The sequence below is a fragment of the Mesorhizobium sp. B283B1A genome, assembly GCF_020165735.1.
GTDB classification, from domain to species: domain Bacteria; phylum Pseudomonadota; class Alphaproteobacteria; order Rhizobiales; family Rhizobiaceae; genus Mesorhizobium; species Mesorhizobium opportunistum.
Window position 1 is genome coordinate 110365 of sequence record NZ_JAIUIQ010000002.1, and the last position, 111730, is coordinate 222094.

Here is a 111730-nt window from a genome sequence, read left to right on the forward strand (position 1 = left end):
CGCGTGAACCGGAACTTCGTCGCGTCGTAGCCGATGTTGGACTCCCTGCCGGAGAACTTCACCACATGCCCGACGCCGGCCGTTCTGCAGGCATCGATGAAACGACACTGCGTCTCGGTCATGTCGTCGCCCGCGGTCGAAATCATCAGCACGCGATCGACGCCGTCGAGCGCAGCGCCAAGCGTTTCCGCCCGGCGCATGTCGCCCTCGACCAGGTCGACGCCGGCCAGATCGCCCAGTCCTGAAGCCGATGCCCGGTTCCGATCGCGGACCAGCGCCCGCACCACATGCTTCTGCCGCGCGAACTCGCGCACGATCGCTTTTCCGTTCAGGCCCGTGGCACCCGTCACCAGGATCATCAGCTTTTCTCCGTCTTGATTGCCGCTGCTGCCATCCCGGCAACCGCAGCTTGAAGACGAAGAGACCAGGGCAAAGGATTCTGCCCAAACGTCTTTTTATCGATGCGAGGCTCAGCCGCCCGGGGCATAGCGGTTGACCACCATGCCGCAGGCATAGGCCTTCGAGCCGAGCAGCCGAAGGTTCCGGAAGCCGCCCTGGTCGAAGATGCGGCGGCCGGCGCCCAGCGCCGCCGGATTGACGAACAGCTGGAGCTCGTCGACCAGTCCCGCAGCGATCAGCGCGGAGGCGAAGCCGGCGCCCCCGAAGACGGCGATGTCGGCGCCCTCGCCCGCCTTCAGCGCCTTGACTTCGCGCGGCAGGTCGCCGCTCACCACCGTCGTGCGCTCCCACCGCGAGGTTTTCAGCCTGTCGGTGGGCACCACCTTGCGCCCCTCGACGATACGCTGGGCGAAGGCGTAGAACGGATCGGCCGGATGTTTCTTCGCCGCATTGCCCCAATGGGTGAGATAGCCCTCCTCGGCCATCTTGCGGCTGAGCAGGATGGTGTCGATACCGGCAAAGACGGTGTTGAAATCGCGCTTCAGCTCCTCGTCCCAGCCATTGTCGTCGCCCCACTCCCAGAGTTGCCAGCGATGATCCGCATTGGCGCCGACAAAACCATCGACCGAGATTTGCATCTGAAGGATCAGCTTTTTCATCATCGTCTCCGGTTGTGCCGATCGCGGCCGCCGCGTGCTCGGCCAGCCTTCGGCATTGATTGGTTTACATTTGGAACTATTGACGTTCGAGAAAAATGATGTCAATAGTAAAGTGATTTAAAAATGGAACCATAGAGATGTCGACGCGTGAAAGATCCGGGTGCCCGATCAACCTGTCGCTGGAACTGCTCGGCGACCGCTGGACGCTGCTCATCATCCGCGATCTGATCTTCGCCAGGAAAAAGCACTTTCGCGAGTTCCTGCAATCCGACGAAGGCATCTCCTCACGCACGCTGGCCGAGCGGTTGCAGACGCTGCAGGAGGAAGGCATCCTCACCCGCAGCGACGACCCGAGCCATGGGCTGAAGGCGATCTACCGGCTGACCGAGGCCGGCATCGATCTTTTGCCGGTGCTGGCCACGCTCGGCGCCTGGGGCAGCAAGCACCGCAAGGCCGACGATCATCTCGCCCGCATCGCCAACGAGTTGGCGGATGGCGGCGAGCCGGCGGTGGAACGGATGAAGGCGGCGCTGCGGGTGGAGCATATCGTTTAGGCGGATACGCAGTCTTCCCATGGCAAATGAATTGCCAGCCTCGGCTGCGCCCAGGGATGTTGATTAAGCTACGCCACGGCTTGACAGTCGTACATGATTTGTTCTCTATGTGTTCGCATCTATCAGCAACTGCGGATGAGCGGTCGGGATGGAAACGACAGCCACCATCCTGCATGCCGATCTCGATGCCTTCTATGCCTCGGTCGAGCAGTTGCTCGACCCGTCGCTACGCGGCAAGCCGATCGCGGTCGGCGGCGGTGTCGTGCTCGCCGCCTCCTATGAGGCGCGTGCCTTCGGCGTGCGCGGCGGCATGCCGGGGCGCAAGGCGCGCGAGCTCTGCCCGCAGCTGATCTTCGTCGGCGGCAATTTCAGCCACTACCAGCGGCTTGGCGACGCGGCGATCAAGGTGCTCGACGATTTTACGCCGCTGGTCGAGCGCATCTCCATCGACGAGGCCTTCGCCGATGTCGCCGGCTGCACGCACCTGTTCGGCTCACCGCAAGAGATCGCCGCAACCATCCGCCGCCGTGTGCGGGCCGAACTCGGTCTGCCGATCTCGATCGGCGTCGCGCGCACCAAGCATCTGGCCAAGATCGCCTCGCAGGTCGCCAAGCCCGACGGGCTGGTGGTGGTCGATCCCGGCACCGAGCTTTCCTTCCTGCGCGATCTGCCGGTCGGCCTGATGTGGGGTGTCGGCCCGGCGACAAGGGCGCGGCTGGCCGAAATCGGCATCGAGACCATAGGCCAGCTGGCCAGGACGCACAGCGGCGCGCTGACGCGGCTGCTCGGTCCCGCCGCCGGCGAAAAGCTCTCGGCTTTGTCGTGGAACCGCGACCCGAGGAAGCTGGAGACGAAGCGCCGGGCGCACTCGGCCGGCGCCCAGTCGGCACTTGGCCGCAAGCCAGCGGTGGCGCAGGTCATCGTGCCCACCTTGCTGCATCTGGCCGACCGCGTCGCCAGCCGGCTGCGCGCCAAGGCGCGGCCCGGCCGCACGGTGACCGTGCGTGTGCGCTTTGCCGATCTCAGCGCCGTCACCCGCTCGATCACGCTCGACCAGCCGATCTCGGCGACCACGATGCTGGCCGAAATCGCAGGCGATCTGGTGCGCGGCGTGCTCGCCGACAATCCGCATGAAAGAACGATCTCGCTGCTGGCGATCTCGGTCTCGCATCTCTGGGAAAGTGCCGAGCTGCAGCTCGAACTGCCGCTCGGCCTTGCCGACGAAAAGCACCGGCCGGGCACGGCAAAAGGTCTGGCGCGCTTCGGCGCCGACCGCGCCATCGACAATATCCGCGAGCGCTTCGGCAAACAGGCCGTCGGCTACGGCACGGTGGCGCTCGAAGCGGCGCGCTCGGTGCCCGACGAATTCAGGGAGCTGGCGGAAAAGGAACTGTGAGAACTACCTGCCGCTGCGCCAATAGCGATGCACCTTGACGCCGCTGGCGCTTTCCCCGTGCCAATTCTCGCAAGCGATGCCGTCCTTGTCGGCATCATGCGTCGGCCAATATCCGGGCTGCCCACTGCGCGCGGGGGCAAGACCGACGGCGCGAGCCGCTGCACAGTTCGGGAACGCGGCAAAGTGCCTGAGGGCGGAGAGCGGTGAGTCGATCTGGATGCCGACAAAGCCATAGGCGATGTAGCCGGACGACAGGATGAACGGCGCGAAAAGAGCAACCCATTTCAGCCTGCCAAGGCGATGAGATGCAGGCCAATACAAGAACGGCAGAAGCATTCCCGTCACGCCCTCCGGTCCCAGCACATCAATGCAGGCTATCTCGGGGCAGGCTATCTCGGGCCGGCCGCCATGACAATGATGCCGGACCTGCCGGGATCCAGATACGCCCGGACCCTCAGAGCTGCGCCGTGCCGAAAACCCGATCCCAGAATATCGACGTCACGCCGAAATTGGCGGTATCGTCGATGTGATGATGCACTGCGTGGCGGCGCTTGAGCGTGTAGAGATAACTGGGATGTCTGGGATGCCAATGATGGATCATGTGGTGGACGCTGATGTACCAGAGATAGCCCAGCATCAGGCCGCAACTGACCGCGCTCGCGGTCGTGAAACCGAAGGCCATCCACACCGGCAGGAAGGCGACCAGCGCATGCACACCCAGACTGAGCCAGGTCGGCGTACCCACCGAACTGCGCTCCTCGACATGATGACGGTCGTGCAGGTCCCTGATGTAGGGAATGTGATGAAGGACAAAGCGGTGCAGGACGTATTCGATCAGCGTCCACAGGCCGAGACAAAAGATGACCGTACCGATCCACTCCGGCGCACTCTCCTCGCCGGCCTCGATCAACCCGGCTATTCCCAATATGGCGATCACCAGCGGATAGACCACGAAGTCGCTGTAGTAGCCGATCAGACCCAGTTGCATTCGGACGCCTTACCTGACCTTCGACGCCGCCCCAAAGTGATACCTCACATTGCCGGACCCGCACATGAGGTGCAATGCGGGCGTGTTTGACATAGCGTCGCAATTTGCCGATGCAAGGGTTGGTATCCATGATCGGCCGGCAATTGGCCACCTCGTATCAGCGCCACGAATGGACACGCAAAATGGCAAAACGCAGTGCCGGCCTGCTGATCTATCGTAGAAGCGATGGCGACATCAGCGTGCTGCTGGTTCATCCCGGCGGCCCGTTCTGGGCGAAGAAGGACGAAGGGGCCTGGTCGATCCCGAAAGGCCTTGTCGACGAGAATGAGGACGAGCTTGTGGCGGCACAACGCGAGACCGAGGAAGAGATCGGCATCAAGGTCGATGGCGCTTTCGAGCGCCTCGGTGACTACAAGCAGCCGGGCGGCAAGATCGTCAGCGCCTGGTCGGTGGAGGCCAGGGCGGAGATCGACGTGGCCGCCATCAAGAGCAACAGCTTCACCATGGAATGGCCGCCGCGGTCGGGATCGATGAAGGAATTCCCGGAGGTCGACAGAGCGGGCTGGTTCAGCCTGCCTGAGGCCGAGGTCAAGATGCTTGTCGGGCAGCGTCCGATGCTATCGGATCTGGCCGAGCGGCTGGGAATCTGGTGATCTCCCTCCTTGTGGGGGAGATGGCCGGCAGGCTAGAGGGGGGGGCGCTGTCCCGCCAACCTCTCGGCCAAATCAGCCGTGTCCGTTGGGATTGGCGTAAAAGCGGACCATGCCGAAAGGCTGGCGTTCCTTCGCGCCCCCTCTGCCCCGCCCGGGCATCTCCCCATCAAGGGGGAAGATCGACTGTCATTCCTCGAACCGCGCCGCCGTCCACGCTCCACCCGCCGCATTGGACTCCACCGCCGCAGCGACGAACTTCACCCCGCGGGCGCCATCGACCACGTCAGGCACCTGCGCCGCGCGTGCCGCATCGACCACCCCGCCCGACCGATGCGCGCGGAGGATGTCGGCGGCATCGCGGTAGAAATTGGCGAAGGCCTCGATATAGCCTTCCGGGTGCGCCGCCGGCATGCGCGAAACGCGCCGGCTTTCCTCGGTCGAGCCATGGCCGCCGCGCACCAGCGTCCGGGTTTCCTCGCCATATCTGGAGAAGCGCAATTCCTCCGGCCGGCTTCCAGACCATTCGAGCCCGGCTCTGTCGCCATAGATGCGCACGGTGAGGTCATTGTAGTGGCCTGGTGACGTCTGGCTGGCCAGGATCGTGCCGCGCGCCCCGCCGGTCCAGCGCACCAGCACATGCGCATTGTCGTCGAGCCGGCGCCCGGGCACGGCGGTGAACAGATCGGCCGACACCGTCTCGGCCTCGCAACCCGAGATATAGCTCGCCAGATTGAAGGCATGCACGCCGATGTCCGCCAGCACCGCCGACTGCCCTGCCCGCGCCGGATCGGTGCGCCATTCCGCCTGCTTCTGGCCCTCGGCGTCAATCGGCTTCGTCAGCCAGTCCTGGATATAGGCGCCGTGCACCGACACGATTCGGCCAAGCTCGCCCGCCGCCACCATCTCGCGCGCCTGGCGCACCATGGCGTAGCCGGTATTGTTGAGCGTGACGACGAAGCGGCGCTTCTTCGCCTTCGCCAAGGCCACCAGCGCCTCGGCGTCATCAAGCGTCGTCGATAGCGGCTTGTCGCAGATCACGTCGATGCCGGCTTCGAGGAAGGCGGTGGCAATCGGCGCGTGCAGATGGTTGGGCGTGACGATGACGACGGCCTCTATGCCATCCGGCCGCGCCGCCTCGGCCTTGGCCATGGCATGGTAGTCGGCATAGCTGCGCTCCGGCGCGATGCCGATCTCGGCGGCCGAGGCGGCGGCGTTCTCCGGATCGGAAGACAGCGCGCCGGCGACCAGCGCGATCTGGTCGTCGAGGCGCATGGCGAGCCGGTGCACCGCGCCGATGAAGGCATTGCGGCCGCCGCCGACCATGCCGACCCTCAGGCGCTTGCCCGCCGACCCGTCTGATGTTGCGTAGACCATGTCTATCTCCTCCGAGCAGACTGATTCAAGGGCTGAGGCCCGATATCGAGCCAGCACCCACCGTCGAGTTCTATGGCGCCCCCCTCTGTCCTGCCGGACATCTCCCCCTCCAGGGGGAGATTGGCAGCGTCGACTGCGGCGCCTTTCTTGCAACGCTGGCGATTGGCGAAAGCAGAGATGACGTCCAATCTCCCCACTTGAGGGGGAGATGTCCGGCAGGACAGAGGGGGGTCTCGTAGAGCGCCACCTTTGACCGTCGGCATCACTCGTCAAAACCACAACTCACCGTCGAACGCCATTTCCAATTTCCATATTGTAAAACGATCGTATCGCGCTAGCCTGAAAACATGGGCGGGGCGCGCAAATCATCGGGACGGTCCATTGCCGACGAGGCGGCGACGCGCAAGCGCGGGCGCTCGCTGGCAGCACTGGGCTACATCCAGCCGCGGACCTATGAGGAACTGCGCGCGGTGCTGTCGTCGGGCACGGTGCATTTTCCCAAACGGCTGCGCCAGGTGGCAATCTTCCTGTGGCAGCACCCGAGCGACGTCGCGCTCGGCACCATCGCGCAGGTGGCCGCCCAGGCAGGCGTGCAGCCCTCGACGCTGGTGCGTTTTGCCCAGATCTTCGGTTATTCCGGCTTTTCCGATTTCCAGGGCCTGTTCAAGGACCACGTCAAGGGATCATGGCCGGAAGGGCGTGGCCAGGAAAAGACGGAGGCCAATGCCAATCTGCATTTCCTGCATGGCATGGTAGGCGCCTCGCAGGCCTCGCTTGGCCGCGTCGAGGCCGGCTTCGACGTCGAGAGCTTCGAAAAGATGGTAGCGCTGCTGGCTGGTGCCGACCTCATCTACGTCATCGGCTCCAAGCGCGCCTTCCCTGTCACCACCTATCTGTCGCTGACCTTGTCGCAACAGGGTGTGCGCAATGTGCTGGTCGACAATGTCGGCTCCTCGGCACTCGACCAGGTCGGCTGCATCGGCGCGCGCGACGCGGTGCTGGCCGTCTCCTTCAGCCCCTACAATTCGATCACCCCGGACCTCGTCGCGGTGGCGCATGAGCGCAAGGCCCGCATCGTCACCATCACCGACAGCACCTTCAGCCCGTTGATCCGGCTGTCGGACAGCTGGCTGGAAGTGGTGGAATCCGACTTCGCCGGCTTTCGCTCGCTGGCGGCCTCATTGGCGGTCGGCATGGCACTGGTCCAAGGGGTCGCCGCGCGCCGCGGCACATGAGGCTCCGCTGGCACAATTGACTATCGGGAATTGCCGTTCCATATTTCAGAAAATAGAAACTTTGTTCCGGGAGGAGGAATGGAGCTTCATCTTCAAGGCAAGGTCGTGCTGGTCACCGGCGCGACGCAAGGCATCGGCCGTGCGATCGCTCAGGCGCTGGCGCGCGCCGGCGCCGGCGGGCTGCTGATCACCGGGCGCGATGGCAAACGCGGCGACGCCGTGGCGGCGGAACTGTCGGCCACCGGCACGCCGACCATCTTCGTCGCCGCAGACCTCGGAGACCCGGCAACCCCCGCCCTTCTGGCGCAAGCCTGCATCGAGCGCTTCGGCCGCATCGATGGCCTGGTCAACGCCGCCGGCCTGACGGACCGTGCCTCTTTCCTCGATGCCAGCCTCGACGACTGGGCCTCGCTGTTCGCCGTCAACGCGCGGGCACCATTCTTTCTGATGCAGGCTGCCATCGCCGACATGAAGAAACGCGGCCAAGGTGGCTCGATCGTCAATATTCTCTCGATCAACGCCCATTGCGGCTCGCCCGAGCTCGCGGTCTATTCCGCCACCAAGGGCGCGCTGGCGACGCTGACCAAGAACGCCGCCAACGCCCACCGTTTCGACCGCATCCGCGTCAACGGCATCAATGTCGGCTGGACCGACACGCCGGCCGAATGCGTCATGCAATCCGAAATTTTGGGCAACGGCCCCGGCTGGCTCGACGCCGCCAACGCCGCACAGCCTTTCGGCAGGCTGTTGACGCCGAACGACATCGCCAACCTCGCCGTTTTCCTGCTGTCCGACGCGGCCGGACCGATGACCGGCGCCGTGATCGACCAGGAACAGTCCGTGATCGGGGCCAACCGGTGAACGCTTCACCCGAGACATTGGGTCCGGCGCTGCTCGACCGCTTGCCTGTGTCGGTCCAGACACCGGCCTATGACCGCGCGGCCCTCGCTCCGGGGATGGCGCATCTCGGTGTCGGTGCGTTCCACCGCTGCCACCAGGCCGAATATACCGATGACCTGCTGTCGCTGCAGTTCGACCGCTGGGGCGTGGTCGGTATCAACATCCGCCCGCCCAGCCTCGCCGACACGCTCGGCCAGCAGAGCGGCCTCTACACAAGGCTGATCCGCGAGAATAGCCATGTCGAGGCGCGCGTCATCGGCAGCATCGTCAAGGTGGTCGACAGCCAGGAAAGTGCCGAACCGGCGCTCGACGTGCTCGCCTCGCCCGACATCGATCTGGTGACCATGACGGTGACCGAAAAGGGCTACTGCCACATTCCGTCGAGCGGCGAACTCGATCTCGGCCATCCCGACATCGTTCATGACCTTGCCAACCCCGAGACACCGAGGAGCGTGCCCGGCATCATCGCACGGACGCTTGAGTTACGCCGGGCGACCCACGGCCGGTCGCTGACGCTGCTGTCTTGCGACAACATCCCGACCAACGGCGTCATCCTGGAAAAGGTCGTGCGGACTTTCGCCGAGCGGCGCGGCAAAGGGCTGGCCGACTGGATAACGGCCAACGCCGCCTTCCCCTGCGCCATGGTCGACCGCATCGCGCCGGCGGTGACGCAGCCTGACCTCGACAGCGTCGAGCAATGGTTCGGCTACCGCGACGGCGCGGTCGCGGTCGGCGAGCCATTTCGGCAATGGGTGATCGAACAAAAATTCGCCGGCCGCGTGCCGCGCTGGGACCTGGTCGGCGCCACCTTCGTCGACGATGTCACGCCCTTCGAGCATCTCAAGATGCGGGTGCTGAACGGCGCCCAGACGACGCTCGCCACTCTCGGCGTGCTGGCCGGGCTGGAACACACATTCGATGCCGTCGCCGACCCGCTGCTCGCCGGTTTTGTGCGGCGCATGCTGGTGCAAGAAACGCTGCCGACGTTGACGCCGGTGCCCGGCGTCCTGCCCCTCGCCTATGTCGAGCAAAGTCTCGGCCGACTGCAGAACACCGCGATCCGCCACCGCAACCACCAGATCGCCACCGATGGCTCGCAGAAAATCGTCCAGCGCCTGCTCAACCCGATCCGTGACCGCTTGCGCCAGGGCGCCGGCATCGGCCTGCTGTCGGTGCCGGTCGCCGGCTGGATGGCTTATCTGATCCAGGCCTCAACCCGGTTCGGCAAACGCTGGCCGGTGTCGGACCCCTATGCCGGCAAGGTCGCTGGGATCGCCGACACGGCCGGCCGAGATGCACCAGCGCTGGCTTCAGGCATTCTGGCCATCGACACGATTTTTGCCCCCGGCCTTGCCGCGAACGAGACGTTTCGCGCGGCCGTCACGTCAGCGCTTGATGATCTGCTTTCGGACGATCCGATGGCCGCTGTCAGGCACAGTCTTGAACAAGATGAGGTCGCGAGGTTGAAGCGATCCAAACAATCGGCATTATAGGGTTGGGAGGCACTATGAAACTTGGACTGCTCACCGCACCGTTCGCGGAGACGCCGCTCGGCGAGGTCGCCGGCTGGGCAAATCAGGCCGGCTTCGAGGCGCTGGAAATCGCCTGCTGGCCGAAAACGTCCGGCGCGACCCGCCGCTATGCCGGCACCAGCCATATCGACGCGTCTTCCACCTCGCCCGCGCAGGCCAAGGAGATCGTCGCCTCGCTGGCCGAAAGGAACCTCACGGTCTCCGGCCTCGGCTACTATCCCAACCCGCTGCATCCGGATGCCGCGCATCGCGAGGCGGTCATAGGCCATCTCAAGAAGGTGATCGTGCTGGCCGCCAATATGGGCGTTCCCGTGGTCAACACCTTCTGCGGCGGCGATGCCTCGAAGACCGTCGACGTCAACTGGCAGGATGCGCTGAAAGTCTGGCCCGAAATCGTCGCGTTTGCACGCGGCCATGGCGTCAAGCTTGCCTTCGAGAACTGCCCGATGATCTTCAGCTATGACGAATGGCCGGGCGGGCACAACATCGCCTATTCGCCACAGGTCTGGCGCCGCATCCTGGAAGCCTGGGGCGGCGAGGTCGGCATGAATTTCGACCCCTCGCATCTGGTCTGGCAGATGATCGACCAGGCCCGCTTCATCAGGGAATTCGGCCCCTACATGCTGCATGTCCACGCCAAGGACCTGATGATTGATCGTGAGGGTTTGTACGAGCGCGGAATTCTCTCCGCCGGCATAGGCTGGCAGGTGCCGCGCATGCCGGGGCTGGGCGATGTCGACTGGAGCGGCTTCTTCTCCGGCCTCTACCGCGCCGGCTATGACGGATCCGTCATCATCGAACATGAGGACAGGCGATTTGAAGGCAGCGACGACCAGGTGAAGCGGGGCTTTCTGCTCGCCCGCGACGTGCTGCGTCCTTTCGTCAAGTGAATTGGAGTGCTCCGCATGACTCACTTTGTCAGCGGCGTGCTTCAACGGATTGAACTGGAACTGAAAAACAATGTGGAGGAAGTCTGAAATGAAAAAAATCCTGACCATGGTCCCGCTCCTTGCGGGTGCCGCCTTGCTGGCCTCGGTGGGCGTCTCTGCCGCCGCCGGCAAATACACGATCGGCATCTCCAACACCGTGCAGGGCAATGGCTGGCGCGAGGAGATGGTCTGCGCCATGAAGGCGCAGGCACTCGCGTCCGGCGAGGTCGCCAAGCTCAACATCGCCCACCGCAACACCGATGCCGCCGGCCAGTTGGAAGACATCCGCAACCTGATCAGCGCCAAGGTCGACGCCATTGTCGTCAACCCCGCCGATCCGGCCGGCATCAAGGCGGGCCTCGAGGAAGCCACCAAGGCCGGCATCGTCGTCGTCGCCGTCGACCAGGCGGTCACCGAACCGTCGGCCTACATCATCTCCAACAACCAGGAACAATACGCCTATCTCGGCGCCAAGTGGCTGTTCGGCCAGATGGGCGGCAAGGGCGAGGTGTTCTACATGCGCGGCGCCGCCGGCGCTTCGGCCGATTCCGATCGCGACAAGGGCTTCAAGAAGGCGCTGGCCGAATTCCCCGACGTGAAGGTCGCACAGGAGGTCTTCACCGGCTGGCAGCAGGACCAGGCCAAGCAGCAGATGCTGTCGTTCCTGGCCACCGGCACGCCGTTCAACGGCGTGTGGACGTCCGGCATCGACAACGTCATTGTTGACGCGCTGGTTGAATCGCAGGCGCCGCTGGTGCCGGTGGTCGGCGCCGACAATGCGGGCTTCGTCGGCCAGCTGAGCTCGGTCAAGGGCCTCGTCGGCGCTGCCGTCACCAACCCCGGCTCGATCGGCGGTGCTGGTGTCACGCTGGCGCTGCAGATCCTGGACGGCAAGAAGCCGGCGCAGCAGACCGTGCTGGTCGACCCGCAGCTGTGGGACAACGCGACCGACGAAGGCAAGGCCAAGCTGAAGGCCGCCGCCGACCCGTCGCTCAGCCCCGAATGGCCGGTCTCGATCTCGATCCCGGACTGGACGACGTACACGAAGGAGCAGATCGTGGCCTGCAAGGGCCCGGGAGAGTAAGCACCCGCGCTTCTGCCTTCTCCCCTTGCGGGAGAAGGTGGATCGGCGCGCAGCGCCGAGACGGATGAGGGGTGTTCCAGCGGAGTGAGACGTTGGTATTCCCTGGAGCACCCCTCATCCGACCTCGCTTCGCGAGGCCACCTTCTCCCGCAAGGGGAGAAGGGAAGGTCACCGTTGCGGCCAGTCGGTTCCACAAATACCTGAACAGCTTGACCCGAGACCCAACAATTTGACCACCAGCCCTCTCCTCGACGCCACCGGCGTCGCCAAGAATTACGGCGCGGTTGCCGCCCTTCGCAACGCGTCCCTCTCCGTGCTGCCGGGCGAGGTGCATGCGTTGATGGGCGCCAATGGCGCCGGCAAGTCGACGCTGGTGAAGATCCTGACCGGCGCCATCCAAGCCAATGCCGGGCGCATCCTGATCCGTGGCGAGGCGCGCGACATACGCTCGCCGGCCGCCGGACGCCGCGCCGGCCTGTTGCCGGTCTACCAGGAACCGTCGCTGATCCCCGATCTCGACGTGCTTTCCAACCTGCGGCTGACCGGCACGCCGGTCGAGCCGTTCCGCGCCTGGGTGCGCGAACTCGGCATTCCCGACCTCGACCTGCGCGACACCGCGCGCGACATCCCGCTGGCCGTGCTGCGCGTGCTCGACCTGGCGCGGGCACTTGCCGTCGAGCCCGACGTGCTGCTGCTCGACGAGATGACGGCCGCACTCCCCGCCAACCTCGCCGAGAAGGTGCTGGAAGTGGTGCGCCGCCAAGGCGACTCGGGCCGCGCCGTGATCTTCATTTCGCATCGCTTCGTCGAAATCTCCGCACTGTGCGACCGCGCCACCGTGCTGCGTGACGGCGAGACCGTCGGCGTCGTCGACATCGTGCCCGGTGTCGAGGAAAAGATCGTCGAGCTGATGCTCGGCACACGCATCGTCAAGACCCATGTCGCCGCCCGCAGCGCTGCTGAAAAGGCGGCGCCCATCGCCTCCCGGCCGCGCATAACCGTGCGCAACCTGCGCGTCGGCACCAAGCTCAGCGATGTCTCCTTCGATCTTAGAGATGGCGAAGTCGCCGGCGTCGTCGCGCTCGAAGGCCAGGGCCAGGACGAACTGTTCTCAGCCTTGGCCGGCTCGATCCGCCCATCCGGCGGCACCATCGAGGTCGACGGCCAGCCGGCAAAGTTCTCGCACCCGATCGACGCCATCCGTGCCGGCATCGCCTATGTGCCGGGCGACCGCGCCGAGGCGCTCGCCATGCAGCGCTCGGTGCGCGAGAACATCGCCCTGCCCTTCAGCGCTGCGTTCCGCCACTGGGGGCCGATCAAAATGCGCCGGGAGCGCGCGAAGGTGGCCAGCGCCATCGAGCGGCTGCAGATCGACACCCGCGCGCAGGGCGAGGTGCAACGCCTGTCCGGCGGCAACCAGCAGAAGGTGACCATCGCCCGCTGGATCGCGGCAGATGCCCGCACCATCCTGTGTTTCGACCCGACCCGCGGCATCGATGTCGGCACCAAGCAGGAGATCTACAAATTGCTGCGCGAACTTGCCGGCAACGGCAAGTCGGTGCTGTTCTACACCTCGGAACTCGAAGAGGTGCAACGCGTCTGCGACCGCGTCATCGTCATCTTCGGCGGCCGCCTGGTCGACATCTTCCCGGTCGAGGAAGCCGACGAACCGGCATTGATGCGCACCGCCTACGGCCTGCCGCGCGGCGTCAAAGCCGATGTCGGCATTTTGGCTGACCCCACCGCGAACACTTCCGATGCGCCGGAGGCGGCGCCTTGAGCCATTTCCTGCGTCGCCAAGGCTGGGTCACCGGCCTGTTCGCTCTCCTCATCGTGCTGTTCATCGTCACCAAGCTGATCCAGCCGGGCTATGGCAGCGGCGACTTCGGCTCGCTGGCGCGCGCCGTTCTGCCCTATGCCTTCGCTGTCGCCGCGCAGACGGTGGTCGTGATCGCCGGCGGCATCGACCTGTCGGTCGCGGCGATGATGGCGCTGACCAGTGTTACCGCCGCCTCGATGATGGCGGGCGCGAGCGAGGAATACGCGCTGTTCGTGGTGCCTTTCGTGCTTGCCATGGGCCTCGTGCTCGGCGCCGTCAACGGCATGCTGATCGTCGTCACCCGCGTGCCCGACATCGTCGTCACGCTGGCCATGCTGTTCGTGCTGCAGGGTGCCGCCCTTCTGGTGCTCGGCGCGCCGGGCGGAAGTGCCGCCGAATGGCTGAAGGCGCTGATCTCGGGCACCGTGCCGACACCGGGCCTGCCCGACGCCATCGACGCCTGGCTGCCCAAGGCGCTGCTGGTGCTGATCGTCTGTCTCTGCATCGTCTGGATACCGCTCAGGCGCTCGCGCCTCGGCCTCTCCATCTACGCCATCGGCTCGAGCGAACTGGCGGCGTTCCGCTCAGGCGTGCCGGTCGCCCGTACCCGCATCGTCGCCTATGCGCTGTCAGGCCTGTTCGCAGCCATGGGCGGGCTGGCGCTGACCATGAGCACCGGCATCGGCGCTCCCATTCCCGGCCCCTATCTCTTGGCCAGCGTCGCCGCCGTGGTGCTGGGTGGCGTGGCGCTCGGCGGCGGCAAAGGCGGCCTGCTCGGCCCCATCGTCGCCGTCTTCGTGCTGCGCCTGGTGCGCACGGATCTCACCCTGCTCGCCATCGACCCCAACGTCACCGCCATCATCGAAGGCGCCATCATGGTCGCCGTGGTTATGTTCGGCGCGTTTATTACCATGCGGGGGCGGCAATGATGAGGGTGCATCGGCATGCGCTTCCACCTTCCCCCCTTGTGGAGGAAGGTGGATTGCCGCGCAGCGGCAAGACGGATGAGGGGTCCAGGGAACGCCAACGTCTCACTCCGCTGGAGCACCCCTCATCCGTCTCGGCGCTATCGCGCCGATCCACCTTCTCCCACAAGGGGAGAAGGGAAAGATGCGTCGCGCCAACTCTATCGCGAGCCACCCCATGAGCACCACCGCGATCACCCCCGTCCCCTTCGGCCGCCGCCTAAAGCGCTTCATGGCCGACCGGCCGCTGATCCCGCTGATCATCTTGCTCGTCATCCTGGTGGTGATCCTGCAGATCCTGCGCCCCGGCATCGTCAACGAGCGCTGGATCGCCAACACCATCAAATTCGCCATTCCGCTGGCGATCCTCGCCGGCTGCCAGACCATGACCATGCTGACCGGCGGCATCGACCTGTCGGTCGGCACGGTGGCGACGATGAGCGCCTTCATCATGGCGACGCAAGTCGTCAACCAGGACCCGGCGGTGGCTTTCCTGCTGGCGATGATGCCGGCGGTGCTGATCGGGTTGGTCAACGGCATCGGCGTCGGCGTCTTCCGCGTCCACCCGCTGATCATGACGCTCGGCACCAGCCTGATCGGCACCGGTTGCCTGCAGGTCTACCAGCGTACGGTGATCGCGTCCGGCGCCAAAATCCCTGACTTCCTCGCCTGGCTCGGCACCGGCGTCACCTCGGGCTTTCCCAACGCCCTGCTGTTGTTCGTGCCGCTCGCCGCGCTGATCGTCTTCACGCTCGCCCGCACCGGCTTCGGCCGCCTGCTCTACGCAGTCGGCGACAATGAGCGCGCAACGCGGCTGTCGGGCGTGCAGTACTGGCAGGTGATCACCGCGCTCTACATCACCTCCAGCGTGCTCGCCGGCATCACCGGTCTGCTCTACATCGGCCTCATCAAGGCCCCGTCGCTCTCGCTCGCCGAACCCCTGGTGCTGCCCTCGGTCGCCGCCGCCGTCATCGGCGGCACCTCCATCTTCGGCGGCCGCGGCGGCTATACCGGCACCATCATCGGCGCCTTGATCCTCACCGTGCTAACGACGCTGCTGACCATCCTGCAGATGCCGGAGGGGGCGAGACGGATCTTGTTCGGGCTGATCGTGCTGTTCGTGACGGCGGCTTATTTGCGGATAGTGGAGGAGCGGTAGTTCCCGACCGCCTGGCCTTCGCTGGAACCGCCTCAGTCTTTCTTCCAGGCCGTCAGCAACGGCCCCTCGCTTCCATAGACAGGGTCCTTTCGCGGACGGCCTACCCTGGGGATCGTCACGATCGCCTTGGCGTGGTCGGCGGTGGTCGTGCATATGTCGTAGGTGCCGGATGCGGGATAGGCGCCAACCACGAGGAAGTCGCCGGACGCCGAGATCCGCTGGTGTCCGGTGCCGGCCGGGAGAACCGCGACATCGCCCGCCTTCAGCGCCAGCGTTCGTCCCTTATCGCCGCCAAACTGAACTTTGGCCGTGCCGCGCGCGACGCCGAGCACTTCGTGGATGCGCGAATGGTAATGAACGTAGCTGTAGATGCCGTCGCGCCAGTTGTCGCCCCAGCCATTGGCGCCGAAAAGCTCCTCCATGACCGCTGCGGGATCGAATTCTTGCGGCAGCCGCACGGCGCCGCGATAGACGACAAGCGGCCAGGATGGATGGTTGGGCACCAGACCATCGTCCCTGAACCTGAATTCATTCGGTTTTCGCGGCCTTACGAGATCGGCGGCCTGTCGCCTGTCTGGTCTTGCAACGCCGGTAACCTGTTCGGCTGCTTTCTTCATGCTTTGCAGGATGCTCATGACATGGCCTCGCATCAGGGAACCGACGCCGGCTAGAGCATTTCACCGTTTCACGGAAACGGCGAACCGCTCTATCTCTTTGTTTTTACGCAATTCCGGACGGAAAACCGTGTCACACTTTTCCTGGAATTGCTCTAAACCTGTGTGCCCGTCGCTTGGTTCCATCAAGGCTGTGCCCGCCGCCTGGCGCGAAAGCCGAGCGGCGGGCCCTATGGTCAACCCGCGAGTTCGCCCGCACGCGGCGCATCGCCCAGCGCTACGGCCGGCGCAACCATGTCCTGCACCAATATGTCATTGCGTCGTGCAAAGCTGACCAGCGTTGCCCGCACGGTTTCGGGGTCGATCTCGCCGGCAATGCCGGCCTTGCAGGCGTTGAGCGCAATGGCGTGCGCGCCGTTGCGGCCGGCGGCCGGCCAATCCTGCAACAGGGCGTAGGCTTCCATCACATTCTCGATCCCAACCGGAAAGCCCATTCCGACCAGAACGGTGACCGGTTCTTCAAACTGCCCGCGATTCATGGCTTTTGCCTCCTCTCGATTATGCGGCACCTGCGGCGGACCTGACACAGGAGAGCGCGGCCCGCCGCCGCCGACAGGGTGCATGGATGTCTTGTATGGAAGATTGAGCCGCCGGTTGGGCACCGCCGATCGCGCCCGGCTCGACCTGGGCAGTTCGATCCTGGCCGGCCCGATGTTGGCCGGCCCGATGTTGGCTGAGTCCAGCGCCGGCATGCCCCTGCCTGGCGCCGGCAACATCCTGTGTGCCTTCACCAGCGCCTCGAGCCAGGCGGCGACGGCAAATGGAGATCGGCTGCGGCCGTCAAGCCAGGCCGCAATCTCTCCTTGCGGACGGCCGAGTTCGGCGGCGAGGTCAGCCGCCTCCCATCTCAGTATTCTCAGGCATTCACGCAACCGGCCCGCGATCACGTCTCCACCTCCAAACAACAACGCCCTTCATCTTCTGTGCGGCGAACATCGCTCGCCGGTTCAACCGCCGGCAGCCGCCGCCGACACCTGCTGCGCCGCCAGGAACATCAGCGCCGAGGCGGCGGTGCGCCGGCTCCAGCCGGCGGCTTCGGCCATGTCGAGCAGCCCTGCCAGTCGCGGCTGCAGCACGCTGCGGCATTCTTTTTCGTAGGCCAGGAACTCCTTTGCCTCATGTGTCGGCGCCGGCAGGGGTCCAAGGCCAGCCATCGCATCCATGTTTACCTCCGCTCGATTTCATCCTGATGCCCGCTCCCCAGCCGGGGAGCGGGCGGTCATGCATGGGCTCAGAAATCCATGCCGGCACCGGCGGGCATCGCCGGGCTGGCGGCTTCCTTCTTCGGTTTCTCGGCCACCATCGCCTCGGTGGTCACCAGCAGGCCGGCGACGGAGGCTGCGTCCTGCAGCGCCGTGCGCACCACCTTGGCCGGGTCGATCACGCCCTGGCCATAGAGATCGCCGAACTCGTTGGTCTGCGCATTCCAGCCCCAGCCGAACTCGCTCTTCTCGCGCAGCTTGCCGACGATGATCGAGCCTTCGGCGCCGGCATTCTCGGCGATCTGGCGCACCGGCGTTTCGATCGCGCGGCGCACGATCTCGACACCGGTCTTCTGGTCGGGATTGTCGGTCTGGACGGCATCAAGCGCCCTGGCGGCTCGAAGCAACGCGACGCCGCCACCGGGCAGCACGCCTTCCTCGACTGCCGCGCGCGTGGCATGGAGCGCATCGTCGACGCGGTCCTTGCGCTCCTTGACCTCGACCTCGGTCGAGCCGCCGACGCGGATCACCGCGACGCCGCCGGCAAGCTTGGCCAGCCGCTCCTGCAGCTTCTCGCGGTCGTAGTCCGAGGTGGTCTCCTCGATCTGCGCCTTGATCTGCGCGACGCGGCCCTGAATCTCTTCCTTGCGGCCGACACCGTCGACGATGGTGGTGTTCTCCTTCTCGACCACCACCTTCTTGGCGCGGCCCAGCATCTCCAGCGTCACATTCTCCAGTTTGATGCCGAGATCTTCCGAGATCGCCGTGCCGCCGGTGAGGATGGCGATGTCCTCCAGCATGGCCTTGCGGCGGTCGCCGAAGCCGGGCGCCTTGACGGCAGCAACCTTGAGGCCGCCGCGCAGCTTGTTGACCACCAGCGTGGCCAGCGCCTCGCCCTCGACATCCTCGGCGATGATCAGCAGCGGCTTGCCCGACTGCACCACCGCCTCCAGCGCCGGAAGCAGCGCCTGCAGGTTTGAGAGCTTCTTCTCGTGGATCAACACATAGGGCTCGTCGAGTTCGACGCGCATCTTGTCCTGATTGGTAATGAAATAAGGGCTGAGATAGCCGCGGTCGAACTGCATGCCCTCAACGACTTCGAGCTCGGTCTCGGCGGTCTTGGCCTCCTCGACGGTGATCACCCCTTCATTGCCGACCTTCTCCATCGCCTCGGCGAGGAAGCGGCCGATCTCGGCATCGCCGTTGGCCGAGATGGTGCCGACCTGCGCGATCTCGTCATTCCTGGTCACGTCGCGGGCATTGGCCTTCAGCTCTGCCACCACCGCCTCCACGGCCTTGTCGATGCCGCGCTTCAGGTCCATCGGATTCATGCCCGAGGCAACCGCCTTGGCGCCTTCCTTGACGATGGCCTGGGCAAGAACGGTCGCCGTCGTGGTGCCGTCGCCGGCGATGTCGTTGGTCTTGGACGCCACTTCGCGCACCATCTGCGCGCCCATGTTCTCGAACTTGTCCTCAAGCTCGATCTCCTTGGCAACGGTGACGCCGTCCTTGGTGATGCGCGGGGCGCCGAACGATTTGTCGATCACCACGTTGCGGCCCTTGGGGCCGAGCGTCACCTTCACCGCATTGGCAAGAATATCGACGCCGCGCAGCATCTTCTCGCGCGCTTCGGTATGGAATTTAACCTCTTTGGCAGCCATTGGATCACTCCTTCATCTAGGCAGCATTCGTTGACTGGTTGAATTTCCAAGAAGCCGTCAGGCGGCCTTCTTGATCTGCGCGGCCTCTTCGATCACGCCCATCACGTCACTTTCCTTCATGACGAGCAGATCCTGGCCGTCGAGCCGGATTTCGGTGCCGGACCACTTGCCGAACAGGATGCGGTCGCCGACCTTGACGTCGAGCTCGACCAGCTTGCCGCCGTCGTCGCGCGCGCCGGGACCGACAGCGAGTACCTCGCCTTCCTGCGGCTTCTCCTTGGCGGTGTCGGGAATGATGATGCCGCCCGCGGTCTTTTCCTCGGCGTCGATGCGGCGGACCAGGATACGGTCATGCAATGGACGGAACGCCATTTCGTTCTCCTTCTGGACAAACATGTTTTTCGCGGTTCCTCCGCAACCGGACCGGCAAAATCGGCCGGCGCGGAACGCAGCGACCCTTGCTCAGGCATCGCGCGCGCATATCGAGCTAGTTTTGCCGTTTTTCGGTTTCAAGAGCCCCGCCAAAAAATTTTGGCACTCATGCGCCGCGAGTGCCAAGAGCCTGTTATCGCGACCTTATCCAGGTCGGATGCCGGCTTGAATCTTCGATCTTTGTTCAACAGATTATAGGCGGCCGGCGCATCCCGGGCGCCGGAACCGCGATCCGCTCAAGGAGTTGTTTGCAGACGGAGCACATCGATGGACCAACAGATTTGTTCGCCGCTCAAATCCACCCCTGCCGCCGAAAGCTCCAACCGCGCGCTTGACCGCCTGCTCCAGGCTACCAGCGACGGCGGCGTCTCGGCACTACGCCAGCCGAGCGGCGATTCCATCACCCTTTTGACAGGCTGGATGCCTAATACCCGACAGGAAGGAGAAACGAATGATCGCAAGCGTCAGCAAGGAATTCCGTCTCCAGATGGAAGGCTACGGCCTGACCACGGCGGAGATTCACTATCACCTGCCCGATCATCCGAGCCTGCTCCAGCTCTATGTCTGGCAGGATTATGACCTTGCGCCCGAGTTCCCCGAACTTCACGGGTTCCTATCCTATTGGGAGCGCGAACTCGAAGGCCCGCTGCACTCGGTTCGCGTCGCCCACCACCGGCTGATCCAGCCTTCGGAATGGCGGGCCATCGACGGCATCATCGCTATCCAGTAGCGCGAGCGACCCGCTCCAAACTCGCCAAATCCATGGGGCTGGGTCGGAAGTCGAAGTAGACATTTGGAGGCGACGCGCGGCACCAGCTCACCAGAAGCCGATCAACGACCTCAATATCGCCGTTGGGCCGATCGCTTCCCGGCAGGTCCTGCGAAACCCGGCTCGGCCCGTTGCAGCAAGCACGTCGCCATCGATGTCGGCTAGGATAAGGCGTGCATTGCGCCATCCGATCCTGGCGAGCGCCGATGCCAGATCCGCGCGCGCCGGATCGAACGGGCCCTGGTTGGCGGCCGGATCCGCGGGCCGGTCGATGTCATTGCTCGCACCGATCGCGTGCCGAGGGATGGTCACGGTGGTGCCGGCGTCGAAAGGCGGAGAAAGATCGAGGAACCGGGAAATCGCACCGAGGCAAAGCGCAGGTTCGCAAACGAGCTGCTCATAGGCCACGAAATGCACGGGTGCGCCGGTGCGGCGCAGGGCTTCCATGGCAAAGTAAAACTGGTTCCAATAATCGGCAGGTGTGCGGAACCTGTAGGCCATCTTTGGGTGCGCAAAATCCTGCTTGAGTTCGAATGGCCTGTTCAGGAATGGACCGAGATGTTTGGCCGGCCGGAAAATGCTGTCGTTTCGGCTGAAGCGGAACCATGACAGGAGCTGGGTGATGGGATCCTTGCTCATCACGATGATGGGCAAGTCTCCATATCCAAGGTCGCGTCCGTTCATCAGGGCCGGAAAGATCCCATGCTTCCAAAAGCCCTGGTCGAAGACGACAGACACCCCGAGATGAGTTTCCACCAGGTGCTTCGCGAGATTCGTGCCGGACCTCGGCGTCCCCATGATACGCACCCGGGCGACCTTGCCCTCAGCCTGCCTATGCGATCCGTCGGGTGTTGAACGCGTCATGGCCCCCTCACAGCGCCAGGCTCCCTTGCTCCGCCTCCTCGGCGTTGGGGTCGCCGGGCGCCGTTGCCCAGGCGAGTTCGACCAGAGTCACGGTGCGCTTTCCCGTGCCGTCGAGCTGGCAAACGATGAGCCCCTGCTCCTCGATATAGGTCAGGAGGCGCCGGGCACGGCGCAGCGAGTGCGAGCCATAGGCGCGCGCGATCGCGGCATCGCTCGGGCACGGCCAGCCCTCCTTCGCCGCGCGAGCGATCATCATGAACACGCCCTGCATGTCGTCGGGCAGCAGCGAGGCGCGGACGGAAACGTCCCTCCATGCGTCATCCTGCGTCGTCTCGGAGCCGAGGCCGGCGCGAGCTCGCGTCAGCATGCGGCGGAACGCGGGCAGGTCCGGCACGACCGAGGCGAGGCCCTCGATGCGGCAGCGAACCACGAACTCCTGATAGAGCACGCCGATGACGCGGAACCCCGCATCGGGCTCGGCCAGCACGGCGCGCAGCACGCGGTCGACACGCTCGCGCCGCTCCGCCAGATCCTCCGCGCTGATCAGCGGCTCAGCTGGTTCGGGGCGGATTTCCAGGGCCGCCGACTTCGCCGCCATCAGTTGGTCGAGCAGGTCCGGCGACGCCGTCCGGCGCGGCGCGCGCGCCGTTTCGGGCGGCGGGGCGGCCAGGATGACGGCGCGGGCATCCTCGAGCGCGGATTCCGGCAGCGGCATCAACCGTGGCGTGCCGTTGCGGGGGCTGGTATCGGTCGGGCCGATGCGCAGGCCGAGCGGCCGGCGCGACAGTGCCGGACCCAACGCCATGAACTGCCCGCGTTCCAGGTCGCGGAAAGCCTCGGCCTGCCGCCGCTCCATGCCCAGAAGGTCGGCGGCGCGCGCCATGTCGATGTCGAGGAAGGTGCGGCCCATGAGGAAATTGGAGGCTTCCGCCGCGACGTTCTTGGCGAGCTTGGCCAGCCGCTGCGTGGCGATGATGCCGGCCAGCCCGCGCTTGCGGCCACGGCACATCAGGTTGGTCATGGCGCCGAGCGACAGTTTGCGCGCTTCGTCCGAAACCTCGCCGGCCACGGCCGGCGCGAACAGCTGCGCCTCGTCCACCACCACCAGCATCGGATACCAGTGGTCGCGGGCAACCTCGAACAGCCCGCCGAGGAAGGCGGCGGCGCGCCGCATCTGGTTCTCGGCATCGAGCCCTTCGAGATTGACCACGGTCGAGACGCGGTGGATGCGCGCCCGCTCCCCGGCGGCTTGCAAGCCGCGCTCGGTATGCTCCTCGGCATCGATCACCAGATGCCCGTAGCGGTCGCCCAGCGACACGAAGTCGCCTTCCGGGTCGACGATGGTCTGCTGCACCCAGGGCGCGCTCTGCTCCAGCAGCCGGCGCAGCAGATGCGACTTGCCGGAGCCCGAATTGCCCTGCACCAGAAGCCGGGTCGCCAGCAGCTCCTCGAGATCGAGCGTCGCCGGGGCGCCTGCCGTCGTGTTTCCCATCTCGATCGCAACGGTCATGCCAGACTCATCAGCTCCTTCGCAGACGGGCTTATCAACCGGAGCATGGCCCGTCGAGCACCGATGGCCGGCAGGCCGACGTTGCGCACAGCCGCGAGAGATGCCGTTTGCCGGATGGAGCCTGTGGATAGTAACCGGTTGTTCACCATGGGCCGGCGTTCGAATTGAAGATGCCGGACATCCGCGTAGCCTGACTTTGCATCGCGCCCCAACGTGGTGCGTCCCAACCCCGCCCGGCGACCGGCGTTTCAAGTTTCCTTTGTGTATACGCCGGTCGTCAGCTCCACCCATCGCCCTGCCGCGGCACCGGCGGCAAGGGCGGTGCATCTAGCCCATTGAACGGGTCACGCCAGGCCTCGATCGCTTCGAGCCGGCGATACCAGCCGGCAAGCATGGGATAATCACCGACCGGCAGGCCGCCGACATCGTTGAACGGCAGGAAAGTCGCCATGCGGAAGTCGGCGTAGGAGACCCGATCCCCGACCAGCCATTGCCGCCCTGCCAGCGCCGCCTGCAGGATCGCCGCCATCGTGTGAAACAGCTTCAGCCCCTCCTCGACCAGTTGGCGATCGATTGGGCCTAAATGATAGCGCTGCTTGGTGCCGCGCTCGAAATGCACCATGTCGCAGGCCCTGGCGAAGTTCTCCTTGCCCCAGCTTAGCCAGCGGATCATCTCGGGCTCGTCATTGCCGGTGCGCCAGAAATCCGATCCGACGTCGCGCGACAGCCGGCAAGCGATGGCGTCCGCTTCCCACAGGCTGCCGCCCGGCCACGCCAGTATCGGCAGGGAAAGATTGGGATTGAGCGGCCGAAATCGCTCCGCTTGCCCCGGCGCGAAGGGTGAGGCGAATTCGAAGGTCACATCAGCCTTGAGGTAACGCGCAACCGCGACCGCCAGGCGCGGATTGGGATTGCGGCTGAAGTAGAGTTTCATTTCGCCTCCGGCCGGCATCGGCTCGATCTCGTCACTCATATGCTCTCCTTGTCCTGGCGAGTATCGCCAGACCCAGGACGGCTGTGGCCGGTATAATCCTACAAAGTTTGGGTTGACCGCCTCCGATGGCGAGGCGACACTTCATCTCGTACCAAGGCAGGAGGAAATGCGATGGACGAGCCCGAACGGTGGCGCCACATGTCGACGGCGCCCAAGGACGGCAGCCGGATCCTGGTCACGGTCCGCCCGTCCGAACAGGGGCCGGCTGAAGTCGACCTCGCCTACTGGGCACGCGGCGACCAGTTCGCCGGCGAAGGCTGGCGCGCATCGGATTCCTCGCCGGGCCGCGTCGTCGAATACGCCGAGCCGGAGCTGAAATGCTGGATGCCCCTGCCCTCCGCCAGTCTCAGCCGTGGCGGCTCGATGCCGGCCCCCTGGGAAGGCGAAGACGCACAGCAATTGGACGGGTCCGGGATTTAGCACAAAGGGCGAAGCTGCTTCGCCGCCGGCTCCTTCAGGTCAAACTTTTAAAACAAAAACGCCGCCGTGGCGGGGTTCGGTCCGTTGCGGCCGTCAGCCGAATCCATGCCCCGGATCGTCTCCAGGTCCTGCGCGTCCAGCTCGAAATCGAAGACATCGAAATTCGCCGCGACGCGGTCCTGGTGGATAGACTTCGGGATCACGATCAGCCCTTCCTGGAGGTGCCAGCGGATCATCGTCTGCGCGGCGGATTTGCCGTGCTTGTTTGCGATGCTCGCGATGGTCGGGTCGCTGAGCAGGCGGCCGCTGCCCAGTGGGCTCCAGCTTTCGGTGTGGATGTTATGCCCGGCATGAAAGTCCCTGAGCGCGCGCTGCTGGAAGCGCGGATGCAATTCGATCTGGTTGACGACGGGCGTCACGCCCGTCTCGCCGATGATGCGCTCCAGATGGTCCTGGTTGAAATTCGAAACGCCGATCGACTTGATGCGGCCGGCCTTTTTGAGTTCGATGAGGGTCTTCCACGCCTCGACATATTTGTCCTGGCTGGGCACCGGCCAGTGGATCAGGAACAGGTCGAGCTGCTCGATGCCGAGCTTCTTCATCGTGTCGCCGAAGGCCGTGAGAGCCGCGTCGCGCTGGTGGGCGCCGTTGCGCAGCTTCGAGGTGATGAACAGCTCGCTTCTCGCCACATCGGAAGCGCGGATCGCCTCGCCGACCCCCTCCTCGTTCTGGTAGCCTTCGGCGGTGTCGATCAGCCGGTAACCCGCCTTGATTGCCGAACCCACCACTTGCGCGGTGATGGCGGCATCGACCTGCCAGACGCCAAGGCCAAGCTGAGGAATGGCGGCACCATCGTTCAATGTGATCTGTTCTGGCATGGTCAGGTCCTTTGCGAAGAAATGTCCGGGCGGTCGCCCAACGCAGCCTATCTAGGGACCTCCCTGGACAACGGCCAGTCGTCGGCGGACAAAATTCCCGGCACGGACCTGAAGGTGCCGGTTGTCTCCGTCAGAACACCCGGCTCATTTCGGCCGGCGCACCGCCCGCACCACGCCGGCGGATGTGCTGCCGCAGAACAGGCGATCGCCGCCATCGGATTCCAGCCCCGAGACACCCATGCCGTCCGGCATGTCGAGCGTCTCCAGAACCTTGCCGGTTTGTGGGTCGACACGGCGCAAATCGCTCTCGTCGCCTTCCCAGGTGGCGTGCCACAGCTCGCCATCCACCCAGGTTACCCCGGTGACGAAGCGGTTGGATTCGATGGTGCGCAGGATCGTCCCGGTCTCCGGGTCGATCTGGTGGATCTTGCGCTCGCGGTACTGCCCCACCCAGAGCGTCCCTTCGGCCCAGGTCAGCCCGGAGTCGCGGCCGCCCCCGGGCGCGGGAATGGTGGCCAGAACCGCCCCGGTATCCGGGTCGATCTTATGGATGCGATCATTGGCGAGCTGGAAAAAGTGCTTGCCGTCATACGCGGTGCCGGCATGCGCCGCGACATCGATCGAACGCAACGCCTGCCCGCTTTGCGGATCGAAGGCGTTCAGCCTGTCGCCGGAGGCAAACCAGACGTTCTCGCCGTCGAAGCTCACCCCATGCACGCTGCTGATACCGGGAAAGGGTCCGTATTCGCGCAGGATTTCGGCCGCTGAATGTTTCATGTCTTTGTCCTCGATTGTGGTCGTTCATCCCTTCCTACCCTTGCGGGAGCGGTGCCGGGAGTAACAAGGTGGTCGTGAAACCCGCCACGGGCGGCGTCATCCAGCGGCGCGCCCTGCCGTGGCCGAAAGACTGCACCTTGCCGGTCTCGGCGAGCGGCTCCAGCGCCCTCTGCACGCTGCGCTGGCCGGTTCCGAGCGCCAGCGCCAGGGCCGAGCTCGACCAGGCCTCGCCGTCGGCGAGCAAGGCCAGCACGGCCGCGTGCCGCTCCTCGATCGGCCGCGCCAGAACCATCACCGCACGTGCCTGGCGCGGCGCCAGCGTGAAGCCGCGCTTGGTGGCGCTGATATCCGCCAGCCCGCGCAGCTCGGCCCGCAGCCGCCCGACCTCGACGCGCAGGCGCGCGCGGTGCGATTCATCGGCATGCTTGCCGCCGAAGGCCCGCGCCACGAGCTCCTCTCGCGACACGTCTCCAGGCCAGGCCTCGGCGAGCGCACGCGCCAGTGCGAACAGCACCGGCCGGCTCGCCAGCGTGACCGTGGCATCCCCGGCACGCACGGCATAGCGAAAGGCGTCGACGACAAACGCCGGCGATCCCTGCAGCGCCTCGACCTCTTCGAGCAGCAGCGGCCGCTCCGTGCCCTGCGCGATCAGCCGCGCAGCGGGTGTTTCAAGCGCCAGGGACGCGGTTGCGACCTCCGCCATGAGGCCTGGAATGCCAGCCCGCTGGGCAGCGTGGCGTGCCCATTCCAGCGCTGCGCGCGCCGGCCTGGTCCGCAGGCGCCGCATGGCGATGCCGGCGACGGCGAGCTCGTGGGCGGCTCTTGCCGCCGGCGGGAGCGGCGTCGGGTCGAGCCCGGCCAGCACATGCTCGGCCTCGTCGAGCCGGCCGATCAAGAGCAGCCGCCGCACCTTGAGGTGGCCGGCATGCGCCGCGTTCAGCCGGTCGCCTTGCTTCTCCAGCGTCGTGCGCGCAGCGTCGAGCGCCTTGGCCGGCCAGCCGAGGTCGCGCGAGACCAGCGCGATCTCGGCCTCGGCGACGACGCATCTGGCGCGCGCCACGGCTTCTCTCGGGCCGAAGGCGCGGGCGGCCCGCCGCAGCAGCAGCTTGGCGCGTTCGAAGTCGCCGAGCTGCGCCATGGCGATGCCGCGCAGCGCCAGCGCCGGCGCGTCCTCGCGCAAGGCGACGCGGTCCAGCGCGCCGAGCGGATCGCCGGCGGCCAGGGCCAGTCCTGCCGCGGTGATCAGCGAGTCCATTCAAATCCCGTCACACTTGTAACTCCCACCCCCACGCCACGCCGCCCTAACTTAAATCACCACCGCCGGTCAGCAAGCCGCATCGACCAAACCTGGCCAGATGGCTGAGGGCATCACGGCCACCGTTGACGCCAACACCGGCAATCGCCATCCTGAGCATCTCAGGTACAAATGTTAAGCATCTTAATAGGGATGATTGAAAATGCCTGCAACCGACGATCTCGAGCACACCGCACGGCCCCGCCACCCCTGCTGCGCCGGGCCGGACGATTCAAATCCCGCCACTTTTGTAACTCCCAGCGCTCCGCTTCACCGTTCTACGCTGGTTCCGGATCCCCAAACGACAACACGCCGCGACGGCGCCACTGGCAAAGGAGAAGACCAATGACCAAGCACATGACGATGAAGACCCCACCGATCGTTTCAAGACAGGAATGGGATGCCGCGTACGAAAAGATGCTGGTCAAGGAAAAGGCCACCATGCGTGCCAAGGACGCGCTGTCCGCCGAGCGTCGCCGCATGCCTTGGCTGGAAGTCGACAAGGCCTATGTGTTCGAGGGCCCGAATGGCAAGGCCAGCCTGCTCGACCTGTTCGAAGGCCGCCGCCAGTTGATCGTCTACCGCGCCTTCTTCGAGCCTGGCGTCTATGGCTGGCCCGACCACGCCTGCCGCGGCTGCTCGCTCGGCGCCGATCAGGTCGGCCACCTCGCCCATCTCAATGCCCGCGACACCACGCTTGCCTACATCTCGCGCGCGCCGCAGCCCGACATCGTCAGGCTGAAGCAGCGGATGGAGTGGAAGATGCCCTGGTATACGATCACCGATAGCTTCGACAAGGATTTCGGCGTCGACGAATGGCACGGCCACAACGTGTTCATCCATGATGGCGACCGCGTCTTCCGAACCTATTTCATCAACACCCGCGGCGACGAGGCCTTGGGCACGGTGTGGAGCTATCTCGACGCCACCCCTCTCGGCCGCCAGGAGATCTGGGAAGATTCGCCCGAAGGCTATCCCCAGACCCAGCTCTACAGCTGGTGGAACTGGCACGACAATTACGAAGCCGGGGCCGACAAGAAGTGGGCCGAGGTGTCGGCGGCCGGCGAAGCCGCCTTCCGCGAAAAGAGCGATCAGTAGCGTCTGGCCGGAAAGGCCGAAAGTTTCCTCTCCCTCACGAAATGGGGAGAGGAAACCAAACCCTGCAGGCCAGGACACTAAGGAAAAGACCATGAACGACATCCATTCTGGCATCGGCAGCGCGACTTCCGAACACATCGCCCCTCTCGGCATCGCCGACTGGCTGTGCCTCGCGGCAGCACCCACCTTCGCCATGATGGCCCTGCTCTCCTGCCTTCAGGGCGGCGATGCGGCCATGCTGTGCATGGGCAGCTCGCCGCTGACCGGCCCGTCTTTAACCGGCCCGTCTTTAACGGGGATGCCGGCCATGTATCTGTTGATGAGCGCCTTCCATCTGGCGCCCTGGTTGCGCGTGATTTCCGGCCGGCAGGCCCGCTAGATCCGGCTCGCCCCATATCAAAATATCCCACACGTCGGAGAAAGACTATGCGGCTGGTCAGGCTAAGAGCGCCCGGCATGGGCGCGGGATCTCTCCCGCGCCCATGCCGCTACCTCAGTTGCATTTCGGCTTGGCGCTGTTGCAGGCGTCGACCAGTTCGGCCGGCGGGTCCTTATGGAAGACGGTCTTGTAGGATTCCAGCACGTTGGACTGCACCACCGGCAGCGACTGCACACCGACCCAGGCGGGTGTGGGCTGCCCGATCAGCGCCTTCATCATGGCCATCGCCTCGGCGACGCCCTGGTCATAGGGGCGCTGCGAGCCGGTCGCCTTGAGCGGCCCGCCCTTGGCGATCTCGATCGCCGACTGCAGGCCGAGATCGACCGTGGTGATCGGAATGTCGATGCCTTGCGCACGCATCGATGACAGCGTGTCGAGCGCCGGCTGGTCCCACACCGCGTACAGGCCCTTCACATCGGGATTGCCAGTCAGAAAGTCGCCGGCGATCTGCGATACTTTCGAGGGATCGGTGAAGTCGACCTGCTTCATGACGATGTCGGGACGGTTCTTCTTCATCCACTCGCTGACGCCCTTGGTGCGCTCGTTGGTGCTGAAATAGTCGACGCCGAAATTCACCAGTCCGATCGTGCCCCCCTTGGGCATGCAGGACGCCAGGATCGTTGCTGCGATCTGGCCATTGCCCTGGCTGTCGGCCGAGATCATCGAGGCAAAATCCTTCGGAGATTCGAGGCCGACCGGAATGCTGTCCATGAACACCAGCTTGATACCGGCCTCGCCCACCTTCTTGTAGGTCGGCGCCGTCGCGGTGAAATCGACGGGGATGGAAATGATGCCGTCTGGATGCTGCTGGATGGTGTTTTCGATATCGGCGATCTGCTTGTCGACCTGATATTCGGCCGATGCCACGCCGGTGACGGTGACGCCATATTTGGCAAGCGTTTCGCTGATGCCTTGCACCTGCAGCTGCGACCAGTCGAGGTTCACCGTCTGCATGGAAATGCCAACCTTGAACTTGCCTGCCTTGACCTTGGCGGCTTCGTCGTCGGTCAATTTCAGCTCGTCGGGCGAGGCTGCCTTTTCGCCGTGCGGACCCTGCCCCACAATGCCCTTGGGGCCGAGCGTGGCCATGTCGACACCGGTGACACAAGTCTCCGGCGTCTGCGCCAGGCCAAGCGACGTCGACAGCGCGAAGGCGCTGGCGGCGAGGCCCAATGTACAGAAAAGCGAGTGGATTCGTGCCTGTTGTTTCATGACTTTCCTCCGTTGATCGTTGACGTTCTTGTCTCCGTTTGAAGCCGGCGATTTTCTGCTGGTGAGCGGGATGCGCGCCTTACCTCCTCGTGAACGCGACCGCGGCGACGATGATTGCTCCCTTGATGACGAGTTGCAGTGACGAGCTGACGCCGAGCAGCACCAGCCCATTGTTGAGGGTGCCGATGATCAGGCTGCCGAGCAGCGTACCGAGCACGAAGCCGCGGCCGCCGAACAGGCTGCAGCCGCCAAGGATGACCGAAGCGATGACATCGAGCTCCATGCCTTGCACGACATCTGGCCGCGCCGCGTGCGAGCGCGCCGACAGGATCAGCGATGCCAGTCCGGCGAGCGTTCCGGTCAGAACGAAGGCCAGCGTGGTGACTTGCTTGATGTGGACACCGGAATAGAGTGCGGCGGTCGGATTGCCGCCCGCCGCGTAGATGCGCCGCCCATAGACGCTGTAGTGCAAGAGCAGGATGCCGGCCACGGTGACGCCAAGCGTCCACAGGATCGGCGCCGGGATACCGAGCACCGAGCCTTCACCGAAGATCGCGAAATAGTTTTCGTTGGTGATGATGACCGGCTTGGTGTTGGTGACCATCAGCGCCAGGCCGCGCGCGGCGCTCAACGTGCCCAATGTCACCAGGAAGGACGGGATTTCGAGGCGGGTGGTCAAGACACCGTTGATCAGCCCGATCAGCGCGCCGGTACCCAGCCCCGCGACGGCGCCGACGACCCAATTGTTGGCCAGGAAAGCCATGGCCAGCGACGCGCTCATGCCCGAAAGCGCCAATGTCGAGGCGACCGACAGGTCGATCTGCCGGGAGATGATGACGAATGTCATGCCCACCGCGATGATCGAGACCAGCGTCGTCTGCCGGCCGATGTTGAGAAAATTGTCGATCGACAGGAACCAGGGCGATGCCAGGCTGAAGACGATCAGCATGACGGCGAAGGCGACGTAAAGCATGTAGGGACGCTCGCCCTGAAGCAGATGCCGCAGCGCCGAGCGACCGCCCGCTTGGTTGGAAGCGCCCCTTGCCATTGGTGCCTTTGCCGGGCTTTGGGTGTCGGTCATGCCGCGTGCTCTTCCGATGGCTGCGAAAGTTGAATGAGGTGATGGAGATCCTCGGCGCTGCCGAATTCCTGCCGCCCAATCGTCCTGGTGATGTGGCCATCGACGACGATCGAGATGCGGTCGCAAAGCTGCAGCAGTTCGGAGAGATCCGAAGACACCAGCAGAACGCCACTGCCTGCGGCTGCCGCGGCACGAATGACGCCGTAAATCTCCTCGCGCGCGCCGACATCGACACCGACCGTCGGCTCGTCGAGCAACAGCACCCGCGGCCGCGGCTCGTTCCATTTGCCGAACACGACCTTCTGCTGATTGCCGCCGGAGAGGTTCTTCACTGCGGTCGATGCGTTGGGGGCCTTGACGGCCAGCCGGCGCATCGCGGCATTGGCGTGCTCGCTCGAGGACCGGCGCTGCAGCCAACCGAGGCGGGAGAACTCCCGCAGCCTTGGCAGCACGAGGTTCCGCTCGATCGAATGTTCGAGCACCAGGCCCTGGACATGCCGGTCCTCCGGCACCAGCGCGATGCCTCGCCTTATTGCCGCCGCCGGATCGGTTCCAGCAAGCGAAACACCGTCCAGCCTGGCTTCGCCCGACTGGATGGACCGCAGTCCGAAGATGGTCTGCAGTATTTCGGTGCGTCCGCTGCCGATCAGGCCGGCGAGGCCGTGGATCTCGCCACTGCGCAGCTCGAGATCGGCGCGGTCCAGCCGGTCGTTGCTGACGTCAGTCAATTCGAGCACCGGCTTTTGAGATGGACCGGTCGATAAGGGCACGCCTTGCCCCGATGCCGTGCCGTCCGCCTTCAGGACGGCGTGATCGGGCCCGACGATCGCCCCCACCAATTGCCGCATATTGGTTTGCGCCGTGACGAACGTTCCGGCGTTCTGTCCGTCACGGAAGACTGTCACCCGGCTCGAAATCCGGAACACTTCATTGAGGCGATGCGTGACATAGATCACCCCGACACCGCGCTCCGCCACCGCCCGGATCGCCTCGAACAGGATCCTCTCCTCATCGTCGGTCAGCGCCGAGGTCGGCTCGTCCAGAATGAGCAGGCGGACATCGCCCATCAGCGCCTTGGCGATCTCGGTCATCTGGCGATAGGCAAAGGGCAGCGAGCCGACCATGGCGCGGGCGTCGAGCGGGATGTTCTGCGATTTGAGGAAGGCTTCGGCCTGCGCCACCAGCTGCCGCTTCTTCAGGAAGCCAAGCCGCGTCTTCGGCTCTCGCCCCAAGAGCAGATTGTCGGCAACCGAGAGCGACTCGACCAGGCTCAGATCCTGGTAGACGACCGCCACGCCGGTATCGCGCGACTGGGCGGGCGAAGCGAACGAGACAGGCTTGCCGTCAATTTCGATCGAGCCGCCATCATGCACATGCACACCGCTCAGGATCTTGATCAACGTCGATTTGCCGGCCCCGTTTTCGCCGAGCAGGGCGTGCACTTCACCGGGCCGGATTTCCAGACTGACGCCGCGCAGCGCATTGACGCCGCCAAACCGCTTCCTGACGCCCTCGACGCGCAGCAAGGGGATTTCGGACATCATCGCAGTCGAACCCGGTTCGATCATGACGCCCGCACTTCCTCCCTTTGAAGCGTCCCCTACCCGACGATATCTCTTTTGAGACTTATCTTACTTTTTTTGTGACTTTTCCATCAGCTTGGGGAAATGTCAAACGGAGTCGGGCTGAAATGAATCCGGTCCGACTTCGCCATGCTCGGTGACTATGGCGTCGAAGCCGTCCATGGCTGAGAAGAAGGCGCGCTTGAGCTTGCCGATCTTGCTCGAATCGATGACCAGATAATTCTCGCGCGCAAGGCTCATCACCTTCTGCTTCACCACCGCCTCGTGGAAATGCTCGCAAGTGGCGCCGCGCTTGGCATCGACGCCGGCGGCCGACAGGAAGGCTGCGTTGATACCGACGCTCTTCAAAATCTCGAAATCATGCGTGCCCGAGAAAGATGCCGACGCGGGGTGATAGACACCGCCCAGCATGATGATCGTCACATTGGGCTTGCGGCTCAGGCGCTCCGCGATATTCATCGCGTAACATATTGCCGTTATTTGATAATTGTCGGGAATGAGGTCGATCAGGTGGATCAGCGTCGTGCCGCAGTCGATGAAGATCGTTTCGTCGGGCCGTATCTTGCGCACCGCGTGCAGGCAGGCCTCGCGCTTCGCCGCCGCATGACTGTCGGCCGCGGTCGCCAGTTCGTAGGGAATATCGGCCTCGATCTCGGCCGCGGCCAATATGTGCCCGCCGAGATAGGCGATCTGCCCCTGGTTGTTGGCGATGTCGCGCCGCACCGTCATTTCGGAGACGCCGAGAAGCGTTGCCGCTTCGCTCAGATGGATGACCCGCCGTTCCGACAAAAGATGGATCAGCCGGGCCGTCCTTTGCACTTTGCGAGCAGTCATGCGTTGGGCCTGTTGGTCGCCTGAAATGTGAGGATTTTAACAACCGGTCGCACTCGGATGCAAGCGCGGTGCGCGACTTGGTCCTGCAATGGCTGACGGGCATGCCCGGCTTGGCTTTTACCGGTCGCCGGGCCAATCGTTCGACTATCAGGCTTTGGCGGATTTCCCCGCCCCGAACCGCAAGCCGTCCATCAGCAGTTTGACCAGCCGCCACGAGCGGTCGCGCCACTCCGGCGTATCGGGTGCGGAATAGATGCCACCCAGCGCGTGCAGGACGTCGGAGGCATCGACGTCGCCGCGAATAGTGCCGTCGGCCACTGCCGCCTCGACCAGTTGCCGCAAGGCCTGCGATATCCGGCCCGACGTGTCGGAAAACAGCGTAGAATTGGTGGTGAAGAGGATGCGCAGGCTGGTCGCCAGGCCGCGCTTGGTCGCGATGTAGTCGACGAAGCGCCGCATCCATTCTTCCAGCGCGACGTCGGACGGATATCTTGCCGCAAGCTCCCCGGCAGCGGCACAAAGCGCCTCCGCTTCACGCCGGTAGACCACCTCGACCAGGTGCTCGCGCGTTGGGAAATGCCGGTAGAGCGTGCCGATGCCGACCCCGGCGCGGCGTGCGATCTCCTCCAGCGAGGCATCGATGCCGCGCTCGGCAAACAGCGCCGCCGCAGTCTCGACCAGCCGGTCGCGGTTGCGCTGGGCATCCGCGCGCAGCGGCTTGGCCTCTGCGGCGGTGTTCGGTTCGGCGAGTGCTGACGGCTCGACGGCCAATTTTTTCTCCACGGACCAATTATGGGGGCTTGAACCCGGCCGGGCCAGCCCCCACGTAATAAACGGAGGCGCCTCCGTTTTAGTGGAGTACCTTTATCATATAATCAGGGGAATGGGTATGTCACGTCTTTCCAACCTGCAAGCCGACATCTCCCCTGCGTGTGAGAGAACCGTCTTCGTCTCTGCTTTCATCACCAGCATCTGACCACGAGGTACCTTGCCCTTCCCGGCAAGGCGCCAGTTCAATTCCCGACCTAAGCACTGGAGCCAGAGGTCAATGACCAGCCTTCCCATCACGCTCACCATCAACGGACACCGACACGAACTGGAGGTCGATGCACGCGTAACGCTGCTCGACCTGTTGCGCGAGCGGCTTGACCTCACCGGCACAAAGAAGGGTTGCGATCGCGGCCAGTGCGGCGCCTGCACCGTGCTGGTCGACGGCAAGCGCATAAACTCCTGCTTGGCGCTGGCGGTCAGCCATGACGGCGCCGACGTCTTGACGATCGAAGGCGTCGCGAACGGTGAAGAACTGCATCCGGTGCAGGCCGCCTTCATCGCCCATGATGGCTTCCAGTGCGGGTTCTGCACGCCCGGCCAGATCATGAGCACGCTCGGCTTGATCGCCGAAGGACAGGCAGGCGACGATCCCGAGCGCATCCGCGAAGGGCTGAGCGGCAACATCTGCCGCTGCGCGGCCTATGGCGGCATCGTGGAGGCCGTCCTGGAAGCCCAGGAACAACTTGCCAGAACCGACCGGAGGACCGCGGCATGAGAGACTTCGATTATATCAGGCCCGCCACCATTTCCGACGCCATCGCGGCGGCGGCCGAGCCAGGTTCGTCCTATCTCGCCGGCGGCACCAATCTGCTCGACCTGATGAAGGGCGGCATCACCAGCCCCGAGCGCATCGTCGACATCACTCGACTGCCGGAGCTCAATCGCATCGAATGGCTGGACGACGGCGGCCTGCGCATCGGCGCGCTGATCCGCAATGCCGACCTGGCCCATGACGCGGCGTTCGCCAGCGCCTATCCCGCGGTGGCCGAAGCGCTGCTTTCGGGGGCCTCGGCGCAGCTCCGCAATGCCGCCACCGTCGGCGGCAATCTGCTGCAACGGACGCGCTGCAGCTATTTTTACGACACTGCCAGTGCCTGCAACAAGCGCGATCCCGGCACGGGCTGCGGTGCATTGGGGGGTGAGAACCGCCTGCACGCCGTGCTTGGCTGGAGCGATGCCTGCATCGCCACGCATCCGTCGGACTTCTGCGTGCCGCTGGTGGCACTCGATGCCGTGGTCGAGATCGAGGGCAAGGCCGGCCGGCGCCATGTCAGCCTGGAGCAATTCCACCGGTTACCCGGCGACGCGCCGCAGCTGGAGAATCCGCTGGAGCCCGGCGATCTGGTCGTGGCGGTGCGGCTGCCGGCGGAGGCCGCCTCCTTCCGCGCCAATACGCGCTACCTGAAAGTGCGCGAACGCACCTCCTATGCCTTCGCCGTCGTCTCGGCCGCCGCGGCGCTCGTCATCGATGGTGGCAAGATCCGCGATGCAAGGCTGGCGCTGGGCGGTGTGGCGGCCAAGCCGTGGCGGGCGCGTTCGGCTGAAGCCGCCCTGCTCGGCGCCGATGCCGACGAGGCGAGCTTCGTTCGCGCCGCCGATGCCGCGCTGGCCGACGCCAGCCCGTCCGGCGACAATGCGTTCAAGATCGAACTTGCCCGGCGCATTCTCGTCAGGGCGCTGATGTCGGCACGGGCAGGAACGCCCGAACGGCTGCCGGCCCTGCCTGCCTCCCCTTTTTCCTCCATCCCCGGAGCGCGCCATGACGCTTGAACTCAACCTCAACCAGCAACCCGCCCATACCCGGCAGGGCTCCAGCATCGGCCAGCCGCTGACCCGCCGCGACGGATTTTTGAAAGTCACCGGCACCGCGCGCTATGCCGCCGACAACCATCCGCCCGGCATGCTCTATGCCGTGCTGGCCGTCAGCAGCATCGCACGCGGCCGCGTCGTCTCGCTGGATATCGAGGCGGCCAAGGCGCATTCGGGCGTGGTCGAGGTGATGACCCCGCGCAACCGCCCGGCCCTCGCCATCGATCCGGATGCCAAGGACAATCCCTTCATGTTCCGGCTCGATCTGCTGCAGAACGACCAGGTCCGCTATCCCAACCAGAGCATTGCCGTGGTGATTGCCGAAACCCTTGAAGCAGCGACCGAAGGAGCCGCGCTGCTGTCGCCGCGCTATGAAGCGCTGCCCGCGCGCGTCGGTCTCGACGGCGCTGAAAGCTTCGTACCCCGCGGTGTCGGCGTCGGCGGCTCGGCGGTGCAGCAGAAGGGCGATGTCGAAGCCGGCCTCAAATCGGCAACGACGCGGATCGAGGCGACCTACGAAACGCCGGCTCAATACCACAACGCCATGGAGCCGCACGCGATCGTGGCCGCCTGGGATGGCGACCGCCTGTCGATCGACACGCCGAGCCAGGGCCTTGCCATGGCGCAGGGCCGCATCGCCGGCCTGTTCGGCATCGCACCGCAAAACATCCACATCCGCAGCCCTTTCCTTGGCGGCGGCTTCGGTTCCAAAGGCATGATTTCCGGGCCGCAGGTGCTCGGCATCCTGGCGGCACGCCTCGTCGGCCGTCCGGTCAAGCTGGTGCTGCGGCGCGAGCAGATGTACGGCCCCGTCGGCCATCGCGCCCCGACCCGCCAGACCCTGCTCATGGGCATGGATGGCGATGGTCAACTGACCGCGATCTCCCATCACGCCAGGACCGCATCGAGCACGTTCGACGATTTCTTCGAACCGGCGGCCGACGCTTCGCATACGCTCTATGCCAGTCCGGCCATCGCCACCTCGCACGATGTCGTGCGGCTCGACACCGGCACGCCGCTGTTCATGCGGGCTCCCGGCGAAGCCACTGGTTCGATCGCTCTGGAGAGCGCCATCGACGAGGCCGCGCATGCCTGCGGCATGGACCCGCTGGAATTTCGGCTCAAGAATTATGCCGAAGTCGAGCCGATGACGGGCAAACCGTTCTCCTCCAAGGCGCTGCGCGAATGCTACCAACAGGCGGCCGAGGCGTTCGGCTGGGCGAGCCGCCCGCTTCAACCGCGCCGGATGCGCGACGCGGACGGTTTCCTCGTCGGCTGGGGTATGGGCACGGCCACGTTTCCCGCCATCATGTTCCAGGCCGAGGCCCGCGCCGTGCTGAGAAGCGACGGCAGCGGCCTGATGGAGACCGGCGCCCAGGACATGGGGCAAGGCGCGTGGACCGCCTTTGCCCAGATCGCCGCCGACGGATTGGGGCTCGACATCGACCGGGTCGAGTTCAAGGCCGGCAGCTCCGACCTTCCCAACGCCGGCATTGCCGGCGGCTCCGGCCACACGGCGACAGCCGGAATGGCGATCCACAATGCTGGCGCCGCCGTCGTCGCAAAACTTGCCGATCTTGCCACCGGTGACGAGCGCTCGCCGCTGTTCGGCGCCGGCAATGAAGGTTTGCTGGCGCGCGGCGGACGGCTGTACCGGCGCGAGGACGAAAGCCGCAGCGAGAGCTATGCCGAGATCCTTACCCGCGCGGGCCTCTCCGAGATCGAAGGCCATGGCAAGGGTGCTGCGGAACCGGCTTCGCAGGAGGCCTATGCCAAGCACGCACATGGCGCGGTGTTCGCCGAGGTCAAAATCGATCCCGATTTCGGCCAGATCCGCGTCACCCGGCTGGTCGGTGCATTCGCCGCCGGACGGGTCATCAACCCGCGGCTGGTGCGCAGCCAGTATTACGGCGGCATGATCTGGGGCGTTTCCTTCGCGCTGCATGAGGAAGCCGTCACCGACAGGCGCTCGGGCCGAATCCAGAATGCCAACCTCGCCGAATACCATGTGCCGGTGAATGCCGACGTACCGTCGGTCGAGGCGCTGCTGGTCCATGAGCACGATCCCCACGTCAATGCGCTCGGCATCAAGGGCGTCGGCGAAATCGGCATCACCGGCACGGCCGGTGCCGTTGCCAATGCGGTCTGGCATGCAACCGGCGTGCGGGCCCGGCGCTTTCCGATCCGGCTGGAGGACCTGCTCTGAGGTGACCAGCTTGCGCGTGTCGTTCGGAAGCCGATCCCCTTCCGAAAGGCGCGCACCAGAAACGACAGCGCAGCGAAAGGGCCGGAAGCCGTCCGGCCCTCACCTGCCCTAGCCCAATCCCATCCGCGTCAAGCAACTGGAGCCAGACGCCCATGACAAAAATCCCCGTCCATCTCGATATCAACGGCCATCGCCACGAGTTGCAGCTCGAACCGCGCGTGACGCTGCTCGACGCCTTGCGCGACCGCCTTGGCCTGACCGGCACCAAGAAGGGCTGCGACCACGGCCAGTGCGGCGCCTGCACCGTGCATGTCGACGGCGAGCGCGTGCTGGCCTGCCTCACATTGGCAGCCCAGGCCGAGGGCCGCACCATCACCACCATAGAGGGGCTTGCACGGGAGGGCGAACTGCATCCCGTGCAAGCTGCCTTCCTCGAACAGGATGCCTTCCAGTGCGGTTATTGCACACCAGGCCAGATCATGTCGGCGGTGGCCTGCATCCGCGAGGGCCATGCCGGCTCGGATGAAGAGATCCGCGAATACATGGCCGGCAATCTCTGCCGTTGCGGCGCCTACCCGCACATTGTCGCCGCCGTGCGCCAGGCAGCGCTGGAGATCGCGCCATGAGGGACTTTTCCTATCTCCGCGCCACTTCGGCTGACGCCGCACGCCAGGCGGCCGCCCTGCCCGGTGCCATGCTGCTGGCCGGCGGCACCACGCTGATCGACCTTGCCAAATGCGGCGTCGCCGAGCCCGACATGCTGGTCGACATCACCCATCTCAAGGGGCTGGACCGGATCGAAATCGACGTGCGCGGCGCCACCATCGGCGCGCTCGCCCGGATGAGCCATGTCTCCGATCACGCCGACATCAAGAGCCACTTTCCCGCCGTTTCCCAAGCGCTGTGGCAGGCAGCCTCGGCGCAGATCCGCAACATGGCGACCATTGGCGGCAATCTGATGCAGCGCACGCGCTGTCCCTATTTCCGCGATCCCGCCAATTTTCCGGCCTGCAACAAGCGCGAGCCCGGCAGCGGCTGTTCGGCGATCGGCGGCGTCACCAGGGGACATGCCGTGCTCGGCACCAGCGACGCCTGCATCGCCATGTACCCCGGCGATCTCGCCACAGCGCTGGTCGCGTTCGACGCGACGGTTCATCTCGGCGATCGGCGCATCCCCGTCGACGACTTTTTCCTGCTGCCTGGCAGCACGCCGGACCGGGAACACGCGATCGGACCGGGTGAGATGATCACCGCCATCCAGATTCCCGGTTCCGCCGCCGCCCGCCGCTCGACCTACCTGAAGATCCGCGACCGGCAATCCTATGAATTCGCCGCCGCGAGCGCCGCTGTCGGCATCGAGTTCGAGGCGGACGGCCGCACCATCCGCGATCTGCGCGTCGCGCTCGGCGGTGTCGCGACCAAACCATGGCGGGCGCGGGCCGTCGAAGACGCGTTGAAAGGCAAGGTGCTGGAGCCGGACGTTGTCCGCGCCGCCAGTCGGCTCGCAGTCGAAGGCGCCGTCGACCATGGCGCCAACCATTACAAGACCGAGCTCGCGCCGCGTGTCGTCGCGCGGGCTATTCTTAAATTGGGAGAGACGGCATGACCATTCACACAAGACATGGTGACGCCTCGGACGGAACGCTGGCGCAAGCCGTTGGCGGCTGGCTGTCGCGCGTCGACGGCCCGGCCAAGATCACCGGTGCGGCCAAATATGCCGTCGAGCAGCAGCTCGAGGGCCTCGCCTTTGCCGCGCTGGTCGAAAGCACGATTGCTTCCGGCAAGGTGCGTTCGATCGAGACAGCGGAGGCCGAGGCAGCGCCGGGCGTGCTCAAGGTGCTGACGCCGGACACCATCATCAGCCTCAGGACCGCGTCCGACTGGTTCGGCACGCCGCCGCCGGACAAGCCCTATTGCCCGCTGGCGCGTGATATCGCCTTCTCGGGCCAGCATGTCGCGGCTGTCGTGGCGGAAACCTTCGAGCAGGCGGTTGCGGCCGCGGCCCTGGTCAAGGTCAGCTATGACGAGACGCCGGCTATTGTCGACCTCAGCGACGGCAAGGCCGGCGACGGCATTCCGATCGATGCCATGACCAAGGAATGGGGCGACGCGCAAACCGCCTTCGCCTCGGCGCCGGTGCGGATCTGCGCCGCCTATAACACGCCGCGCGAATATCAGGCGCCGATGGAGCCGCACGGCCTGATCGCACGCTGGGAGGGCGATCATCTCACCGTTTGGGAGCCGAGCCAGTGGCTGGACGGCATGGCCCGCACCTATGCCGAATGGTTCGGCGTGCCGTTCCAGAATGTGCGGCTGGTGTCGCCCTATGTTGGCGGCGGCTTCGGTTCGAAGGCGCTGGCGCTCGGCCACGGCGCGATTGCCGCGAGTGCCGCCAAGATGCTCGGCCGGCCGGTGAGGCTGGTGATGACCCGGCCGCAGACCTTCACCGGCTATGGCGGCCGCGCCGCGACGCGACAGACGGTGACGATCGGCGCCGGCCATGACGGCGTCATCCAGTCCATCGTGCATCGCGGTGTCAACGAAACGTCGATCGACGGCATGTGGGTCGAGCCGCTGGGATCGGTCACCTCGATCATGTACGCGACGCCGAATTTCTCTTCGAAACAGAATGTCGTGCGGGTCAACAGCGTGGTGCCGGGCGCCATGCGCGCGCCGGGCGAGAACCCTGGCGCCTTCGGCATAGAAAGCGCCATCGACGAACTCGCCTACGAGGTCGGCATCGACCCGCTGGAGATCCGGCTGCGCAACTACGCCGAACAGGATCCACACGTCAAAAAAGCCTGGTCGACAAGGCAGTTGCGCGAGGCTTTTGCCGCAGGCGCCGAACGTTTCGGCTGGTCAAGGCGCACGCCGCAGCCGCGCTCGATGCGCGACGGCAACCAGTTGATCGGCTGGGGCGTTGCCGCCGGCACCTATCCGGTGCGGCGCGCTTATGGCGAGGCGATCGTGCGCATCCTGGCCAACGGTTCGGTCGAGGTCGAAAGCTCCTCGATCGACATGGGCCAGGGCACCTACACCATCCTGGCGCAGACGGCTGCCGAAACCGTCGGCGTGCCGGCCGACGACGTGGTGGTGAAACTCGGCGATTCCCGCTTTCCCCGGGCCGGCGTCACCGGCGGCTCGCGGCTGGCCGGCGTGATGACCGGTGCGGTCCATAAGGCCGCCATCTTGGCGCTCGACCAGCTGGTGGGCTTGGCGATCAGCGACCCGCGATCGCCCTTCCATGCGCTGCAGGCCAACACGCTGGTGGTGAGCAACGGCCGCATCGGCTCGCCGCGCGGCGATGGCCCCGATGTGTCGGTCGCCGAATTGCTCAAGAGCGTTGGCCGCGACCATATCGAGGCGACCGGCGACACCATGCCGGCCAGTTCGAGCGCCGAGGACCGCTACAAGAACTACACCACCATCGCCATGGCGCTGCCGCACACCGAGGGCGACTATTCCCGCTACTCCTGGTGCGCGCATTTCGTCGAAGTGCGCGTTGACGAGGATTTCGGCACGGTGCGCGTCTCGCGGATGGTGTCGGCGCTGGATTCGGGCCGGCTCTACAATCCGAAACTGGCCGAAAGCCAGTGGAAGGGTGGCATCATCATGGGGATCGGCCAGGCGCTCTTGGAAGAAGGCATCGTCGACCGCCGCCACGGCCGCATCGTCAACGACAACCTCGCCGATTACCTCGTACCGACCAACGCCGACATTCCCGATATCGAGGTGATCTCGGTCGGCATTCCCGACCTGCATTCCTCGGCCCTCGGTGGCAAGGGTGTTGGGGAACTAGCCATCGTCGGCGTCGCGCCGGCGATAGCCAATGCGGTGTTCCATGCGACGGGGAAACGGATCAGGGATTTGCCGATCACGCTGGAGAAGCTGATTTAGGTATGGTGCGAGGCGCCCCCCTCTGCCCTGCCGGGCATCTCCCCCTCAAGAGGGGAGATTGGCAGTTTCGGCTTTCCAGCGTTGATCATTGGCGAAAACGATGAAGCGAATAATCTCCCCACTTGAGGGGGAGATGGCCGGCAGGCCAGAGGGGGGCGGCCAGGCGCAAGCCTCACCCTCCCCTCACCACTCCAACCCGAACACCAATTTCCCGAAATGCAGGCCGCCGGCGGCCATGTGGGTGTAGGCTTCGGCTGCTTCATCAGGTGAAAACACCTTGTCGACGACCGGCTCGATCCCGGCCGCACCGATGGCGCGGGCCGCGTCGCGGAGGTCGGACACCGATCCGGTGTTGTTGCCGACCACCTTCAGCGCCTTGATGATGATCGGCAGCAGATTGACCGTGGCCTCGGCGCCCGTGAGAAAGCCGATGGTGAACAGCGTGCCGCCGGGCGCGGTGGCGTTGACCGCACGGGCAAAGGTGGCGGCGCCGCCGGTCTCGACGACGAGGTCCGCGCCGAGGCCACCGGTCAGCTCCAGCACCTTGTCGTCCCAGTCTGATGTCGCGCGGTAATTGATTAGATGGTCGGCGCCGAGCGCCTTCGCCCGCTCCAGTTTCTCATCCGACGAGGAGGTGATGATGACGGTGGCGCCGAAGGCTTTTGCCAGCTGCAACGTGAAGATCGAGACGCCGCCGGTGCCAAGCAGCACGACGACCGAGCCCGGCCCGACATTGGCGGCGCGGATCGCGTTCAAGGCGGTGGTGCCGGCGATCGGCAGCGTCGATGCCGCCTCGAAGGAGAGGTGCGCCGGGACCGGCACCAGCGCATTGGCCGGCAGCGCGACATATTCGGACAGCGACCCCGGCAGCGCGACGCCGCGCATCTGCCTCATCTCGTAAGGCCGCGGCGGGCCGCCAATCCAGTGCGGCTTGGCATGCGCGATCACGCGATCGCCCGTGCTGAATGTCGTAACGCCCTCGCCCAGCGCGACGATCTCGCCGGCGCCGTCGGCGACCGGGATGAGCGGAAAGGTCGGTCCGGGATAATTGCCGCTCGCCACCGCGACATCGACGAAGTTCAGGCTCGCCGCGCGCTGGCGGATCAGCACCTCGCCGCGCTGCGGTTCGGGGGTGGCGACGGTCGTGGCGCGGAAGGCGTCCAGCCTGGCCTGGCTGAGTTCGATGGCTTTCATGGTTTCACTCCTGTGTGACGATTGATGGGTTGAGTGAACCTATCTGCTGCGCTATCGCTAGATAATCCTCGCCATTTACATTTGAGTATTGCGGATAATGCAGCAATCACACGAGCCGGCGGCCCTTGCCGAAATGGCGGCCTTCGCGGCCATCGCCGAGGCGCGCTCCTTCACCAGGGCGGCGGCACGTGTTGGCCGCGACGCGACCATCCTGTCGCGGCGCATGCAATCGCTGGAGGAGCGGCTGGGGGTAAGGCTGCTTCATCGCACGACGCGCAGCGTGTCGCTGACCGAAGCGGGCGCCGAATTCCTGGTGCGCGTGCGCGCCATCCTCGCGTCGGTCGACGAGGCCGAGGCAGCGGCTTCCGCCCACGCCGGCGGCGGTCCGCGCGGCCTGCTCAGGCTGGCATTGCCCGGCACGTTCGGGCGCATGTGGATCGGCCCGCTGCTGCCGCAATTCCTCGCCGAATTTCCCGACGTCCGCATCGAGGCCGAATTCTCCAATCGCTTCGCCGACCTGGTCGCCGAGAATTTCGACGTCGCCGTGCGGCTCGGCGCGCTGGAGGATTCGCGCCTGGTGGCGCGCAGGATCGCGACGCGGCGCCGGCTGCTCTGCGCCGCTCCCGCCTATCTCGCCCGAAGCGGCAGGCCGGAGACACCGCAGGCGCTGCTCGAACATTCCTGCCTGGGCTTCTCCGGCTTCCAGACCTTTCCGGCCTGGGAGATGATGGACCGCGAAGGCCGGCGCGCGCGCGTCGAGGTTTCCGGGCCGTTGGTCACCGACGATGCCGAGGTGCTGGTCGAGGCCGCCGTGCAAGGTGTCGGGCTGATGATGAGCACCGACTGGCTGGTCGGTCGCGAAATCGCCGATGGACGGCTGGTGCCAGTGCTGGAGGACTGGACGCTCGCCGACGAAGGCGCGGTCTATGTCGTCGTGCCCTCAGCCAAGGGACAAGCCGCCAAGACCCGCGCCTTCGCCGACTGGATCGCCAAGCGCTTTTCGCCGGAGCCGCCGTGGCGGCGGTGAAGCTGCTAATTTCCTCTCTCGAAGGAGATTACGCGCTCCGCTCTCAGCCCTCAGAATTTATAGGCAATGCCGACGCGAACATCGTGCGTCGTGAGGTCGATGGCGTCCGGATTGAGAGGAGCGCCATTGCCGATCGTGTGGCGCTGAGACGTCCGGCGACCGAAATCGGCGAACCTGTATTCGCCGCGGACCAGCCAATTGTCGGTGACGGCGTATTCGGCGCCAGCAGCCAGCGTATAGCCCGTCACCGTACCCTTGACGTCGGCATACGGTCCGCCCGGGATGTTGGTGGTGGTGTGCTTATAGTTCGCCACCGCCAGGCCGCCGCTGACGAAAGGAAGCCACCGGTCCATCGCATAGCCGGCCCGCAGGCGAAGCGAGCCGACGGAATTCAGCTTGAGCTCGCCGCCAAAGGCCGGGTCATCGACGCCGAGCGCTTGATAGAGCGTCGTGCCTTTGACGCTGGCGATGTTGTAGTCGCCCTCGACGCCGAGAACCAGCCCGCCATCGAACTGCTTGTTGTAGCCGGCATAAAGGCCGCCGAAGCCGCCGGACGGGCCGTAACCCCAGCCATAATCGTCGAAGCTGCCGGGCGCAAAGGTCTGCCCGACCCGCGCGTCACCCCACGCGTATCCGGCCTGTGCGCCGAGATAGGCGCCGGACCAGTTGTAGCTAGAGTCAACCGGCAAATTGGCATCCGCTGCCGACGCCATGCCAGCAGCTGCGAGGATGACGGCCACCGCGAGAGGAATGGTTTTCATGGTTGATCTGCTGCCTCGAAATGCTGTGTTTGCCCGCGCCGAAAAAACGGCGCGGGGTTGCTGGCCGGCGTGGCGGATCAGAACTTGTAGCTGAGGCCGACCCGGACATCGTGCGTCTGCAGATCGACGCTCGTCGCCGTCGGAAGACCGGCTGCTATTGACAGATCCTGGCTGCCGAAATCGGAGTACCGATATTCGGCCCGCGCGATCCATCTGTCGGTGAAGGCGTGCTCGATGCCCGCTCCAACCGTCCAGCCGACATGGCTCTCGTCGTGGAACGGTATTTCACCGCCGGGACCGGCGCTGATCGCGGTCACTTCATATTTGGCCGCAGCCACGCCGGCGGTGATGTAGGGCAATGTCCGGTCGAACGCATAGCCAGCCCGCAGCCGCGCCGATCCCGACCATTTGAGTTCGCTCTTGAGCAACGCGGAGACGCCACCGCCACCGGCGTCAAGGGGCGTCAGCCCATCGGCATTGCTGTAGGCGATATCAGCCTCGGCGCCGATCACGAAGCTGTTCGCCATCTGGTAATTGGCGCCGATATGGATGCCGCCGACAAAGCCGCTCGGATCGAGCGAACTGTTGAGGTCGGAGCCTCCGCCGAAACCGCCGCCGGCGATGAAAAGATTGGATTTTCCGGCCGCGTAGCCAACGTCGACGCCGGCATAGAGGCCGGACCAGTCGTAGCCGGCAACAGGCGAAACTTCATTGATGTCAGCCGCACAGGCCATGCTGACCGGCCCAAGAATGAAGACTGTCGCGAGAAGAAGTGTTTTCATTTGTTTGTCTGCCGCCCCAAGGGTTGTGGCCCCGCGCGAAATGCTCACGGGGATCCAGCTGTTGTCGCGCCCCGGTGTTGCATTGTCGGCCGGCCACGTCTTGGGCTGGGCCGCACCTGAATTGTCCTGGAGAGCACTGCGACGCTTTCTCGGTCGGTGTGGCCATTCAGCCTCAGTCGATCGGCGGCCTGTGTTCAGCAGGGTCAGCATCGAGCCTGGTCGCGACCCGTCCCGGCTCCACGAGCGATCGGGAGGTGTTCGGCGGCGAGCGGCGGCTTCAGCCTATTGAGCCTGAACCGCGAGCGGCGTGCCCATGTCCGAGACGAGTTTGACGAGATCGGCTTGGCGCCTCGTGCCGGTTTTGGCGAAGATACGGTTGAGGTGCGTCTTCAGCGTGTTCTCGCCAATGCCCAGCGACACTGCGCTCTTCGAGGCGGACAATCCGCTGCCGATGCGCAGCAGGACCCGCGCCTCCGCCGGCGTAAGGTCGAACAAGGTGGTGAGAACGGCCTCGGGGAGCGGGGAAGAGGACGTCGTCGTCGACACGAAGACGGCGGCACATGCGGGCTGAAAAGCGGCGCGAGCCGTTCCTTCGCTCAACGGCAGCACATAGGCGACGGCTGGCGGCTGGCCCAGGGCCGAAACGGGCAGGCCAATGCCGCGGGAGCCAAGCAGAAAATCCGCGCTCGCCGCGCTGGCGATCGCTTCCAGCAGGGCGCGGGCCACTGCCGGATTTTGCACCTGGAGCACGCCGTTCCTGGAAAGAATGGGGCTTTGCGCGGAAAACATCCGTTCGGCGGCGCCATTGGCGTGGAGGATCGTTCCGTGTGCGCCGGTCAAAACAACAGGCACTGCCAGATGGTCAAGCGCCTGCCGATAGAGATTGGCGGTGACGCGGGCCTGATCGAGCAGATCTCCGATCAGCGATGCACGCCGCAGATGCGGCGAGAGCAACGCCAGGAAACGCTGCTCTTCGGCTGATATGGCGGCCCTGGTGGCCCGCGTGGTGCAACCCATCAGCCCGATCCGGTCCGGCGTGTGGACGAATTTGGTGATGCAGCCTTCGCGCAGTCCCTGCGGATTGGCCCAATTCTGAAAAAACGGAGTCTGCTGGAGCTCGGCTTCGCTCATCTGCGACAGCGTCGCGACAGGACTGTCGATGTCGCCGACGACCGCGGCCTTCAGCCCGGGAATCGTGTCAAAATCATAGTCCTCCTGGAGCACGCGCATCTGCTCGGGATCCCAGGGCGATTGGGCCGCGAAGCGGCCTTGATTGCCGGCGGTGCTGGCAAGCGCGATGGTGGTGTAGGCCGCATCGACAGCCCCGGTGATCCGGATCATCACCTCGGCCCAACCGTCGGGGTCCAGTACGCAATCATAGATATCGCCGATAATCGAACCCAAGACTTCGCTGCTCAGCCTCTCCACCACGCCTCCATTTTGCTCCGATCTCGCCTCGGAGGAATTTGTAGCGTCATACTTTCAGGTGACGCCACGTGCGGTCGATCTCGATTAAGGATTTGAATTCGATCAGATACCAAGCGGCTATTGTCGCTGGTTATTCTTGGAATGGGAAGCATCGCGCTCAATAGATTAGAGTTAGCGAATATATCGGATTGCACCATTGTCACAAAAGACGGTCTTTTCATCGGCTCAGTTGCCATCGCATCTTAGCGAACGAGATCGGTTTTCCCTCTGGCAGGACATCCATGTCGCGGAGATATGGTCGGTCGAATATGGCACATCGGAAAACCTGCCCTTCCAAGCCTCGATCGAAGCCACGGCCGTGGGAGAACTGGTTCTTGGCCAGATGTCCGGAACGATCAAGCATGCGACGAGGAAGGCGAGCAACATCGCCGACGACGACAATGACGGATACCTGCTGCTGATCAACAAGGCCGACACCCTGTTGTCCGGGGCCCAGGCCGGCCGCGAATACGGCGTCGGCCGGGGCGAAGCGGTCCTGGTCACGGCAGCGGAAGCGCTGAAAATGACCGGTGCCGACAGCAATGTGTGGGCAAACATAGTGGTCCCGCGCGCCATCCTCACCCAGGCCTTCCCGCAGATCGACGACAGGCTGGCGTTGAAGATAGGCGCCGAAAGCGAAGCCCTCGATCTTCTCAAGAGCTATTGCCAGCTTCTTGAAACCGGCCGCCCCCTCGCCTCGCCCGATCTCGTAACGCACGCGACCGAAACGATCGTCGATCTGATCGGGCTGGTGACCGGCGCGAAGGGCCAGGCCGCCGAACTGGCCGGCTTTCGCGGCCTGCGCGCCGCCCGCCTGCAGGCGATCCTGGTCAAGATCGCCGACAATTTCGCCGACCCCGGAATCTCCGCCCAAGGCGTCGCACAAGAACTCGGCCTCTCGGCACGCTACGTCCACGACCTCCTTCAGGAGACCGGCACCAGCTTCACCGAAAGGGTCCTCGAGCTCCGCTTGCAGCGAGCCCGCAAGATGCTCTCGCAAAGACACAATGACGACATGCGGGTCAGCGATATCGCCATGATAAGCGGGTTCAGCGATATGTCCTATTTCAATCGCTGCTTTCGCCGCCGGTTTGGCCATACGCCGACGAGCACCAGATAGGGAACGCTGAACCGCGTTTCGCGCGTTCGCCTGCCCGCTACCCCTACTCCGGCGACGGCACCGGCGGCTTCGAGGTCAGCGCCGTGCCGGCGGCCGCGACGATGACGGCGGCGATACCGGCCAGTTGCGGCAGCGTCAGGCTTTCGTGCAGGAACAGGAAGCCGGCGAGCGCACCCAGCCCCGGCTCCAGGCAGGTCAGCGTCCCGTAGATGCGGGCCGGCATCCGGGTCAGCGCCACCATCTCCAGCCAGAACGGCAGCGCGCTGGAGAACAGGCCGACGAGCAATGCGCTGACCAGGATCGATGGCGAAAGCAGTCCCATGCCGGCCTCGGCCACGCCGAAGGGCAACACCAGAACGGCGGCGATCGCCATGCCGTAGGCAGTCGTGCGCGAGCCGAGTTCCGCGCCGGCCTTCTGGGCAAGCACGATATAGAGCGCCCAGAAACCACCGGCCGCCAGTGCCAGCACCACCCCCACCGGGTCGAGCGGCTGCAGCGACCGGATGAACGGCGACAACAGCACGATGCCGGCGACCGCAAGCGCGATCCAGGCAAAGTCGCTGGCGCGCCGCGAGGTCAGCGTCGCCACCAGCAGCGGGCCGGAGAATTCCAGCGCCACGGCAACGCCGAGCGGGATCCTGGCAAGTGCCGCGTAGAACAAAAGGTTGAGTGCTGCGAGCGTCACCCCATAGGCGATGAGCCACGGCAAGGTGGCGCGCGAAGGCCGCATCTGCCACGGCCGCAGCACCGCGATCAGCATCAGCGCGCCGACCACGAGCCTGAGCGTCGTCGTGCCCTGTGCGCCGATCACCGGGAACAAGGTCTTGGCGAAGGTGGCGCCGATCTGGATCGACACCATGGCGCCCATCAGCGCCGCGACGGGCAAGGGCGCCGCTTCGCGACTGGCAACCGGCGTCGATGTCAATTGACTTCATCCTCCCATGCCGCCCGGCGAAAACCTTCCCGGCAGCATGGCAATAGGGTGAACCGGCCCGCCTGTCGTGAGGCAGCGCGGATGCCTCGATAAGGGCACAGCCAGCCCGGCGGGCGCGATGCGGGCCTGGTAACCGCGCGCCTGGGTGTAATCGAGCGCTACGGGGGAACCGTGACGCTGGAGAACCGCAGGGGTGGCGGGTTGGCGCAGACGGTTGTGTTTAACGCGGTGTGAGGCGCTGGCTCCCACCTCCCCCTTGTGGGGAGGTCGGACCGCAGGTCCGGGTGGGGGTGCTGGCGCTGGCCTTGCAGGAGATAGGCCTTGCAGCGTCGCGCTGCCCCACCCCGTCCCGCAATCGCCGCTTCGCTGCGACTGCGAGCCAACCCTCCCCACAAGGGGGAGGGTGAAAAAGCTAGGCCGAGATCGCCATCGGCACGGCGCTCTTGTTGGGGATCTGGATGTCGATTTCCAGCGTCGACATGGTCTCGCCGCGGTCCATGGAGATTTGCAGGTAATCCTGGTCGATCTGCACATGCTTGGCGATGACGGCCATGATCTCCTCGCGCAGGATGGAGACGAGGTCTGGCTGGTTGCGGTTGCGGCGCTCATAGGCCAGCAGCACCTGCAGCCGCTCGCGCGCCACCGGCGCACTGGAGCGCCGCTTGAAGATGTCGAGCAGGTTCATGCCGCCCTCCTTCCCAAAAGACGATCGAGAAAGCCCTTGCGTTCGAAGGGCACTATGACAGGCAGGTCCTCGCCTTCCAGCCGCCTTGCGGCGTCGAGGTAAGCCTTGGCCGCGGTGTTGAGCGGCTCGGACAGCGTGACCGGCGCGCCGAGGTTGGAGGCCCTGAGCACATCCTGGCTCTCGGGGATGATGCCGAGCAGCGGCACCGACAGGATTTCCAGCACGTCGTCGATGCTGAGCATTTCACCCCGCGCGGCCCGCCCCGCGTCATAGCGGGTAACCAGCACATGCTTGGCGATCTGCTCGCCCTGTTCGGCGCGCATGGTGCGGGCGTCGAGCAGGCCGATGATGCGGTCGGAATCGCGCACCGACGACACTTCCGGATTGGTGACGATGACCGCCTCGTCGGCAAAGCGCATGGCGAGCTGCGCGCCGCGCTCGATGCCGGCCGGGCTGTCGCAGAACACATAGTCGAACACCGAGCGCAGCTTGTCGATGACTTCGCCGACGCCTTCCTCGGTCAGCGCATCCTTGTCGCGCGTCTGCGAGGCCGGCAGCAGGAACAGCGTCTCGACGCGCTTGTCGCGGATCAGCGCCTGCGACAGCTTGGCCGTGCCCTGGATGACGTTGACGAGGTCGAACACCACGCGCCGCTCGGCGCCCATGATCAGGTCGAGATTCCTGAGGCCGACGTCGAAATCGACGAGCGCCACCTTCTTGCCGGTCTTGGCCACGGCCGCTCCAAGCGCTGCCGTCGAGGTGGTCTTGCCGACGCCCCCCTTGCCCGAAGTGACCACCACTACCTTGCCCATCAAAAAAGCCTCCGTTGTTGTCGTTTGTTATCCCGGGCCGGCTTGCCGGCCTTTGTCTCAGTCAGCGCTTTAGCTCAATGTCTCGACACGAAGGCCCTCGCCGTCGAGGAAGGCCTGCACCGGCTTCCCGCGCGACACCCCTTCCATCTCCTCGGCGGTGATGTACCAGCCGTCGACCGACAAAAGCTCGGCCTCGTTGCGGCGGCAGAAGATGCGCGCGGCTGTGTTTCCGAGTGCGCCTGCCGAAGCGCGCCCGCGCAGCGTGCCGTAGACATGGATCGAGCCGGCGGCGACGATCTCCGAACCGGACGCGACCGAGCCCAGCACGATGACATCGCCATGCGCATGCATGATCGCCTGGCCGGAGCGGATCGGCGCCTTGATCATCAGCGTGCCCGAATCGTAGTGCGAAACCTGCGGCTCGCTTTCCCCGGTCTTGCTTGCGCCAGCCTTGCCCTTGCCAGCCTCACCTGCTTCTGTGCGCGTTTCCGGCACCTCGGCCTTGTCCGAAACCTGGACTTTGTCGGAAACCTCCGCCCTGCCCTTGCGGCCAGGCAGCAGCCCATCCGTCGTCGCCTCCTTGGCGCCGACCAGCAACGGTGGCAGTTCGGGGCCGAGCGAAGCCCCTTCAAGCTCGATGGCATAGATACGAATGCCGCGCGTACCAAGCTCCGCCACCAGCGCCGCGATCTCGCTTGGGGCGGGCTTCAGCACATTCAAATCGAGCAGCACCGGCCGTCCGGCAAAATAGCCCGGCGAGTTGCCGATCCAGTGATCCAGCCCCCGCAGCCACTCCGCCATGGGCGCTTCCGGGGTCAAGGTGAAAGCGACGAAAGAGCGGGCACGAAAGCGAATGGATTTGGCCTCGAGGGGAGCGGCAAAGGTCACGGCTGGCGAATCCTTACTGAGAGGTAAACGCTAGCGAGGGAATGGTTAACGAATGGTTAATGAGGGGGTGGCAGCTTGGCTGCTGTGCGAGAAATTGGACAACCGGCTAAACGCCAGTTGCGGCTGCTACCCGGCGACGCACTGAATGTCTTGATAGGGGCCGCAAGCGGGAGGTCGGCTTTCGAGCATCGAGCTGGCTTAAAGAGTCATTCAACTCGTGGCCTCAAGTAGCTCATCAACGCTTTTGCGTGGACGGCAGTCGTCCTTTGACCACCGCTTCTGGCGGCGCCGATTGGCGAGCCGCCTCGCCATCATTAGTCATGGAACGGAAAAGAAACCATTCAGCATCAGACTACCGCTTTTCGACGCACCTTTTTCGAACACGTCGGAACGAGCGCTTGTCGCGCAGCCCACGATGGCCCCATTGGTGAATCGGATCCATGAAGAGTCTGACAATACGCCACCGCATCCTCGTCAGTTTCGCTGCCGTTCTGCTGGTCATGTCAGTGATCGCCGTCATCGCGTACGCATGGTTTCTTCAGGCGGGGCAGCAGGCGACTGAGGTCGAGAAGGGCATCCTTCCAGACCTCTATCACAGCACCGCGATCATGATGGGCCAGATGACGGCCCATAGTCTGCTTCAGGAATACGCCCTTCAGGACAACCCATCGGATAGAAGCACGCTTGAAAGCGCGATCACGACCAATCGCGACCAAGTGCAGCGGTCGATGGACGACTATGAAGCAACAATCGTCTCCGACATCGACAAGCAGAATTATGCAGTCGTCAAAGAACTCGCCAACCAATTTCGTCTGGCTGAAACTGCTGTGCTGGACACAAGCCGGGCTGCCTTGTCGAAAGGTGAAACTCTCAATGAAAGCCCGGCCATCAAGAACACCGTAGAGCCGATCTTTGTAAAATTGCAGTCCGCTCTGCAGGCCATGGTTGAGGATCACAGAGGCGAGGCAAACAGCGCGACGCAGCAGATCAGCTCGATCGTTAGAACGGCCGAAGTCGGTTTGAGCGTTGGCTTGTTGATAGCCCTAGGGCTAGCCCTTCTTTTGGGTTACCAGCTGTTTCGCGCCATTACAGGTCCGCTCACCCGTTTGGTCGACGCGGTTCAATTGATGCGGCAAGGCGACTTCAGCGAACGCCTCGATCTGAGGCGCCGAGACGAATTCAGCGTGCTTGCCGACGGCTTCAACGCAATGGCGGACGATCTCACAACCCTCATTGGTCAGGTTCAAAGGTCCAGCATACAGGTCGGCACGTCGATAACTGAGATCGCCGCCACCTCCAAGCAACAACAGGCAACTGCGACTGAAATCGCAGCGACCACAACAGAAATCCGCGCGACAGCCAAGGAAATCTCCGCCACATCAAACGAGCTCGTCCGCACGATGAACGAGGTCTCGACAGTTGCCGAGCAAACGGCTGCCGTCGCCGGCGGAGGGCAAGCGGGGCTAACCCGTATGGAAGAAACCATGCAGCAGGTCATGGAAGCGGCCGGTGCGATCAATTCCAAACTCGCGATCTTGAGTGAGAAAGCCGGCAGCATCAATCAGGTGGTGACGACCATAACCAAAGTCGCCGATCAGACGAATCTGTTGTCGCTCAACGCTTCCATCGAGGCGGAGAAGGCAGGCCAATACGGCCGGGGCTTTGCAGTGGTGGCGACGGAAATCCGAAGGCTCGCGGACCAGACCGCTGTCTCCACCTACGATATCGAGCAGATGGTCAAGGACATCCAGTCGGCAGTCGCGGCCGGAGTGATGGGCATGGACAAGTTTTCCGAGCAGGTCCGCCGGGGGATGCAGGAAATCCAGCAGGTCGGCGGGCAACTCTTCGAGATCATTCAGCAGGTTCAGGGGCTGGTGCCACGTTTCGAAGTCGCCAATGACGGCATGCAAGCGCAGGCGACCGGCGCGGGGCAGATCAGCGACACGCTAACCCAGCTGAGTGAGGCAGCTCAACAAACGGTCGAATCCCTTCAGCAATCGACGCTCGCGATCGACGAGCTCAATCAAGTCTCAGGCGGCATGCGAAGTAGCATTTCGAGGTTCAAGCTGAGAGCCTAGCGAGCCGGCAGTAGGAGGTGACAATGCTATTCCTCGCCTTCAGCATGGGTCCGGATCGATACTTGATCGATGTCCACCAAATTGAAGAGGTTCTGCCCTATATCGATGTGAAAGTTCTTCCGGGTGCGCCAACTGGTGTGGTGGGTTTGGTCAGCTATAACGGAATACCCATCCCCCTGATCGATGTTACTCTTCTTGCGCTTGGCCGACCATCGGAGCGCCTATTGAGCACCCGGATCGTTGTGACGCGCTATCCGGCGCATGGTGGCGAGCAACGCCTACTGGGGCTGATCGCGGAACGGGTGACGGATACGCTCGAGCGAGACCCTGCCGATTTCGCGCCGTTCGGCCTTGAACCAGGAACCCCGCCCTATCTTGGGCCGGTGGCTTCCGATGGTTCCGAGATCATTCAGTGGGTCAAAGTGGAAGCGCTGCTTTCGGAAGAGATTCGTACCGCTTTGCTCCGCCAGGCCGCAATAGGTGATCAATGACCGGCGCAATAGAAAAGCTCCTGACGGAAACCATTGGACTGGACAGTGCCAGCGTTGGTCCGACAGTGGTTCGTCAGGCGGTCAGAGACCGGATGGCAGCCTGCCGGATAACCAACCCTCAGGCCTATCGGGAACACTTGGCCGGTTCCTCGCAGGAGTTGCAGGAGCTGATCAATGCGGTGGTGATCCCAGAGACCTGGTTCTTTCGCGACCGAGAAGCGTTCACGATGCTGGCGCGGCATGCGCGCGTGCACAAGCCTGCTCAGCCGATAAGAGTCCTAAGCCTGCCATGTTCAACGGGCGAAGAGGCTTATTCGGTCGCCATGGCCATGTTCGATGCCGGCTTTGAGGCGCACGAGTTCAAGATCGATGGCGTGGACGTCAGCAGCCGCAATATCGCGACGGCTGAACGCGCCATCTATGGGCGCAATTCGTTTCGCGGCAGCCATCTCGAATTCAAGGATCGCTATTTCGAAGCTGCCGAGGGCGGGTTGCGGCCTATTGCTGGGGTGCTGAAACAAGTTCGGTTCAGGGTAGGAAACCTGTTCGGTTCTCGCGCGTCTTTCGGGCAAAAGGTCTATGACATCCTGCTTTGCCGCAATTTGCTGATCTATTTCAATCGAGAGCTGCAGGATCGCGCATTGATCTGCACGAAGGACCTGCTGGCCAAAGACGGACTTCTTCTGGTCGGTCCGGCGGAAGCAGCTCTTCCAAGGTTGCATGGCTTTATTTCCGCTGAATGGCCATTGGCCTTTGCCTTTCTGAAATCGGAGCCCGTCAAGACCACGGCGCCGAAAGTTTCGGCCGCCGTCCCGGTGCGGACGCCGACTCCGAAGGTCAACAAGAGCGAGCCTCTTCTTCCGTTCCGACCGACAATTGGCAATGAAGGCCGTGGGCAGGCTCCGGCCAAGCCGCTTGCACAGGCCTCGGAAAGCCTCATCGCGGTTGAACGGATCGCCAATGCAGGACGGGTAAAGGAGGCACAGGAGGTCGCCCTGGCGCATCTCAAGGAGTTCGGTCCTTCCGCGGAAATCTTCTACCTGCTGGGCCTCGTCCAGGATGCGGATGGTTCTGCACCCGAAGCCGCGCAAAGTTATCGCAAGGCGCTCTATCTCGCGCCAAATCATCGAGAAGCTCTTGTCCATCTGGCCTTGCTGCTTAGCAAGCAAGGCGACCACAACGGCGCCGAGGCGCTGGCCGGCCGACTGGGTCGGGTCCAGAAAAGGAGCGGCAGCTGATGGCGGCTTCGACAAGGATCGCTCAGCCGGTGGAGGAGATTGAAATCGACGACTGCTGGCGGCAAATAGGCGTACGGGGTGACAAGTCATGTCCGCTACTGGAGCAGCATCTCCACTGCAGGAATTGCCCGACCTACAAGAAGATTGCACGACGCCTCCTTGACCGTGCAGTGCCCTCGGCATATCGCGACGAATGGCCTGATAACGCTGGTCGTGCAGGGATCGACTTGGCAGACAGCGACGCGCTGCAGACGGCCGTTCTCTTCCGTTTGGGGGAGGAATGGCTGGCACTTCCGGTCGGTATTTTTCATGAAGTGGCTGAATCTCGTCGCGTTCATTCAGTTCCACATCGCAGGAACAGTGCACTGCTCGGTATTGCGAATGTCCGTGGTGAATTGCTCATTTGCCTGTCCCTGGCCGAATTGCTCGGGATAGACGAGCGCAAGGAGGGGGAACAAGGCACGCGAACCAAGGTATTTCGCCGCCTAGTCGTGGTAGGCGAGCGCGACAAACGGGTTGCTTTTACGGTTGACGAGATCCACGGCTTACATCGGTACCAGGAACGCGACACCCTCGCCGTTCCGGCCATGATTGGCAAGGCACTGTCGGCCGCTACGGTTGGCGTGCTGCCATGGCAGGGACGAGCCGTAGGCTGTCTCGATCCACGACAACTGCTCACGATGCTGGATCGGAGCATCGCATGACAGATGAAGACTTCAGCCAGGTTTCGATGCTCAGCCTCTTCCAGACCGAACTGGAGACGCAGTCACAGGCTCTAACCTCTGGGCTTCTGGCACTCGAACGCGATCCTATCGCCGCCGATGCCTTGGACGCATGCATGCGTGCCACGCATTCCCTGAAAGGAGCTGCCCGCATCATCGACCTGATGCCCGCGGTCAAAGTTGCAAATGCGATGGAAGACTGCCTGGTCGCCGCGCAACGTGGGCATCTGAGGGTGCGACGGGAGCATATAGATGCGCTTCTGCAAGGCTCTGACCTTTTGAAATTGATCGCATCGGGATCGTCGAGCGAGAGCGCCAACTCAGAAGTCGAAACCTTTCTCGCGAAGTTCGAGGAATTGTCCCTCCCCGAGGCAAAGCCCGGGCCCCAAGATGCTGCAGCTGATTTCGCAACTCCAGATCATCCTCAGGAGCAACTGGCGACGACCTCTTCAGCGAACCTCCTCGTTGGGACGGTACCGCAAGCCCACGACAGCATCGGCTCTGATAGAATGGTTCGGGTGACGGCAGACAGCCTGAACCGATTGCTCGGGTTGGCTGGCGAGTCGCTGATGGAAGCTCGGCGGCTCAGGCCATTCGCTGACGGGCTGCTGCGGCTGAAGCGACTTCAATCGGACCTCGCAAGTGCCTTCGACAATCTTCATGCAGTGCTGCCGCCGGTTTCAAACGATGCGGCGGTGGTGGAGGCGCTGGCTGAAGCGCAGCGGAAGCTTCGGTTGAGCCAAGCGTTCCTGGCGGAGCGTCTCGATGAATTGGATTCAGTGGATCGGAAAGCGACCGATCTTGCCAACAGATTGTACGACGAAACGTTGGCGAGCCGGATGCGGCCTTTTGAGGACGGCGTGCGACACTATGCGAGAACGATCCGCGACCTCGGTCGTACCCTTGGCAAGCGGGTGCGACTGGAGATCGTAGGCGGCTCGACCGGCATCGACCGCGATATCCTCGAGCAGCTCGATGCCCCTTTGGGGCATCTTCTGCGCAACGCTGTAGACCATGGGCTTGAACCGCCTGAGGAGCGCCTCGCGATGGGGAAACCCGAAGAGGGGCTCATCAGGCTCGAAGCGAGGCATAATGCCGGGCTGCTGCAGATAGCCGTGGTGGACGACGGCAGGGGGATCGAGCTCTCGAAGCTGCGCGAGACTGTCGTCGCCCGGCAGCTTGCAACCAGGGAAAGTGCTGACACACTCAGCGAAACCGAATTGCTCGCATTCCTGTTTCTGCCAGGCTTCTCGATGAAAGCGGGCCTTACCGACGTCTCCGGTCGCGGTGTGGGGCTCGATGCAGTGCAAGCCATGACGAAGCAGGTCCGGGGAGTCGCAAGCGTCTCCTCAGAATTTGGGCACGGAACCCGATTTCAACTGCAATTGCCGCTGACGTTGTCGGTCCTGCGCACACTGCTCGTCGATGTCGATGGAGAGCCCTATGCTTTTCCACTCGCTGCCATTTCCAAGACTTTGAAACTGCAGCGGACCGAGATCAATGTCCTGCAGGGCCGGCCGCATTTTCGATTGAACGATCGACAGATCGGGCTGGTCACCGCGCGCGAGGTGCTGGATCGAGGTGAGCCCGGATCGGAACCGGACGAACTCTCGGTCGTCATCGTGGATGCGGGTCGGGGCGATGCATACGGCCTGATCGTTGACCGTTTTCTCGGGGAACGCGAGTTGGTGATCAGACCTCTCGATCCACGGTTTGCCAAGATCAAGGACATTAGCGCAGCAGCCCTGATGGAAGACGGTTCGCCTGTTCTGATCTTCGACGTCGACGATCTGATCCGATCGGTGGAAAAGCTTGCGTCGTCAAGCGGATTTCGAGCTCTTCGGCGCGCCGCGGGCAGTCCCGAACCGAGCAGGCGCAAGCGCGTGCTCGTGATTGACGATTCACTGACGGTTCGCGAACTCCAGCGCAAGATGCTGGGCAATTACGGTTATGAGGTCCAAGTGGCGGTCGACGGTATGGACGGGTGGAATGCCGTCCGGTCTGGTCCTTTCGATCTCGTCCTCACCGACATCGACATGCCTCGCATGGATGGCATCGAGCTGGTGAGTTTGATCAGAAAGGACGCTCATCTCAAGAACACACCCATCATGATCGTTTCGTACAAGGATCGGGAAGAAGATCGCGCGCGCGGGCTCGACGCAGGTGCGGACTATTACCTGACCAAGAGTAGCTTTCAGGACGAGGCCCTGATTCATGCCGTCGTGGACATGATTGGCGAGGCGGCTGAATGAGATCGAAATTGGAAGCCAACGAATGAGAATCGGCGTAGTCAACGACATGCCGATGGCGGTTGAGCTTCTGCGCCGGCTGGTCCTGTCGACCGGCGAACATCAGGTCGCATGGATCGCGACCAATGGGCGTGAGGCGGTCGAGGTCTGCAGACGTGATCTGCCGGATCTGATACTCATGGATCTAGCGATGCCAGAGATGGACGGCGTGGAAGCGACCCGCAGAATCATGGCGGAAACCCCGTGCTCAATCTTGCTGGTGACCGCTAGTATCGAAGCCAACCTCGCCGGTGTCTACGAAGCAATGGGTCATGGCGCGCTCGACGCGGTCGATATTCCGTCAGTAGGGATCCAAGGTAACGCGTCCTCGCAATCCGCACGGCTTCTAACGAACAAGATTGCGACGATCGGCAAGCTGATCGGTGATGCGCCGGCCAAGACAAAAAGGCGGATGTCACGTGACGCTGAGCCGACACCTCGACGCCTAATTGCAATCGGTGCCTCCGCGGGCGGGCCGGCCGCCGTTGCCGCAGTCCTGAGCGCGTTTCCCGTTGATTTTGGTAGCGCGATCGTGCTCGTCCAGCATCTCGATGCTCAGTTCGTGCCAGGGCTTACTGATTGGCTGGGACAGCATACGCCTCTCCCGATCCGTCCGGCGCGGGAAAAGGATAGTCCTCAAGCGGGCACTGTTCTCGTAGCCAGTTCTGCGGATCATCTGGTTTTCAAGTCAGCTCAGCAACTTGGCTATACGCCCAGCCCCAAGGACAATGTTTATCGGCCGTCGGTAGATGTGTTCTTCGAGAGTGCGGCGCAATGGTGGCCTGGCTCGGTGATTGGTGTCCTGCTCACCGGCATGGGCAGGGATGGTGCGCGCGGGCTAAGACAGCTCCGCGACAAGGGGCATCTCACGATCGCGCAGGATAGAGCAACCAGTGCCGTCTACGGCATGCCGAAGGCCGCCGCCGACATCGGCGCGGCTGTTGATATTCTTCCTTTGAGTGCGATCGGCTCACGTATAATCGAAGCCTGCGAGCGCTCCACGTGAAAGGGCTCGTCCGATGACGCAAGAACCAGAGCTAGTCCCGCCACTCGCAGATAACTATTCATCCATGGTTCTGCTCATCGATGATCAGATCATGGTTTGCGAGGCGGTCAGGCGCGCTCTAGCCAACGAGCCCGATATTTCCTTACACTTCTGCACCGACCCGTTGAGAGCGATGACGGTCGCGGATGAGGTAAAGCCAACCGTTATCCTGCAGGATCTCGTCATGCCCGGTGTCGACGGGCTGCATCTGGTGCGAGAATACAGGAAGCATGCGTCGACACGCGCGGTCCCAGTCATTGTGCTGTCGAGCAAGGAAGATCCGGCCACCAAGGGCGAAGCCTTCGCTGCGGGAGCGAACGACTATCTCGTCAAACTGCCGGATCGTATCGAGCTGATTGCACGTATTCGATATCACACGCGGGCCTATCTGGATCACGTCCAGCGAGACGCGGCATACCGGGCGCTAAGGGAAAGCCAGCGACAGCTGATCAGTGCGAATCTCGAGCTTGAACGTCTGACGCGGATCGATGGCCTGACGGGTCTCGGCAACAGGCGCTATTTTGATGAATATTTGGCGGCTGAATGGAAGCGCGCTTTTCGCGCACAGTCCCCATTGTCGCTGTTGATGATTGATGCCGACAACTTCAAACGATACAATGATACCTATGGCCATATGGCCGGCGATGAGGTGCTCAAGCAAATCGCCCGCGTAATCCAGAGCGGTTCCGGTCGCTCCACCGACCTCGCTGCGCGGTACGGAGGCGAAGAGTTCGTGGTCGTGCTGGTCGACACTTTACTGGAACAATCCAGTGCGATCGCAGAGCGGCTCGTCCAGGGTGTGCGGGAGTTGAACATACCCCACGGCCCGGATCATGTGACCATCAGCGTCGGCGTTGCAACAGCGGTGCCCACCGCGGACGAGACGCCAAATGATTTCGTCAATGCCGCCGATTTGGCTCTGTTTCGTGCCAAATCGGAAGGACGAAATCGAGTTGCGCTTCATATATCCCGCAGCTAGAGACGCTCAAAGCACCTCCGAAGTGCGGGTGCGTAATTTTAAGCTAGGATGGGCCCAGAGCGGCACTCGATTTAGTAGGAGCCGGACAACAGGCCTGACGACTAGTTAGCCAAACGATTGGGAATGTCGGCGACAGTGAAGCGTGCTGCCTTGCTCACTCTCGGCTGAAGATCGAGCTCGTCGCTGATGACCGCTGAGCGTCGGTTCTAGGTGCAACGCACCGGTTAGCCTGTTCGCTCGAATTTCCGCTTCTGGGATTCCCCTGGGGCTAGCTCAACGACTGACTTGGGGCGCATTGCCGGCATTGTACTCAGCGGAGATAACCAGTCGCAGCAGGATGGTCCGTCACCATCGCGACAGCCAGAGACAAGCACGAAATCACGCCTCAATGCCGCTTGAAGTACTGCTCATGCTTCTCCCCGCCCCCCCTTTATCGAACGTCCCCAGATTCCGCCTTTTCCCGGTCTTCTCATCCTTCTTGCGCGAATAAAGCCGGTATTTTCCACCCTTCAGTTTGCGGATCATCTCGCTCTCCCTGGTTAGGGCTGAACAGGTTTAGCGCGCTTTCTGGCCTTGAGGCTCAGGCGGCTTGTTCGATTGCCGCTACGGTCGTCGCATCACCCTCGCGGGAAGAACCTTCCCGCTCCATCGAAAGACATATGGCGGCCGAGAGCAGATTCCTTTTCGGCCTTTCAAAACGGATGCACGACCCAACGACGCAGGCTATATTGCCCCCGTCGGGCGTCATCCAAGGGGAGGCATGACATGCAGGCAATGCCGATAGCGCATCAGGCCGCGCAACCCGAGGTCGGCCCCGTATCCTCCCTGGCTGGCTATCCGGCCGCCGTCCTTTGCTGGCTGCTTTCGGCCGGTGTCTATATCGCGGCCAAATGGGTGGCGCCTGAAATGCCGCCCTGGGGCCTCTGCTTCTGGCGGCTGACGCTTGCCTGCGCCATCCTGCTGCCGATCGTGCACCGTCATCACGACGCGATGATCGGGCTTTTGCGAACGCGCGCCGTGGAGGTCGTCGCCGTGGGGGCGATCGGCCTCACGCTATGCCAGGGTATGATCTACCACGGCCTCGACGACACCGATGCCACCACGGCCGGCATCATCATGGCGCTATCGCCCGTCATGACGATGGTGCTCGCCCGTTTCGTGCTTGGCGAACCGCTCGGACTGTGGAAGTCGCTTGGCGCGCTGGTTGCGCTTGCCGGGATGATTTTCATCGTTGCCCACGGCAACCTGACGGCGCTGCTGCAACTCAAGGTCAACGCCGGCGAGTTGTGGATCGTCGGCAGCGCGTTCTGCTGGGGCCTCTACACCGTGCTTTTGCGCCGTGCCAAATTCGGCATCGAACTCCTGCCGATGGTCGTGCTGCTGCTTGGCGCCGGTGCGCTGGTCGCCTTGCCTTTCCATGTGTGGGAATTGTTCAACGACGAACGCTCCGCCATGGATGTCGACAGCCTTCTCGCGCTCGCCTATCTGGCGGGTCCCGGCGGCGCCTTGATGTACTATCTCTACAACAAAAGCGTGGAAACGCTCGGAGCGAGCCGGGCGAGCATGCTGCTCTATTTGCAGACGGTGTTCGTGGCCATGCTCGCCTATCTGCTGCTTGGCGAGGGCTTGCACGATTACGATCTGGTCGGTGCTGCCTTCATTGTCGCCGGCATCGTACTCGCCACCGTGGTCAGGCCAGCTCAACCCCGCGTGGCGTAGAAATCCTGACGGGATCGGGCGCAAAGCCGCCTTTGTATTCAGCGGAAGTAACCGGTCTCAGTAGCTGTGGTGCGTCACCGTCGCGACAGTCCGAGGCACCCCTTCAATGCCGCTTGAAATACTGCACCTCGCGCTCATGCTTCTCCGCCGCCTCGCGCGTTTCGAACGTGCCCAGGTTCCGCCGCTTGCCCGTCTTCTCATCCTTCTTGCGCGAATAAAGCCGGTATTTTCCACCTTTCAGTTTCCTGATCATTTCGCCTGTCCCTCCTGAGGGGTGCGCCGCCTTTTGAGACTGCGCGCGGCTTGTTCAAGGGCGGCGCGATCGGTGCCCAGGCGGTCGATCAATTCCTGCGCCTCGTCGCCCGATATGCCGGTGCGCACCGCCAGTTCCTCCACCGTCAGCACGTCGGCGCTGGCGATCTCGCGCGGCAACGCGTCACCGGCCGTCAGCGGCAGTGCCGCCTCGCGGTCGATCTCGGCTTCGGCGCGGTGCCAGTGATCCTCGGGGTCGCCGCCGCCTTCACGCTGCCAGATCTGGTATGCGCGCTGCTGGATCTTCTCGTGCCGGTCGTCATCCATGGTCGTTCCTCCTCTGGGCTTTGAGGCCGATCCGAACGATCCCAGAAATCGCGCGGTCGCGGTCGCTCCCGGCGGCCTTCGTCGTGCGCCAACCCGCTGCCGGCTAGTCGCATTGCCGTCTCGGCCCGCCAGAATAGGGCTGGTAGCTGTTGTCTTCCGGCCGGTAGGAGCGGTAACGGCTGAAGCAGGAGGCAACATGGTCGTCGTCGCCGGTGGCCGCGTAGGCACCCAAGCCCGGGCCCTCGGCATAGCTGGCCTCGGCGGCGGGCGGCGCGGTGCGGTCGGCGGCGAGATAGGGCGAGACGCAGGTGCGCTGCTGCCCGCTATAGGACCTGTAGCTGTTGTCGTCGGGATTGTAAGAGCGGTAGCGGTTGGCGCACCAGGCGAGATGCGGCGGCGGCAGTTCGGCCGGCGCGATGGCGCCGGTGACGGTGGGATCTGGCTGCTGCTTGGCTGGTTCCTTGGCGGCGATGTCGGCTGGCGCGGGCTGCTCGGCCGGCACGCGTTCAAGGTTCTGTGTCGCCTTGTTCACCGGCCGCGCCTTCTTGGTCCACAGCTCCGCCACGCTGATGGTGGGCCTTGCCTCGCGCGCGGGTTTGGCGGCGAGCAGCCAGGCTGCGAAAACCAACCCGCTGCCGAACACCGCAAGGGTCAGCACGAAGCCGCAGACCAGTCCAAAAAATGCTTTCACGCCACGCTCCTTGCGTCCCTGCTAATAGAATGCGGGACGTCAAGGCTTGTTCCAGAAAAGCACGCGCGGCAGGCACATCGCTGATCGGCCGCTGGAAGGAATGGAGCGAGCCATTCAGGCGGAGAAATGATCCAGGCGGCGAGTTATCCCGTCCCCTGGATGCCGGCCATGGCGGCCGGTTTCGTTAGCGGTTGCCCCAGATGCCCTGGCCATAGCCCGGTGCAGGCATGCCGGAATTCGCATTTCCTTCAACCGCGCTGCCGGTGATGCTCTTGGTGCCGATCATGTCGGGCGCACCGCCGGACATCATCGAATGGGTCGTCGTGGTCGGATAGCTGCCGGCGGCCGGGACATAGTCCGTGCCAAAAAAATGGTCGCTGCCGGCAAAAGCCGTGCCGGAAGCAAACAGAACCGCGGCAATGGTAAGAACGATCTTTTTCATTTCAATTCTCCATCTTTCCAAAGGTGATGACAGGACCTCAACGCGCCGCCCGCACCGCGTTCCCGAGTCTGTCTCTACATTTTCATCAGGCGAAACCGGCCAGCCGCTATCCCCACGGGATCCGCGGCGGCAGGTTGCTCAGCGCATGATCGTCTTGGGTTCGTCGTGCGCTGTTGCCGCTTCATAGGGCCGTGGTGTGTGCGCAAGCGTGGTAGCCGGCGTGGTAAGAACCGCAGCAACAGTGGAATTTTGCGTGGAATGCAGCCGGAAAGCGCTGCGCGCCTGGGCTGCGAGGGTTCGCGCGCCCCTCAAATCGGCAGCTTCACCTCGCCCACCCACATGTGGTTCTCCACCGCCAGCAGCGCCGCCGCCCTCTCCTTGTCGCGCTGTCGCTTGTGCAAATAGAGCGCCACCAGCCGGTCCAGCGAGAACCTGCCGGCCCCAGTGACCGCCAGCACGAACATGCCGCCGGCGATGGCCAGGTCCTTTTCGAAATACCAGGACAGTGGCCGGCGGAAACGCCCGTTGGTTAAGGGAATGCCTTGTTACAGCCATCGTTTTGTTGCGTGGGAGCAACAGGCTCCGGATTTCGGTGAACCGCACAGAATCCGGATCACTTCACGTTGACAGGCAAAGCTTATCCATGCGCCAGTGCTTTAAGGGTTTGCTAACAATTTGCCAGCGGGGAGAAGTTAAATGTCCAGGATCAATTGTTATTTCTTGCTTGTTGCACTGTCGGCAACGGTTGGCGCCACAACGCCCGGCTTCGCTCAGCCAGTCGAATACGTGAAGGTTTGTACGCTTTACGGTGCGCGATATTACTACAGCCCGGGCACGGATACCTGCATAAACGCCGACACCGGGGTGACTCTAAAGCAAACCGCGGACGGCGTGGTGCCGTCCAAGACTGCGCTGGCACAGAGCGTCGAAGACATCGACAACCGTGTCGCCCGCGCCTTCGAAAATTCCTCGATCGCCGCGGCGTTGACCAGCCCTGACCTGGTCGCCGGCGAGCATTTTGGCGTGCGCATCAACTGGGGTAACGCCGGCATGTCCAATGCGATGGGCCTGACGGGGGCAGCAGTTCTTGGCGAGGGTCTTTTTGCGGGCGGCAGCGGCCGGCTGACAGGAACGGCCGGCGTCGCATTCGCCGGTCGCAGCGTTGGCGGAAATGCAGGCTTGCAGCTCACCTGGTAGGTGATTTTTGCCGGCGTCACGAAGATCGTGGCCGGCACCAGGGGGTTGGCGCCGCGACGAGGGAGGTGGTTCCCCCCTCCGCCTCGGCTAGCACTGCCTCAAACGGGCAACCGCACCGAAAACTGGTTCTCCACCGCCAGCAGCGCTGCCGTCATCTCCTTGTCGCGCTGTCGCTTGTGCAAATAGAGCGCCACCAGCCGGTCCAGCGAGAACCTGCCGGCACCGACGGCGGCCAGCACGAACATGCCGCCGGCGATGGCCAGGTCCTTTTCGAAATGCAGCAGTTCGTTCTGGCTGGCGAAGTTGGTGTGAAACAGCATGGCCGTCGCAAGGCAGAACAGGCCGAGCCCGATGGCGCCCAGCCGCGTCAGCAGGCCGGTTGCGATCGAGAGCCCTGCCCCCAGTTGCAGCGCGACGGTGGCGACGAACAGCGGCAGGCCGACGCCCAACGCCGCCATCGCCTTGGCGGCGGCATCGAAATGGGTGGCCAGTGTTGCGCCCTCATGCAGGAAGATGAGGGACAGCAGCAGGCGGCCGGCAAGCAGGGTCACATCCCCAGCGTGGTATTTCGTGGCGAGGCCGGCGAGCTTCGCGGCGATGTCGTTCGGTGTCATGGGTCAGCCTCCATTTTGAAAGGGCCGGAGCCGGCTCGAGGGAGAGGCGCCAGCTCCGGCAACGGGCGTCAGCCACGAGCGCCCAAACTGCCCCCGAGGGGAGATGTGGGTGAGGGGGAACCTACTGCGTCACCTTGGTGTCGATGGCTTTCTGCAGGTCGGAAAGCTCCTCGCAGCCGGCGGGGCAGAGTTTCTGCAGCGACGCCAGTTGCTCCCCGGCCTTGGCCAAGTCGCCGGTCTCGACATAGAGCTCGCCAAGATATTCGCGGGCGGCCTTGTGGTCGGGCTTCAGCTCCAGCGCCTTGTTGTAGTAGGTCAGCGCGGTGGTGAAGTCGCCGGTCTTGCGCAGCGTGAAGCCGAGCAGATTGTAGACATCGGCCTGCTGGTTGTCCTGCGCGAGATCGCGCAAATCGGCCAGCGCGCCCTTGTAGTCCTTGGCGGCGATCTTGGCCTGCACGGCGGTGAGGTCGGGCGCATCGGTGCCCTCGATATCGTCGACCGCATAGGCCGGTATGATTGTGGCAACAGGAACCACGGTCAGCACGGCAATGGCGCCGAGCAGGCCGTACAGGGCGTTTCTGCCCAAGAAGGATTGTTTCATTGTCTTTCTCGCTTGTCGGGTTGCCGTGATTAAATCTGCACGGGCGTGAAAGCGTAGGCGCTGCCGTCTTTCACGAAGACGCCGGCGCCGGGGAATGGGAAATGCGAACCGGAAATGCGGATGTTGTCCGCGATCACCCGGTCGACGATCTTGTGGCGCGTGGCGATCGCGGTCGACCCGTCCTGATCGTAGGCACCCTGCCACTCCGGATGCGGCGCCAGAAGGGCCGGCACATACATGGTGTCGGCCGAGATCATCAGCTGCTCCCCACCGGAATTGGCGAGGTAGACCGAGTGGCCGGGCGTGTGACCGGGGGCGGCGATGATCTGGATGCCGGGCGCGACTTCGGCGCCGTCCTCGACCAGCTTCCAGTTCTTCCATTTCGGAAAATTCTCGGCGATGCGCTTGCCCGCCGGCTTGCGGCCCTCGGGCAGCTTGGCCAGCCGGCTGGGGTCGGTCCACCAATTGTATTCCGTGGCGTTGACGATCAGCTCGGCATTGGGGAACACCGGCGTGTTGGTACCCTTCTCCATCAGGCCCCAGACATGGTCGGGGTGAAAATGCGAGATCATGATGGTGTCGATCGCCTTGTAGTCGATGCCGGCGGCGGCCATGTTGGCCGGCAGATGCGTGGCGTTGGCCTGCCACTGGCCGACGCCCGAGCCGGCATCCATCATGATCAGCCGGCCGCCCATCTTGAGCACGACGACGGTGAGCGGGATGGGCATGAACTCGGTGGGCAGCCCGGCTTTGGCAAGAGCCGCCTTGGTGTCGTCGACCGATACATCCTTGATGAAGGCCGGGTCGTGGGGCTTGCGCCAGATGCCGTCATAGACGGCGGTGACCTCGATATCGCCGACCTTGTATTTGTAGAAGCCGACGGTCGGCTCGACCGGTGTTTGCGCGAAAGCCGGGCGTGTGAATTCCAGCTTTCCGGCAAGGCCGAAAGCAGCGGCGGCGGCGGCTGAGTGAAGCACTGTGCGACGTGTCATGCTGAACATGGTGGTCTCTCCTTTGGGTTGCGTGGCGGAAGGCGAAAAATCGGAAGAAATGACGGAGGGCCAAGCCCCTGGCCCTCCGTCCTGATGCGGTTGAGGCGCGCCGACGGGACCGGCGCGATGCTCATGAACTCAGCGGCCCCAGATGCCCTGGCCGGGTTCTTCCGCATCGGATTTCATCGATGCCTGCATGCCGTGCCGAACCATGTCCGCCTTGCGGATCGAGGCGGTGTAGGTGTTGTCGATGGTGGCGGTGGCCTGGGTGCTCGTGCCGAAATGGTCGCTGCCGGCAAAGGCAGAACTCGAGGCAAGCAACATCGCAGCCACGCTGAGAGCGAGCTTGGTCATTTCCGATAAATCCTTGTTGCGTTTCTTCATGTCGCGGGCCGCTCGATTGGCCCCGCTGAAATGAAGACCCGGAAGGGCGGCGCTTTATTCCCGGGCCTCGCAAGATTCTTTTGGAGGAAGGAATCCGGGGCAAAAAAGAGCACCGAGACACAATCCAGAAACAATATTCAACAGTTCGGAAAAACTGGCGAAAAGATCGGATGGCATAAGCGTGTCCCAGCGACCGGAAATCGGCCGCACAGCGCATGGGATTGGGCACGGGCAATGCAACGCGGTTCGAACGGATGGATGTCGCTCGCCGCCAGCGGTGCGTCTGCCTCCGCCCCGCGCCCTGCGCGCCGGTCATTCCACCTTCACCAACAACGTCAAATTGCAGCGGCCGTACAGCCGACAATGCCTGCTTGAGCGGCGGCACGATCGACATGTGCCTGGCACGGTTCGGCTAGGATAAGAAAGTTTTGGAAATGGACCACGGTGTCGATATCGCCGAACTGGACAGGGAAGCGGCAAGATCGGGCAGCGAGCCCGATCAGGCGGGCCTGGACAGCATTGAAGCCCTTGTGAGGATCGCCCCGCGGGCGCGCAGCCAGATCCTGGCGGGCGCCGATTTCGCCCTGGCAAGTCAGCCAGATGAGCGGCTCGATGCGGTCTTCGAGCAGCTCGCCGAAACCTTTGCCGCGCTGCCGGCCGTGATCAGCGAGGGACGTGTCTGGACCTATCGCGAGCTCGACAGGCGAGCCAACCAGTTCGCCCGCCTGCTGGTCGAGCGCGGCGTGCGGCCGGGTCACCGGGTCGGTCTCATCCTCGACCGGTCGGCGGAGACCTATGTCGCGGTGCTCGCCGTGATGAAGGCCGGCGCCGCCTTCGTACCGCTGGCCACCGCTTTCCCGCAAGAGCGCATGACGCTCATCATCGAAGACGCCGGCGTGAGCCTGATCGTCACCATCGCCGCCTATGCGGAGCGAGCCGGTCAGCTGCCGGTTCCCCATGTGCTGATCGACAGCGCCGTCGCCGACATCTCCGCGCGCTCCGACGCACCGCTGCGGCTCGACGCGCCCGCTTCCGACGACACCTGCTACATCCTCTACACGTCGGGCACGACAGGCAGGCCGAAGGGCGTCGCCATCCGGCACCAGAGCTTCGTCAATTTCATCCGCGTCGCCGCCGCATCCTACGGATACCGGCCGGGCGATCGCGTCTACCAGGGCATGACCATCGCCTTCGACTTCTCCTCCGAGGAGATCTGGGTGCCCTTCGTAGCCGGCGCGACGGTTGTGCCGGCGCCCGGCCCACTGACGCTGGTCGGCGAAGAGCTGGCCGATTTCCTGCGTCACCATGAAATCACCTGCATGGCCTGCAGCCCAACCCTGCTGTCGTCAATGGCGAGCGACGTGCCGAGCCTACGCACGCTGCTGGTGGGCGGCGAGGCCTGCCCGCACAATCTGGTGGTGCGCTGGTCCAGGCCCGGCCGAAAGATCCTCAACACCTATGGCCCGACCGAGGCGACCGTCACCGCGACGATGGGTGAACTGACGCCCGACAAGCCCGTGACCATCGGCGCGCCGCTGCCCACCTATTCCATCGTCATCCTCGACCCTTCGCTGCCTCGGCTTGCCGAGCCGGGCGAACTGGGCGAGATCGGCATTGCCGGCATCGGGCTCGCCGTGGGCTACCTCAACAGGCCCGACCTCACCGACCAGAAATTCATCGCCGATTTTCTCGATCTGCCCAACAACCCGTCGCGGCGCATCTACCGGACGGGCGACCTTGGCCGGATCAACGACGACGGCGAGATCGAGTATAACGGGCGCATCGACACCCAGGTGAAGATCCGCGGCTACCGCATCGAGCTCGGCGAGATCGAGGCGGTGCTGCTCGACCAGCCGGAGATCGCGCAGGCCGCCGTCACCACCTGGGAGATCGAGCCCGGCCGCGTCGAACTCGTCGCCTATTTCGCGCCCAAGGCCGGCCTGCCGCCGCTGTCGCGCGCCGACATTGCCAGCACGATGAAGCGGCGCCTGCCGGATTACATGGTGCCCTCCTATCTGGAGGAACTGCCGGCGATCCCGATGACGGTTTCCAACAAAGTCGACCTTCGCCAGCTTCCGAAGCCGACCAGCATCAGGCTTTCCACCGACCGCGAGATGGTGGCACCCGGCAATGACGACGAGCGCTTTCTGGCCGAAGCGCTGGCCGCGGTGCTGAAATTCGACGCGGTGTCCGTCGAGGACAATTTCTTCGACGACCTCGGCGCCAACTCCTTGCTGATGGCCCATTTCTGCGCGCGCGTGCGCAACAGGAAGGAATGGGCGACGGCCTCCATGCGCGACATCTATCTCTATCCGACCGTGGCGCGCCTGGCCAAGCATCTGCGCGTGGCGGAAGAGATGACGACGGCCACCAACGAACCTGTCCTCACCCGCCAGGCGTCGAGCCTTGTCTACTGGACCTGCGGTGCCGCGCAGCTCGCCTTCTACGGCCTCTACAGCTATGTGGCGCTGTGGGCGATCAATGACGGCCTGAACTGGGTCTATGACGCGCTCGACGAGCCGCTGCAGCTCTACATCCGGTGCGTAGCGCTCTCGGCTGGCGTGTTCTTCGGCATGTCGGGGTTTGCCGTCGCCGCGAAATGGCTGCTTGTGGGCCGCTGGAAGGCCGAAACGTTCCCAATCTGGGGCCTGCGCTACTATCGCTTCTGGGTCGTCAAGACCTTGATCCGCACCGCGCCCGTGGTCCTGTTCCGCGGCAGCCCGCTCTACAGCATCTACCTGCAGCTGCTTGGAACCAGGATCGGCAAGAACGCGGTCATCGAATCCAAGTCCGTGCCCGTCTGCACCGATCTCATTTCGATCGGCGCCCAGACGATCCTGCGCAAGGAATCGATGATCCTCGGCTATCGGGCCCAGGCCGGCTATATCCACACCGGCCCGCTGACCATCGGCCGCGACGCTTTCGTCGGAGTTGGCTGCACCATCGACATCGACACCAAGATCGGCGACGGCGGCCAGCTCGGCCATTCGTCCTCGCTGCAGCGCGGGCAAAGCATCCCGGACGGCGAACACTGGCATGGATCGCCGGCGGTGCCGACCACGGCGGACTATTGCAAGGTGCGCGCCGTCGATCCGTCCAATGTCCGGCGCGTCCTCTACGAAGCGGTTCAGTTGATCGGGCTGTTTGCCATCGTCACCCCGCTGCCGCTGCTGTTCCACAGCTATTGGGAAAATGTCGGCGACGACTATCAGGAGACGATCGGCCTGGTCGCGATCGGTACCACGGTCACGCTTCTCGGATACATCGCCGCGGCCTTCCTCGCCGCGACGGTCGTGCCGCGCCTGACAAGCCTGGTGCTGAAGCCCGGCCGTACCTACTCGCTTTACGGTTTCCGCTACTGGCTGCAGACCGTCGCCGAATTCTCGAGCAACTCGCGCGTGCTCGGCCTGCTGTTCGGCGACAGTTCGGCCATCGTCCACTACATGCGTGCCATCGGCTGGAACCTCAACAAGGTGGTGCAGACGGGTTCCAACTTCGGCTCCAACCAGCAGCACGAAAACCCTCTCCTGTGCGAGATCGGCACCGAGACCATGGTCTCGGACGGGCTTTTCATGATCAATATGCACAAGTCCGCCACCGCCTTCAGGCTCGAGCCGACGCGCATCGGCGAACGCAACTATCTCGGCAACAACATCTACTATCCGCCGGATGGACGCACGGGCGACAACGTGCTGCTCGGCACCAAGGTGATGGTCCCCGTCGATGGACCGTTGCGCGAGAATGTCGGGCTTCTGGGCTCGCCTGCTTTCGAGATCCCGCGCATGGTGAACCGCGACAAGGAACTCATCGCCGGCGTCGACGAGGCGGACCGCCGCCAGCGCATCCCGCACAAGAACCGCCACAATCTGGTGACCATCCTGCTGTTCATGGCAACGCAATGGGTCATGCTGTTCGCCACGCTGGCGATCTGGGACCGGGCGCTGAACTACTACAGCGAATGGGCGGAGATCGCGCTTTTCGTCGCCGTGCTCCTCACTTCGGCCATCACCATCCCGTTCTACATACTGGTCGAGCGGGCAAGCCTTGGCTTTGGCAGGCTCAAGCCCCAGATCACGACGATCTACGACGTCGCCTTCTGGCGCCACGAACGCCACTGGAAGCTCGCCGATTCACCGATCGTGCGCCTGTTCAGCGGCACGCCGTTCCGGCCGGTGATCCTGCGCCTTTTGGGCGTCAAGGTCGGCAAGCGCGTCTATGACGGCGGCAGCAACCTGACCGAACGTTCCCTGGTGGAGATCGGCGACGACGTCACTCTCAACGAAGGCTGCGTCATACAGGCCCATTCGCTCGAAGAAGGTGCCTTCAAGTCCGACTACATCCGCATCGGCAATGGCTGCACGCTCGGGCCCTCGGCCTTCGTCCACTATGGCGTGGTGATGGGCGAAGGCTCGGTGGCCGACACCGATTCCTTCGTGATGAAGGGTGAGGAGCTGGAGCCCAACTCGATTTGGCGCGGCAACCCGGCCAAGCTGCATCGGTTCGTGACCCCGGTCGCCGACGATGGCGCAAAGTGACGGAACGTTCCGCGAGATGTTGGAAATCCGTCTCGTCCCGGTGACCAGGGCCAACCGGGCCCAGGTCGCATCCCTGCAACTGGCGCCGGAGCAGATCGATTTCGTCGCCGGCAATGCGGACTCCCTGGACGAAGCCCGATCCGACAGGGATGCACGGCCACGCGCGGTGATGGCTGGGGACCGTGTCGTCGGATTTCTGATGTACGAGGCGCCGCGCGATGACGACGAGGCGCGCATCTATCGCTTCATGATCGACCGTTCCAGCCAGGGCAAAGGCTACGGCAAGGCCGCGCTGCGTGAAGTGCTGGGCGAAATCCGGGGGCTCGGCCACGTCAGGCACGTTTCAATCTGCTACGAGCCGGAGAATGAGGCGGCCCGGCAACTCTATCGCACCGCCGGTTTCGTCGAGGAAGGCCTCGACGAGGACGGGGAAATGATCGCCGAGCTCGTGCTGCCCGCACCGAGCGGCCGATGACACTTCCCGCAATTCCGTCCGCCTTGGAGCAGCTTGAGGAAATCTCGCTCGCGCGGGCGCTGGCCGCTATCGCCCCCGACGGCGTCCGCACCGGATGCCGGATGATCCGTGGAGGGGACGAGGCGCACCTCTTGCCGGCGGAGGCGCAATCCATCCCGGCGCGCCAGCCGGCCATGCGGCGCGCGAGCGGCGCCGCCCGGTGGATCGCGCACGGGCTGCTGGCGGAAATCGGCGTCGGCGACGTCGCCATCTTGCGCGCACCATCCGGCGCGCCTGCCTGGCCCGGCGGGGTAACCGGTTCGCTCGCCCATGACGACGAGATAGCCGTGGCCGCGGTCGCGCCGCTTGGCGACGTGGCCTCGCTCGGCATCGACGTCGAGCCGGCGCTGCCCCTGCCCGACGAGCTCCTGGCGCTTGTTGCGATTCCTGCGGATCGGACAGGCGCGGCGCCCCTCCATCTTGCCAGCCGCATCCTCTTTTCAGCCAAGGAGGCGGTCTACAAGGCGGCATATCCGCTCGACCGCGAAATCCTGGGCTATGAGGACATCGCCGTGGATCTGGCCGCAGGCAGCGCGGTGACGAAGACGGGCCGTCGCGTCCGCCTCGTATACTGCATCGTTCCGCGCGTGGTCGTGCTGGCGTTCGTCGTGGCGGATGCGGACTAGCTGATCCGGCGCCGACGCGCCTGCTTCTTACGCTTCGGTGATCTCCGTATATCCCCTCACCGCACCATCCAGCCCGCGTATCCGCCAGCTCTCCCCGTCGCGTCCCTCGATAGGACAAGGCCCGAGCGGCACCTTGCCGCCGCCTTCCGGCAGGTCGAGCACATAGACGGGATTGCAGATGCCCGACAGCCGCGCCCTGAGCGCCTCCACCAGCGCCTGGCCCTGCGCGATCGTGGTGCGCCTGTGCGCCATGCCGCGCGCGAGGTCGCCATGGTGCAGGTAATAGGGTTTTACCCCCAACCGGTACATCAACTCGCGGCAGAGTTCTTCCAACACCTCGACGCTGTCGTTGACCCCCTTGAGCAGAACGCTCTGGTTGAGCAGCACGAAGCCCGCCTGGCGCATTGTCCGGCAAGCCGCCTCGGCAGCGTCGGTGATCTCGCGTGCATGGTTGAAATGGGTGACGACGGTGACCATCAGCCGGCCTTGCAGCGCTTCGACCAGCCCCGGCGTGATGCGTGACGGCAGCGCCACCGGCACGCGGGTGTGGATACGCAGCAGCCGCACATGGGGGATAGCCTCGATACGCGTGAAGATTTCGGCCAGTGCCTTGTCCGGCAGCGACAGCGGATCGCCGCCGGTCAGGATCACCTCGCGTATCTCGGAGTGGTCGGCGATATAGGCCAGCGCCGGCTCCAGCGCCTCGCGCGTGTAGCCGCGGCCGATCGAAGTCAGTGATTCCTTGCGAAAGCAGAACCGGCAATAAACGGCGCATTGATAGGTCGGGAACAACAGCACCCGGTCGCCATGGCGATGCGTCAGCCTGGGCACCGGGCTGAAGTCGTGATCGGCGATCGGATCGCCAAGCTCGCCCTCCGCTTCCACCAGTTCGTCCGGCGACGGGATCACCTGTGCCCGGATCGGGTCGGCCGGGTCGTTCCAGTCGATCAGGTCGAGATAGGTCTTTGGCACGCGCACCTTGTGAAGCGTCGCGGCTTGCTGGGCGGCTTGGCGCTCGGCGGGCGACAGCGGCAAGGCGGCCAGATCGCGGACATGCCGCACGCCTTGGCGGACATCGTCCTGCCAGGTAGCGTCGGTGGCACGGGTTGCATCTTTGAGGTCGGTCATTGCAGGTCTCGGGCTGTTCGCGCGGACCTATCGGCCGGATGGGCGGTTGGGTCAACCACCATGGACGCCAAACGATGTCTGCCCCGCCCTACGGCGCCCCCTCTGTCCTGCCGGACAGAGGGGGGCGTCGTAGGGCACCAACCTCGCAAGGCATCCAACCTTCACACCGTCCGCCCGCCTCCTGCAGCCATCTCCACAAAGGCGCTCTCAATGCTCTCGAACCTCAACTCCGGATAAAGCGCACCGGCCTCGGGAGTGGCCGTCTCCAGCGCGGTCTCGCCGCGGATCCAGAATGCGCGCAGCAATGCGAGGCCAGGGACGGCCGCGATCAGCGCCTCCAGCTCGTCGGCGTTCATGTGCTTGATGCCAGGCGAGCGGCCGCTCACCTTGCGCCACAGCTCGATCATCTCGTTCTGCGTGATCCTGTTCTGCGCGATGCGGATTTCGCGGCGGACGGCACCCGGATCCTCCAGCGCACGCAGGGTGACGGCGGCGATGTCCTTTTCGCTGACGAAGGTCGCCGGCACATTGCCATCGCCGTAGAGCGTGACCTCATCCGGCGGCAGCACGGCCGAGCCGAACCGCGTCAGGTCGCCTAGCGTGGCCACCCAGGTCGAGAAGAAGCCATTGGTGTAGATCACCGTATAGGGCAGATCGGCTTGCCTGACCGCATCGAACACGGCTCGCTTGATGTCGAGCGGTTCGATCGAGCCGGGTGCGGCGGCGGCAAAGTCGAGGCCGAAGCCGGCGGAGGGCACATAGCGCGAGACGCCGGCATCCTTGATGGCGCGCACCAGCGTCATCTCGCTGGCCGAGCCAACATGCACCGAGCTGATGACGCGATCGACCTTGCCGACGGCGCGGACAAGGCTGTCATAATCGTCGAGATCGCCGACATGGACAGTGGCGCCGAGGTCTCGCAGCGGGCGCATCCGCTTCTCATTGCCTGCGGTTGCCGGCCGGACAAGGACATGCAGGCTGTCTCCATTGCGCGCACTCGCCTTCGCCATTTCCCTGCCCAGAACTCCCGTCGCGCCGATGATCAGGGTGCTGCTCATATTCCCCTCCCATTGCCCAGAATGCCGTTGCCAAGAATGGAACCGTCCCAGTCGCGCTCCAGGCCGATGTCGCGCAGGCGGCGATCCGACAGGCGTGAAACCTGGCGCAGGGTGCGGCGGTGCTCGAATGCTGCTGCGCTTCGCATGGCAAGGCCGCCTATCGCGGCGCCGATATATCCAAGGGTCATTGTTCGTCTCCTGTGTTCATTGGGCGCAAGGATGCCGGTGCCGCCCAGCGGGCGAGCATGACGATCGCTCACACTCATGTCTGGTCTTCAGCGCATCGGCGAGCCGGAAAGCTCGATGTGGATGCGCGGTACGCCTTGAATATTGGCCATCTTTGGGCTGGACGACAAACGACTCTTTGTGCAGGATTTGTGAGCAACGCTCACAGGTCGAAATCATGCCGCGCAGACTGCCGCCCCTCACTGCCCTGCCCGCCTTCGACGCCGCCGCCCGGCATTTGAGTTTCACCAAGGCGGCGGAAGAGCTCAACGTCACCCATGGCGCGGTCAGCCGCGCCATCCGCAACATCGAGGACAGGCTGGGCATCCAGCTGTTCGATCGCGGGACAAGGTCGGTGCGCCTGACGCCGGTGGGCACGGCCTATGCGGCGGAGGTCGGCAAGGCGCTGGACCAGATCGCCGCCGCCACCATCGCCGCCACGCCCGACCGCTCGACGCGCGTCCTGAACGTCAGCACTTCGGACGGCTTCGCCGGTCGGTGGCTGGTGCCGAGGCTGCATCGCTTCCACCGCGCCAACGCCGATATCGACGTGCGGTTGTCGACCTCGGGCGTGTTTGCCGATTTCGTCAGCGACGGCATCGACATCGCCATCCGCTATGGCCGGGGCGACTACACCGGGGTGACCGTCGAGTTTCTCGCCGATGAGGAGGTCTTCCCGGTCTGCAGCCCGGAACTCCTGGCGGGTGAACATCCGCTGCGCCGGCCCGAGGATCTCAGGCATCACAAGCTGATCCACGACGCTTTCCGCATCGACTGGGCGACATGGCTGGACCAAGCGGGCGTCACAAACGTCGACGCCAAGCGCGGCGTACGCTTCGATTCCGCCACCTTCGCCGTCGAGGCGGCGGTGCATGGCGAAGGCGTGCTGCTCGGCCGCAGCGCGCTGGTCTCGGCCGACCTTGCGGCGGGGCGTCTGGTCCGGCCGTTCGACCTCGCGCTGAAATCGGCGGCTCGCTACTACGTCGTCTATCCCGAAGGCGCGCTGCGCCAGAAAAAGATCAGGGCGTTCCGCGATTGGCTGTTCGCCGAAATCGCGGCCGACTGGGCCGGGATGCCCAGGAGTGATTGAGCGGCGCCCCCCCACCCCGCTGCTTCGCAGCGACCCTCCCCACAAGGGGGGAGGGTTAGGGAGCGCCTTGTTCACCTATGCGACCGTGCCTTTATGGAAATGCAGAAAAGCTCGGCTCCCACCTCCCTTGTGGCGAGGTCGGACCGAAGGTCCGGGTGGGGGTACTGGCGCAAACCTTTCCCTGAGCTACTCCTTGGCGCGATAGGCTTCCGGCACGACGAACACTTCGTCGGCGCGACCATAGCCGCCGTCGGCGACCTCCTCGACCAGCACCATCGTGTAGGGCCGTACGCCCTCGCCGAAAAAGTCGACGAACATGGCGGTGATCCGATGGATGAGGTCTTCCTTCTGGGCCTTGGAGAGGGCCGCCTGCGGCATCTTGATGTTGGCGAATGGCATGATCGTTTCCTTTTGTGTTGAAGTTGGATTTCAGGCTTTGGGATGGAGCAGCCGTCCGGCGGCTGGAGACGCCGTCGACAGCCTCCTTCAGATCACGCCGCCATTGGCGCGGATGATTTGCCCGTTGACCCAGAAGCTGTCCGGCCCGGCTAGGAACGAGACCACGCCGGCGATGTCGTCGGGCTGGCCGAGCCGGCCGAGCGGAATCATCTTGCCGATCGCCTCGATCTGCGCCGCGCTCTTGCCGTCCGTGAACAGCGCCGTCTCGACCGGTCCGGGCGCTACCGCGTTGACGGTGATACGGCGCGCGCCAAGCTCCTTGGCCAGGATGTGCGTCATCGCCTCGACCGCCGCCTTGGTGGCAGCGTAGACGCCATAACCCGGCTGATAGAGGCCGACGACGCTGCTGGAGAATGAGATGATGCGGCCACCATCACGAAGCCGCCGCGCGCCTTCGCGCATTCCACGGAACACGCCGCCGAGATTGGTGGCGACCTGGTGGTCGAAGGAGGCGTCATCGGTCTCGGCGACCGGCGAAAGCTTCATGATGCCGGCATTGTTGACGAGAATGTCGACGCCGCCGAACGCCTGTTCACCGGCATCGAAAAGCATGGCGATACCAGCCGGATCGGCGATGTTGGCCTGGACAGCGATTGCCTTGCCGCCACCGGCTTCAATGGCGCTGACGACCGCTTCGGCCTCGGTGCGGCCTTGCGAGTAGTTGACGACGACGGCCATGCCGTCGCGGGCTAGCCGCTGCGTGATCGCTGCGCCGATGCCCTTGGAAGCGCCGGTTACGATCGCCGCTCTGGTCGGAATGGGTGTCATGGAAGTCTCTCCGTGTTGTCGGTGACACGGGATATAGACCATGCCATCTTCCGGATAATCAGCTTCCTATTGACATCACTATTCGTGATTTGCGAACAAAGACCATGGATCGCCTGGACACGATGCGGCTCTTCGTCCGCGTTCTGGAGCGGCGCAGTTTCACCGCTGCTGCCGCCGATCTCGGCCTGCCGCGCTCAACCGCCACGGAAGCGATCCGGCGGCTGGAAGAACATCTCGGCGCGCGGCTCCTGGAGCGGACGACGCGGCAGGTGAATGCCACGCAGGATGGCGAGGCCTATTACCGGCGCTGCCTGTCGATCCTGGCCGAAATCGAGGATGCGGAAGCGGCCTTCCGCAATGCCGAACCCTTCGGCCTGCTGCGCATCGACGTCAGCACGCTGCTTACCCGGACATTTCTTCTGCCGCGCCTGCCGGAATTCCTCACCCGCCATCCCCGCATCGACCTGCAGATCGGCCAGAGCGACCGGCTGGTCGATCTGGTGCGCGAGGGCGTCGATTGCGTCATCCGCGTCGGCGAGCCGCCCAACAGCGGCATGATCATGCGGCGGCTGGCCATGATCCGCGAAATGACCTGCGCCAGTCCCGCCTATCTCGAACGCCACGGCACACCCGCCTCACCCGACGCGCTCGACGGCCACCAGGCGGTCGGCTTCGTCTCGTCGCGCACCGGCGAGGTGCTGCCCTTCGAATTCACCGTCGGCGGCAAGACCCGCGAAGTCAGGCTGCCGGGCCGCGTCGCCGCCAACAATTCCGACACCGCCGCCGACCTGGCCAGGCTTGGCCTCGGCCTCATCCAGGCCCCACGCTATCGCTTCGAAAAAGATCTTGCCGACGGCACGCTCGTCGAGGTGCTGGCAGACTACCCGCCGTCATCGACGCCACTGTCGGCGCTCTACCCGCAGAACCGGCAGCTTTCGCCCCGGCTGCGCGTCTTCCTCGGCTGGGCCGCGCGCATCTTCGCCGATGCGAACCTCTAGAGGTGAGATCCAGCCCTATTCGCCGGCGATCAGCACGATCTTTGCCGGGTCGAAATCGATGCCGACGACGGTTCCTTCCGCCACGGCGGGCGAATGGCGAATGTCGCGAGACCAAGCCACGCCCTGCCCCGCCTGCGATCAAATGGACCTTTCATCGATATTCCTCCCTTAACCTGCTCTTGAAATTCAACCGTCGTCGAGCGGCACTCCGATCACCTGGGACAGCGTCGCCGCCACGCCCGGCGCTGCGGCAAGCACGGGATTGCCCTTCGTCATGCCCTCACCGTCGAGGAACCGGTTCACCCGGCCCCCGGCCTCCTCCACCAGAAGCAATCCGGCCAGGCAGTCCCATGAATTGATATGAAGCTCGGCGTAGGCGTCCGAGCGGCCGTCGGCGACATAGGCCAGCCCAAGCGCCCCCGAACCGGAGCGCCGCACATTGGCGCCGAGCGACCAGACCAGCGCGACCTTGTCCAGATAGACGCGGTTCGGGATCCTGGGCGACCAGCCGAACTCGACAAAGGCGCGGTCGAAAGCTTGCGTCGGTGAAACATGGATCGCCGCGCCGTTGCGCGTGGCGCCGCTCCCACGACGGGCAAAATACGTCTCGCCGACGGCCGGATTGGCGATGCCGCCAATTTCGCTACGGCCGTCCTGGACAAAGGCTATGGAGATGCAGAAATGCGGAATGCCGCGCATGAAATTAGCGGTGCCGTCGATCGGGTCGACGACCCACATGCGGGCCGAGCCGGTGCCGCCGGTCTCCTCGCCCAGGAACCCGTCCTGCGGAAAGGCCTCGGCCAGCGTCGCGCGGATGTGCTCCTCGACCTTGCCGTCGGTTTCGGTGAGAAAATCCTGCGGCCCTTTCATCGCCACCGGCTGGGTGGCGTCGAGCCTGGAGTATCCCTCCATCGCCAACTCTCCCGCCGAGGTGAGCAGTTTGCGGCAGACATCGGCACGCCTGTCCATCTCGGCATCGGACAGCCGGTCCGCCCCGGGATGCGCCACTGCCGTGCTCACGCAGCCGGTCCGGACAATCGTACCCTCGATGCCCTCGTCGCTGAAATGGACAGGATATCCTCCAATGCCGTCGCATTTGTTGCACGGCTGTGCAAAGCTGTTTCATTCAGACGCAGGTGTCAAGTACGGCAGTGGCAATAGCTCGGAACTTGCGCTACGTTGCACGGCCGTGCAAGGAATCATGAGAAACAGCAGCGAGACGTTCGCTTGACCGTCCAGAGAGCCCGCAACGGTTTTTCCAGCGCCCAGCAGGTCGCCGACCTCGCCGGCGTTTCGCGTTCCGCCGTGTCGCGAACCTTCACCCCCGGCGCCAGCGTCTCTGAAGAAACCCGCGAGCGTGTGCTGCAGGCGGCCGAGCAGCTCGGCTATCACGTCAACCATCTGGCACGCGGCCTGATGCGGGCCTCCACGGGCATTGTCTGCCTTATCGTTGCCGACGGCGACACGCCCTATCACGCCCGGCTGCAGCGGATGCTGACGCAGCACCTGCGGGATGCCGGCAAGGTGGCCATGGTGTTCAACACCTCCGGCCCCAGCCACCATGTCGATCAGGCATTGCGCAACACGCTGAATTATCGCGCCGATGCGAGCATCGTGCTGTCCGGTTCGCCGCCGCAAGTCCTGATCCGCACCTGCCTCGAAAATGGCCAACGGCTGATCCTGATCAATCGCGACGACCGCTTCGACGGGCCGCACAACATCGGCGTCGACAACGCCGCAGCCGCCGAGGCGGCATTGCACGCCTTCATCCGCGCCGGTTGCACGAGGCCTGCCCTGGTCACGTCGGCCGCCGGCACACCCAGCCTTCTGGCCCGCGAGACGGCTTTCATCGCCGCCGCGCGGAAGGAAGGGCTGGAGGTGATCCTGTGGCGCGAGGGACGCACCGGCTATGCAACCGGCGTCGAGGGCGCCAGGCGCCTGTTTTCCGGCCGGCAGCGGCCGGATGCGGCGTTCTGCGTCACCGATCTCATCGCCTGCGGCTTCCTGGATGCGGCGCGCCATGAGTTCGGCATCAGCGTGCCGCGCGATCTCTGCGTCATCGGCTTCGACGATATCGAGCAGGCCGACTGGGCTTCGTATCGGCTGACGACGTTCGCACCGCCCATCGACGACATCGCCACGCACGCCGTGCGGCTGGCCACCGGTGCGCGGGAAGAAGGCGGCACCGGCAGCCGTATGATCTATCATGCCCCGATGATCTGGCGTGGCACCGTAAGGCCGGGGCAGAGCTGATGCGAAGCATGCCCCGACCAGATTGGGATGCGCACTGATGCCAAAGAAGAAGGCCATGAAGACGCGTCATATTGAGAGACCGGTCGAGGTTACGGTGAATCCCGAAATCCGTCGGATGATGCGCAAGTTCGGCCTGACCGAGGAAGAGGCGCTGCGCATGATGCGCGAGGGCAACGCCGCCCTCTATGGCTCCAGCGCCGGACACGGCCGGCAAGGATCCTAGCTCCGCCCGCCGGTTCTTCTGCCTGCGCAATCGGCGGCTTCCTTCATTGCCCATCCACGCCATCTGATGTCATTGTCGCCGCGACGGCGCTCCGTGGGGAGATGTGGCGCCGCCAGGGAGGACTGCCATGACCAGGACCGGCTTGCCGCGCTACGAGGACGCTGTTTCACGCTTTCGCATCGAAGATGAGATCGCCCGGCTCGACGGCGACCCGGCGACCGGCATCAATGCCTATGTCGAATGCTGCGGCCGCCATATCGGCAGCAACCGTCTGGCGCTGCGCGCGATCTCGGCCGGCGGCGAGCTCAGGCAATTCAGCTTCGACGATCTGGCCGATATGTCGGGCCGCGTCGGCAACCTGCTCAAGGATTTGGGCGTCGGCCCCGGCGATGTCGTCGCCGGCATGCTGCCGCGCATTCCCGAACTGGTGGCGTTGATCCTCGGCACCTGGCGCATCGGTGCCCTCTACCAGCCGCTGTTCACCGCATTCGGCCCAAAAGCGATCGAACATCGGCTCGGCTACAGCGGGGCGAAACTGGTGGTGACCAATCCAGCCAATCGCGGCAAGCTCGACGAGATCGAGACCTGCCCGCGCGTGGCAACCATTCTCGACCGCGACGACACCTTGCCCCAAGGCGACACCGATTTTCGTGCCGCCATTGCCGCCGTCTCGCCCGACTGTGAGCCGGTGATGCGCAAGGGTTGCGATCTATTCATGATGATGTCGACCTCGGGCACGACAGGCCTGCCCAAGGGCGTGCCGGTGCCGCTCGGTGCGCTGCTGGCCTTCGGCGCCTATATGCGTGACGCGATCGGACTTCGTCCCGACGACATCTTCTGGAACATCGCCGATCCTGGCTGGGCCTATGGCCTCTATTATGCCGTCACAGGCCCCCTGCAGCTTGGCATTGCCACGACCTTCAACGAAGGTCCCTTCAATGCCAGGAGCACCTATGAGGTCATCGAGCGGCTCGGCGTCACCAGCCTGGCCGGTTCGCCCACCGCCTTCCGCCTGCTGCTCGCCGAAGGTCCCGACGCCGCCGCCCGCATCAAGGGCCGGCTGCGCGTGGTGAGCAGCGCCGGCGAGCCGCTCAACCCGGAAGTGATCCGCTGGTTCGACGCGCACCTCGGTGCGCCCATCCACGATCATTACGGCCAGACCGAGAACGGCATGATGGTCAACAACCACCACGGCCTCGCGCATCCTGTCCGCGCGGGCTCCGCCGGCTTTGCCATGCCCGGCTACCGCATGGTGGTGCTGGACGAGGCCGGCAACGAGCTCGGCCCCAACCAGCCCGGCATCCTTGCCGTCGACATCGCCAACTCGCCGCTGCGCTGGTTCGACGGCTATCACCAGGAACAGACACCGGCGATATCAGGCGGCTATTACCGCACCGGCGACACGGTGGAATACGAGCCGGACGGCTCGGTCTCCTTCATCGGCCGCGCCGACGACGTCATAACCTCATCGGGCTACCGCATCGGCCCCTTCGATGTCGAAAGCGCGCTCATCGAACATCCCGCGGTCAACGAGGCCGCAGTGGTTGGCGTGCCCGATCCGCAGCGCACCGAGATCGTCAAGGCCTTCGTCATCCTGGCACCCCCTTTCAAGGGCAGCGAGGCGCTCGCCGAGGAACTGGCGCAGCATGTCCGCAAGCGGCTTTCTGCGCATGCCTATCCGCGCGAAATCGATTTCGTGACGGAATTGCCGAAGACGCCGAGCGGCAAGATCCAGCGCTTCCTGCTGAGGAAGGCGGATGTGGAGAAGCGAAAGCAAACCTGACCATGTTTTCACCATGCTCGTTGCACAATGTCTCCAGCACAACACCCTGGAACTGGAGAGATTCCCATCATGCGGCTGGTCTGGACGGTCATGTTCGCGCTGGCGAGCAGCGCGGCTTTCGCGGCATCGCCGGAGGACGACTATGTTGCCGCGCGCGACAAGGCGATTGCAGCGATCGCAGCGCTCAACAGCGCGAACGCTCCCGTGGAAGACCTCGATGCCGCCGATGCCAAGGCGCGGACCGATCTCGAAGGGCGCCTGTCCGCGCTTCTCGGCCCCCTGGCGGTCAAGGATTTCCCGGCAACCGGCACCATCAATCTGGAAAGCCTGAGCGACGCCGATGTCGGATATGGCATGCTCGACGGGCTGCGATACACCAAGAGCGATGACGGCCCGAGCCTCTTGGCAACGACGCGGGGTCTTCTCGACCGCTGGCTCCAGGCTCGGTCCGCCGAGACCGACCCGGCACTCAAACTGCCCACCGATATCAACGAAGCGCTGAAGCTCGACGCCTTCTACACCCAGGCGATCAACAGCGACGCCGCCTTCCTGGGAACGCTCGATTTTCCACTGAAGAAGCCTGATGGCGCCGACATCGCCATCGCGCGGCTCGGCGGCTGGACGCAGGATGTCGGCCCGATCTACGAGCAGCAGGTCGTCGTCACGCTGGTCAAGGGCAACAACGTCATGATCGCCTCGGCGCCCGCCACACCACCTGTTCCCAAGATCGCGGCCTGCGAGGCCTTGTGGACCGCGGCCGACGAAGCCGCCCAGAAACTCGCCGCGCAGGCGTCCGGGCAGCAGGACGAAACGGCCTATGATGCCGCCAATGCCGCCTGGGAAAAGGGCGACGGCGACTATCGCAAATGCATGGGCGAACAATTGCCGAAAGACGCGGCCTTCCCGGCTCTGGTCGGCGAAGCGCAGGCGCTTGCCGACCAGATGGCGGGGAAGTAGGCGCGGACGCCGAAGCTGCCAATCTCCCCCACTCGTGGGGGGTGAGGAGCGGCCCGCGCAGCGGACGGAAAGCCAATTGCTTGGCTTTCCGAGCGACGAACGCCGGCAGGCCAGAGGGGCGCCGTAGGGCGCCAACCCCGCTCTTCTGTCGTACGAGAGAACGCATCGCGACGACGAATGGATTGGGAGAGCCGGCGGGACAGCGCCCCCCTCTGCCCTGCCGGGCATCTCCCCCACGAGGGGGGAGATTGGCAGTTTTGCCGCGGGCGCCCAGTTCTCACCCCTTGTTGCCTTCGTATCCCATCGATATTGTCGCCGCGTTGGCAACTGCCGAGTTGCCACATCAGTTGAAAATGGTTGAAAGGAAATCCCGAATGCGCCTCGGCGCAGCGGGCGAACGAACATTGTGGGAAAATCTGAATGACGACGGATACGAAAGCGACGGAAACCAGGGCGTTCGAGGCGGATGTTTCGCGGCTGCTGCACATGATGGTGCATTCGGTCTATTCCGATAAGGACGTCTTCCTGCGCGAGCTGATTTCCAATGCCGCCGACGCCTGCGAGAAGCTGCGTTTCGAGGCCGTCAGCCGGCCCGAACTCTTGGGCGACGACCCCAAGCCACGCATCTCGATATCGGCCGACCCCGACAACAAGCAGATCACCGTCGAAGACAACGGCATCGGCATGAGCCGCGACGACATGGCGGAGGCCCTTGGCACGATCGCGCGGTCGGGCACGCGCGCCTTCATCGAGCGGGTTGGTTCCAGCACCGAAGACACCCAGCTTATCGGCCAGTTCGGCGTCGGCTTCTACTCCGCTTTCATGGTGGCCGACCGGGTCGATGTCGTCAGCCGGCTGGCGGGAAGCGAGGAAGCCTGGCGCTGGTCGTCCGACGGCAAAGGTTCCTACGAGATCGCGCCCGCCCCGCTCGAAGCCGCACCCAGGCGCGGCACCCGCGTCGTGCTGCATCTGATGGAGGACGCCGTCTCCTACACCGGCTCCTACCGGCTCGAGCAGCTGGCCAAATCGCAATCGGGCCATGTGCCGGTGCCGATCACGTTCGTCGAAAAACCTGGCGCCGAGGCGCGCGACATCGCCGATGGTACGGCACTCTGGGTCAGGCCGAAGAGCGAGATCAAGCCCGAGGAATACACAGACTTCTATCGCGGCGTCGCCGGCCAGTATGACGAGCCGGCCGCCACCATCCATTTCCGCGCCGAAGGCCGGCAGGAATACTCAGTGCTTGCCTTCGTGCCCGGCTCGCGCCCCTTCGATCTCTTCGACCAGGATCGTAAGGGCCGCATGAAGCTCTATGTGCGCCGCGTCTTCATCACCGACGATGCCGACCTCCTGCCGCGCTATTTGCGCTTCGTGCGCGGGCTGGTCGATTCCGCCGATCTGCCGCTCAACGTTTCGCGCGAGATGATCCAGGAAAGCCCGCTGCTGGCCGCGATCCGCAAGGGCCTGACCAATCGCGTGCTCGGCGATCTCGTCAAGCTGGCCGAGAATGAAAACGAGGCCTATGCGAAGATCTGGGAGAATTTCGGCGTCGTCCTCAAGGAAGGGCTCTACGAGGACCATGAGCGCCGCGAGCAATTGCTGAAGCTTGCCCGCTTCCGCTCGACCGGCTCGGGCGAAGGCTGGCGCGGGCTTGCAGACTATGTCGCGGCAATGAAGGAAGGCCAGAAGGCGATCTTCTTCATGGCCGGTGACGACCGCGCGCGGCTCGAAGCCTCGCCGCAGCTCGAAGGTTTCAAGGCACGCGGCATCGAGGTGCTGTTGCTTACCGACCCGGTCGACAGCTTCTGGGTGACGATGGCGCCGGACTTCGACGGCAAGCCGTTCAAGTCGGTGACACAGGGCGTGGCGGAACTGTCGGACATCCCGCTGCCCGACGGCGCCGCCAAGCCGGACACGGCGACGACACCGGAAGTCGACGGCTTCCTGGCCTTCGTCAAGGCGGCGCTCGGCGATGCCGTCTCGGACGTGAAGGCATCAGATCGCCTGACCGAAAGCGCCGTCTGCCTGGTCGCACCCGAACATGGCCCCGACCGTCAGTTCGAGCGGCTGCTCAACGCCGCCGGCCGCCTCGACAAGGCGGCGAAGCCGATCCTGGAAATCAATCCGCGGCACCAGCGCGTGCTGGCGCTCGCCGCCCTTGGCGAGGAGGAACAGGCCTTCAAGGACGACGCGGCCCATCTCCTCTATGACGAGGCGCGGGTGCTCGACGGCGACAAGCCGGCCGACGCCAGGGCGTTTTCCGATCGCCTTGCCCGGCTGATCGCACGCGGCATTTCGAAGGGCTGAGCCCACGCTCAGCCCGAGTTGATTGCCAAGCTTCGGCGGCGATCAACCTGTCGGCGCCGCCACGCCGGCGTGGTGGCTCCCCAATTGCCAGAAGGGCAGCGGAAACCGCCTGCGTTCTTCTTCGACCAGGTGGAAGCCCGCCCCCCGGATCAGGCCTAACGGATCGCGGTTGAGGTGACAGCCGCCGGCGAGCCGCCCCCACAGGCGGTTCAGGCGCTCCTGCCACCTGCGGCAACGCGGCCCCTCGGCCTGGCCGTGCTCGATGAAGATCAGCCGCCCCGTTGGCTTCAGGACGCGCCGGATTTCGCTCAGCGCCGCCTCGGGGTCCGGAATGGTACAAAATGCATAGGTGACGACGACCGTGTCGGCGCAGGCATCGGCCAATGGCAGGCTTTCGCCGCCGGCCCGCAGGCATTCGACATCGAATGGCGAGGAGCGGCACTTCGGTCCGGCCAGGCCGAGCATCGTGCCGTCGGGATCGACGCCGACCAGCCGCTTCACCCGGGCGGCGTCGTAATAGGGAAGGTTCAGGCCGGAGCCGAAGCCGACTTCGACGACGATGCCCTCTGCCCGCGGGATCATGCGCCTTCGCATATGCGCGAACGCATTCGCCGAACAGCCGGCGTGGACGAAGTAGGGAGCAACGCAGCGTGCGTACCAGGAGAGACAGGATTGGCACATGTGTCAGCCTCCCTGCCGTGTGGTTGCGGCACCGACAGGGGTGCCGGCATCGACCTCGAACGTAGAGTGATGGGCGGACGTATTGACCAGTGGCATTTCTCGCTCCAAGGGAGTCTCCTGATCGGGCCCAATCGGCCCAGCGTCGTGGGGTAGATAGAAGGCCGGCGTCCCCTCAACGTCCTCTCAAACCTCTTCGGCGGCTGCACACGGTTTCGATGGAACGATTGACGTTCCGACTGCTGGGGTTTCCGGAGTTCCGCCTGAACGGGCGGCGGGTGGAGCTTGCCTTGCGCAAGGCGGCTGCGCTCCTGGTCTATCTCGCAGAGGCCGGCGGACCCGTGGCGCGCGCCGTCGCCCCCCCGCTTCTGTGGCCTGAAACCGACGAAGAATCCGCACGGGCACGCCTTCGCCGCACACTGTATAAAATCCGCATCGCCTTCGGCAGCGAGGTCATCGCCGCCACCGGAGCATCGCTCGTCCTGCACCCGGAGCTATCGGTCGAGGTCGACTCCAGCTTTTTCGAACATGCCTGCAATGTCGGTCCCCTCGACGCGGCGGTCGATACATACCAGAGCGACTATCTCGCCGGCTTCTCAGTTCCGGATTGTCCGGAATTCGAGGAGTGGGTTTTCTTCAGGCGCGAGGCCTTGCGCAGCCGCCTGGTGCAGGTGCTGGAACGGCTGGTCGAAGCCAAGATCGCCGACGGCGAGCCGCGTGCTGCCGTCGTGAACGCGACACGCTTGGCCGGACTGGATCCCCTGAGCGAAAGCGCGCACCGTCACCTGATCCGTGCCCATCTGGCGGCCGGAGACAGGGCGGCGGCCGAGCGCCAGGTCGAATCCTGCGTGCGGCTGCTGAGGGATGAACTCGGCGTAGCGCCGGACCCCGCCACCCTTGCCCTGCTGCAGCAGCCAACGCACGATGCCGCCGTCCCCGCAACGCGCTACGTCGAAGTCGACGGCATCCACATCGCCTACCAGATCGTCGGCACCGGCCCGATGGACATCGTGCTTGTTCCCGGCTTCATTTCGCATGTCGAGCGCGTATGGGAGGACGGACGCTGTCGCGCCTGGCTCAACTCGGTTTCGCGGCTAGGCCGCCTGATCCTGTTCGACCGGCGCGGCATGGGGCTTTCCGACCGCGTCGGCGCCCGCCCCACCGTCGAAGCAACGGCGCAGGATATTCTGGCGGTCATGAATGCGGCCGGAAGCCGTCGCGCCCTGCTCATCGGCGCCTCGGAGGGTGGACCGGGTTGTGTTCGTTTTGCCGTGGATCACCCCGATCGCCTCAGCGGCCTTGTCCTCTGGGGCTCGCTCGCGAAAGGCAGCCACGCCCCCGACTATCCCTTCGCCCTGACCGCCGTGCAATACGATCTGTGGAAGCGCCGCCTGCTCGCCGGCTGGGGTGGTCCGGCGGAGATCGAAACCTTCGCGCCGAGTCTCGCCGGTGACCGCCAGGTTCGGACCTGGTGGGCCGGACTGCTCAGGGCGGCCTCCAGTCCCGGCGCGGTCGCGGGTCTGTTGGAGGCACTGCGTGATACCGATGTCCGTCATCTCCTGGCAAAGGTCTCGGCCCGGACGATGGTGCTGCACCGCACCAGCGACCGCGCCGTGCGCATCGAGGCCGGGCGGTTCCTCGCCGCCCGGATTCCGGGCGCACGGTTCATCGAGGTTGCCGGTGACGACCACTGGTTCTGGGTCGGCGACCAACAGCCGCTACTCGACAGCATCGGCGCGTTTGCACGAAGCGGCTGATCGCCAGTCGCCGATCCAGCCACGCTCGCCATCCAGAAAATCGTCGAGTTCGCCCTGTTGCGGATCAGCCACCTATGTCGCCGGCGACGCCAAGGAGCGGTTGAGCCTAAGCGCCCAGCTCGTGCGCCCCGATGGCATCGTCGCCTGGGCTACCGACGACGAGCCTGACCTGAAGGAGGCCGCTCGGGCGGCGTCGCGCTGGTTTGGTGAAGCTGAATAGGTGCATGTGCGTGCCAAAGGAACTGTTTGAGCCTGATCTCGGTTGTCTGCTGTGCGAACTGCCGTTCCACGAAGGCAGCTGATGAGCGAACATGAAGCATGGCAGACAAGAAGCGCGGTTCCCTGCGAAAGGTCCTGAGCGGCATCGTCGCAATGACTACCGCTACTGATCCCCAAGCCGAGGGCGACAAGAGCAGCATCGCGTCACTGGTTGCGGAATGGCCGCTGCCGCCATCGGCAACGCTTGGCTCTGCCTTGCGCCTGAAGGGCATCGAACGCGAGATTCGTGCCCTCCTGCCGTGGGCAGCGAGGAAGTTTGCCAAGGCTGAGACCGGCCGCGTCGTATTGCGCATGCTGAAGACCGACGCGGATGCATTCCAGGTCGCCTCCGCAACCATTTCCAGGAGGCTCGAAGGGATCGAAACTCTGGCCGTGCTTCCGCGAGAAGCAGAAGACATTCTCACCATCTCCGCGCGCGAACGTCACAAATGGCTGAGGGATGGCCGACTGAAAAGCATCGGCACCCGCACCGTGAAGATGCGCGGGCGATCCAAGTCCGTCACCTTCCATGTCTTCGATCCACGCCACATCGAGGACATTCTCGATCGCGACCTGGCAAGCGCCTGGCGCGAGGAAGATGCGCGGGAGGTTGCTGAAAATAGACGGCGCGGCGCCGGCAAGGCAGCGCTGACGCGAGCAGGAAAACGGGTGCCCAAGGCCCGCATCGCCAGGAAAATGGGGAGTGATGACGCTGCACAGCTGGAAGGCTGGGACACTTTCGAGGCGGAAGGGCTGTTGCGCTAGAACCGGGGACGGACCCCTTCGGTTCGGGCCATGAAATCCAAGGATCGAAAAACGAGGCAGGGTGTCGGGAAGCATCCCCGCCATTCGTCCTTTGGGTGCCACAAAAAAACTGACCAACCACCGGAGCCTGCCAATGACCCCCACCATCACAGCCTTTGAACGATCGCCCGATGGCGGCAAGGGACTGGCGCGGGATACGCGCGTTCGCTGGGCGCTCGAAGAAGTGGGGCAGCCCTATGAGGTTCGTCTCGTTTCCTTCGCACAGATGAAGGCGCCCGAGCATCTGGCCATCCACCCCTTCGGCCAGATCCCCACTTATGAGGAAGGATCCCTGTGCCTGTTCGAGACCGGCTCGATCGTCTTTCATCTCGCCGAACGGTACGCCGGCCTGCTGCCTGCGGATAGCGATGCCCGCGCGCGTGCCATCACCTGGATGTTTGCCGCGCTCAACACCGTCGAGCCACCGATCCTCGAATTGATGACGGCAAGAATATTCGAACGTGACAAGCCTTGGAGCGAAGAGCGCCTGCCGCTGGTAAAGGACCGTGTTCGCGCGACGCTGGACAAGCTCTCGGTCCACCTGGACGCCGCCGACTGGCTTGACGGCGCGTTCAGCGCCGGCGATCTGTTGATGGTATCAGTGCTGCTGCGACTGAGAATGTCAGGCATCTTGGACGAATATCAAAACCTGGCCGCCTATGTGGCCCGCGGGGAAGCTCGGCCCGCTTACATCAAGGCTTTCGCCGCGCAATTTGCGATCAACGCCCCGTCAATCAGCTGAAACACCAATGCCCGACGCCTCCAGCTTGACCGCTTTTGGCGTCAACCTCGCACATTATCGCGACCACAGCGCGCGAGCGGACGTCAGGCGAACATGGCTGCTGCGGGCGGTGGGTCGCGGCCAGGCGACGGAACGGGAGCGTATCGGTCATAGAAAGCGCTCAGGCGTGCCCGCCCGTTCGAGCGCAACAAGAGTGTCTCTTCCAATTTGAACATGGTTGCGAGCGGCACAATCGCGTTGATGACAACGGCGAGGCCCTGGGTTTCCTGACCCCGGATCTGGCCACGGCGGCTGTTCAGTTCGCCGATGATGCTGGTGACATAGTCCGGAGGCGTCACCACCTCGACGTTCATGATCGGCTCGAGCAGTTGCACGCCGAGGCGCGGCGCGGCTTCGCGAAAGCAGGCGCGCCCCGCGATCTCGAAAGCCAGAGCCGAGGAATCAGTATCGTGCCAGGCCGCGTCCACCAGCGTCGCCTTGACGCCGATCATCGGAAAGCCCGCGAACGGCCCTGCCGACAGAGCGCTGCGCAGCCCCTTTTCGATGCCGGCGATGTATTCGTTCGGAACCGCACCACCGACGATACTGGACGCCAACAGCAAGTCTGGATCGTACGAGCTCGGCTCGAACACAATCTTGACGCGGGCGAACTGGCCCGTGCCGCCGAACTGCTTCTTGTGTGTGAAGTCCTGCCCATGCGTGCGGGTGATCGTCTCGCGATAAGCTACTTGCGGCGCTCCGACATTCACGTTGATCATGAACTCGCGGCGCAGGCGATCAATTATGTTGTCCAGATCATGTTCGCCTATGTGGGCGATGATGGTCTGGCCGCTCTCCTCGTCGGTCTTGACGTGGAAGGACGTATCTTCAGCCGTCAACTGCGACAATGCGACATGCAGCTTTTCCTGATCGGCCCTCGACTTGGGCTCGATCGCCATTTGCAGCAAAGGCCCGGGCGCGGCTGGTTTTTCCATGGCGATATGCTCGCAAGTTGACCAGATGTCTGCAACAGTGCTCCGCGATGAAAGTGCGTCTACGGATATTTCGTCTGTGCGTTCGCAGGGCTGAAATCGCCTTCCAATTCCTTCGGCAGCGGAAGGCTTGAGCATTGTAGGTGCACCTCGCGGGCAAACAGCTTCCGTTGCTTCTGTTCGTGCTCCTTGGTGGCCGCGATGATCCCCAAACCGTACGGGCCAAGCGCGACGAATTCCCACCCCGGATGGTGTTTTTCGCGCGCCTCGTAGTCCGAAGCCACAGCCCGCGCCTGCTGGCATTGCGGCGACGCCCATTTCTGGTCCTGCTGCGAAAGCGACGCCCCGTAGTCAACCGGCGAGGTCGCGCATCCAGCCAGCGTCGCGGCCAATGCCGACGTCGCAATTCCCATCGCAATTCTCATCCTGAAGCTCTTCCCCTGAATCGCACCTTGAATCGCATCATCCTAAATTCCGCGCGATCGTGCCTGGCCGGCGGCTCCGCCTTGCCAATCACGTATACGCGATGTGCCGCCCTGGCGCTTGCCATAGACCTCGCTTCGTGTCGATCTTCTCGCAGCCAGATTCAAGCCCTGTGCTTGGAACCAATGACGGGCGAGACTGTTCAGTTGTAACTTTGACATGACGCTGATAGCCCCGCCGATTGGGCAAAGCGGCGGCCTTTTGAGGAGCTTTCATCATGAACATTTCGTCCCGACTGCGTTCCATCGCGGTTGCCGCCATCGCCACCGCGGGCATCGGCTTTGCCAGCGCCGCGCATGCCGACAGCGGCACGATCCGCTTCGCCGTCTACAAAGCCGCCTTCTTCATCGGCGGCTCTGGCGGCGAAGGCACGCTGACCTTCCATGGCAAAACCTATCCCATCTCGGTCGGCGCCGTCTCGGGCGGCCTCGCCTTCGGCGTTTCCAAGACCTATTTCCGAGGCACCGTGCGCCATATCCGGCGCGCCCGGGATGTGACCGGGGTCTATGGTGCGGCGGGCGGTGGCGGCGCGATCGGCAAAGGCGCCCAGGTGATCGTCATGACCAATGACAAGGGCGCCCAGCTCGAACTCACAGGCAGACAGGTGGGCATGCAGGTCAACGCCGATCTCAGCGGCATGAGCATCTCGCTGAAGTAGCGCCTAGCTCCTCAGCCCCGGCGCCTCCTGCCCCGTGCGCTCGACATATTCGGTGTAGCCGCCACCATAGGTGTGGATGCCTTCGGGCGTCAGCTCGAGCACGCGGTTGGACAGGGCGGCTAGAAAATGCCGGTCGTGCGAAACGAACAGCATGGTGCCTTCATACTGCGACAGCGCCTCGATCAGCATCTGCTTGGTGGTGATGTCGAGGTGGTTGGTCGGTTCGTCCAGCACCAGGAGGTTGGGCGGATCGAACAGCATCAGCGCCATCACCAGGCGCGCCTTCTCGCCGCCTGACAGCACCCGGCACTTCTTCTCGATCTCGTCGCCGGAAAAGCCGAAGCAGCCGGCGAGCGCGCGGAGCGGCGCCTGGCCGGCCTGCGGGAAATTGTCTTCCAGCGTCTGAAACACGGTGCGCTCGCCTTCCAGCAGCTCCATGGCGTGCTGGGCGAAGTAACCCATTTTCACGCTAGGCCCCCGCGCCACCGTGCCCGTGTCGGGATCAGAAGCGCCCGCCACCAGCTTCAGCAGCGTCGACTTGCCGGCGCCATTGACGCCCATGATGCACCAGCGCTCGCGGCGGCGGACCTGGAAGTCCAGCCCGTCATAGATGGTGCGACTGCCATACGCCTTGTGCACGTTCTTCAAGGTCACGACGTCCTCGCCGCAGCGCGGCGCCGGCTGGAACTCGAAATTCACGATCTGGCGGCGCTTGGGCGGCTCGACGCGGTCGATCTTGTCGAGTTTCTTCACCCGGCTCTGCACCTGTGCGGCATGGGAAGCGCGCGCCTTGAAGCGTTCGATGAAGGCGATCTCCTTGGCCAGCATCGCCTGCTGGCGCTCGAACTGCGCCTGCTGCTGCTTATCGGCGATGGCGCGCTGCTGCTGGTAGAACTCATAGTTTCCCGAATAAGCGGTCAGCGAACCGGCATCGATCTCGACGATCTTGTTGACGATGCGGTTCATGAACTCGCGGTCGTGCGAGGTCATCAGCAGCGCGCCGTCGTAGCCCTTCAGGAACTGCTCCAGCCAGATCAGGCTTTCCAGGTCGAGATGGTTCGACGGTTCGTCGAGCAGCATGACGTCGGGCCGCATCAACAGGATGCGCGCCAGCGCGACGCGCATCTTCCAGCCGCCGGACAGCTTGCCGACATCGCCGTCCATCATCTCCTGCGAAAAGCCGAGACCGTCTAGCACCTCACGCGCCCGGCCGTCGAGCGCATAGCCGTCGAGCTCCTCGAAGCGATGCTGCGCCTCGCCGTACTTCTCGATGATCTCGTCCATCCGGTCGGCCTGGTCGGGGTCGGCCATGGCAGCCTCGAGTTCCGCCATTTCGGCCGCCACGTCGCTCACCGGCCCGGCGCCGTTCATCACCTCTGCGACGGCGCTGTGGCCCGCCATGTCGCCGACATCCTGGCTGAAATAGCCGATGGTGACGCCGCGATCGACCTGCACCTGGCCCTCATCTGGCTGCTCCTGGCAGGTGATCATGCGAAACAGTGTCGTCTTGCCGGCGCCATTGGGCCCGACAAGACCAATCTTCTCGCCCTTCTGCAGGGAGGCCGACGCCTCGACGAAGACAAGCTGACGGCCATTCTGCTTGCTGATGCTTTCAAGTCTGATCATGCGGTTTCCGGACTGTGCCTGCGCTGAAAGGATTTGCCCGGCGCCTTACGCGAAGGATGGCGGCAAAGGAAGAGGCAGAAGCGCCGCAGTGCTTCACCCTCCCCCTTGTGGGGAGGGTCGGCGCATCGGCGTTGCGAAGCAAGGCCGGTGCGACGGTGTGGGGGTGCGGCGCCAAAGCTAAAAAGTCCCCCACCCCGCTCCGCTGCGCGGAGCGACCCTCCCCACAAGGGGGAGGGTGAGAGCCAGAAACACTCCAGAAACAAGTTTCAACACGCCGGAAAAACTGGCGAAAAGATCCTCTGCGATAACCATCCCATGGCAGCTGAACAAGGGCCGCCACACGGCGCAATGAGATGACCCCGAAGATGCAACGACGTTCGACCCGATGGATGGTTGCCCTCGCGGGCGTTTCGCTCACCATGCTTGCGGTCGCACAGTCGGGTGCGGAAGCGGTGGTGACCCGAAGCGAATATTGCAGCCGGCTCGGTCTTCAACTCGACAGCGCCATCCAGACCCAAGCCGAACCCGGCGCCAATGCCAGTGAGATCGCCGAGGCAACGGCGCTCCAGGACAAGGCGAACCGGTTCTGCGCCGAGCGCAAGCAGGCGCAAGGCATCCGGGCCTACGCCAACGCCCTGAAACTTCTGGGCGTGACACCGGTCGATCTCAACCAGTGACAGCGATTTCTCTCTGACTTCCTCCCAGGGAAAGGCCGCCACTCGCGCAAAGCGAGGGCGACTTTGTGTGCAAGGTGCATGGTCGATCCCGGCTATGTCTCGGCTGGACTATCCTGCCCGGGCATCGTCGTCAGCGCCCTTGCCGCCCGAAACGCCAACCCGCGTCCTCGCCTGAACGCCTACTTCTTCCCCTGCGGATGGATCGTCTCGCCGCGCTTCAGCATTTCGACGAAGGCCTCGATCTTCTTTTTGCGGCCTGCCTCGGTCTTCATGTTGTGGGTGCGAAAGGCGAGCGCGAGGCGGTTCTGCGCGCTGAGTTTTTCCAGCATCGCCTTCGCGGCCGGCTCGGCGTCGATCGCCGCCTGCAGATCGTCGGGGATCTTCATCTCCCGGCTACCGCCATAGGCCCGCGCCCAGCGCCCATCGGCCTTGGCTGCCTCGACCTGTTTCAGCCCATGCTCGGTCATGCGGCCCTCCTCGATGAGCCGTGCGACATTGTCGATGTTGATCTTGCTCCAGATGCTCTTCCTGCCACGCGGCGTATAGCGCTGCAGGAAGCTTTTCTCGTCCAGCCCCTTGCGCACCGCGTCGATCCATCCGAAGCACAGCACGACATCGATGGCTTCCTTCGGCGTGATCGACTTCAGCCCCGAACCCACCTTGTGCACCTTGATCCACACCTCGGTTTCCGTGGCATGGTGCTGGCCGAGCCAGGCGTAGAAGCTGGCCGCGTCGGGGAATTCCCGGACCTTGTCGGGATCGACCTTGACCGACGCCATCAGCGAACCTGTCCGTTCAATGCGGTTGCCACCATGTCGCCTGCCACCATCGTCCCCTCATCGGTCAGCATCATGGCATAACCCACGGCCAGTTTTCGTCAGCAGCCGACGCATCGGCGCCAGTCAGCGGAACGCACCACCCGTCGCCGCGTTCCGGCATCAGTGCAACCGCCGGATGGAGGTTCCGATGGCAATCCAGACGATTTTTGCCCATGTCAGCTGCTCCGATCTCGAAGCCAGCATCGGCTGGTACGAAAAACTCTTCGGCAAGGCGCCACAGCGCCGGCCGATGCCTGGGCTGGCCGAATGGCAGTTCAGCGACAGCGCCGAGGTGCAGCTCTTCGAGGACAAGGACAAGGCCGGCACCTCGACGCTGACGCTCGGCGTGCTGCCACTGGCGCCCGAGCGGCTGAGGCTGGTGGATACGGGCCTCGAACCCGGTCCGATCGAGAAAGCCGACTATTTCTGGATCATGCGCATGCGCGACCCCGACGGGAACCTAGTGGTGTTTGCCAGCGCGGAACGCGACTAGCACACCTTGCCACTCCTTCAAGGGAAAGGGGAAGCGCTGGCGCCTCCCGCGCTGTGCTGTACCACAGCCGGTGCCACTCTCGGGGAACGCGCCATGAAATGTCTGCTCCTCGCTTTTGCCCTCGCGCTCCCGACGACAGCCCTTGCCGAGCCGATCGAAACCCAAAAAATCATCACCGCGGCCGCCGGCGACTGGAACGGCGACGGCGCCATCGACCTGGCGATGATCGTCGAGACGGAACCTGGCGCTGCCATGGACATGCATTTTTTCCTCAGGGACAAGGAACACAATTTTCTCAAGCCTGCCGGCATCGTGCAGGAGCAGATGGAACGGCTACGACCGGCCGGGCTATGAGGCGTCCTACATCGAGCCGGAGCTGACCGCGCTGCCAAACGGCTCGATCAAGCTCTACATACCGGGGATACCGGCCAACGGCGCGCGGACCGACCAAACGCTGACAATCGCCTGGCGCAACAACGGCTTCGTCGTCGCCGACTTTGCCTATGACTATCATGACTATATGAAGGACAACGTCGCCAGCGACTGCGACTACAATCTGCTGACCGGCAAGGGCAAAAGCAGCAAGATGCAGCCGGATGGCACCCGTATGCACAGGACCGTGGCGGTGGAAGGCAAGGTCGTGCCGTTCGCCGAGTGGGATAGCGGGGCCAGCTTTACCGACTGCGGAGAATGAGCAGCCTCGCGTTTCGTTGCGCAAGGCAACGCACGATCGCCCGCCCTGCTGTAAAATCCCGCAAGACCAGCCATGGTCCTCTCGGACGCGTCTCCCTCCCACCCCCGGAACACGCCATGCGATCCCTGCTCTTCGCCCTTGCTTTCCTGCTCCCCACCATGACGATGGCCGAACCGATCGAAACCCGGAAGATCATCACCGCGCTGACCGGTGACTTCAACGGCGACGGTGCGCCGGACCTTGTCATGGTGATCGAGACCGAGCCATCCGATCCGATGGACATTCATTTCTTCCTCAGGGACAAGGAGCACAATTACCTCAAGCCGGTCGAAACCGTGCACGAGCAGATCGGTGGCGAGTGGAACGGCTACGACCGGCCGGGCTACGAGAACTCCGACACCGAGCCGGAGCTGACGATGCTGCCAAACGGCTCGATCAAACTTTATCTGCCGGCGCCGCCGACCGGCAGCGAGCGCACCAACCAGACGCTGACCATCGCCTACCGCAACGGCGCCTTCATCGTTGCCGGCTTCGCCTATGATTCGCAGGATTACCTCAAGGAGAATGTCGCCAGCGCCTGTGACTACAATGTGCTGACCGGCAAGGGCACCAGCTCGAAGCAGCAGCCGGACGGCAGCACGAAGCACAAGACCGTGTCGGCTGAAGGCCGGATCGTCGCCTTCAAGGACTGGAATTCGGGCGATGCCTTCACCGCTTGCCAGGAATAAGGGGCGCCCTGCCTCCGGCCGGCGTCAGACCGGCGGCGGTGCTGCCGGTGTTCGTCGTCTGGGACAGCCCTCTGGTGCGCTGAACGAGACCGCTGCGCGGCTGGCACTATCGGCATCTCCGATAACCCCAACGGTTTCTTCCGTTTCCCCTTGGCGCCCTGACCTGCCAATCCCCTGCCCTTGTCCCTCCAAGCAAAGGCAGAGCGAAATGAGCATTTCAAAACAGAAGATCCTGATCGTCGGCGGCGGCTCCGGCATGGGCTTGGCACTGGCCAGGCGTTGTGTTGAGGCCGGTGCGGAAGTCGTCATCGCCGGACGAGGTGAGCAGAGATTGCAAGAGGCGCGCCAGGCGTTGGGCGGCCCCGCCAATCTGGAGGTGGCCGCTGTCGACCTCACGCAGGAAGACCAGGTCACAGCCCTTTTCCAGCGCGTCGGCGGGCTCGACCACATCGTCAGCACCGCCGCCGACATCGAAGGCGCCTACCGTCTGCTGCCGGAGCTTGACCTAGAGGCGGCGCAACGCGTGATCGAGAGCAAGCTCTACGGCCCGCTGCTGCTGGCCAAGCATGGTGCGCCACAACTTACACCTGCCGGCTCGATGACCTTCGTTTCCGGCATCGCCGCCTACCGCCCGGCCGCGCGGGGCTCGGTCGTTGCCGCTGTCAATGCCGCGCTCGAAGGGCTGGTGCGGGCGCTGGCGGTGGAACTCGCGCCCACCCGCGTCAACGCCGTGTCGCCCGGCTGGGTCGACACCACGATCTGGACGCAGGTCGCCGGCGACAGAAAGGCCGAGATGCTTGGTGCGATGGCCGAGCGGCTGCCTGTCGGAAGGATCGGCCAGCCCGAAGACATCGCGGACGCCATCTTCTTCCTGATCGGCAACGGCTTCACGACGGGAACGACGCTGCATGTCGAGGGCGGTCATCGGTTGGTTTAGTTTGAAAATCCGCTCGGACCCACAGCCTGAGTCCCACCTTGGGTATCCACTTCAACCTGCCTCGGCTGTGGCACCCCGCCGCCGAGCGCGGCGGGGTAGTTCGATCTAACCCCTCGCAGCTATTTCGTCTTTCGAGGATCGTCGGCTGGATTAATGTACTTTATGCCCCACGGGCCATTAGTGGTGAGCTGGAGTACCGTCTCTTCGTCGAAATAAGCAAAATGCGCCATGCCCGGCGGCAAAGCGAAATAGCTGCCCGCAGGAATTGCTTTGGCGGCGCTCCGGTCGGCGGTCTCGCCCATGCCAAGATTAACGGTTCCCGATATTACTGTGTCAACTTCAAGCCCTGGATGCGTGTGGGGCGCGATCGCATACCCAGCCGGCAATTTAAGCCGAAGGGCAAACGGACCTTCTTTGGTCGGATCGCCGTACAGGATTGCCAACTGTGCTCCAGCAGGGAGCGTTTTGGGTCCAGGACCCCACTTAACCTCGCTGGGAGTGATCACAGTGTGCGCGTCCTCTGCCGAAGCAAAGGGGGCGATTGCGCAGGATACGATCCAGCCGACTGCAAGTAGCGATGCAACTTTCATGGCAGCCTCCCGTCTAAGCGGGCTACCCATTCCGGCGGCGTGCCGGGTTGGGCTCGCCAAAACTGTTTAGGGTAGGTCCGCGCGCCACGTCTACGCAAGCGATTTGTCGGCTCAGTATCGCCGCTGCCCTTGGCGAAAGCGCACGCGAGTCTCGCGCATGCGCTTCGCCCAAGGGAATCTCGAGCACGGCTTCTCAAACGATATTGACGTGCCGCGTTACCTGGCCATTGCTTTCCCAGTACGTATGCTTCTTGGCGATGATGGGATCGTCCATTGCGGGTTGGACCTGCCCTCCAGTGCTAACCGCACGCGAGGTGACGGTGTGCTCCCCGGCCGAGGGCTTGGGCCAGTCGACGGACCACATCTTCCAGGCGAAGTCCGCCTTGTCGGTGTCGTCGATTGTCGCTCGCATCCACGGCCCGTCGTCGACTTTCACCTCGACCCGGTCGATGGGCCCGCCCCAGGCGGCGCCGACAATACGATAGTCATTGCTGATATGAGTGACCCGGGCCGGTGCCGATTTCAACCGCGCCCGCCCGACAGAAGTTTCCACCCATACTGTCTCTCCGTTGTGATCTTCCTCGCGGAGCGTGACGTAGTCGCGTCCCATGAAACGGTTCTCGAAGCGCTGGTCGCGCACGTCGATACGCTGAAGCCATTTCGCGTTCGCGATCCCATACCAGCCGGGCGCTATCAGCCGCAATGGGAAGCCATTGTCAGGGGGCAAGGGAGTACCGTTCATCTCATAACAAAGGATGTTTTTGGGATCCATGGCGTCGGCGAGCGACATGCTGCGGGCGAAATTCTGCGTGAACTTGACATCGTCGGCTCGCTTGATTTCCCCTTTATCAGCACCCCAAAAAACAACCTCGATACCACTGTCAAGGACCCCCGCCTCCTTAAGGATCGGGGCCAGCGGCGTGCCGGCCCAGCGCGCATTGCCGATGCCGCCGTTGAAAAACGGCAGGCCGGTATTACCCGAACACTCGACCGTGAATGTAACTTCCTGACGTGGGCGAGCCTTAATGTCGGCGAGTGTTAGCGCTGTCGGCTTGTTGACCAGACCACTGATTTCGAGTTTCCACTTGCTTTCGTCGATGACCGGACGGTTGAAATGCGCGATTGAAAAGAACCTGTCGTTGGGCGTCACCCAGGAATCGAGATCCTCCCAGACAAGCTGATTTTTGATGACCTCTGGAACCGGGTTTGGCGGGAGCTGAACGAGCCATTTGATGACTTTCTCGCCGGCCCGAGTTGGAAAAGCGTGGGCAACCCGTGATTGAAAGAACGCCAATGCCGCGAGAGCCGCGCCGCCTTGACCGATGAATTCACGTCTCGGAAGATGATGCATGATGACTTCTCCTCCAATGAAAAGTTTGAGATCTCCTTCAGTGATGAATGCAATAGCGGCCGAAGTCGCGCTAGGGGAGGCCGGCCGAGGTGGCAATTGTGTGAGAGCGCACGGAATAGACCTAGAAGCGCGCTTTGGTTAAAGCGGAGTCTTCCTCTCATTCGCCAGCTAAGGTCCAGCAAGCGATCGGGAACCATATTCCCTATCTGTCCTTGTGGCGAGGGTTGCGGCTTGGAATCTTCCGAATCACCGCACCTTCAATCCAACTCCGCAGCACGCGAAATGCTTTGGCAGATTTCGAACTAGCATGGCCCGACATCAGGAACTGTTTGCAAACAAGGCATTGGAGTGTTTCGTCGATTCAGCTCCTGAACGCTCAGTTGGCACAAGCGTATCGCGAGCGGCGGCAAGCAATTGCCGGAGCGCCGCCGGCTGGACGCGCCGGCGTCGCCAGATCATCGTCAGCGGCGCCGCCCGCGCCGAACCGGGCCATGGCAGTTCGACGATGTCGCCACGTGCGATCGCATCGCTGACAGCAATGCGTGGAACGAGGCCGAAACCCGCGCCGGCGGCCACCAACCGCGCAATGACGCCGATGCTGCCGACTTCGGCGGCAATTTCTGGCGCATCGACACCGGCCTCGACAAAGGCAGTGTCGACCATGTGCCGGTAGATGCATCCGGGCTCGGTCGCCACGAACCGCAGTTTGGCGAGCGCGGCAATGTCGCCTGGAGCGGTGCCCTGCCCCGGAGCCGCGACCAGTACCAGCGGTTCGGCCATTATCGTGCGCCTGGCGAAACGCTGATCGGAAGTGTCCTTCGCGAAATGGCGAGGCTCGAAGCAGAAGACGACATCGATATCGCCGTCCTCCAGCTGGCGCAGCAGCGCGCCGCTGCCTGCCACCTTCATCCGCACGATGATGCCGGGGTGGCGGGCCTGGAACCCGGGCAGCCACGGCGCCAGCCGAGCCGAGGCGATCGTCTCCAGCGCACCGACGGTCACCTGCCCGCTCGTCTGCCCGACCGCCGCCTGCACAGCCGCACGCGCCTCTGCGTCGAGCCGCAACAGCTCTTCAGCGACGGGCTTCAACGCCAGTCCCGCCGGGGTCAGCTCCAGGCCGCCCTTCGAACGCGTGAACAAGGCAGCGCCAAGCTCGGCCTCGAGCGACTGGACCTGGTCGCTGACGCTCGACTGTGCGAGATGGACGGCCTCGGCGGCGCGCGTGATGTTGCGGGTTCGCGCCACCGCGAGGAAGGTCTTGAGCAGTCTTGGATGCATCGCCTGGCCGAAATCGTAAGGCCTACTGCAGCTGCGGCTTTTTCAGGAAACTGCCGCGGTCGGCGGATTTGACGCGCAGCCAGGTCTCGCGGCCGTCGCGCACCACCCGCATCGGGATCTCGGCGCCAGCCGAGCCGCTGTCCCACAGCTTGCGATAGAAATCGGCGAGCCCGTCGACCGCGCCGTCGCGAACCTCGGAGATGACGTCGCCCTCGCGCAGGCCGGCCTTGGCGGCCGGTCCGCCTTCGGTCACGCTCATCACCACCACCTGGCCGTCGCTTTCGGCCGACAGGGCGCCAAGCCAGGGCCGCGGCGGCTTGGCCACCTGGCCGCGCGTCAAGAGATCGTCGAGGATCGGCGGCAAAAGATCGATCGGCACGATCATGTTTATATCGGCGACCTCGCCGGCGCGGCTCATCTGCAGGCGCAACGAGCCGATGCCGAGCAACGCACCATCGGCGCCGAACAGCGGCGCGCCGCCCCAGGACGGATGCGCGGGCGCGATGAAGATCGCCTCGTCGAGCAGATACTCCCAATAGCCGGCGAATTCCTGCTTGGTGACGATCCTGGCCTCGACGGCTCGGCCGATGCCGTCGGCAAGCACGACCGCGTCGCCGATCCTGGCCTTGCCGGCGTCGCCCAGCGCCACCGCCGGTAGGCCGGTCGGCGCCAGCGCCTGGACCAGGCCGAAGCCCGATTCCTGGTCGTATGCCAGCGCATGCGCGGGGACGACACGGCCGTCATGTGTGGTCAGCCAGACCTCATCGGCCTCGGTGATGAGATAGCCGATGGTCAGCACCAGCCCATCGTCGCGGATGACGACGCCGCTGCCTTCCCTGAGCGTGCCCAGCGCGCCCGCCGTGAAGGCGTCTTCCGGAACGGTGGCGCGCACGGCAACGACGGAGCGCGGATTGGGATTGGCGGTCATGATTTTGTCCTGCGATGCGAATGCCCTGGCGGCTTATTCTATAGGTATGCCTTGGAGGGGATGGTGCAAGGGGTGGAGCGGTGGCGCTTCCCCTCTCCGTAGGAACGGGAAGCGCATCACCGACATCGACATTAGTTCAACGCAAGTTGAACTTCGTCGTTGGCAGCCCTAGTTGTAAACGGACCTGCCCATCCTTTCACAACCTCCCACGCCCGAGGCCCGACATGACCGACTATACCCCGCCGAAAGTATGGACCTGGAACAAGCCGAGCGGCGGCGCCTTCGCCAGCATAAACCGACCGATCGCCGGACCGACGCATGACAAGGAACTGCCCGTCGGCAAGCACCCGCTGCAGCTTTATTCGCTGGCGACGCCGAACGGCGTCAAGGTGACTGTCATGCTGGAGGAGCTTCTGGCGCGCGGCCACGAAGGCGCCGAATACGATGCATGGCTGATCCGCATCAACGATGGCGACCAGTTCGGCAGCGGTTTCGTCGAGGTCAACCCCAACTCCAAAATTCCGGCCTTGATGGATCGCAGCGGCGCCACGCCAGTGCGCGTCTTCGAATCCGGTTCGATCCTTGTCTATCTCGCCGAAAAGTTCGGCGAATTCCTGCCCACCGAACAGCCAGCGCGGGCGGAGGTGCTGTCCTGGCTGTTCTGGCAGATGGGCTCGGCGCCGTATCTGGGCGGCGGCTTCGGCCATTTCTACGCCTATGCGCCGGAAAAATTCGAATACGCCATCGACCGTTTCTCGATGGAGGTGAAGCGCCAGATGGACGTGCTCGACCGCCGGCTGGCCGAAACGGAATATCTCGGCGGCAAGGATTACTCGATCGCCGACATGGCGGTTTGGCCCTGGTATGGCGGGCTGGCGCTTGGCCGCATGTACAATGATTCCGCCGAATTCCTCTCGGTCCACGAATACAAGCACGTGCAGCGCTGGGCGAAGGCGATCGACGAGCGCCCGGCGGTCAGGCGCGGCCGCATGGTCAATCGCGCCTTCGGCGAACCGGCTCTGCAGTTGCACGAGCGCCATGACGCCAGCGATTTCGACACGAAGACGCAGGACAAGCTCGCCGCCGAATAGGCTCGCTTCAAAAGAAAGCCCGCCACGAAGCCGCGGCGGGCTTTTCCCAAGAGTTGGGCTGGTGTCAATTGGTCGGTGTCGCACCCTCTTTCATGGCCAAGCCACGGATCAGTGCAGCACTTCGACGATTTCGCGCGTGTCGGGGTCGACCAGGACGGTCTGGTCGTTGATTACGGCGACGCGGTACCTGACGTTGGGTACCTCGCGCAACTCAACCCTGTCCGGCACAGGCGAGCCGAGCTTGAGCTCGACGCCCAAAAGGTTCACCGACGCCAGCGGCTCCTTCTTCACGTATTCGCGGACGACTGTCTCATCCTGTGGCTGCAAGACGACGGTTTCCGCCAAGGCCGTGCCAATACCACCCATCAGGACGATCGCGGCAGCCGCACTCGTAGCAAGATAATGTTTCATAACAACCTCCATGGTTGGCTATCTCAAACCCGCCCTGCAGGAAAACTCTGCCACCGTCGCGAGGTTCCATCTCTATTTTTGGAATAAACGCGCCACTCAGGCAAACTGATGAGAATTCCTGCCGTTAACAACATCGTGATCATGTATGAGTCATACAGACAAAAACTCAGAGTTATTTTCATAGATTCCATTTTTCGTTAAAAATATATTCAAAAACACTTTCCCCGTGAAGCACGGGGCCGTACTTTTTTACGGAGTGAATTCAATCTGGTCTGCCCATTGCCTTAGCAACAGCTAACGTGGAGCGCGCCGCGTCGTTCCCGGATACCCCTCCGCCGCGCACGAAAAAGGCCCGCCCTGCCGGGAGCAGGGCGAGCCCTTAACGGCGCCGGCGGAGGTGGCAGCCTCACCGGTCACATCAGGAAAACGCCGGCTCTGGCACCTTGGTTCCAGCAATCGAGCGGCGTGGCTGACATTCGTCGTTATCGCGCTGATAGCGCCCTTTGCCGGCTTGCCCTGCGCACCCGCGAATGGAAGGGCCGGTAGCGAAAAGCACTCCTGATCCACCCGGACATCATCGATCCCGGATGTCAGCCTTCAGAACCAAACACCATCCCGATGCAGCGGCGGAACAACGTTCACCGTATCCTCGCTTGTCGCGGCATGATGCGCGCGCCTGTAGATCAGCCGCACGACGAGCATGAAGTATCCAACCTGCAGGACAAGCAATGTCACGACCGTCCAGGCGAGCGCCTCCCAGAAAGAACCGGTGGCCAGATAGGTCCAGACCGCGATGACGACGGTCGTAACTGACATCCCTACGAGAAAATGTCCAAAATACATCGATCCCAAAATCGCCCGAACCGCCCCGGTTCAAACGACTCCCCTGCCTGAATTCCCATTGCCCGCGCACAACGTTTCATTATTTTAGCGACTTCGCAACTATGTGATCGCCCGATCCGGGACAGCTTGCGAAATTTGTTGCGCGACCGCCTTGGTCGGGAGCAATTTAATGCTCACGGACCGGGGTAATGGAGAAAACAAGTCCGAGGGATGGGGAAATGACGCTCAAACTGATCGGGGCCGGCTTCGGCCGCACTGGCACGTGGTCGACCTTTGCCGCGCTCAATAGGCTCGGCCTGCCTTCCTACCACATGCAGGAAGTAATCCTGAACAAGGCCAACAAAGGTCATCTCGATTTCTGGCGCAAAGTGGCCAACAGTGCGCCCGGCAGCCAGCACGACTGGAACCGTGTGTTCGCCAACTATACAGCCACCGTGGACAATCCCGGCTGCTGCGTGTGGAAGGAACTGATGGTTGCCTACCCCGATGCCAAGGTACTGCTGACGCTCCACCCGCGCGGCGCCGAAGCCTGGTACGAGAGCACGATCGACACAATCTACTTCACCGAGAATGTCTGGCAGTTCAAGATCCTGGAGTGGCTGACGCCGTTCGGCCGGAAATTCGGCGATATGTCGAGGAAACTGGTGTGGGGTCGCACGCTGAACGGTGTAATGGAGGACCGTACCAAGGCTGTGGCGCGCTACAACGCCTATGTCGAGGAGGTCATGGCAGCGGTGCCGCCGCAGAAGCTGCTGGTCTACAAGGTGACGAAGGCTGGGCTCCGCTTTGCGAATTCCTCGGCGTGGCGCTGCCCAACGAGCCGTTCCCCAACCTCAATGACCGCGAGACGATCAAGAAGATCATCCGCGATATCGTCAAGGGCTCCTATATCGTGCTGGGGCTGACGATCGCGGCGATCGTGGCGGTGGTCGCAGCGCTCTGGTGGTGGCTGGGCTGACGCGCAAGCCTTCGGCGGTCATTAGGCGCAACCCCTACCGCGATCAGGCGGGAACAAATGCACGCACCCCGAGTTTCGTTTCCAGTCCTTTCAAGGGTTGGAGGCCGGCATGGCACCGCGCGAAAAACCACGCACCGACATGGAAGAAGACGGTCCCGAGGCCGGTGGCCCGACCATCGAGCAGCAGGACTGGGACGCGGTCAAGGGCGGCCAGATCCTGCCTGACTCAGTGCCGGAAAATGGCGACATGCGCTACGGAACGGAGAAAGAGGGCGAACTGCCCGAGGAAGACGACGACAACGCCTACCAGGACAGTGACGACGCCCTCCCCGACGACGACGAAGAAGCCGCGATCAGGCGTGATTTGAACCGGGAGGGAGGGTTCGACGAGACGTGAGCCGTGACTTGATCCGATCAGCCGTTGGTGAATTTGCCGCTTCTCGACGACCTTGTTTTTCGCCTCGCGAGTGCCGGTAAAAAAGCTTCGTCGGCTATTTTTTTGACGCTTTCCTACCTCCGGCAGCGCCGCGCCATTATATGTCGTTTGACTAAAATAACGGAACGTCCAATGGACATTGCCGGAACCGAACAGGGCCCCTCGGACCTTTGCGTTCGGCCGCTAAGACCTTGGTCCTACAGGGAAACGCAAACGGCCGAATAAGGCCCTGCTCCGGGAACATCTGGCCCTTGCCGCCGTTTTGCCGCGAGGTCTCCTGACCTGCCTCATCTCGGAGGAACGAGCGGTGCCCCATCGGTCCATCATCATCAACACAGGCCACGGTCCAGGTACGGCGATTGCCGTATTGACGGTCGGATTGGTGGCGGTGGCGATTGTCTTCCTCATTCTGGGCGGGGCGCTCTATCTTGGCGAGCAGCCGTCCAATCAACATGGTCTCTCTTCCGTGCCAGCCCGATCGATCCAAGCGGCCGACCGAGGGGCGAACCGATGAGGGCATGGCCGGCTTGTCGTCTCAGAACTTGCAGTTGACCTTGCCGACGAAGAAGCCAGGGCTTGCGTCGCTTTCCGCCGCCGAACGATTGCTGGCGTCGCCATGGATCAGGAACCGGCCAACAGACGTCCACGCGCCGAAGCCCAGATAGTCCTGCTTGGTCTCATGGCCCGAACGCAGCGGATAAGAAAAACTGTTTCGCGCCATTGCCCCGCGAAGCAGAGCGCCGAATCCGCACCGCAGCTCCTGCCTATTCCGCTTTCGCGGAAGTTTCGAGCGCCCCGCAATGTGTCATGTTGCAGTTGCGGCGGTACGAGCCGCCCTGGTTGACGCGGACGCCCGAGCCATCCCAACAATGCGCCCCCCGTCCGCGTCGGCCATGGCAAACGAGTGGGACATGGGACGCGATCACGACTTTCCTGCCAGCCCGGCAAAAGCCAGCAATAGGTAGATATCGTGCTGGGCGGCTGCCTCAAATGCCTAGATACTGGCCGCCCGCCTTTCGCTCATTTAGATCCGCCGCAGAGGCCCAATCGATGGGATCGACGCGGTACAGTTTCTCAAGCATGGCATCGGCCAGGATGAAGGGCATGGCGCCCATTTCCGTTCGCAAATGGATGGATGAACACGCCCCTGTGGTGAGGCCGCACGGCTACGATTATGGCCCCATAGCCCGTCCCACTCTCACCCCGGCGCCCCCGCAAACAGCACCACGCCGTCGCCACCAGCGGCCGGCCAATCCCTGATGGTGCGGTCGTAGCCGCCGGTCAGCACCGTGCCGTCGGGAGCAGATGCCACCGCGTAGATCGGGCCGGTCTGGCTGTCGAACATGGCGATCTGGTTGCCGGTTTCCATATCCCACAGCCTAGCCGTGCCGTCGAGCGAGCCCGACAGCAGGCGCTTGCCGTCGGTCGACAGCGTCAACGTGTAGACGGTGCCCTCGTGACCCTCGAACCGCTTCACCTCGCGGTCGCTGTCGAGATCCCAGACCTTGATCGTCAGATCGCCGCTGCCGGTGATCAGATGATGTCCGTCGGCGGTAAACACGGCGCCGTAGGTGCCCTGCTCGTGGCCGTGCCAGCTGCGCAATTGCTTGCCGCTGTCGATGTCCCAGAGCTTGAGCGTGCCGTCGATGCTGCCGCTGAGCGCCTGCTTGCCGTCGGGCGAGACGGCGACCGCGCTGATCGACCAGTCGTGCCCGGGCAGCACATGCAGCACGGAATTGTTGACGAGATCCCAGACGATGACGTTGCCGGTGTCGTGGCCGCTGACGGCGTGCTTGCCGTCCGGGCTGATCGCCAGCTTGTTGACGCCGCCATTCTGGCCGGACTGGAAGACATGCAGCACGGCACCATCGGCGAGTTTTCTCAGCACGATCTCGCCGTCGTCGCCGGCCGTTAGCGCGCTGGTGCCGTCGGGCATGTAGAGCGCTGTCCGAGCCATGTCCTTGTGGACGCCGAGATTGCGGATCAAGTGCTTGCCGCCAACATCCCACAGCTTGATGACGTGGTCGGTGCTGGCGCTCAAGATCGATTGGCCGTCAGGCGCGACCGCCAGCCAGACGACCGCGTCGCGATGGCCGTCGGGCTGGGTTGGGGCCGCGGGCGGCGGTGGCGGCAACGGCGCCACCGTGGGCGGCGGAGTGACCGCGACCTCCGGCGGCGGCGCGGCAGGCATCTGCGGCGGAGCGGGCGGCACCGGTGTCGACGGCGGGTTGGCGGCTACCGGTGGTGGAGCCGGAGGTGCCGGTTCCACGGCTGGCGGCGTGCTGGCGACATCCTGGCTCTTCGGTTCATCAGGCTTGGGTTCGTCCGCCTTGGGCTCGCTGGCCACCTCGCCGCCGCCATCATGCCACGGGCCGAGCCGGTCAACAGCGAGCGCCGCCAGCACAACCAATGGCAAGGCAAAAAAGACCTTGCGAAGGCCAGGCCTGCCGGTCTCCCGCACCTCCGCCGTTCGGCCGAACAGAGGCGCGCTGGCAAGGTGCGCCGGCCGGCCTGGCAAAAGACCGGCCCAGAACAGCAACGCGCCGACAAGGCAGGCAAGTGCCGCCACGGAGAAAACCAGAAGCCGCAGGGAGGCCGCATCCTGCGAAACGGAGGCCCGACCCCAGGCGAGGGTAGCGACGAGCGGATAGATCCGCGCCAGGCAGCCGATGGCAACCGCGGCCAGCAGAAACGCCAGCACCCTGTCAGCAAGTCTGTTCATCGCACCCTCCGCCCGTCCCTTCGAGCCAGGTTATCAGCGACATCAATACATCGCAAAAATAGTGGGAAGCCCCGCGGCGGCGGCCTTCAGGCGAGCGTGATTGACACCAGCCGACGATGTGGCACACTTCCAAAGGGGATATTCTGGAGAGCACAAGCCTTGTAGAAGATTATGAGCGGCCTGCTCTGGTCAAGAAGGCAATTTGAAGTCGATCACCGCTTCGGTCAACGGCGGCGTGGTGGTTCCGGGCGGTGACTTAGGAACGCATCTGATTTTTTGTGGCGAAATATTGGGGAGACGGAACCATGAAGAAGACCTACGCGCGACCTGCTCTGGTCAAGAGAGGCAATTTGAAACTGATCACGGCCGGGACCAACGGCACGGCCGTGACCTCGAACCCGAGCCCGCAATAGTTCAGCGCGTCAGCACCAAATCGTCCAGCACCATCTGCCAATGGTGTTTCGTTGAAAGACGGACACGGGTTATTTCTTTGAGCATCGGGGCGTAGTGCAGCGGTGAAAGCGCCGATAGCGCCAGCGCATCGCTGGCCACCAGTTGCTCACCCAGCCAACACTCGATCAGCGCCATCTCCCCTTCCGACTTTAGCCATGCAGCGCTCAAAAGCACGGAGTGGAAACCGAACGGCGTCTCGCTCCAAAACTCGGCCGGGTAGCCACTGCTGGTATAAGCCACGTGGTCGCCCGAGACATTGCCGTTGACATAGCCTTCGCTGCCCTTGGTGTGGTCCTGCGCCATGGCGTTCAGGTTGCGCCATTGCAGCGCGGCATGGCCGCATGGGATTTTGCGGAAGCCTCGCCCGGTGACGTCGTCGAAGCCGATCGTGCGCAACGCCGGCTTGCCAGCCAGCGTTTGCGGCGACATCAGCCCGAGATCGGTCGGATAGGGCGAAAGCGCGAGCTGCCGGTCGAGGCCGCCGCCGGCGATCACCACCGCGTCGGCCTCATCGGCAAGCTCGAGCCGGAAGGCCGTGTCCGGCGCCAGCGCCCGCCTCTCCAGCTCTTGCCCGCTCGCCATCACCGACAGTGTCGCGGCGCCGTCCGCCGCCATCCTGCCGGCCAGGCTGCGCGGCGGCGCCAGGCCGACCGGCCTCGGCAGGTCCTGCGACACCAGACCGGTGGGCGAGCCCGGTTCCAGCCAGAAACGCTGCGATTGCGTCACGTTGGCACTGGGCGACCGCCATCCCGGTGGCACCGAAACCGAGAACCCGTAGGTGCCGGGTAAGCGGATCGCGGCATTGGCCGAAGATGTCGACATGGCAAAATTGGCAAAACCAACGTTGTTTGTCCTGGCGGAAGCCACAAAGCCACCCTGCTCGTTGAACAGCCGCACCATGATACCGGCCATCGGCCGGTCGCCCACACCATATTTACCGTCGCGGTCGACATCGAAATAGACAAAGGACGAATAGTTGACGGTGCCGGTGCTGCGCCCCCAATCGCCGCGCAAGGCATAATCGTTGGCCGGATCGGCCCGGCGAGCCGTGCGGCGACGGGACCGCGCTTGCCGCAACACCCAGACGACGCTTGCCGCGACCGCGATGATGGCAGCGGCCGAGAGCATGATTTCGACGAGGCCGAAATTATGCATGGCAGATACGCTTCGGTCGGCGATTGCTGTCGATGTTCATGGACAACCCGGCTGCAAGAGTAAGCAACCTAGCTCGCGACACCGCCGCTGCACAGATGGGTGCCGGCAGTGACGGCGTGGTCATGCCGCAAGGCGCGTGCTTCACCTCAACTCCACCCAGACCGGCGCGTGGTCGCTGGCGCCATCCTCGCCGCGCACGTCGCGGTCGATGCCGGCCCCTTTCAACCGGCGCGCCAGTGTCTTCGACAAAAGGATGTGATCCAGCCGCAGGCCCGCATCGCGCGGCCAGCGGTTCCGCCGGTAATCCCAGAACGTATAGAGCGTCTCATTCGGGTGCTTCTTGCGCAACGCATCGATCCAGCCTTGCTCGAGAAGTGCGGCAAAGGCAGCCCGGCTCTCCGGCTGCACCAGCGCGTTGTCGTCAT

The 111730-nt window shown here is 64.0% G+C and carries 114 protein-coding genes and 3 pseudogenes (2 of these 117 running past the window's edge); 57 read left to right on the forward strand and 60 right to left on the reverse strand.

What is annotated here, in order from left to right:
* A protein-coding gene (locus LB577_RS01915) for an SDR family oxidoreductase (RefSeq protein WP_224685322.1) crosses the window boundary here: on the reverse strand, nt 1–359 show its beginning. It extends 523 nt beyond the left edge of the window; 359 of the gene's 882 nt are visible here — the first part of the coding sequence; it begins with the start codon at nt 357–359; its stop codon lies off the left edge, out of view.
* A 111-nt stretch (nt 360–470) separates the two neighbouring features.
* Nucleotides 471–1058 carry a dihydrofolate reductase family protein gene (locus tag LB577_RS01920; RefSeq protein ID WP_224685323.1) on the reverse strand — a complete coding sequence of 196 codons (588 nt, stop codon included), beginning with the start codon at nt 1056–1058 and terminating at the stop codon, nt 471–473.
* A 137-nt stretch (nt 1059–1195) separates the two neighbouring features.
* Here LB577_RS01920 and LB577_RS01925 point away from each other — a divergent pair, with 137 nt between their 5' ends.
* Nucleotides 1196–1612 carry a winged helix-turn-helix transcriptional regulator gene (locus LB577_RS01925; protein ID WP_224685324.1) on the forward strand — a complete coding sequence of 139 codons (417 nt, stop codon included), beginning with the start codon at nt 1196–1198 and terminating at the stop codon, nt 1610–1612.
* A gap of 148 nt (nt 1613–1760) precedes the next feature.
* A complete protein-coding gene (gene dinB, locus LB577_RS01930) occupies nt 1761–3008 on the forward strand; it encodes a DNA polymerase IV (protein WP_224685325.1) in 1248 nt (415 codons plus the stop codon).
* 3 nt (nt 3009–3011) lie between these two features.
* On the opposite strand, the gene LB577_RS01935 is transcribed toward dinB, so the two are convergent.
* Both LB577_RS01935 and LB577_RS01940 read right to left on the reverse strand, forming a co-directional pair.
* Nucleotides 3012–3344, reverse strand: a complete 333-nt coding sequence (locus LB577_RS01935) for an excalibur calcium-binding domain-containing protein (RefSeq protein WP_224685448.1) — start codon at nt 3342–3344, stop codon at nt 3012–3014.
* Nucleotides 3345–3462: 118 nt separating this feature from the next.
* Nucleotides 3463–3996, reverse strand: coding sequence for a sterol desaturase family protein (locus LB577_RS01940; protein ID WP_224685326.1), 534 nt, complete (start codon nt 3994–3996; stop codon nt 3463–3465).
* Between the two features lie 182 nt (nt 3997–4178).
* On the opposite strand from LB577_RS01940, the gene LB577_RS01945 reads away from it, so the two are divergent.
* Nucleotides 4179–4649 (forward strand): NUDIX domain-containing protein, encoded by a 471-nt coding sequence (locus LB577_RS01945; protein WP_224685327.1) that lies wholly within the window; start codon nt 4179–4181, stop codon nt 4647–4649.
* A gap of 186 nt (nt 4650–4835) precedes the next feature.
* On the opposite strand, the gene LB577_RS01950 is transcribed toward LB577_RS01945, so the two are convergent.
* Nucleotides 4836–6023 carry a Gfo/Idh/MocA family protein gene (locus tag LB577_RS01950; protein ID WP_224685328.1) on the reverse strand — a complete coding sequence of 396 codons (1188 nt, stop codon included), beginning with the start codon at nt 6021–6023 and terminating at the stop codon, nt 4836–4838.
* Between the two features lie 347 nt (nt 6024–6370).
* Here LB577_RS01950 and LB577_RS01955 point away from each other — a divergent pair, with 347 nt between their 5' ends.
* The 8 genes from LB577_RS01955 (at nt 6371) to LB577_RS01990 (ending at nt 15646) form a co-directional block, all read left to right on the forward strand.
* Nucleotides 6371–7258: a MurR/RpiR family transcriptional regulator gene (locus tag LB577_RS01955; protein ID WP_224685329.1), complete on the forward strand. Its 888-nt coding sequence runs from the start codon at nt 6371–6373 to the stop codon at nt 7256–7258.
* 78 nt (nt 7259–7336) lie between these two features.
* A complete protein-coding gene (locus LB577_RS01960) occupies nt 7337–8119 on the forward strand; it encodes an SDR family oxidoreductase (RefSeq protein WP_224685330.1) in 783 nt (260 codons plus the stop codon).
* Nucleotides 8116–9651, forward strand: a complete 1536-nt coding sequence (locus tag LB577_RS01965; protein ID WP_224685331.1) for a mannitol dehydrogenase family protein — start codon at nt 8116–8118, stop codon at nt 9649–9651. Before LB577_RS01960 ends, LB577_RS01965 begins: the two co-directional genes overlap by 4 nt.
* Before the next feature lie 14 nt (nt 9652–9665).
* Nucleotides 9666–10580, forward strand: coding sequence for a sugar phosphate isomerase/epimerase family protein (locus LB577_RS01970; protein WP_224685332.1), 915 nt, complete (start codon nt 9666–9668; stop codon nt 10578–10580).
* An 88-nt stretch (nt 10581–10668) separates the two neighbouring features.
* Nucleotides 10669–11703 (forward strand): ABC transporter substrate-binding protein, encoded by a 1035-nt coding sequence (locus LB577_RS01975; RefSeq protein ID WP_224685333.1) that lies wholly within the window; start codon nt 10669–10671, stop codon nt 11701–11703.
* 229 nt (nt 11704–11932) lie between these two features.
* Nucleotides 11933–13483 carry a sugar ABC transporter ATP-binding protein gene (locus LB577_RS01980; RefSeq protein WP_224685334.1) on the forward strand — a complete coding sequence of 517 codons (1551 nt, stop codon included), beginning with the start codon at nt 11933–11935 and terminating at the stop codon, nt 13481–13483.
* The gene (locus tag LB577_RS01985; protein WP_224685335.1) at nt 13480–14451 is read left to right on the forward strand and encodes an ABC transporter permease; all 972 of its coding nucleotides are present in this window, start codon (nt 13480–13482) and stop codon (nt 14449–14451) included. The genes LB577_RS01980 and LB577_RS01985 overlap by 4 nt, the downstream gene beginning before the upstream one ends.
* Before the next feature lie 214 nt (nt 14452–14665).
* Nucleotides 14666–15646: an ABC transporter permease gene (locus LB577_RS01990; protein WP_140576540.1), complete on the forward strand. Its 981-nt coding sequence runs from the start codon at nt 14666–14668 to the stop codon at nt 15644–15646.
* Nucleotides 15647–15678: 32 nt separating this feature from the next.
* Here LB577_RS01990 and LB577_RS01995 read toward each other — a convergent pair whose 3' ends face one another.
* The 5 genes from LB577_RS01995 to LB577_RS02015 form a co-directional block, all read right to left on the reverse strand.
* The gene (locus LB577_RS01995; protein ID WP_224685336.1) at nt 15679–16281 is read right to left on the reverse strand and encodes a cupin domain-containing protein; all 603 of its coding nucleotides are present in this window, start codon (nt 16279–16281) and stop codon (nt 15679–15681) included.
* Nucleotides 16282–16496: 215 nt separating this feature from the next.
* Nucleotides 16497–17207 carry a DUF982 domain-containing protein gene (locus tag LB577_RS33240; RefSeq protein WP_224685337.1) on the reverse strand — a complete coding sequence of 237 codons (711 nt, stop codon included), beginning with the start codon at nt 17205–17207 and terminating at the stop codon, nt 16497–16499.
* A 60-nt stretch (nt 17208–17267) separates the two neighbouring features.
* Nucleotides 17268–17483: a hypothetical protein gene (locus LB577_RS02005; protein WP_013894426.1), complete on the reverse strand. Its 216-nt coding sequence runs from the start codon at nt 17481–17483 to the stop codon at nt 17268–17270.
* A gap of 68 nt (nt 17484–17551) precedes the next feature.
* On the reverse strand, nt 17552–19183 hold the full coding sequence (gene groL, locus LB577_RS02010; protein ID WP_224685338.1) for a chaperonin GroEL: 1632 nt from the start codon (nt 19181–19183) through the stop codon (nt 17552–17554).
* Between the two features lie 57 nt (nt 19184–19240).
* The gene (locus LB577_RS02015) at nt 19241–19555 is read right to left on the reverse strand and encodes a co-chaperone GroES (RefSeq protein ID WP_023768249.1); all 315 of its coding nucleotides are present in this window, start codon (nt 19553–19555) and stop codon (nt 19241–19243) included.
* A 511-nt stretch (nt 19556–20066) separates the two neighbouring features.
* Between LB577_RS02015 and LB577_RS02020 the strand changes: the two genes are divergently transcribed.
* Nucleotides 20067–20345, forward strand: a complete 279-nt coding sequence (locus LB577_RS02020) for an usg protein (RefSeq protein ID WP_013894422.1) — start codon at nt 20067–20069, stop codon at nt 20343–20345.
* A gap of 87 nt (nt 20346–20432) precedes the next feature.
* On the opposite strand, the gene LB577_RS02025 is transcribed toward LB577_RS02020, so the two are convergent.
* The 3 genes from LB577_RS02025 to LB577_RS02035 all read right to left on the reverse strand — a co-directional run bounded on the left by LB577_RS02025 (nt 20433) and on the right by LB577_RS02035 (nt 23692).
* The gene (locus LB577_RS02025; protein ID WP_224685339.1) at nt 20433–21038 is read right to left on the reverse strand and encodes a sulfotransferase domain-containing protein; all 606 of its coding nucleotides are present in this window, start codon (nt 21036–21038) and stop codon (nt 20433–20435) included.
* A 217-nt stretch (nt 21039–21255) separates the two neighbouring features.
* On the reverse strand, nt 21256–22758 hold the full coding sequence (locus LB577_RS02030) for an ATP-binding protein (RefSeq protein WP_224685340.1): 1503 nt from the start codon (nt 22756–22758) through the stop codon (nt 21256–21258).
* A gap of 277 nt (nt 22759–23035) precedes the next feature.
* The gene (locus LB577_RS02035) at nt 23036–23692 is read right to left on the reverse strand and encodes a glutathione S-transferase family protein (RefSeq protein WP_224685449.1); all 657 of its coding nucleotides are present in this window, start codon (nt 23690–23692) and stop codon (nt 23036–23038) included.
* A gap of 171 nt (nt 23693–23863) precedes the next feature.
* Here LB577_RS02035 and LB577_RS02040 point away from each other — a divergent pair, with 171 nt between their 5' ends.
* A complete protein-coding gene (locus LB577_RS02040; protein ID WP_224685341.1) occupies nt 23864–24172 on the forward strand; it encodes a hypothetical protein in 309 nt (102 codons plus the stop codon).
* Nucleotides 24173–24219: 47 nt separating this feature from the next.
* Here the strand turns inward: LB577_RS02040 and LB577_RS02045 are convergent, their stop codons facing one another.
* The 3 genes from LB577_RS02045 to LB577_RS02055 form a co-directional block, all read right to left on the reverse strand.
* Nucleotides 24220–25050: an aldo/keto reductase gene (locus LB577_RS02045; protein ID WP_224685342.1), complete on the reverse strand. Its 831-nt coding sequence runs from the start codon at nt 25048–25050 to the stop codon at nt 24220–24222.
* A 144-nt stretch (nt 25051–25194) separates the two neighbouring features.
* Nucleotides 25195–25827 (reverse strand): DUF5074 domain-containing protein, encoded by a 633-nt coding sequence (locus tag LB577_RS02050; protein ID WP_224685343.1) that lies wholly within the window; start codon nt 25825–25827, stop codon nt 25195–25197.
* 34 nt (nt 25828–25861) lie between these two features.
* Nucleotides 25862–27082 carry a helix-turn-helix domain-containing protein gene (locus tag LB577_RS02055; protein WP_224685344.1) on the reverse strand — a complete coding sequence of 407 codons (1221 nt, stop codon included), beginning with the start codon at nt 27080–27082 and terminating at the stop codon, nt 25862–25864.
* Between the two features lie 384 nt (nt 27083–27466).
* Between LB577_RS02055 and LB577_RS02060 the strand changes: the two genes are divergently transcribed.
* Both LB577_RS02060 and LB577_RS02065 read left to right on the forward strand, forming a co-directional pair.
* Nucleotides 27467–28219 carry a DUF899 domain-containing protein gene (locus LB577_RS02060; RefSeq protein WP_224685345.1) on the forward strand — a complete coding sequence of 251 codons (753 nt, stop codon included), beginning with the start codon at nt 27467–27469 and terminating at the stop codon, nt 28217–28219.
* A gap of 91 nt (nt 28220–28310) precedes the next feature.
* Entirely contained in the window at nt 28311–28598 is a 288-nt protein-coding gene (locus LB577_RS02065) for a hypothetical protein (RefSeq protein WP_224685346.1), read from the forward strand.
* Between the two features lie 114 nt (nt 28599–28712).
* On the opposite strand, the gene LB577_RS02070 is transcribed toward LB577_RS02065, so the two are convergent.
* From LB577_RS02070 to LB577_RS02090, 5 genes are all read right to left on the reverse strand, one after another.
* Nucleotides 28713–29870 carry a substrate-binding domain-containing protein gene (locus LB577_RS02070; RefSeq protein ID WP_031250619.1) on the reverse strand — a complete coding sequence of 386 codons (1158 nt, stop codon included), beginning with the start codon at nt 29868–29870 and terminating at the stop codon, nt 28713–28715.
* Between the two features lie 79 nt (nt 29871–29949).
* A complete protein-coding gene (locus LB577_RS02075; protein WP_224685347.1) occupies nt 29950–30951 on the reverse strand; it encodes an ABC transporter permease in 1002 nt (333 codons plus the stop codon).
* Nucleotides 30948–32519: a sugar ABC transporter ATP-binding protein gene (locus LB577_RS02080; protein ID WP_224685348.1), complete on the reverse strand. Its 1572-nt coding sequence runs from the start codon at nt 32517–32519 to the stop codon at nt 30948–30950. The genes LB577_RS02075 and LB577_RS02080 overlap by 4 nt, the downstream gene beginning before the upstream one ends.
* A gap of 102 nt (nt 32520–32621) precedes the next feature.
* On the reverse strand, nt 32622–33368 hold the full coding sequence (locus LB577_RS02085) for a DeoR/GlpR family DNA-binding transcription regulator (protein ID WP_224685349.1): 747 nt from the start codon (nt 33366–33368) through the stop codon (nt 32622–32624).
* Between the two features lie 147 nt (nt 33369–33515).
* Nucleotides 33516–34139 (reverse strand): TetR/AcrR family transcriptional regulator, encoded by a 624-nt coding sequence (locus LB577_RS02090; protein ID WP_224685350.1) that lies wholly within the window; start codon nt 34137–34139, stop codon nt 33516–33518.
* A gap of 277 nt (nt 34140–34416) precedes the next feature.
* Between LB577_RS02090 and LB577_RS02095 the strand changes: the two genes are divergently transcribed.
* The 6 genes from LB577_RS02095 (at nt 34417) to LB577_RS02120 (ending at nt 42111) form a co-directional block, all read left to right on the forward strand.
* Nucleotides 34417–34914, forward strand: a complete 498-nt coding sequence (locus LB577_RS02095) for a (2Fe-2S)-binding protein (protein WP_224685351.1) — start codon at nt 34417–34419, stop codon at nt 34912–34914.
* The gene (locus LB577_RS02100; RefSeq protein ID WP_224685352.1) at nt 34911–35969 is read left to right on the forward strand and encodes an FAD binding domain-containing protein; all 1059 of its coding nucleotides are present in this window, start codon (nt 34911–34913) and stop codon (nt 35967–35969) included. Before LB577_RS02095 ends, LB577_RS02100 begins: the two co-directional genes overlap by 4 nt.
* Nucleotides 35959–38214 (forward strand): xanthine dehydrogenase family protein molybdopterin-binding subunit, encoded by a 2256-nt coding sequence (locus tag LB577_RS02105; protein WP_224685353.1) that lies wholly within the window; start codon nt 35959–35961, stop codon nt 38212–38214. Before LB577_RS02100 ends, LB577_RS02105 begins: the two co-directional genes overlap by 11 nt.
* A gap of 152 nt (nt 38215–38366) precedes the next feature.
* The gene (locus LB577_RS02110; protein ID WP_224685354.1) at nt 38367–38840 is read left to right on the forward strand and encodes a (2Fe-2S)-binding protein; all 474 of its coding nucleotides are present in this window, start codon (nt 38367–38369) and stop codon (nt 38838–38840) included.
* Nucleotides 38837–39820, forward strand: a complete 984-nt coding sequence (locus tag LB577_RS02115) for an FAD binding domain-containing protein (protein WP_224685355.1) — start codon at nt 38837–38839, stop codon at nt 39818–39820. The genes LB577_RS02110 and LB577_RS02115 overlap by 4 nt, the downstream gene beginning before the upstream one ends.
* Complete coding sequence (locus LB577_RS02120) at nt 39817–42111, forward strand: xanthine dehydrogenase family protein molybdopterin-binding subunit (RefSeq protein ID WP_224685356.1); 2295 nt, start codon at nt 39817–39819, stop codon at nt 42109–42111. The genes LB577_RS02115 and LB577_RS02120 overlap by 4 nt, the downstream gene beginning before the upstream one ends.
* 183 nt (nt 42112–42294) lie before the next feature.
* On the opposite strand, the gene LB577_RS02125 is transcribed toward LB577_RS02120, so the two are convergent.
* Nucleotides 42295–43305 carry a zinc-dependent alcohol dehydrogenase family protein gene (locus LB577_RS02125; protein WP_224685357.1) on the reverse strand — a complete coding sequence of 337 codons (1011 nt, stop codon included), beginning with the start codon at nt 43303–43305 and terminating at the stop codon, nt 42295–42297.
* Nucleotides 43306–43402: 97 nt separating this feature from the next.
* Here LB577_RS02125 and LB577_RS02130 point away from each other — a divergent pair, with 97 nt between their 5' ends.
* Nucleotides 43403–44332, forward strand: a complete 930-nt coding sequence (locus LB577_RS02130) for a LysR family transcriptional regulator (protein WP_224685358.1) — start codon at nt 43403–43405, stop codon at nt 44330–44332.
* Nucleotides 44333–44382: 50 nt separating this feature from the next.
* Here the strand turns inward: LB577_RS02130 and LB577_RS02135 are convergent, their stop codons facing one another.
* From LB577_RS02135 to LB577_RS02145, 3 genes are all read right to left on the reverse strand, one after another.
* Nucleotides 44383–45093, reverse strand: a complete 711-nt coding sequence (locus LB577_RS02135) for an outer membrane protein (protein WP_224685359.1) — start codon at nt 45091–45093, stop codon at nt 44383–44385.
* 77 nt (nt 45094–45170) lie between these two features.
* Nucleotides 45171–45875 carry an outer membrane protein gene (locus LB577_RS02140; protein ID WP_224685360.1) on the reverse strand — a complete coding sequence of 235 codons (705 nt, stop codon included), beginning with the start codon at nt 45873–45875 and terminating at the stop codon, nt 45171–45173.
* Nucleotides 45876–46157: 282 nt separating this feature from the next.
* A complete protein-coding gene (locus LB577_RS02145) occupies nt 46158–47279 on the reverse strand; it encodes a helix-turn-helix transcriptional regulator (protein WP_224685361.1) in 1122 nt (373 codons plus the stop codon).
* 220 nt (nt 47280–47499) lie between these two features.
* On the opposite strand from LB577_RS02145, the gene LB577_RS02150 reads away from it, so the two are divergent.
* Entirely contained in the window at nt 47500–48462 is a 963-nt protein-coding gene (locus LB577_RS02150; protein ID WP_224685362.1) for an AraC family transcriptional regulator, read from the forward strand.
* A gap of 43 nt (nt 48463–48505) precedes the next feature.
* Here the strand turns inward: LB577_RS02150 and LB577_RS02155 are convergent, their stop codons facing one another.
* The 4 genes from LB577_RS02155 to minC form a co-directional block, all read right to left on the reverse strand.
* Complete coding sequence (locus LB577_RS02155; protein WP_224685363.1) at nt 48506–49387, reverse strand: EamA family transporter; 882 nt, start codon at nt 49385–49387, stop codon at nt 48506–48508.
* Nucleotides 49388–49808: 421 nt separating this feature from the next.
* Nucleotides 49809–50081 carry a cell division topological specificity factor MinE gene (gene minE, locus LB577_RS02160; RefSeq protein ID WP_013894383.1) on the reverse strand — a complete coding sequence of 91 codons (273 nt, stop codon included), beginning with the start codon at nt 50079–50081 and terminating at the stop codon, nt 49809–49811.
* Nucleotides 50078–50893, reverse strand: a complete 816-nt coding sequence (gene minD / locus LB577_RS02165; protein WP_013894382.1) for a septum site-determining protein MinD — start codon at nt 50891–50893, stop codon at nt 50078–50080. The genes minE and minD overlap by 4 nt, the downstream gene beginning before the upstream one ends.
* A gap of 69 nt (nt 50894–50962) precedes the next feature.
* On the reverse strand, nt 50963–51781 hold the full coding sequence (gene minC, locus LB577_RS02170) for a septum site-determining protein MinC (RefSeq protein WP_224685364.1): 819 nt from the start codon (nt 51779–51781) through the stop codon (nt 50963–50965).
* Between the two features lie 440 nt (nt 51782–52221).
* On the opposite strand from minC, the gene LB577_RS02175 reads away from it, so the two are divergent.
* The 7 genes from LB577_RS02175 (at nt 52222) to LB577_RS02205 (ending at nt 60622) form a co-directional block, all read left to right on the forward strand.
* The gene (locus LB577_RS02175; RefSeq protein ID WP_224685365.1) at nt 52222–53859 is read left to right on the forward strand and encodes a methyl-accepting chemotaxis protein; all 1638 of its coding nucleotides are present in this window, start codon (nt 52222–52224) and stop codon (nt 53857–53859) included.
* Between the two features lie 23 nt (nt 53860–53882).
* Entirely contained in the window at nt 53883–54350 is a 468-nt protein-coding gene (locus LB577_RS02180; RefSeq protein WP_023768934.1) for a chemotaxis protein CheW, read from the forward strand.
* A complete protein-coding gene (locus LB577_RS02185) occupies nt 54347–55588 on the forward strand; it encodes a CheR family methyltransferase (protein ID WP_224685366.1) in 1242 nt (413 codons plus the stop codon). The genes LB577_RS02180 and LB577_RS02185 overlap by 4 nt, the downstream gene beginning before the upstream one ends.
* A complete protein-coding gene (locus tag LB577_RS02190) occupies nt 55588–56292 on the forward strand; it encodes a chemotaxis protein CheW (protein ID WP_224685367.1) in 705 nt (234 codons plus the stop codon). Before LB577_RS02185 ends, LB577_RS02190 begins: the two co-directional genes overlap by 1 nt.
* Nucleotides 56289–58562 (forward strand): hybrid sensor histidine kinase/response regulator, encoded by a 2274-nt coding sequence (locus LB577_RS02195; RefSeq protein WP_224685368.1) that lies wholly within the window; start codon nt 56289–56291, stop codon nt 58560–58562. Before LB577_RS02190 ends, LB577_RS02195 begins: the two co-directional genes overlap by 4 nt.
* Nucleotides 58563–58584: 22 nt before the next feature.
* On the forward strand, nt 58585–59604 hold the full coding sequence (locus LB577_RS02200) for a chemotaxis response regulator protein-glutamate methylesterase (protein WP_023768938.1): 1020 nt from the start codon (nt 58585–58587) through the stop codon (nt 59602–59604).
* 64 nt (nt 59605–59668) lie between these two features.
* The gene (locus LB577_RS02205) at nt 59669–60622 is read left to right on the forward strand and encodes a PleD family two-component system response regulator (protein WP_023768939.1); all 954 of its coding nucleotides are present in this window, start codon (nt 59669–59671) and stop codon (nt 60620–60622) included.
* 378 nt (nt 60623–61000) lie between these two features.
* Here LB577_RS02205 and LB577_RS02210 read toward each other — a convergent pair whose 3' ends face one another.
* The gene (locus LB577_RS02210; protein WP_224685452.1) at nt 61001–61147 is read right to left on the reverse strand and encodes a hypothetical protein; all 147 of its coding nucleotides are present in this window, start codon (nt 61145–61147) and stop codon (nt 61001–61003) included.
* A gap of 240 nt (nt 61148–61387) precedes the next feature.
* Here LB577_RS02210 and LB577_RS02215 point away from each other — a divergent pair, with 240 nt between their 5' ends.
* Nucleotides 61388–62341: a DMT family transporter gene (locus LB577_RS02215; protein WP_224685369.1), complete on the forward strand. Its 954-nt coding sequence runs from the start codon at nt 61388–61390 to the stop codon at nt 62339–62341.
* 103 nt (nt 62342–62444) lie between these two features.
* Here LB577_RS02215 and LB577_RS02220 read toward each other — a convergent pair whose 3' ends face one another.
* The 5 genes and pseudogenes from LB577_RS02220 to LB577_RS02240 form a co-directional block, all read right to left on the reverse strand.
* Complete coding sequence (locus LB577_RS02220) at nt 62445–62594, reverse strand: hypothetical protein (RefSeq protein WP_023780469.1); 150 nt, start codon at nt 62592–62594, stop codon at nt 62445–62447.
* The gene (locus LB577_RS02225; RefSeq protein WP_224685370.1) at nt 62591–62920 is read right to left on the reverse strand and encodes a DUF2934 domain-containing protein; all 330 of its coding nucleotides are present in this window, start codon (nt 62918–62920) and stop codon (nt 62591–62593) included. The genes LB577_RS02220 and LB577_RS02225 overlap by 4 nt, the downstream gene beginning before the upstream one ends.
* A gap of 103 nt (nt 62921–63023) precedes the next feature.
* Nucleotides 63024–63611 carry a BA14K family protein gene (locus LB577_RS02230; protein WP_224685371.1) on the reverse strand — a complete coding sequence of 196 codons (588 nt, stop codon included), beginning with the start codon at nt 63609–63611 and terminating at the stop codon, nt 63024–63026.
* A 184-nt stretch (nt 63612–63795) separates the two neighbouring features.
* Nucleotides 63796–64053, reverse strand: a complete 258-nt coding sequence (locus LB577_RS02235) for a hypothetical protein (protein ID WP_224685372.1) — start codon at nt 64051–64053, stop codon at nt 63796–63798.
* 308 nt (nt 64054–64361) lie between these two features.
* Nucleotides 64362–64550 (reverse strand): annotated as a pseudogene (locus LB577_RS02240) (DoxX family protein); the annotation flags it as partial.
* A 199-nt stretch (nt 64551–64749) separates the two neighbouring features.
* Between LB577_RS02240 and LB577_RS02245 the strand changes: the two are divergent.
* Nucleotides 64750–65250: a porin gene (locus LB577_RS02245; RefSeq protein ID WP_224685373.1), complete on the forward strand. Its 501-nt coding sequence runs from the start codon at nt 64750–64752 to the stop codon at nt 65248–65250.
* A gap of 98 nt (nt 65251–65348) precedes the next feature.
* Here the strand turns inward: LB577_RS02245 and LB577_RS02250 are convergent, their stop codons facing one another.
* From LB577_RS02250 to LB577_RS02265, 4 genes are all read right to left on the reverse strand, one after another.
* The gene (locus tag LB577_RS02250; RefSeq protein ID WP_224685374.1) at nt 65349–65864 is read right to left on the reverse strand and encodes a DoxX family protein; all 516 of its coding nucleotides are present in this window, start codon (nt 65862–65864) and stop codon (nt 65349–65351) included.
* A 121-nt stretch (nt 65865–65985) separates the two neighbouring features.
* Nucleotides 65986–66465: a tetratricopeptide repeat protein gene (locus LB577_RS02255; RefSeq protein WP_224685375.1), complete on the reverse strand. Its 480-nt coding sequence runs from the start codon at nt 66463–66465 to the stop codon at nt 65986–65988.
* A gap of 29 nt (nt 66466–66494) precedes the next feature.
* A complete protein-coding gene (locus LB577_RS02260; RefSeq protein ID WP_224685376.1) occupies nt 66495–67466 on the reverse strand; it encodes an MBL fold metallo-hydrolase in 972 nt (323 codons plus the stop codon).
* Between the two features lie 129 nt (nt 67467–67595).
* Nucleotides 67596–67811 carry a DUF680 domain-containing protein gene (locus tag LB577_RS02265; RefSeq protein ID WP_224685377.1) on the reverse strand — a complete coding sequence of 72 codons (216 nt, stop codon included), beginning with the start codon at nt 67809–67811 and terminating at the stop codon, nt 67596–67598.
* 464 nt (nt 67812–68275) lie between these two features.
* Between LB577_RS02265 and LB577_RS02270 the strand changes: the two genes are divergently transcribed.
* The 3 genes from LB577_RS02270 to LB577_RS02280 are packed head-to-tail and all read left to right on the forward strand — an operon-like array spanning nt 68276 to nt 73516.
* Nucleotides 68276–72376: a Pls/PosA family non-ribosomal peptide synthetase gene (locus LB577_RS02270; protein WP_224685378.1), complete on the forward strand. Its 4101-nt coding sequence runs from the start codon at nt 68276–68278 to the stop codon at nt 72374–72376.
* Nucleotides 72363–72851 carry a GNAT family N-acetyltransferase gene (locus LB577_RS02275; RefSeq protein ID WP_224685379.1) on the forward strand — a complete coding sequence of 163 codons (489 nt, stop codon included), beginning with the start codon at nt 72363–72365 and terminating at the stop codon, nt 72849–72851. The genes LB577_RS02270 and LB577_RS02275 overlap by 14 nt, the downstream gene beginning before the upstream one ends.
* Nucleotides 72848–73516 (forward strand): 4'-phosphopantetheinyl transferase, encoded by a 669-nt coding sequence (locus tag LB577_RS02280; protein ID WP_224685380.1) that lies wholly within the window; start codon nt 72848–72850, stop codon nt 73514–73516. The genes LB577_RS02275 and LB577_RS02280 overlap by 4 nt, the downstream gene beginning before the upstream one ends.
* Before the next feature lie 27 nt (nt 73517–73543).
* Here LB577_RS02280 and LB577_RS02285 read toward each other — a convergent pair whose 3' ends face one another.
* From LB577_RS02285 to LB577_RS02295, 3 genes are all read right to left on the reverse strand, one after another.
* Entirely contained in the window at nt 73544–74644 is a 1101-nt protein-coding gene (locus LB577_RS02285; protein WP_224685381.1) for a KamA family radical SAM protein, read from the reverse strand.
* Between the two features lie 161 nt (nt 74645–74805).
* The gene (locus LB577_RS02290) at nt 74806–75702 is read right to left on the reverse strand and encodes an NmrA family NAD(P)-binding protein (RefSeq protein WP_224685382.1); all 897 of its coding nucleotides are present in this window, start codon (nt 75700–75702) and stop codon (nt 74806–74808) included.
* Nucleotides 75699–75890, reverse strand: coding sequence for a DUF1127 domain-containing protein (locus tag LB577_RS02295; RefSeq protein WP_023780458.1), 192 nt, complete (start codon nt 75888–75890; stop codon nt 75699–75701). Before LB577_RS02295 ends, LB577_RS02290 begins: the two co-directional genes overlap by 4 nt.
* 215 nt (nt 75891–76105) lie before the next feature.
* Here LB577_RS02295 and LB577_RS02300 point away from each other — a divergent pair, with 215 nt between their 5' ends.
* A complete protein-coding gene (locus LB577_RS02300; protein WP_224685383.1) occupies nt 76106–77017 on the forward strand; it encodes a transcriptional regulator GcvA in 912 nt (303 codons plus the stop codon).
* Between the two features lie 186 nt (nt 77018–77203).
* Here the strand turns inward: LB577_RS02300 and LB577_RS02305 are convergent, their stop codons facing one another.
* Together LB577_RS02305 and LB577_RS02310 are read right to left on the reverse strand one after the other, a co-directional pair.
* Nucleotides 77204–77416 carry a tautomerase family protein gene (locus LB577_RS02305; protein ID WP_023767238.1) on the reverse strand — a complete coding sequence of 71 codons (213 nt, stop codon included), beginning with the start codon at nt 77414–77416 and terminating at the stop codon, nt 77204–77206.
* A gap of 87 nt (nt 77417–77503) precedes the next feature.
* Nucleotides 77504–78244, reverse strand: coding sequence for an SDR family oxidoreductase (locus LB577_RS02310; RefSeq protein WP_224685384.1), 741 nt, complete (start codon nt 78242–78244; stop codon nt 77504–77506).
* A 104-nt stretch (nt 78245–78348) separates the two neighbouring features.
* On the opposite strand from LB577_RS02310, the gene LB577_RS02315 reads away from it, so the two are divergent.
* Nucleotides 78349–79242, forward strand: a complete 894-nt coding sequence (locus LB577_RS02315) for a LysR family transcriptional regulator (protein WP_224685385.1) — start codon at nt 78349–78351, stop codon at nt 79240–79242.
* A gap of 186 nt (nt 79243–79428) precedes the next feature.
* On the opposite strand, the gene LB577_RS02320 is transcribed toward LB577_RS02315, so the two are convergent.
* Nucleotides 79429–80211: an inositol monophosphatase family protein gene (locus LB577_RS02320; protein WP_031257980.1), complete on the reverse strand. Its 783-nt coding sequence runs from the start codon at nt 80209–80211 to the stop codon at nt 79429–79431.
* A 258-nt stretch (nt 80212–80469) separates the two neighbouring features.
* Here LB577_RS02320 and LB577_RS02325 point away from each other — a divergent pair, with 258 nt between their 5' ends.
* The 5 genes from LB577_RS02325 (at nt 80470) to htpG (ending at nt 86765) form a co-directional block, all read left to right on the forward strand.
* On the forward strand, nt 80470–81495 hold the full coding sequence (locus LB577_RS02325; RefSeq protein WP_224685386.1) for a substrate-binding domain-containing protein: 1026 nt from the start codon (nt 80470–80472) through the stop codon (nt 81493–81495).
* A gap of 37 nt (nt 81496–81532) precedes the next feature.
* Nucleotides 81533–81718 (forward strand): hypothetical protein, encoded by a 186-nt coding sequence (locus LB577_RS02330; protein WP_023767232.1) that lies wholly within the window; start codon nt 81533–81535, stop codon nt 81716–81718.
* 127 nt (nt 81719–81845) lie between these two features.
* Entirely contained in the window at nt 81846–83501 is a 1656-nt protein-coding gene (locus LB577_RS02335; protein WP_224685387.1) for an acyl-CoA synthetase, read from the forward strand.
* A gap of 69 nt (nt 83502–83570) precedes the next feature.
* Nucleotides 83571–84458 carry a hypothetical protein gene (locus LB577_RS02340; protein ID WP_224685388.1) on the forward strand — a complete coding sequence of 296 codons (888 nt, stop codon included), beginning with the start codon at nt 83571–83573 and terminating at the stop codon, nt 84456–84458.
* Nucleotides 84459–84878: 420 nt separating this feature from the next.
* Nucleotides 84879–86765 carry a molecular chaperone HtpG gene (htpG, locus tag LB577_RS02345; RefSeq protein WP_224685389.1) on the forward strand — a complete coding sequence of 629 codons (1887 nt, stop codon included), beginning with the start codon at nt 84879–84881 and terminating at the stop codon, nt 86763–86765.
* Between the two features lie 42 nt (nt 86766–86807).
* On the opposite strand, the gene LB577_RS02350 is transcribed toward htpG, so the two are convergent.
* Entirely contained in the window at nt 86808–87446 is a 639-nt protein-coding gene (locus LB577_RS02350) for a class I SAM-dependent methyltransferase (RefSeq protein WP_140576028.1), read from the reverse strand.
* A gap of 215 nt (nt 87447–87661) precedes the next feature.
* Between LB577_RS02350 and LB577_RS02355 the strand changes: the two genes are divergently transcribed.
* From LB577_RS02355 to LB577_RS02365, 4 genes are all read left to right on the forward strand, one after another.
* Nucleotides 87662–89200 carry an alpha/beta hydrolase gene (locus tag LB577_RS02355; protein WP_224685390.1) on the forward strand — a complete coding sequence of 513 codons (1539 nt, stop codon included), beginning with the start codon at nt 87662–87664 and terminating at the stop codon, nt 89198–89200.
* Complete coding sequence (locus LB577_RS33370) at nt 89124–89420, forward strand: hypothetical protein (protein ID WP_411969177.1); 297 nt, start codon at nt 89124–89126, stop codon at nt 89418–89420. Before LB577_RS02355 ends, LB577_RS33370 begins: the two co-directional genes overlap by 77 nt.
* Before the next feature lie 98 nt (nt 89421–89518).
* Nucleotides 89519–90223 carry a hypothetical protein gene (locus tag LB577_RS02360; RefSeq protein ID WP_224685391.1) on the forward strand — a complete coding sequence of 235 codons (705 nt, stop codon included), beginning with the start codon at nt 89519–89521 and terminating at the stop codon, nt 90221–90223.
* A gap of 133 nt (nt 90224–90356) precedes the next feature.
* Nucleotides 90357–91004: a glutathione S-transferase family protein gene (locus tag LB577_RS02365; protein ID WP_224685392.1), complete on the forward strand. Its 648-nt coding sequence runs from the start codon at nt 90357–90359 to the stop codon at nt 91002–91004.
* Nucleotides 91005–91087: 83 nt separating this feature from the next.
* On the opposite strand, the pseudogene fusA reads toward LB577_RS02365, so the two are convergent.
* Nucleotides 91088–91954, reverse strand: a pseudogene (gene fusA, locus LB577_RS02370) (elongation factor G); the annotation flags it as partial.
* An 83-nt stretch (nt 91955–92037) separates the two neighbouring features.
* Complete coding sequence (locus LB577_RS02375; protein WP_023780706.1) at nt 92038–92400, reverse strand: hypothetical protein; 363 nt, start codon at nt 92398–92400, stop codon at nt 92038–92040.
* Nucleotides 92401–92675: 275 nt separating this feature from the next.
* Between LB577_RS02375 and LB577_RS02380 the strand changes: the two genes are divergently transcribed.
* Nucleotides 92676–93116 carry a hypothetical protein gene (locus LB577_RS02380; protein WP_224685393.1) on the forward strand — a complete coding sequence of 147 codons (441 nt, stop codon included), beginning with the start codon at nt 92676–92678 and terminating at the stop codon, nt 93114–93116.
* A gap of 3 nt (nt 93117–93119) precedes the next feature.
* Here LB577_RS02380 and LB577_RS02385 read toward each other — a convergent pair whose 3' ends face one another.
* Nucleotides 93120–94742, reverse strand: a complete 1623-nt coding sequence (locus tag LB577_RS02385) for an ABC-F family ATP-binding cassette domain-containing protein (RefSeq protein ID WP_224685394.1) — start codon at nt 94740–94742, stop codon at nt 93120–93122.
* Nucleotides 94743–95131: 389 nt separating this feature from the next.
* Here LB577_RS02385 and LB577_RS02390 point away from each other — a divergent pair, with 389 nt between their 5' ends.
* Nucleotides 95132–95419, forward strand: coding sequence for a hypothetical protein (locus tag LB577_RS02390; protein ID WP_224685395.1), 288 nt, complete (start codon nt 95132–95134; stop codon nt 95417–95419).
* Nucleotides 95420–95598: 179 nt separating this feature from the next.
* Here the strand turns inward: LB577_RS02390 and LB577_RS02395 are convergent, their stop codons facing one another.
* Nucleotides 95599–96198 carry a YdeI/OmpD-associated family protein gene (locus LB577_RS02395; protein WP_224685396.1) on the reverse strand — a complete coding sequence of 200 codons (600 nt, stop codon included), beginning with the start codon at nt 96196–96198 and terminating at the stop codon, nt 95599–95601.
* A 187-nt stretch (nt 96199–96385) separates the two neighbouring features.
* Between LB577_RS02395 and LB577_RS02400 the strand changes: the two genes are divergently transcribed.
* The 5 genes from LB577_RS02400 (at nt 96386) to LB577_RS02420 (ending at nt 99089) form a co-directional block, all read left to right on the forward strand.
* The gene (locus LB577_RS02400) at nt 96386–96730 is read left to right on the forward strand and encodes a VOC family protein (protein ID WP_224685397.1); all 345 of its coding nucleotides are present in this window, start codon (nt 96386–96388) and stop codon (nt 96728–96730) included.
* A gap of 93 nt (nt 96731–96823) precedes the next feature.
* Nucleotides 96824–97084, forward strand: a complete 261-nt coding sequence (locus LB577_RS02405) for a hypothetical protein (RefSeq protein WP_224685398.1) — start codon at nt 96824–96826, stop codon at nt 97082–97084.
* 166 nt (nt 97085–97250) lie between these two features.
* Entirely contained in the window at nt 97251–97424 is a 174-nt protein-coding gene (locus LB577_RS02410; RefSeq protein WP_224685399.1) for a hypothetical protein, read from the forward strand.
* Nucleotides 97425–97540: 116 nt separating this feature from the next.
* Nucleotides 97541–98152: a hypothetical protein gene (locus LB577_RS02415; RefSeq protein WP_224685400.1), complete on the forward strand. Its 612-nt coding sequence runs from the start codon at nt 97541–97543 to the stop codon at nt 98150–98152.
* A 208-nt stretch (nt 98153–98360) separates the two neighbouring features.
* The gene (locus LB577_RS02420) at nt 98361–99089 is read left to right on the forward strand and encodes an SDR family oxidoreductase (RefSeq protein ID WP_224685401.1); all 729 of its coding nucleotides are present in this window, start codon (nt 98361–98363) and stop codon (nt 99087–99089) included.
* Nucleotides 99090–99208: 119 nt separating this feature from the next.
* Here the strand turns inward: LB577_RS02420 and LB577_RS02425 are convergent, their stop codons facing one another.
* From LB577_RS02425 to LB577_RS02440, 4 genes are all read right to left on the reverse strand, one after another.
* Nucleotides 99209–99679, reverse strand: coding sequence for a cupin domain-containing protein (locus LB577_RS02425; RefSeq protein ID WP_031257975.1), 471 nt, complete (start codon nt 99677–99679; stop codon nt 99209–99211).
* Between the two features lie 193 nt (nt 99680–99872).
* A complete protein-coding gene (locus tag LB577_RS02430; RefSeq protein ID WP_224685402.1) occupies nt 99873–101030 on the reverse strand; it encodes a sulfite oxidase in 1158 nt (385 codons plus the stop codon).
* Nucleotides 101031–101348: 318 nt separating this feature from the next.
* Entirely contained in the window at nt 101349–102308 is a 960-nt protein-coding gene (locus LB577_RS02435; RefSeq protein ID WP_224685403.1) for a LysR family transcriptional regulator, read from the reverse strand.
* Nucleotides 102309–102330: 22 nt separating this feature from the next.
* Nucleotides 102331–103236 carry a S1C family serine protease gene (locus LB577_RS02440; protein ID WP_023767212.1) on the reverse strand — a complete coding sequence of 302 codons (906 nt, stop codon included), beginning with the start codon at nt 103234–103236 and terminating at the stop codon, nt 102331–102333.
* A gap of 224 nt (nt 103237–103460) precedes the next feature.
* Here LB577_RS02440 and yghU point away from each other — a divergent pair, with 224 nt between their 5' ends.
* Entirely contained in the window at nt 103461–104327 is an 867-nt protein-coding gene (gene yghU / locus LB577_RS02445) for a glutathione-dependent disulfide-bond oxidoreductase (protein ID WP_224685404.1), read from the forward strand.
* Nucleotides 104328–104435: 108 nt separating this feature from the next.
* Here the strand turns inward: yghU and LB577_RS02450 are convergent, their stop codons facing one another.
* Together LB577_RS02450 and LB577_RS02455 are read right to left on the reverse strand one after the other, a co-directional pair.
* Nucleotides 104436–104738 (reverse strand): DUF1236 domain-containing protein, encoded by a 303-nt coding sequence (locus LB577_RS02450; protein WP_224685405.1) that lies wholly within the window; start codon nt 104736–104738, stop codon nt 104436–104438.
* A 597-nt stretch (nt 104739–105335) separates the two neighbouring features.
* A complete protein-coding gene (locus LB577_RS02455) occupies nt 105336–105554 on the reverse strand; it encodes an exopolysaccharide production repressor protein (RefSeq protein WP_023767209.1) in 219 nt (72 codons plus the stop codon).
* A 245-nt stretch (nt 105555–105799) separates the two neighbouring features.
* Between LB577_RS02455 and LB577_RS02460 the strand changes: the two are divergent.
* Together LB577_RS02460 and LB577_RS02465 are read left to right on the forward strand one after the other, a co-directional pair.
* Nucleotides 105800–106539: pseudogene (locus LB577_RS02460) on the forward strand (sulfotransferase family protein).
* 109 nt (nt 106540–106648) lie between these two features.
* Nucleotides 106649–106936, forward strand: a complete 288-nt coding sequence (locus LB577_RS02465; protein WP_224685406.1) for a hypothetical protein — start codon at nt 106649–106651, stop codon at nt 106934–106936.
* Between the two features lie 574 nt (nt 106937–107510).
* Here the strand turns inward: LB577_RS02465 and LB577_RS02470 are convergent.
* Together LB577_RS02470 and LB577_RS02480 are read right to left on the reverse strand one after the other, a co-directional pair.
* The gene (locus tag LB577_RS02470; RefSeq protein ID WP_224685407.1) at nt 107511–107696 is read right to left on the reverse strand and encodes a hypothetical protein; all 186 of its coding nucleotides are present in this window, start codon (nt 107694–107696) and stop codon (nt 107511–107513) included.
* Between the two features lie 477 nt (nt 107697–108173).
* The gene (locus LB577_RS02480; protein ID WP_224685409.1) at nt 108174–109697 is read right to left on the reverse strand and encodes a WD40 repeat domain-containing protein; all 1524 of its coding nucleotides are present in this window, start codon (nt 109695–109697) and stop codon (nt 108174–108176) included.
* A 305-nt stretch (nt 109698–110002) separates the two neighbouring features.
* On the opposite strand from LB577_RS02480, the gene LB577_RS02485 reads away from it, so the two are divergent.
* Nucleotides 110003–110110: a putative RiPP precursor gene (locus LB577_RS02485; protein WP_224685410.1), complete on the forward strand. Its 108-nt coding sequence runs from the start codon at nt 110003–110005 to the stop codon at nt 110108–110110.
* 1 nt (nt 110111) lies between these two features.
* Here the strand turns inward: LB577_RS02485 and LB577_RS02490 are convergent, their stop codons facing one another.
* Nucleotides 110112–111305, reverse strand: coding sequence for a hypothetical protein (locus LB577_RS02490; protein WP_224685411.1), 1194 nt, complete (start codon nt 111303–111305; stop codon nt 110112–110114).
* A gap of 141 nt (nt 111306–111446) precedes the next feature.
* Nucleotides 111447–111730: the end of an exodeoxyribonuclease III gene (locus LB577_RS02495; protein WP_224685412.1), read on the reverse strand. 487 nt of this gene lie beyond the right edge of the window; 284 of the gene's 771 nt are visible here — the last part of the coding sequence; its start codon lies off the right edge, out of view; it ends in the stop codon at nt 111447–111449.

Bases quoted from the DNA above. Each gene is read 5' to 3' on its own strand.
- LB577_RS01920 (WP_224685323.1), bottom strand. From the start codon at position 1,058: ATGAAAAAGCTGATCCTTCAGATGCAAATCTCGGTCGATGGTTTTGTC.
- LB577_RS01925 (WP_224685324.1), top strand. From the start codon at position 1,196: ATGTCGACGCGTGAAAGATCCGGGTGCCCGATCAACCTGTCGCTGGAA.
- dinB (WP_224685325.1), top strand. From the start codon at position 1,761: ATGGAAACGACAGCCACCATCCTGCATGCCGATCTCGATGCCTTCTAT.
- LB577_RS01935 (WP_224685448.1), bottom strand. From the start codon at position 3,344: ATGCTTCTGCCGTTCTTGTATTGGCCTGCATCTCATCGCCTTGGCAGG.
- LB577_RS01940 (WP_224685326.1), bottom strand. From the start codon at position 3,996: ATGCAACTGGGTCTGATCGGCTACTACAGCGACTTCGTGGTCTATCCG.
- LB577_RS01945 (WP_224685327.1), top strand. From the start codon at position 4,179: ATGGCAAAACGCAGTGCCGGCCTGCTGATCTATCGTAGAAGCGATGGC.
- LB577_RS01950 (WP_224685328.1), bottom strand. From the start codon at position 6,023: ATGGTCTACGCAACATCAGACGGGTCGGCGGGCAAGCGCCTGAGGGTC.
- LB577_RS01955 (WP_224685329.1), top strand. From the start codon at position 6,371: ATGGGCGGGGCGCGCAAATCATCGGGACGGTCCATTGCCGACGAGGCG.
- LB577_RS01960 (WP_224685330.1), top strand. From the start codon at position 7,337: ATGGAGCTTCATCTTCAAGGCAAGGTCGTGCTGGTCACCGGCGCGACG.
- LB577_RS01970 (WP_224685332.1), top strand. From the start codon at position 9,666: ATGAAACTTGGACTGCTCACCGCACCGTTCGCGGAGACGCCGCTCGGC.
- LB577_RS01975 (WP_224685333.1), top strand. From the start codon at position 10,669: ATGAAAAAAATCCTGACCATGGTCCCGCTCCTTGCGGGTGCCGCCTTG.
- LB577_RS01990 (WP_140576540.1), top strand. From the start codon at position 14,666: ATGAGCACCACCGCGATCACCCCCGTCCCCTTCGGCCGCCGCCTAAAG.
- LB577_RS01995 (WP_224685336.1), bottom strand. From the start codon at position 16,281: ATGAGCATCCTGCAAAGCATGAAGAAAGCAGCCGAACAGGTTACCGGC.
- LB577_RS02005 (WP_013894426.1), bottom strand. From the start codon at position 17,483: ATGGATGCGATGGCTGGCCTTGGACCCCTGCCGGCGCCGACACATGAG.
- groL (WP_224685338.1), bottom strand. From the start codon at position 19,183: ATGGCTGCCAAAGAGGTTAAATTCCATACCGAAGCGCGCGAGAAGATG.
- LB577_RS02015 (WP_023768249.1), bottom strand. From the start codon at position 19,555: ATGGCGTTCCGTCCATTGCATGACCGTATCCTGGTCCGCCGCATCGAC.
- LB577_RS02020 (WP_013894422.1), top strand. From the start codon at position 20,067: ATGATCGCAAGCGTCAGCAAGGAATTCCGTCTCCAGATGGAAGGCTAC.
- LB577_RS02030 (WP_224685340.1), bottom strand. From the start codon at position 22,758: ATGACCGTTGCGATCGAGATGGGAAACACGACGGCAGGCGCCCCGGCG.
- LB577_RS02035 (WP_224685449.1), bottom strand. From the start codon at position 23,692: ATGAAACTCTACTTCAGCCGCAATCCCAATCCGCGCCTGGCGGTCGCG.
- LB577_RS02040 (WP_224685341.1), top strand. From the start codon at position 23,864: ATGGACGAGCCCGAACGGTGGCGCCACATGTCGACGGCGCCCAAGGAC.
- LB577_RS02045 (WP_224685342.1), bottom strand. From the start codon at position 25,050: ATGCCAGAACAGATCACATTGAACGATGGTGCCGCCATTCCTCAGCTT.
- LB577_RS02050 (WP_224685343.1), bottom strand. From the start codon at position 25,827: ATGAAACATTCAGCGGCCGAAATCCTGCGCGAATACGGACCCTTTCCC.
- LB577_RS02055 (WP_224685344.1), bottom strand. From the start codon at position 27,082: ATGGACTCGCTGATCACCGCGGCAGGACTGGCCCTGGCCGCCGGCGAT.
- LB577_RS02060 (WP_224685345.1), top strand. From the start codon at position 27,467: ATGACCAAGCACATGACGATGAAGACCCCACCGATCGTTTCAAGACAG.
- LB577_RS02065 (WP_224685346.1), top strand. From the start codon at position 28,311: ATGAACGACATCCATTCTGGCATCGGCAGCGCGACTTCCGAACACATC.
- LB577_RS02070 (WP_031250619.1), bottom strand. From the start codon at position 29,870: ATGAAACAACAGGCACGAATCCACTCGCTTTTCTGTACATTGGGCCTC.
- LB577_RS02075 (WP_224685347.1), bottom strand. From the start codon at position 30,951: ATGACCGACACCCAAAGCCCGGCAAAGGCACCAATGGCAAGGGGCGCT.
- LB577_RS02080 (WP_224685348.1), bottom strand. From the start codon at position 32,519: ATGATCGAACCGGGTTCGACTGCGATGATGTCCGAAATCCCCTTGCTG.
- LB577_RS02085 (WP_224685349.1), bottom strand. From the start codon at position 33,368: ATGACTGCTCGCAAAGTGCAAAGGACGGCCCGGCTGATCCATCTTTTG.
- LB577_RS02095 (WP_224685351.1), top strand. From the start codon at position 34,417: ATGACCAGCCTTCCCATCACGCTCACCATCAACGGACACCGACACGAA.
- LB577_RS02100 (WP_224685352.1), top strand. From the start codon at position 34,911: ATGAGAGACTTCGATTATATCAGGCCCGCCACCATTTCCGACGCCATC.
- LB577_RS02105 (WP_224685353.1), top strand. From the start codon at position 35,959: ATGACGCTTGAACTCAACCTCAACCAGCAACCCGCCCATACCCGGCAG.
- LB577_RS02110 (WP_224685354.1), top strand. From the start codon at position 38,367: ATGACAAAAATCCCCGTCCATCTCGATATCAACGGCCATCGCCACGAG.
- LB577_RS02115 (WP_224685355.1), top strand. From the start codon at position 38,837: ATGAGGGACTTTTCCTATCTCCGCGCCACTTCGGCTGACGCCGCACGC.
- LB577_RS02120 (WP_224685356.1), top strand. From the start codon at position 39,817: ATGACCATTCACACAAGACATGGTGACGCCTCGGACGGAACGCTGGCG.
- LB577_RS02125 (WP_224685357.1), bottom strand. From the start codon at position 43,305: ATGAAAGCCATCGAACTCAGCCAGGCCAGGCTGGACGCCTTCCGCGCC.
- LB577_RS02130 (WP_224685358.1), top strand. From the start codon at position 43,403: ATGCAGCAATCACACGAGCCGGCGGCCCTTGCCGAAATGGCGGCCTTC.
- LB577_RS02135 (WP_224685359.1), bottom strand. From the start codon at position 45,093: ATGAAAACCATTCCTCTCGCGGTGGCCGTCATCCTCGCAGCTGCTGGC.
- LB577_RS02140 (WP_224685360.1), bottom strand. From the start codon at position 45,875: ATGAAAACACTTCTTCTCGCGACAGTCTTCATTCTTGGGCCGGTCAGC.
- minE (WP_013894383.1), bottom strand. From the start codon at position 50,081: ATGAACCTGCTCGACATCTTCAAGCGGCGCTCCAGTGCGCCGGTGGCG.
- minD (WP_013894382.1), bottom strand. From the start codon at position 50,893: ATGGGCAAGGTAGTGGTGGTCACTTCGGGCAAGGGGGGCGTCGGCAAG.
- LB577_RS02175 (WP_224685365.1), top strand. From the start codon at position 52,222: ATGAAGAGTCTGACAATACGCCACCGCATCCTCGTCAGTTTCGCTGCC.
- LB577_RS02180 (WP_023768934.1), top strand. From the start codon at position 53,883: ATGCTATTCCTCGCCTTCAGCATGGGTCCGGATCGATACTTGATCGAT.
- LB577_RS02185 (WP_224685366.1), top strand. From the start codon at position 54,347: ATGACCGGCGCAATAGAAAAGCTCCTGACGGAAACCATTGGACTGGAC.
- LB577_RS02190 (WP_224685367.1), top strand. From the start codon at position 55,588: ATGGCGGCTTCGACAAGGATCGCTCAGCCGGTGGAGGAGATTGAAATC.
- LB577_RS02195 (WP_224685368.1), top strand. From the start codon at position 56,289: ATGACAGATGAAGACTTCAGCCAGGTTTCGATGCTCAGCCTCTTCCAG.
- LB577_RS02200 (WP_023768938.1), top strand. From the start codon at position 58,585: ATGAGAATCGGCGTAGTCAACGACATGCCGATGGCGGTTGAGCTTCTG.
- LB577_RS02205 (WP_023768939.1), top strand. From the start codon at position 59,669: ATGGTTCTGCTCATCGATGATCAGATCATGGTTTGCGAGGCGGTCAGG.
- LB577_RS02210 (WP_224685452.1), bottom strand. From the start codon at position 61,147: ATGATCCGCAAACTGAAGGGTGGAAAATACCGGCTTTATTCGCGCAAG.
- LB577_RS02215 (WP_224685369.1), top strand. From the start codon at position 61,388: ATGCAGGCAATGCCGATAGCGCATCAGGCCGCGCAACCCGAGGTCGGC.
- LB577_RS02220 (WP_023780469.1), bottom strand. From the start codon at position 62,594: ATGATCAGGAAACTGAAAGGTGGAAAATACCGGCTTTATTCGCGCAAG.
- LB577_RS02225 (WP_224685370.1), bottom strand. From the start codon at position 62,920: ATGGATGACGACCGGCACGAGAAGATCCAGCAGCGCGCATACCAGATC.
- LB577_RS02235 (WP_224685372.1), bottom strand. From the start codon at position 64,053: ATGAAAAAGATCGTTCTTACCATTGCCGCGGTTCTGTTTGCTTCCGGC.
- LB577_RS02245 (WP_224685373.1), top strand. From the start codon at position 64,750: ATGTCCAGGATCAATTGTTATTTCTTGCTTGTTGCACTGTCGGCAACG.
- LB577_RS02250 (WP_224685374.1), bottom strand. From the start codon at position 65,864: ATGACACCGAACGACATCGCCGCGAAGCTCGCCGGCCTCGCCACGAAA.
- LB577_RS02255 (WP_224685375.1), bottom strand. From the start codon at position 66,465: ATGAAACAATCCTTCTTGGGCAGAAACGCCCTGTACGGCCTGCTCGGC.
- LB577_RS02260 (WP_224685376.1), bottom strand. From the start codon at position 67,466: ATGTTCAGCATGACACGTCGCACAGTGCTTCACTCAGCCGCCGCCGCC.
- LB577_RS02265 (WP_224685377.1), bottom strand. From the start codon at position 67,811: ATGACCAAGCTCGCTCTCAGCGTGGCTGCGATGTTGCTTGCCTCGAGT.
- LB577_RS02270 (WP_224685378.1), top strand. From the start codon at position 68,276: ATGGACCACGGTGTCGATATCGCCGAACTGGACAGGGAAGCGGCAAGA.
- LB577_RS02275 (WP_224685379.1), top strand. From the start codon at position 72,363: ATGGCGCAAAGTGACGGAACGTTCCGCGAGATGTTGGAAATCCGTCTC.
- LB577_RS02280 (WP_224685380.1), top strand. From the start codon at position 72,848: ATGACACTTCCCGCAATTCCGTCCGCCTTGGAGCAGCTTGAGGAAATC.
- LB577_RS02285 (WP_224685381.1), bottom strand. From the start codon at position 74,644: ATGACCGACCTCAAAGATGCAACCCGTGCCACCGACGCTACCTGGCAG.
- LB577_RS02290 (WP_224685382.1), bottom strand. From the start codon at position 75,702: ATGAGCAGCACCCTGATCATCGGCGCGACGGGAGTTCTGGGCAGGGAA.
- LB577_RS02295 (WP_023780458.1), bottom strand. From the start codon at position 75,890: ATGACCCTTGGATATATCGGCGCCGCGATAGGCGGCCTTGCCATGCGA.
- LB577_RS02300 (WP_224685383.1), top strand. From the start codon at position 76,106: ATGCCGCGCAGACTGCCGCCCCTCACTGCCCTGCCCGCCTTCGACGCC.
- LB577_RS02305 (WP_023767238.1), bottom strand. From the start codon at position 77,416: ATGCCATTCGCCAACATCAAGATGCCGCAGGCGGCCCTCTCCAAGGCC.
- LB577_RS02310 (WP_224685384.1), bottom strand. From the start codon at position 78,244: ATGACACCCATTCCGACCAGAGCGGCGATCGTAACCGGCGCTTCCAAG.
- LB577_RS02315 (WP_224685385.1), top strand. From the start codon at position 78,349: ATGGATCGCCTGGACACGATGCGGCTCTTCGTCCGCGTTCTGGAGCGG.
- LB577_RS02320 (WP_031257980.1), bottom strand. From the start codon at position 80,211: ATGGACAGGCGTGCCGATGTCTGCCGCAAACTGCTCACCTCGGCGGGA.
- LB577_RS02330 (WP_023767232.1), top strand. From the start codon at position 81,533: ATGCCAAAGAAGAAGGCCATGAAGACGCGTCATATTGAGAGACCGGTC.
- LB577_RS02335 (WP_224685387.1), top strand. From the start codon at position 81,846: ATGACCAGGACCGGCTTGCCGCGCTACGAGGACGCTGTTTCACGCTTT.
- LB577_RS02340 (WP_224685388.1), top strand. From the start codon at position 83,571: ATGCGGCTGGTCTGGACGGTCATGTTCGCGCTGGCGAGCAGCGCGGCT.
- htpG (WP_224685389.1), top strand. From the start codon at position 84,879: ATGACGACGGATACGAAAGCGACGGAAACCAGGGCGTTCGAGGCGGAT.
- LB577_RS02350 (WP_140576028.1), bottom strand. From the start codon at position 87,446: ATGTGCCAATCCTGTCTCTCCTGGTACGCACGCTGCGTTGCTCCCTAC.
- LB577_RS02355 (WP_224685390.1), top strand. From the start codon at position 87,662: ATGGAACGATTGACGTTCCGACTGCTGGGGTTTCCGGAGTTCCGCCTG.
- LB577_RS02360 (WP_224685391.1), top strand. From the start codon at position 89,519: ATGGCAGACAAGAAGCGCGGTTCCCTGCGAAAGGTCCTGAGCGGCATC.
- LB577_RS02365 (WP_224685392.1), top strand. From the start codon at position 90,357: ATGACCCCCACCATCACAGCCTTTGAACGATCGCCCGATGGCGGCAAG.
- LB577_RS02375 (WP_023780706.1), bottom strand. From the start codon at position 92,400: ATGAGAATTGCGATGGGAATTGCGACGTCGGCATTGGCCGCGACGCTG.
- LB577_RS02380 (WP_224685393.1), top strand. From the start codon at position 92,676: ATGAACATTTCGTCCCGACTGCGTTCCATCGCGGTTGCCGCCATCGCC.
- LB577_RS02385 (WP_224685394.1), bottom strand. From the start codon at position 94,742: ATGATCAGACTTGAAAGCATCAGCAAGCAGAATGGCCGTCAGCTTGTC.
- LB577_RS02390 (WP_224685395.1), top strand. From the start codon at position 95,132: ATGGTTGCCCTCGCGGGCGTTTCGCTCACCATGCTTGCGGTCGCACAG.
- LB577_RS02395 (WP_224685396.1), bottom strand. From the start codon at position 96,198: ATGGCGTCGGTCAAGGTCGATCCCGACAAGGTCCGGGAATTCCCCGAC.
- LB577_RS02400 (WP_224685397.1), top strand. From the start codon at position 96,386: ATGGCAATCCAGACGATTTTTGCCCATGTCAGCTGCTCCGATCTCGAA.
- LB577_RS02405 (WP_224685398.1), top strand. From the start codon at position 96,824: ATGAAATGTCTGCTCCTCGCTTTTGCCCTCGCGCTCCCGACGACAGCC.
- LB577_RS02410 (WP_224685399.1), top strand. From the start codon at position 97,251: ATGAAGGACAACGTCGCCAGCGACTGCGACTACAATCTGCTGACCGGC.
- LB577_RS02415 (WP_224685400.1), top strand. From the start codon at position 97,541: ATGCGATCCCTGCTCTTCGCCCTTGCTTTCCTGCTCCCCACCATGACG.
- LB577_RS02420 (WP_224685401.1), top strand. From the start codon at position 98,361: ATGAGCATTTCAAAACAGAAGATCCTGATCGTCGGCGGCGGCTCCGGC.
- LB577_RS02425 (WP_031257975.1), bottom strand. From the start codon at position 99,679: ATGAAAGTTGCATCGCTACTTGCAGTCGGCTGGATCGTATCCTGCGCA.
- LB577_RS02430 (WP_224685402.1), bottom strand. From the start codon at position 101,030: ATGCATCATCTTCCGAGACGTGAATTCATCGGTCAAGGCGGCGCGGCT.
- LB577_RS02435 (WP_224685403.1), bottom strand. From the start codon at position 102,308: ATGCATCCAAGACTGCTCAAGACCTTCCTCGCGGTGGCGCGAACCCGC.
- LB577_RS02440 (WP_023767212.1), bottom strand. From the start codon at position 103,236: ATGACCGCCAATCCCAATCCGCGCTCCGTCGTTGCCGTGCGCGCCACC.
- yghU (WP_224685404.1), top strand. From the start codon at position 103,461: ATGACCGACTATACCCCGCCGAAAGTATGGACCTGGAACAAGCCGAGC.
- LB577_RS02450 (WP_224685405.1), bottom strand. From the start codon at position 104,738: ATGAAACATTATCTTGCTACGAGTGCGGCTGCCGCGATCGTCCTGATG.
- LB577_RS02455 (WP_023767209.1), bottom strand. From the start codon at position 105,554: ATGTCAGTTACGACCGTCGTCATCGCGGTCTGGACCTATCTGGCCACC.
- LB577_RS02465 (WP_224685406.1), top strand. From the start codon at position 106,649: ATGGCACCGCGCGAAAAACCACGCACCGACATGGAAGAAGACGGTCCC.
- LB577_RS02470 (WP_224685407.1), bottom strand. From the start codon at position 107,696: ATGGCGCGAAACAGTTTTTCTTATCCGCTGCGTTCGGGCCATGAGACC.
- LB577_RS02480 (WP_224685409.1), bottom strand. From the start codon at position 109,697: ATGAACAGACTTGCTGACAGGGTGCTGGCGTTTCTGCTGGCCGCGGTT.
- LB577_RS02485 (WP_224685410.1), top strand. From the start codon at position 110,003: ATGAAGAAGACCTACGCGCGACCTGCTCTGGTCAAGAGAGGCAATTTG.
- LB577_RS02490 (WP_224685411.1), bottom strand. From the start codon at position 111,305: ATGCATAATTTCGGCCTCGTCGAAATCATGCTCTCGGCCGCTGCCATC.